79 protein-coding genes and 1 tRNA gene are annotated in these 105643 nt (G+C 41.3%); 50 read left to right on the top strand and 30 right to left on the bottom strand.

The window, feature by feature from the left end:
* Positions 1-117 precede the first annotated feature (117 nt).
* Positions 118-645 (bottom strand): hypothetical protein, encoded by a 528-nt coding sequence (locus DBR11_RS01580; protein ID WP_108549846.1) that lies wholly within the window; start codon positions 643-645, stop codon positions 118-120.
* A gap of 93 nt (positions 646-738) precedes the next feature.
* Here DBR11_RS01580 and DBR11_RS01575 point away from each other — a divergent pair, with 93 nt between their 5' ends.
* The 10 genes from DBR11_RS01575 to DBR11_RS01530 all read left to right on the top strand — a co-directional run bounded on the left by DBR11_RS01575 (position 739) and on the right by DBR11_RS01530 (position 19830).
* Entirely contained in the window at positions 739-1602 is an 864-nt protein-coding gene (locus DBR11_RS01575) for an AraC family transcriptional regulator (RefSeq protein WP_108549845.1), read from the top strand.
* 72 nt (positions 1603-1674) lie between these two features.
* Positions 1675-2361, top strand: coding sequence for a siderophore-interacting protein (locus DBR11_RS01570; protein WP_108549844.1), 687 nt, complete (start codon positions 1675-1677; stop codon positions 2359-2361).
* A 127-nt stretch (positions 2362-2488) separates the two neighbouring features.
* A complete protein-coding gene (locus tag DBR11_RS01565) occupies positions 2489-3682 on the top strand; it encodes an ROK family protein (protein ID WP_108549843.1) in 1194 nt (397 codons plus the stop codon).
* Between the two features lie 74 nt (positions 3683-3756).
* Positions 3757-7023 carry a SusC/RagA family TonB-linked outer membrane protein gene (locus tag DBR11_RS01560; protein ID WP_108549842.1) on the top strand — a complete coding sequence of 1089 codons (3267 nt, stop codon included), beginning with the start codon at positions 3757-3759 and terminating at the stop codon, positions 7021-7023.
* A gap of 21 nt (positions 7024-7044) precedes the next feature.
* Positions 7045-8652, top strand: a complete 1608-nt coding sequence (locus tag DBR11_RS01555; protein WP_108549841.1) for a SusD/RagB family nutrient-binding outer membrane lipoprotein — start codon at positions 7045-7047, stop codon at positions 8650-8652.
* An 81-nt stretch (positions 8653-8733) separates the two neighbouring features.
* Positions 8734-10176 carry an alpha-L-fucosidase gene (locus DBR11_RS01550; protein WP_108549840.1) on the top strand — a complete coding sequence of 481 codons (1443 nt, stop codon included), beginning with the start codon at positions 8734-8736 and terminating at the stop codon, positions 10174-10176.
* A gap of 14 nt (positions 10177-10190) precedes the next feature.
* Positions 10191-12899, top strand: coding sequence for a glycoside hydrolase family 3 N-terminal domain-containing protein (locus DBR11_RS01545; protein WP_233260610.1), 2709 nt, complete (start codon positions 10191-10193; stop codon positions 12897-12899).
* Positions 12900-12953: 54 nt separating this feature from the next.
* Positions 12954-14804 carry an alpha-L-fucosidase gene (locus DBR11_RS01540; protein WP_108549838.1) on the top strand — a complete coding sequence of 617 codons (1851 nt, stop codon included), beginning with the start codon at positions 12954-12956 and terminating at the stop codon, positions 14802-14804.
* A gap of 79 nt (positions 14805-14883) precedes the next feature.
* Positions 14884-17181, top strand: coding sequence for a GH92 family glycosyl hydrolase (locus tag DBR11_RS01535; RefSeq protein ID WP_108549837.1), 2298 nt, complete (start codon positions 14884-14886; stop codon positions 17179-17181).
* Positions 17182-19830, top strand: a complete 2649-nt coding sequence (locus tag DBR11_RS01530) for a glycoside hydrolase family 2 TIM barrel-domain containing protein (RefSeq protein WP_108549836.1) — start codon at positions 17182-17184, stop codon at positions 19828-19830.
* 70 nt (positions 19831-19900) lie between these two features.
* On the opposite strand, the gene DBR11_RS01525 is transcribed toward DBR11_RS01530, so the two are convergent.
* Positions 19901-20845 carry an EamA family transporter gene (locus tag DBR11_RS01525; RefSeq protein WP_108549835.1) on the bottom strand — a complete coding sequence of 315 codons (945 nt, stop codon included), beginning with the start codon at positions 20843-20845 and terminating at the stop codon, positions 19901-19903.
* An 11-nt stretch (positions 20846-20856) separates the two neighbouring features.
* The gene (locus tag DBR11_RS01520) at positions 20857-21336 is read right to left on the bottom strand and encodes an Lrp/AsnC family transcriptional regulator (protein WP_108549834.1); all 480 of its coding nucleotides are present in this window, start codon (positions 21334-21336) and stop codon (positions 20857-20859) included.
* Between the two features lie 99 nt (positions 21337-21435).
* Between DBR11_RS01520 and DBR11_RS01515 the strand changes: the two genes are divergently transcribed.
* Both DBR11_RS01515 and DBR11_RS01510 read left to right on the top strand, forming a co-directional pair.
* Positions 21436-22290 (top strand): DMT family transporter, encoded by an 855-nt coding sequence (locus DBR11_RS01515; protein WP_108549833.1) that lies wholly within the window; start codon positions 21436-21438, stop codon positions 22288-22290.
* 62 nt (positions 22291-22352) lie between these two features.
* A complete protein-coding gene (locus DBR11_RS01510; RefSeq protein ID WP_108549832.1) occupies positions 22353-23063 on the top strand; it encodes a DUF4397 domain-containing protein in 711 nt (236 codons plus the stop codon).
* Positions 23064-23103: 40 nt separating this feature from the next.
* On the opposite strand, the gene DBR11_RS01505 is transcribed toward DBR11_RS01510, so the two are convergent.
* Together DBR11_RS01505 and DBR11_RS01500 are read right to left on the bottom strand one after the other, a co-directional pair.
* A complete protein-coding gene (locus DBR11_RS01505) occupies positions 23104-23949 on the bottom strand; it encodes a GNAT family N-acetyltransferase (protein WP_108549831.1) in 846 nt (281 codons plus the stop codon).
* A gap of 25 nt (positions 23950-23974) precedes the next feature.
* Positions 23975-24553, bottom strand: a complete 579-nt coding sequence (locus DBR11_RS01500; protein ID WP_108549830.1) for an RNA polymerase sigma factor — start codon at positions 24551-24553, stop codon at positions 23975-23977.
* Positions 24554-24675: 122 nt separating this feature from the next.
* Between DBR11_RS01500 and DBR11_RS01495 the strand changes: the two genes are divergently transcribed.
* The 11 genes from DBR11_RS01495 (at position 24676) to DBR11_RS01445 (ending at position 42178) form a co-directional block, all read left to right on the top strand.
* Positions 24676-25824 (top strand): FecR family protein, encoded by a 1149-nt coding sequence (locus tag DBR11_RS01495; RefSeq protein WP_108549829.1) that lies wholly within the window; start codon positions 24676-24678, stop codon positions 25822-25824.
* A gap of 204 nt (positions 25825-26028) precedes the next feature.
* Positions 26029-29358, top strand: coding sequence for a TonB-dependent receptor (locus tag DBR11_RS01490; protein WP_108549855.1), 3330 nt, complete (start codon positions 26029-26031; stop codon positions 29356-29358).
* A gap of 21 nt (positions 29359-29379) precedes the next feature.
* Positions 29380-30993 carry a RagB/SusD family nutrient uptake outer membrane protein gene (locus DBR11_RS01485; RefSeq protein ID WP_108549828.1) on the top strand — a complete coding sequence of 538 codons (1614 nt, stop codon included), beginning with the start codon at positions 29380-29382 and terminating at the stop codon, positions 30991-30993.
* An 18-nt stretch (positions 30994-31011) separates the two neighbouring features.
* The gene (locus tag DBR11_RS01480) at positions 31012-32130 is read left to right on the top strand and encodes a SusE domain-containing protein (protein WP_108549827.1); all 1119 of its coding nucleotides are present in this window, start codon (positions 31012-31014) and stop codon (positions 32128-32130) included.
* A 59-nt stretch (positions 32131-32189) separates the two neighbouring features.
* Positions 32190-33350, top strand: a complete 1161-nt coding sequence (locus DBR11_RS01475; protein ID WP_108549826.1) for a glycoside hydrolase family 76 protein — start codon at positions 32190-32192, stop codon at positions 33348-33350.
* A gap of 49 nt (positions 33351-33399) precedes the next feature.
* A complete protein-coding gene (locus DBR11_RS01470; protein ID WP_108549825.1) occupies positions 33400-34872 on the top strand; it encodes an alpha-L-fucosidase in 1473 nt (490 codons plus the stop codon).
* A gap of 10 nt (positions 34873-34882) precedes the next feature.
* On the top strand, positions 34883-36112 hold the full coding sequence (gene fucP, locus DBR11_RS01465) for an L-fucose:H+ symporter permease (RefSeq protein WP_108549824.1): 1230 nt from the start codon (positions 34883-34885) through the stop codon (positions 36110-36112).
* Between the two features lie 119 nt (positions 36113-36231).
* Positions 36232-37242 carry a LacI family DNA-binding transcriptional regulator gene (locus DBR11_RS01460; protein ID WP_108549823.1) on the top strand — a complete coding sequence of 337 codons (1011 nt, stop codon included), beginning with the start codon at positions 36232-36234 and terminating at the stop codon, positions 37240-37242.
* Positions 37243-37446: 204 nt separating this feature from the next.
* Complete coding sequence (locus DBR11_RS01455) at positions 37447-38865, top strand: glycoside hydrolase family 125 protein (RefSeq protein WP_108549822.1); 1419 nt, start codon at positions 37447-37449, stop codon at positions 38863-38865.
* 74 nt (positions 38866-38939) lie between these two features.
* Positions 38940-39830 (top strand): ROK family protein, encoded by an 891-nt coding sequence (locus DBR11_RS01450; RefSeq protein ID WP_108549821.1) that lies wholly within the window; start codon positions 38940-38942, stop codon positions 39828-39830.
* A gap of 53 nt (positions 39831-39883) precedes the next feature.
* Positions 39884-42178, top strand: coding sequence for a GH92 family glycosyl hydrolase (locus DBR11_RS01445; RefSeq protein WP_108549820.1), 2295 nt, complete (start codon positions 39884-39886; stop codon positions 42176-42178).
* A gap of 175 nt (positions 42179-42353) precedes the next feature.
* Here DBR11_RS01445 and DBR11_RS01440 read toward each other — a convergent pair whose 3' ends face one another.
* Entirely contained in the window at positions 42354-42839 is a 486-nt protein-coding gene (locus tag DBR11_RS01440) for a DinB family protein (RefSeq protein WP_108549819.1), read from the bottom strand.
* Positions 42840-42954: 115 nt separating this feature from the next.
* Between DBR11_RS01440 and DBR11_RS01435 the strand changes: the two genes are divergently transcribed.
* From DBR11_RS01435 to DBR11_RS01395, 9 genes are all read left to right on the top strand, one after another.
* On the top strand, positions 42955-45867 hold the full coding sequence (locus tag DBR11_RS01435; RefSeq protein ID WP_108549818.1) for a triple tyrosine motif-containing protein: 2913 nt from the start codon (positions 42955-42957) through the stop codon (positions 45865-45867).
* Positions 45868-46085: 218 nt separating this feature from the next.
* Positions 46086-49181 (top strand): TonB-dependent receptor, encoded by a 3096-nt coding sequence (locus DBR11_RS01430; RefSeq protein ID WP_108549854.1) that lies wholly within the window; start codon positions 46086-46088, stop codon positions 49179-49181.
* Positions 49182-49197: 16 nt separating this feature from the next.
* A complete protein-coding gene (locus DBR11_RS01425; RefSeq protein WP_233260609.1) occupies positions 49198-50721 on the top strand; it encodes a RagB/SusD family nutrient uptake outer membrane protein in 1524 nt (507 codons plus the stop codon).
* Positions 50722-50795: 74 nt separating this feature from the next.
* A complete protein-coding gene (locus tag DBR11_RS01420; protein ID WP_108549817.1) occupies positions 50796-52229 on the top strand; it encodes a glycoside hydrolase family 30 beta sandwich domain-containing protein in 1434 nt (477 codons plus the stop codon).
* A 6-nt stretch (positions 52230-52235) separates the two neighbouring features.
* A complete protein-coding gene (locus tag DBR11_RS01415) occupies positions 52236-53945 on the top strand; it encodes a cellulase family glycosylhydrolase (protein ID WP_108549852.1) in 1710 nt (569 codons plus the stop codon).
* An 88-nt stretch (positions 53946-54033) separates the two neighbouring features.
* Positions 54034-55293, top strand: coding sequence for a prephenate dehydrogenase (locus tag DBR11_RS01410; RefSeq protein ID WP_108549816.1), 1260 nt, complete (start codon positions 54034-54036; stop codon positions 55291-55293).
* Between the two features lie 23 nt (positions 55294-55316).
* Entirely contained in the window at positions 55317-55883 is a 567-nt protein-coding gene (locus DBR11_RS01405) for an HPP family protein (RefSeq protein WP_108549815.1), read from the top strand.
* A gap of 10 nt (positions 55884-55893) precedes the next feature.
* Positions 55894-57183 (top strand): M28 family metallopeptidase, encoded by a 1290-nt coding sequence (locus DBR11_RS01400; protein WP_108549851.1) that lies wholly within the window; start codon positions 55894-55896, stop codon positions 57181-57183.
* Between the two features lie 33 nt (positions 57184-57216).
* Entirely contained in the window at positions 57217-59112 is a 1896-nt protein-coding gene (locus tag DBR11_RS01395; RefSeq protein WP_108549814.1) for a TonB-dependent siderophore receptor, read from the top strand.
* 9 nt (positions 59113-59121) lie between these two features.
* Here the strand turns inward: DBR11_RS01395 and DBR11_RS01390 are convergent, their stop codons facing one another.
* From DBR11_RS01390 to DBR11_RS01375, 4 genes are all read right to left on the bottom strand, one after another.
* Entirely contained in the window at positions 59122-59838 is a 717-nt protein-coding gene (locus DBR11_RS01390; RefSeq protein ID WP_108549813.1) for a YqjF family protein, read from the bottom strand.
* A 3-nt stretch (positions 59839-59841) separates the two neighbouring features.
* Entirely contained in the window at positions 59842-60564 is a 723-nt protein-coding gene (locus DBR11_RS01385; RefSeq protein ID WP_108549812.1) for a ThuA domain-containing protein, read from the bottom strand.
* Positions 60565-60593: 29 nt separating this feature from the next.
* The gene (locus DBR11_RS01380) at positions 60594-62663 is read right to left on the bottom strand and encodes a TonB-dependent receptor (protein WP_108549811.1); all 2070 of its coding nucleotides are present in this window, start codon (positions 62661-62663) and stop codon (positions 60594-60596) included.
* 726 nt (positions 62664-63389) lie between these two features.
* On the bottom strand, positions 63390-64625 hold the full coding sequence (locus DBR11_RS01375; protein ID WP_108549810.1) for an NADP-dependent isocitrate dehydrogenase: 1236 nt from the start codon (positions 64623-64625) through the stop codon (positions 63390-63392).
* 131 nt (positions 64626-64756) lie between these two features.
* Between DBR11_RS01375 and DBR11_RS01370 the strand changes: the two genes are divergently transcribed.
* Positions 64757-65182 carry a hypothetical protein gene (locus tag DBR11_RS01370; RefSeq protein ID WP_108549809.1) on the top strand — a complete coding sequence of 142 codons (426 nt, stop codon included), beginning with the start codon at positions 64757-64759 and terminating at the stop codon, positions 65180-65182.
* A 2-nt stretch (positions 65183-65184) separates the two neighbouring features.
* Here DBR11_RS01370 and DBR11_RS01365 read toward each other — a convergent pair whose 3' ends face one another.
* Entirely contained in the window at positions 65185-66972 is a 1788-nt protein-coding gene (locus DBR11_RS01365; protein WP_108549808.1) for a DNA polymerase III subunit gamma/tau, read from the bottom strand.
* A 128-nt stretch (positions 66973-67100) separates the two neighbouring features.
* Here DBR11_RS01365 and DBR11_RS01360 point away from each other — a divergent pair, with 128 nt between their 5' ends.
* The 4 genes from DBR11_RS01360 to rplI all read left to right on the top strand — a co-directional run bounded on the left by DBR11_RS01360 (position 67101) and on the right by rplI (position 69515).
* Positions 67101-68348: an outer membrane beta-barrel protein gene (locus DBR11_RS01360; protein ID WP_108549807.1), complete on the top strand. Its 1248-nt coding sequence runs from the start codon at positions 67101-67103 to the stop codon at positions 68346-68348.
* 90 nt (positions 68349-68438) lie between these two features.
* The gene (gene rpsF, locus DBR11_RS01355; protein ID WP_108549806.1) at positions 68439-68798 is read left to right on the top strand and encodes a 30S ribosomal protein S6; all 360 of its coding nucleotides are present in this window, start codon (positions 68439-68441) and stop codon (positions 68796-68798) included.
* Positions 68798-69061: a 30S ribosomal protein S18 gene (rpsR, locus tag DBR11_RS01350; RefSeq protein ID WP_012780908.1), complete on the top strand. Its 264-nt coding sequence runs from the start codon at positions 68798-68800 to the stop codon at positions 69059-69061. The genes rpsF and rpsR overlap by 1 nt, the downstream gene beginning before the upstream one ends.
* Before the next feature lie 10 nt (positions 69062-69071).
* Positions 69072-69515, top strand: a complete 444-nt coding sequence (rplI, locus tag DBR11_RS01345; RefSeq protein WP_108549805.1) for a 50S ribosomal protein L9 — start codon at positions 69072-69074, stop codon at positions 69513-69515.
* Positions 69516-69583: 68 nt separating this feature from the next.
* Here the strand turns inward: rplI and DBR11_RS01340 are convergent, their stop codons facing one another.
* A complete protein-coding gene (locus tag DBR11_RS01340; RefSeq protein WP_108549804.1) occupies positions 69584-69874 on the bottom strand; it encodes a hypothetical protein in 291 nt (96 codons plus the stop codon).
* A gap of 133 nt (positions 69875-70007) precedes the next feature.
* Between DBR11_RS01340 and mtgA the strand changes: the two genes are divergently transcribed.
* From mtgA to DBR11_RS01300, 8 genes are all read left to right on the top strand, one after another.
* Positions 70008-70730, top strand: coding sequence for a monofunctional biosynthetic peptidoglycan transglycosylase (mtgA, locus tag DBR11_RS01335; RefSeq protein ID WP_108549803.1), 723 nt, complete (start codon positions 70008-70010; stop codon positions 70728-70730).
* Between the two features lie 176 nt (positions 70731-70906).
* Positions 70907-73504, top strand: coding sequence for a DUF5686 and carboxypeptidase-like regulatory domain-containing protein (locus DBR11_RS01330; RefSeq protein ID WP_108549802.1), 2598 nt, complete (start codon positions 70907-70909; stop codon positions 73502-73504).
* Positions 73425-74078 (top strand): RNA polymerase sigma factor, encoded by a 654-nt coding sequence (locus DBR11_RS29460; RefSeq protein WP_233260608.1) that lies wholly within the window; start codon positions 73425-73427, stop codon positions 74076-74078. Before DBR11_RS01330 ends, DBR11_RS29460 begins: the two co-directional genes overlap by 80 nt.
* A gap of 74 nt (positions 74079-74152) precedes the next feature.
* On the top strand, positions 74153-75262 hold the full coding sequence (locus DBR11_RS01320; RefSeq protein WP_108549800.1) for a FecR family protein: 1110 nt from the start codon (positions 74153-74155) through the stop codon (positions 75260-75262).
* Positions 75263-75293: 31 nt separating this feature from the next.
* Positions 75294-78647 (top strand): SusC/RagA family TonB-linked outer membrane protein, encoded by a 3354-nt coding sequence (locus DBR11_RS01315; RefSeq protein ID WP_233260607.1) that lies wholly within the window; start codon positions 75294-75296, stop codon positions 78645-78647.
* A 10-nt stretch (positions 78648-78657) separates the two neighbouring features.
* On the top strand, positions 78658-80058 hold the full coding sequence (locus tag DBR11_RS01310) for a RagB/SusD family nutrient uptake outer membrane protein (RefSeq protein WP_108549849.1): 1401 nt from the start codon (positions 78658-78660) through the stop codon (positions 80056-80058).
* A 10-nt stretch (positions 80059-80068) separates the two neighbouring features.
* On the top strand, positions 80069-81094 hold the full coding sequence (locus DBR11_RS01305) for an isoaspartyl peptidase/L-asparaginase family protein (RefSeq protein ID WP_108549799.1): 1026 nt from the start codon (positions 80069-80071) through the stop codon (positions 81092-81094).
* Positions 81095-81102: 8 nt separating this feature from the next.
* Entirely contained in the window at positions 81103-81963 is an 861-nt protein-coding gene (locus DBR11_RS01300) for a cyanophycinase (RefSeq protein WP_108549798.1), read from the top strand.
* A 13-nt stretch (positions 81964-81976) separates the two neighbouring features.
* On the opposite strand, the gene DBR11_RS01295 is transcribed toward DBR11_RS01300, so the two are convergent.
* Positions 81977-82456, bottom strand: coding sequence for an ABC transporter ATPase (locus DBR11_RS01295; protein WP_108549797.1), 480 nt, complete (start codon positions 82454-82456; stop codon positions 81977-81979).
* A 51-nt stretch (positions 82457-82507) separates the two neighbouring features.
* On the opposite strand from DBR11_RS01295, the gene DBR11_RS01290 reads away from it, so the two are divergent.
* A complete protein-coding gene (locus tag DBR11_RS01290; RefSeq protein ID WP_108549848.1) occupies positions 82508-82984 on the top strand; it encodes a hypothetical protein in 477 nt (158 codons plus the stop codon).
* Here DBR11_RS01290 and DBR11_RS01285 read toward each other — a convergent pair.
* From DBR11_RS01285 to DBR11_RS01265, 5 genes are all read right to left on the bottom strand, one after another.
* The gene (locus DBR11_RS01285; RefSeq protein ID WP_108549796.1) at positions 82896-83747 is read right to left on the bottom strand and encodes an MBL fold metallo-hydrolase; all 852 of its coding nucleotides are present in this window, start codon (positions 83745-83747) and stop codon (positions 82896-82898) included. The genes DBR11_RS01290 and DBR11_RS01285 overlap by 89 nt on opposite strands.
* Entirely contained in the window at positions 83737-84537 is an 801-nt protein-coding gene (locus DBR11_RS01280) for a (Fe-S)-binding protein (RefSeq protein ID WP_108549795.1), read from the bottom strand. The genes DBR11_RS01285 and DBR11_RS01280 overlap by 11 nt, the downstream gene beginning before the upstream one ends.
* 11 nt (positions 84538-84548) lie before the next feature.
* Positions 84549-85844 carry a 4Fe-4S dicluster domain-containing protein gene (locus DBR11_RS01275; RefSeq protein ID WP_108549794.1) on the bottom strand — a complete coding sequence of 432 codons (1296 nt, stop codon included), beginning with the start codon at positions 85842-85844 and terminating at the stop codon, positions 84549-84551.
* A gap of 516 nt (positions 85845-86360) precedes the next feature.
* A tRNA-Phe gene (locus DBR11_RS01270) sits at positions 86361-86433 on the bottom strand.
* Positions 86434-86648: 215 nt separating this feature from the next.
* On the bottom strand, positions 86649-88115 hold the full coding sequence (locus DBR11_RS01265) for a PLP-dependent aminotransferase family protein (RefSeq protein WP_108549793.1): 1467 nt from the start codon (positions 88113-88115) through the stop codon (positions 86649-86651).
* A 78-nt stretch (positions 88116-88193) separates the two neighbouring features.
* Here DBR11_RS01265 and DBR11_RS01260 point away from each other — a divergent pair, with 78 nt between their 5' ends.
* Positions 88194-88631: a carboxymuconolactone decarboxylase family protein gene (locus tag DBR11_RS01260; protein ID WP_108549792.1), complete on the top strand. Its 438-nt coding sequence runs from the start codon at positions 88194-88196 to the stop codon at positions 88629-88631.
* Positions 88632-88685: 54 nt separating this feature from the next.
* On the opposite strand, the gene DBR11_RS01255 is transcribed toward DBR11_RS01260, so the two are convergent.
* From DBR11_RS01255 to DBR11_RS01245, 3 genes are read right to left on the bottom strand one after another with little or no spacing between them, the layout of a single operon-like run.
* Positions 88686-90422: a thiamine pyrophosphate-dependent enzyme gene (locus DBR11_RS01255; protein ID WP_108549791.1), complete on the bottom strand. Its 1737-nt coding sequence runs from the start codon at positions 90420-90422 to the stop codon at positions 88686-88688.
* A 30-nt stretch (positions 90423-90452) separates the two neighbouring features.
* The gene (locus DBR11_RS01250; RefSeq protein WP_108549790.1) at positions 90453-91718 is read right to left on the bottom strand and encodes an MFS transporter; all 1266 of its coding nucleotides are present in this window, start codon (positions 91716-91718) and stop codon (positions 90453-90455) included.
* A gap of 14 nt (positions 91719-91732) precedes the next feature.
* Entirely contained in the window at positions 91733-91933 is a 201-nt protein-coding gene (locus DBR11_RS01245) for a KTSC domain-containing protein (protein WP_108549789.1), read from the bottom strand.
* A gap of 139 nt (positions 91934-92072) precedes the next feature.
* On the opposite strand from DBR11_RS01245, the gene DBR11_RS01240 reads away from it, so the two are divergent.
* On the top strand, positions 92073-93365 hold the full coding sequence (locus DBR11_RS01240) for a PepSY domain-containing protein (protein WP_108549788.1): 1293 nt from the start codon (positions 92073-92075) through the stop codon (positions 93363-93365).
* On the opposite strand, the gene DBR11_RS01235 is transcribed toward DBR11_RS01240, so the two are convergent.
* A complete protein-coding gene (locus DBR11_RS01235) occupies positions 93358-94596 on the bottom strand; it encodes an MFS transporter (protein ID WP_199233735.1) in 1239 nt (412 codons plus the stop codon). The two genes, DBR11_RS01240 and DBR11_RS01235, sit on opposite strands and share 8 nt — an antisense overlap.
* A 99-nt stretch (positions 94597-94695) precedes the next feature.
* Between DBR11_RS01235 and DBR11_RS01230 the strand changes: the two genes are divergently transcribed.
* Complete coding sequence (locus DBR11_RS01230; RefSeq protein ID WP_108549787.1) at positions 94696-95571, top strand: LysR substrate-binding domain-containing protein; 876 nt, start codon at positions 94696-94698, stop codon at positions 95569-95571.
* A gap of 2 nt (positions 95572-95573) precedes the next feature.
* On the opposite strand, the gene DBR11_RS01225 is transcribed toward DBR11_RS01230, so the two are convergent.
* Positions 95574-96149, bottom strand: coding sequence for a thymidine kinase (locus DBR11_RS01225; protein ID WP_108549786.1), 576 nt, complete (start codon positions 96147-96149; stop codon positions 95574-95576).
* A gap of 101 nt (positions 96150-96250) precedes the next feature.
* Between DBR11_RS01225 and DBR11_RS01220 the strand changes: the two genes are divergently transcribed.
* Complete coding sequence (locus DBR11_RS01220) at positions 96251-97330, top strand: hypothetical protein (RefSeq protein WP_146186435.1); 1080 nt, start codon at positions 96251-96253, stop codon at positions 97328-97330.
* Here DBR11_RS01220 and rodA read toward each other — a convergent pair.
* The 7 genes from rodA to DBR11_RS01185 all read right to left on the bottom strand — a co-directional run bounded on the left by rodA (position 97323) and on the right by DBR11_RS01185 (position 105199).
* Positions 97323-98588, bottom strand: coding sequence for a rod shape-determining protein RodA (gene rodA / locus DBR11_RS01215; protein WP_369974411.1), 1266 nt, complete (start codon positions 98586-98588; stop codon positions 97323-97325). The genes DBR11_RS01220 and rodA overlap by 8 nt on opposite strands.
* Complete coding sequence (mrdA, locus tag DBR11_RS01210; protein WP_108549783.1) at positions 98588-100537, bottom strand: penicillin-binding protein 2; 1950 nt, start codon at positions 100535-100537, stop codon at positions 98588-98590. The genes rodA and mrdA overlap by 1 nt, the downstream gene beginning before the upstream one ends.
* On the bottom strand, positions 100537-101052 hold the full coding sequence (locus tag DBR11_RS01205) for a rod shape-determining protein MreD (RefSeq protein WP_108549782.1): 516 nt from the start codon (positions 101050-101052) through the stop codon (positions 100537-100539). Before DBR11_RS01205 ends, mrdA begins: the two co-directional genes overlap by 1 nt.
* Complete coding sequence (mreC, locus tag DBR11_RS01200) at positions 101045-101881, bottom strand: rod shape-determining protein MreC (protein WP_108549781.1); 837 nt, start codon at positions 101879-101881, stop codon at positions 101045-101047. Before mreC ends, DBR11_RS01205 begins: the two co-directional genes overlap by 8 nt.
* A 29-nt stretch (positions 101882-101910) precedes the next feature.
* On the bottom strand, positions 101911-102933 hold the full coding sequence (locus tag DBR11_RS01195; RefSeq protein ID WP_048907325.1) for a rod shape-determining protein: 1023 nt from the start codon (positions 102931-102933) through the stop codon (positions 101911-101913).
* A gap of 88 nt (positions 102934-103021) precedes the next feature.
* Complete coding sequence (gene purH, locus DBR11_RS01190; protein WP_108549780.1) at positions 103022-104548, bottom strand: bifunctional phosphoribosylaminoimidazolecarboxamide formyltransferase/IMP cyclohydrolase; 1527 nt, start codon at positions 104546-104548, stop codon at positions 103022-103024.
* 72 nt (positions 104549-104620) lie between these two features.
* Complete coding sequence (locus DBR11_RS01185) at positions 104621-105199, bottom strand: phosphoribosylglycinamide formyltransferase (RefSeq protein WP_108549779.1); 579 nt, start codon at positions 105197-105199, stop codon at positions 104621-104623.
* Positions 105200-105643 lie beyond the last annotated feature (444 nt).

The raw sequence follows: 105643 nt of genomic DNA, 5'->3' as shown, positions 1-105643 counted from the left end.
GTAGAGGACAATGCCAGTAAAAGAAAGGCGGTGAGGGCAGGCCAGAATAAAAGTAGGGGACTTCTGTTCATAAGCATAGATAAAGGTAGAGATTAATTTTTTGAATCTTGAAGTAGTTTAATTCAGCATATAGGTTTGGTTGAAAAAGTCGGGGTCTACTTTTTCAAAATACAATTGACGTATATTGATCTTCAGAATGTCGAGATCTTTTCTGGTAATGGACAGTGCGGTACGATAAATTTCTTCAGGGAGGTCACAGGCATTATAAGATTCAAAAATGAGGTTGAAATGTTCGGCCTGGTGATGTATGCCGGCCTGAACTAATGATATATTTAATGCTTTATTGATCTTTTTTGTGATCTGTGCGGTTTTATAAAAGCCATAGACATGCTGATAGCTAAGTGATTTTGTGTTGATCACGAGTAATTCTTTTCCATAAAAGTTCCATAGAGTAAGCCAGCCAAAAAATATACACCAAAGTGTGCCCATGATGAGCAGGCCAAGAAGCCATTCGGCTATAGCAATTCCTATAATGATCAAGCCAATGAGCGTAAAGGAAATCATGCCCGTCTTTCCAAGTACAGAAGCTTGATTTTCAATAGTTAGGCGGACATTGATGCCGTCATTGTTGATGTTTACTTTCAATGGATATATACTTCAAGATCAAAGTATATAACGCAGAATATAGTAAGATATATATGTTTTTTTGTTTCTTTACTTGCCCAATTCAAATGCAATATGAACTCAAAAAATACCAGTATTCCTGTTCATAAACTTCAGGAGAGAACAGATAAAGGCATTATGATGAGTTATGTCTCTGCCGCAGCAGAACGTGGAAAAATACCTTCCACGATGCACCGGGACGATCATTATATTTTTCTTTTTCAGGAATCGGGGAGGAGTAAAATGATACTCGATTTTCAGGAGGTTCAATTGAATGGGACAGGTATTTTTTATATTTTGCCGGCTCAGGCACATCAAATTGTTGAGTTTGATCAGACTTCTGGTTGGTTTCTGGCAGTTGATACTTCTATGGTTGAAGCCAGATACAGAACTGTCTTTGAGGAGTTCATCTCTCAGCAAAGACCGGTTGAGCCTGAAATAGCGGATCTTGGGCAAATCAGGCAATGTGCGGAACTTCTTTATCTTTTCTTTACGCGGAAGGAACAGTCCTTTGTAAGTGACACTACCCTCCGTGCTTTGGTTTCTGCCTATGTAGGTATGATTGCTGAGATTTACCTTCTTGGTGAACCTCAAAAAAGCATCCGGAACCTGCGCCCTCAGGTAATTACCCGCCAATTCAGAAAAATACTGCGAACAAATTTTAAATCCTTAAAAAAGCCCTCTGATTATGCATCGGAGCTATGTTTGTCTCTTTCCTATCTCAATGAATGTGTGAAAGAAGAGACAGGAAGTCCTGTGAGTCATTGGGTGCATCATGAAGTTGTTCTGGAAGCGAAGCGTCTGCTTTGTTATAGTAATGCCAATGTGAAACAAATTGCTTTTTCACTGGGATATGATGATCATACCTACTTTTCACGTCTTTTTACCAGATTATCTGGCCTGTCTCCATTACAGTTCAGAAAGCTTTACCGCGAATAGTCCAATCTTAACCTGGGATATTCTATTGTTTTCAGCTGTTTTTGCCGTTTTTTTGTAGTATAATTTACGGTAATGAACATTATTAAAAAGAAAGCAATAGATATGATGGAAAGGAAACTTTCCAGAACAGGTCATGTGCTGGAAGTCAGGGCATGGGATCCGGCAACGTTTTTTGAAATCGATTTGCACCTGCCCGGTTTGAATATGGAAAAATGGCAGAGTGTTCAACATATGAAAGTTAAAGTCGGTGATTATGCATATCGGGATTATACACCCGCTATGTGGGATGCGGAAACACACACCTGTACCTTATTGGTTAATTCTTCACATGATGGTCCTGGGAGTAAATGGGCTTCTTCTTTGAAAAAAGGTGATGCTATTTTATACTTGGGTGTAGGATCAACTTTGCATAAACCTGTTGAAGATAGATCTTTGCTTTGTTTGGGGGATAGCAGCAGTATAGGGCACTTCCTTGCTTTACAGCAACTGGCCAAAGGTAAGACGGAAGTTTACGGTGCGGTGAGTTTTAGTGAAGTTAAACATATGGAGGCTTTCAAGGAGTACTTTATAACAGCCTTGCAGCCGGTTTTGGAAAAAAGATGGGATATATCCTTGCTTTCCTGGATCGATGAACAGCCGCTGGAAGATCAGTGTATTTATATTACAGGACACATCCCTACTGTTACAGAATTAAGAAGACATATAAGAAAGCGGGAAGATTTTAGTGGGACGATTAAAGCTCAGGGTTTTTGGGCGTAAAAAGTGTTTCTTATGACAAAAGTTCTTATAGTTTTTAATAAACATTGAGTTACTTAAAAAATAAATTAAAAAGTGTTCTTGTTTTTTGATTGTTATTTATTAAGTTTGGTCTTACTAACCAAACCAAATGACCGCAACCATAGAAAAAGGACATCTTCTGAAGGCTGATATAATAAAGAAACTTTATTATAGAAGTCCGCTTTCTTTAACTGAACTCAGCAAGCTAACCAACAAGAGTTTGCCGCTGGTGACCAAGGTAGTGAATGGATTAGTTCAGGATGGTTATGTATGCGAACAGGGGCTTGCACCTTCTACAGGAGGCAGAAGAGCTTCTTTATTTCTCCTCAATCCGGAGATGCAACGTTATATTGTTTCTGTTGCTATGGATCAGTTAACCGCCAGAATGGTGATTTATGATCTTTCTAATGCCATTGTTCTTCCCATTAAAACACTTGAGCTTTCTATTACTGATGATCCGGATGCGGTAGATAAATTGGTTTCGTTTATTTACGGACATGTGGAGTCTTCAGGTATTGATAAGGAAAAGCTTTTGGGTATTGGCATTGGTATGCCAGGTTTCATCAGTGTCGAAGACGGGGTAAATCATTCTCATCTGAAAACCAATGATGGTTCACATCTGGGAAAATACCTGACAGGTAAACTTGGCCTTCCTGTATTTATGGATAACGATTCCAGTTTGATTGCAATGGCCGAGCTTAATTTTGGTGCTGCAGTTGGTAAAAGGGATGTGATGGTGGCCAATATAGGCTGGGGTACAGGATTGGGCATGATCGTTAATGGTCAGCTTTACCGGGGAAGTAGTGGTTATGCAGGAGAGTTTAGTCATATTCCATTGTCCAACACCAACAATTTATGTTCTTGCGGCAAAAGGGGCTGTTTACAGGTGGAGACTTCTTTACTCGTGATGACACAGCGTGCAAAAGCTGAGATAGAGGCTGGGGCGGCAACAAGCATGCGTGAACTTTTTAAAGATCAGAGCAGGAATATTGGTGAACTTTTCCTGGAAGCTGCCAGTCAGTATGATCCATTGGCTGTTTCTATTCTTTCAGATGCCGCTTTTCTTATCGGAAAAGGACTGGCTACTCTAATACATATTATGAATCCGGAATGCATTGTACTCAGTGGGCGTGGTGCTATAGCAGGTAAAATTCTTTTACCACCTATACAACAGGCTATTAATGAGTTCTGTATTCCGAGAATAGCCGATCAGACTTCTATTGTGCTCTCAGAATTAGCGGCTGACGCAGAATTATTAGCTGCGGCCAGTTTAGTCATTGAACACAGTCACTTTAACAATTAAGAAGTGCTGAATTTTAGCTTAAATACCACCAACAAATTATACTAAATCGAATTATTAACCAAAACTTAATCAACATGAAACAGATTTACTCCCGATGCTTAAGTATTTTATTGTTAAGTTTATTAACAATATCTGCTTATGCGCAAAAGACGATATCGGGGACCGTTAAGGATGCTACAGGATCACCCATTCCAGCTGTAAGCATTCTGGTAAAAGGTACAAAAACTGGGGTGAGCACAGATGCGAATGGTAAATTTACCATCTCTGCTTCTGAAGGAAGTGTCTTGGTATTCCGTTATGTGGGATATAAAGCACAGGAAGCCGTCGTAGGGGCTTCGGCTTCTATTAATATTGTTCTTCAGGACGACAACAATAATTTAAATGAGGTTGTGGTCACAGCTATGGGTATTAAACGCCAGGAAAAGTCCTTGGGGTATGCCGTGAGCACCGTAACTGCTAAACAGCTGACAGAGGCTGGTAATACTAACTTTGCATCCGCATTGTATGGTAAAGCAGCGGGTGTGAAAGTGACGACTGCTCCAGGTGGAGCAAGCAGTGCGGTAAATGTACAGATCAGGGGTATTAACTCTATTAGTAGTAACCAACAACCCTTATATGTAGTTGATGGTGTGATGATTCGAAATGACGCTCAGAATGGGGCGGATGGAGCGAACAATAACAATTATTGGGGAGATCAGCGTATCAGAGGAAATGGTATTTTGGATATCAATCCAGCAGACATAGAAAGCATGACCATATTGAAGGGGGCAAGTGCTTCTGCATTATATGGTTCGGATGCTGGGAGTGGGGTAGTAGTGATCACTACAAAAAAAGGATCAAAAAGCCGTGGCTTAGGCATTGACTTTAATTATCAGGGCTCTGTTGATAAGGTTGCATTTCTTCCGAATTTTCAAAACGTATACGGACCTGGTTATGACAGAGCGACAAATTTAGCCAATACAGGTAGAGAAGATGGCTGGATTGCCGATGCAAGTTCCCCGACAGGGTTAAGGCCTTATTTTAGGGCTTATGCGAATTTTGGACCGAAAATGGAAGGCCAGCAGGTAAAATGGTGGGATGGATCTATCCGTTCGTATTCTCCTCAGCCAGATAATTACAAAGATGTATATCAGACAGGTTATACCTCAAATGCAAACGTTGCGATTTCTAATCAGACTGATGCCGTTAATTATCGTTTCTCAGCTTCTCGTTTAGATTATAAAGGAACCCAACCAGGAAATACAGGTTCTAAAAATTCTTTTAATTTGAATTCTACAGTAAAACTGTCTCCAAAAGTATCAACAGATCTCGTTGTGAGTTATGTAAATACACTTACACACAACAGACCTTATCAATTAGGACAGGTACTAGGCTCATTTGGTGGTTTCTTTAGTCGTGCAGAGGATATGAACTTAATGAAAGAAAAATTCCAGACCAGCAATGGTTATAAGTATGCAACTTTTGATCAAACTACACGCCCGGAACCTTTTATTTATAACATCAGAGCAACCAACTTATTGGATTTTTACTGGCAACAACTAAAAAATACTTATGATGAAAATGAAAATAGGTTGATCTCGAGCTTTACCTTAAATTATGATATTGCTAATCATTTGAAATTTAGAGGACGTATTGGTAATGATTATACTGCTGCTAAAACTGAAAATCGTCAGTATAATGAATACCCTATAGCACTGAATGGTAATACTAGTAGTGGAGGTTACACAACGACTCAAGGGCAATATGGAATTTTATATGGAGACGCCTTGTTGACCTATTCCAATAAAATTGGTCAGGATTTAAATGTATCTGTAAGTGGAGGTTATCAAGGTAGAAAAGAAACCTATAAGGATCTTAGTTCGAACACTAAAGATGGATTAGTCTCAGAAAACTGGTTTTCTCTAAAGAATTCATTTGGTATACAGGAGACAACTGAATCCAGAAAAGAGCAATTAAAATACGCCTATTTGGGTATGTTAAACTTGTCTTATAAGGATTATCTCTTCTTAGAAGGTACGATGCGTCAGGAATATGCTTCAACTCTTCCTCCAAAAAATAATAGTTATTCTTATTATTCTGTAAACGGAGGGTTTGTGTTTAGTGACCTCTGGAAATTACCTGAATTCTGGAATTATGGTAAATTAAGAGCATCTTATGGTGTTGTTGGAAATCCTGCACCTATGTATAGAGCTAATATCGTATACACTCAAAATTCGCTTCAAACCATCAATGGCTCTGTCCCTTCTATGACAACGGCAAGTGCTTATGGAAATGATAATTTATTGCCTGAGATGAAGCATGAAGCTGAATTTGGGTTAGAAATGAGGTTCTTAGGTGGGCGCCTTGGTTTGGATATGAGTTACTACAATAACCGGGTAAAAAACCAGATTGTACCGCTTCAAGTAAGTTCTGCTGTTGGAGCACTAAGTCAAATCGTAAATGTGGGTGAAGTTGGAAGCAAGGGATTTGAATTGGCTTTAAATGCAACACCGGTGACAGTTGGTAAATTTCGTTGGGATACCCGTTTGAATTTTTCTATGAACAGGTCGCGCGTAATCTCTTTAATGGAGGGGATGTCAGAATTGAATTTCTATAGTTCTGACCAGGCGACAGCTAAAATTGTAGCTAAAGCAGGAGAAGAGTTAGGTAATATTTATATCCGTCCAAGATTAACCGATTCGAAAGGTAATTATGTGATCAATAACGATGGTTTTTATGTAATGGACAATTCTACTTATGTAAAAGCCGGAAATATTATGCCTAAAGCAGTTGGTGGTTTCTCTAATACCATAAGCTATGGTAATTTCGCTTTGGATTTCACAATTGATGGTAGATTTGGAGGAAAAATGGTAGCACCTAACCTTAAATTTATGCGCGGTGCTGGCATGCTCCAGAACTCTATGCAGTACAGGGATGCTGCTAATGGTGGTCTAACTTACACCAGCAATGGAAAAACCTATAATGATGGTGTATTGCTTCCGGGTGTTAATCAGACGACAGGACAGCCAAATGCCAAAATTATTTCAGCTGCTGACTATTATATAACTACATATAATTGGGGTGAAGGCTCTTTAACTGAAGGTGAAATTTTTGACAACAGTTATATTAAAATGAGAGAAGCAGTATTAAGTTATAAAATCCCACCTTCCTTCACCAGTAAATTAAAAATCAGCAATTTGAAATTTTCACTTGTTGGACGTAACCTGTTTTACATCTGGCGTAACCTGAAGGATTTGGATCCTGAAGCACCATTAGGTAACATGTGGTGGTCGCAAGGAGTAGATGTAGGCTCAACTGCTGCATCAAGAAGTTTTGGTTTTTCTTTGAGCGCGAATTTTTAATCGCATTAATTAGAACATATTATGAAAAAGTTAATTATAAATATAGGTATCTTTTTAGCTGCAACTACCACGCTAGTGAGTTGCAAAAAGGAGGTTGGGGATAAGTATTACGATCCTGAAAAGGCGCTAACTGCTAGTCCTGCCGGTCTTTTTACCGGAATGTTAAATAATGATCGGATTGCATCCAAATACTGGAATGTGCGTACTTTTCTGTGTCAGATGCCTGGTGTATATGCGCAAACCTCTTATTTCTCCAATGGTAATACTGCTTATCAACAAAGTGATAGCTACTCCCAGAATTACTGGGACGATTTTTATTCAAACGGAGGAAATGGAAGTGCGTGTATGGCTCAATACCGCGCAATGGAGGTGAGTTATAATAAGCTTTCTACTGCTGATAAAAATACACAGCAAATTATTATGCAGGCCGCTAAAGTTGTGCTAATTGAACAGGCGGCAAAAATGGTAGATCTATGGGGAGATATTCCTTATTCTGAAGCTGGATCTTTAGAAACGGGAAGTATGATTAAGAATCCTAAATTCGATGAGCAAAAAGCATTATATTCTAGTTTTATAAGTGACTTGACTGCTGCTGCTGCCTATTTCAAAGCAAATCCTACAAATAAAGATTTCTCTAAAGCAGATATTCTTCTAAAAGGTAATGTAGATCTTTGGGCTCGTTATGCAAACTCACTAAAATTAAGATTGTTGATGCGTACTTCTAAAGTGGATGAAGCTAATGCAAAAACTGCTGTATTGGCTATGCTAAATAATCCAGCAACGTATCCTTTGGCCGATGGTGGAAATACCGGATCTTATAGCCCAGCCGCTTCCGATATCCTGCTTCAACCCCTTACTAATAGCACTAGTGATTTGCATGATGCCTTTTTAGAAGGGAGTTGGTATGCTACAGATTATATGTTGAATACAGTAATGCTTACCGCAAATGATCCGCGCATTCCGGTCATTTACGATAAATACGGTAGAACCATTAAAGTCAACGGTAAAGATGTATTTGTTCCTAATAAGGACTATAAAGCAATGCCAATTACCTTTACCTCTTCAGAGCAGGAGACAAATTATCCTGACTATTCGGTGCTTGATTCAGCAACATTTCTTTTTAATCAAAAATTGCCAGGTATTGTAATAACAGCCTCCGAAGTAAATTTGCTGAAAGCCGAGGCTTATGAGAGATGGGGAAGTACATCTGACGCGAAAACGGCCTACGACAATGCTTTGAAACAATCTGTTGCATTTTACTATTATCTAAACAATTTAAATCAGGGTGGTGGTTATGTAAATCTTCCTGCTCCGGAAACTTCTCTGGTAGATGCTTGGGTAAATTCATCAACAGCTACTTATACAGGTTCTTCTCAGGAAAAGTTAACTAAAATTTATACTCAGAAGTGGGCGCATTTGGGTGTGCTTCAGTCTATGGAAGCTTGGTCTGAATACAGAAGAACAGGGATTCCAGCTTTAAACTTTCCATCAAATGGTAAGTTATCTGGCTATGAGACTCCTCCAACGAGATTAATTTACCCTGCAAAGGAGAAAACATTAAACGCAGCCAATTATCAAGCTGTTCAAGCGAAAGATACTCGTAAAACCAAAATATTCTGGCAGCCTTAATGGTAACTTTAATGACGGAAAGATAAATTCATATACTGTCCCGGTTACCTTTGTAGCCGGGACATTTTTATAATAAAAAGGATGAAAAAAGAAATTATACTAATCACCTTGCTGGTCTTTGGATTAGGCAAGCTCAAAGCCCAGGAAAATGGCGTCCATCACCAATCTACCATTTATGAATGGCCAACAGATCCACAGGTTAAACAAAAACTGGACAACTGGCAGGATAAAAAATTTGGGATGATTGTTCACTGGGGCCTATATGCAGTTCCAGGAATCATAGAATCCTGGTCCATTTGTTCTGAAGACTGGATAGACAGGGATAGTACAGTTACTTATGATGACTATAAGAAATGGTACTGGGGTTTAAGTAGAGAATTCAATCCAGTAAAATTCAATCCTGAACAATGGGCAAAGGCTGGTAAAAGTGCTGGGATGAAATACTTGGTATTTACCACTAAACATCATGATGGCTTTGCTATGTTTGATACCAAGGAATCAGATTTCAGTATAGCTAAAGGTCCATTTGCAGGAAATCCAAAGGCTGATGTAGCGAAATATGTTTTTGATGCTTTTAGAAAACAGGGTTTTATGATTGGTGCTTACTTCTCCAAACCAGACTGGCACTCGCAATATTACTGGTGGTCCAAATATGCTACTCCCGACCGGAATAACAATTATGATATTAAAAAGAACCCGTGGAGATGGAACCAGTTTAAAAAATTTGCTTATAATCAGATTGGTGAGCTGATGCACAACTATGGAAGTATCGATATTTTGTGGCTGGATGGTGGTTGGGTAAGACCATTGGAAACGGTTAATGAAGAAGTATTGTCCTGGGGAGCAAAAATTCCAAATTGGAGCCAGGATATTGATATGCCTAAAATTGCCCAAATGGCCAGAGAAGCCCAACCTGGACTTTTGATGGTAGACAGGACTGTACACGGCCCATATGAGAATTATCAAACCCCGGAACAAAAGATACCTGAGGCCCAATTGAATCATCCATGGGAAAGTTGCATGACCTTAGGAGGGGCCTGGGGATTTGTTCCTAAAGATCAGTATAAATCTGCAGGGGAAGTTGTTCATAAGTTGGTGGAAATTGTAGCCAAAGGCGGGAGTTTACTCTTGGGCATTGGACCTAAACCAGATGGTACCTTACCTGAGGAAGTTATAACCAAACTAAACGATATTGGTAAATGGACGTCTGTAAACGGCAAAGCCATTTACAATACCAGGATTACCAAAAACTATCATAGTGGACAAACCTGGTTTACGCAAAGTAAAGACGGCAAAACCCGGTATGCAATTTATTGTATCAACGAAGGAGAGAAACTAAATAATGAAATTAGCTGGACAGGCAATCTACCTAAAAAGGGGACATCTGTTTCATTGATATCTAATGGTAAGAAATTAAAATGGAAAGAATCTAATGGAGAAATAAAACTGTCATTACCTGAAGATCTTGTAAAAGAGAATTCTGGTATTGCCCTTGCCTTCGAATTTAGTCCTGCCACATTATAATTAAAATATCTGAAATGAGATCCACGAAATATAGGATGAATAAGGTAGCGTTTATTCCATGTTTGCTGTTGCTGTTTAGCCAGGTTATATGGACTAAAGATATGATGGGGCAGTCTAAACCTGACCAACCTTTGTATAAAAATCCCAAGGCAGATATTGATTCCAGGGTTAAAGATTTGCTTTCCAGGATGACACCAGAGGAAAAATTCTGGCAGATGTTTATGATCCCGGGTGATTTGGATGGTGTTGACAAGAACCGTTATAAAAATGGAATATTCGGACTACAAGTAAGCGCTGCTTCTCAAGGTGGTGGTGGTGCCGGTCAGATGCTAACATATAATACCCAGGAAAATGCGTATTCTCTGGCAAAAAAAGTAAATGCCATACAGAAATACTTTGTAAACGAAACGCGTTTAGGTATCCCTGTTATAGCTTTTGATGAAGCGCTCCATGGTCTGGTTAGGCAAGGTGCTACTGCCTTTCCGCAGGCGATTGGTCTTGCAGCTACTTTTGATACGAAGATGATGGGGCAGGTTGCAAATGCGATTGCACAAGAGGCAAAGCTTAGGGGAATCCGGGATATTTTAACTCCGGTGGTCAATATAGCGTCTGATGTTCGTTGGGGCCGTACAGAAGAAACGTATGGCGAAGACCCTTTTCTTACTTCACAGATGGGGCTTGCTTTTGTAAGTGCCTTTGAAAAACAGAACATCATCACTACGCCTAAGCATTTTGTGGCAAATGTTGGTGACGGAGGACGTGACAGTTATCCCATTCATTATAATGAGCGTTTGTTGGAAGAGATTTATTTCCCTCCGTTTAAAACGGCTATACAGCAAGGAAAAAGCCGCTCTTTAATGACCGCTTATAATACTGTTGACGGTGTTCCGGCAACATCTAATGCCTATTTGTTAAGCCAGAAGCTGAAAACGGAATGGGGATTTAAAGGTTTTGTGATTTCAGATGCCGGAGCGGTTGGTGGATCAAATGTGTTGCATTATACATCTTCCGGTTATACAGATGCAACAAGGCAGGCTATTATCGCAGGTCTTGACGTCATCTTTCAAACGGACTATGATCATTATAAACTATTTATTCCGCCTTTTCTGGACGGGTCCATTCCACAGGCAAGAATTGATGATGCTGTTTCCCGTGTGCTTAGGGCAAAATTTGAACTGGGTCTTTTTGAACATCCTTATGTTTCTGAAAAGGAGGCTCAAAAGGCTCTTGATGATAAAAGTCATAAGCTGATAGCCAGACAGGCTGCCCTGGAATCTTTTGTACTTTTAAAAAATGAAAGGTCCGTGTTGCCGTTTAAAAATAAGAGCAATATACTTTTACTTGGAGAAGATGCTGTTGAATCTCGTTTAGGTGGATATAGCGGCGCCGGGAATGGAAAAGTAAGTATTCTTGAGGGGTTAAAAAAACGTGGAGGTGATCAGATAAAAGTGACCTATAGCAAAGGGAGCAGCCGGGATCCAATAAATTATGTTGTTGTAGACCGGAAGTTTTTAAAAGCTGATGCAGCAAATGGACTAAACTCAGAATATTTCGGAAACTTAACGCTAAGTGGTGCCCCCGTTTTTACCCGGGTTGATCAGGGCGTTAATTTTAACTGGACACTTTCTTCTCCTGACGAGCGCCTTGCCAAAGACCAGTATTCTGTTAGATGGAAGGGAGACATTACAGCACCATCGAGCGGAATTTACCAGATTGGTTTGGAGGGTAATGATGGTTATCGTTTATATCTTGGTGATAAATTGTTGATTGATCAGTGGGAGAAAAGATCCTATCATACCCAATTGGCACCCTATACATTTGAGCAAAACAAAGCTTATCCCATTCGTATAGAGTTTAAAGAACCAAAAGGGAATGCACATATTAAACTGATCTGGAACTATGGTGTGCCAGACCGCAGGAAAGAAGAACTGGCTGAAGCGGTTAAACTCGCTGCCCAGGCAGATGTTATTGTGATTACTGCCGGGATTAAGGAAGGTGAGTTCCAGGATCGGGCTATGTTGAGTTTACCCGGTAATCAGGAAGAGCTGATCAAAGCTATGGAAAAAACGGGAAAGCCAGTAGTCGTTTTATTGGTTGGGGGCAGCGCCATTACCATGAACAACTGGCTGGATGGTGCAAGTGCTGTCGTTAATATATGGTATCCAGGTGAAGAGGGGGGCAATGCAGTTGCAGAAACTTTATTTGGAGACTACAACCCTTCAGGACGTTTGCCAATTACTTATCCTGTTCATGAAGCACAGTTGCCCTTGGTTTATAACCATAAGCCGACTGGAAGAGGGGATGATTACAATAATTTAAGTGGAGAGCCTCTTTTTCCATTTGGTTTTGGGTTGAGCTATAGCCAGTTTGATTATAGCGATTTGAAACTGAGTAAAAAGGAAATTCTCAAAAATGAACAAAGTGTAGCGAGTTTTACTTTAAAAAACACAGGAACATATGATGGTGAGGAGGTGGTGCAGTTATACATCAGAGACCTGCTTTCCACTGTAGCCAGGCCTGTTCTGGAATTAAAAGGTTTCAAAAGAGTGCCTCTGAAAGCTGGAGAATCCAAGACAATAACTTTTGACATCACTCCCGATATGCTGGAAATGCTAAATGCGGATATGAAAAAGACAATAGAACCGGGTGATTTCAGAATAATGATCGGATCTTCGAGTCGTGAATTGTCACTAAAAGAGACGTTAACCGTTCTAGATAAATAATTATAATAACCAATACAGCCGGAGCATAACATTTTCCGGTTAAATACTATGCTAATGAAAACAACCAAATTGAACAAATTCTCTATAATGCTTTTGCTCTTGCTGGCAGGTAAAAGCCAGGCACAAACCACTCAAAATCAAAAAATGCAATGGTTTGAAGATGCTAAGCTCGGTATATTTATACACTGGGGGATTTACTCTGTAAATGGCATTTCAGAATCCTGGTCATTTTTTAACAATTATACCAACCATGATCTGTACATGAAGCAACTGCAAGGTTTCAATGCTTCGAAATATGACCCTGTAGCGTGGGTGCACCTGATCAAGGAAAGCGGTGCAAAATATGCAGTTATGACTTCAAAACATCATGACGGCGTTTCTCTCTGGGATACTAAGGCACCTAAAGCCATCAGTACTTTAAATCAGAGTGCGGCCAAGAGCGATGTATTGTCTCCTTTTGTTGCGGCATTAAAGAAATCAGGATTAAGAACAGGTATTTACTATTCTTTGCCAGACTGGAGTTATCCGGATTACGATGGCTTTACCCGTGACCGGAAACGCTATAGCTTGAAAGAAGAACCTAAGCGCTGGAAAACATTTTTAAGTTATCAGCAGCAACAGCTTAAGGAACTATCTGTAAAATATAACCCGGATTTATTGTGGTTTGATGGGAACTGGGAGCATAATGATGCAGAATGGGAAGCACCTGTAATCAAACAGTCTCTTGAAAAATACAACCCGAACATCATTATTAATTCCCGTTTGGATGGTCATGGAGATTATGAAACGCCGGAACAGGGGATTCCTGTGCTGAAACCTGAGTCAAAATATTGGGAACTGTGTTATACAATGAATGATTCCTGGGGTTATCAGCCTTTTGATACTAAATACAAATCTTCTAATATGATCATCCGTACTCTGGTGGATTGCATCAGTATGGGAGGAAATCTATTGCTGGATATCGGTCCGGAAGCAGATGGATCAATTGCTCCGGAGCAGACTGCTATTTTGAAAGGCCTTGGACGTTGGACAAAGAAACATGCAGAAGCTATTTATGGTACCCAGACGGGTCTACCTGCAGGGCATGTGAACGCTAAAACGGCTTTGTCTAAAGATAAAAAAACATTATTTCTGTACTTAGACTATAAAGATCAAACTGGAATTGCACTCAACGGTATTTCCTCGGACATAGAAAAAGCAGATGTAGTTGGGTACCAGGGTAAAGGGCTAACTTTTAGTAAATCCGCAACCGGAACCTATGTGATGCATATTGCAGCGGAAGCCTTTGATAAAGACGTAACCGTAGTTCGGGTTCAGTTTAAAGATCCTTTAAAATTGACACAGGTAACAGCTCCAGCCCAAACTGCTAAAGAACTGCTTACAGCAGATAAAAAACAGTTTTCAGCCGCGTGGAAGATCAAAGATCTTGCCGATCAGATCAGCAAAGGAATCAATCCACTGGCTTCAACCAATTTGGTGGCTGATGCTTTTAATTTTAAGCCTTCAGTAACTCCATTGGATATTGAAGTGAACGACTGGGTTGTCAAACATGCCGAGGTATTATATAAAACTACTGCAGGAATTCCTGAAGGGCATTATCAGGGTCGGACCGCGCTTTCAGCAGATCAGCAAACAGTATATCTTTTTGTGGAAGGTCAGCCGACAGGGCCTATTGCTATAAAGGGCCTTAAAAACCAGATCAACAGAATCCGGATTGTAGGCGATGGAACAATTCTTCCTTATAGTATGTACAATAAACTGTATTGGAGTAAAATTCCGGGAATTGTGTATATCGATGTACCAGCAGCCAGACTTGATAAGAATATGACGGTAATTGCGGTGCTTTTGGACGGACCTGCTGACTGGTACCGCGAGAAGGTCGGAGCAATTGAAAGTAATATGTAGGCGGATACTAAAAATAAAAAAACATCCTGTTTTTAGGAAAAAAACGCTTAATTTAAACGATCAAATAAAAACAATCATAATGTCTTATAACCATTCCACTTTTACAAAGAATTTGGTTAAAGGTTTTATTGGCTGCTGCCTTGTATTGCCTTTTAATACCTCCAAAATCTTTGCGCAAAATGCGAAACACACACAACTAAAACGTTTAACTGAATATGTTGATCCGTATATTGGAACCGGGGGGCATGGACACGTATTCCTGGGTGCAAGTGTTCCTTATGGCGCGGTACAAACGGGCCCCACCAATATTGTAAAGGGTTGGGATTGGTGCTCCGGTTATCACTACTCAGACAATGTATTAATAGGCTTCTCCCAAATGCATCTTAGCGGTACGGGTATCGGAGACCTTGGTGATGTATTGGTCATGCCATATACCGGCAAGGTAAGAACCAACAGAGGTACACAGGAAGATCCTACTTCAGGATATGGTTCTCACTACTCTCATGACCGCGAAACAGCCCGTCCCGGATACTACTCCGTTCAGCTGGATGATTACAACATCAAAGCAGAACTAACAGCTTCAGAAAGAGTTGCTTTGCACAGATATACTTTCCCGAAAGATCAACCTGCCAACATCATCATCGATCTGAAAGAAGGTATCGGCTGGGATGCTCCGGTAGAAACATTTATCCGTCAGGTAGATGAATATACCCTGGAAGGCTACCGCTATTCCAAAGGTTGGGCAGAAGACCAGCGGGTGTGGTTTGCGGTTAAGTTATCTGTACCGGTAAAACAATTTCTGGTATTTGATGGAGACAGTAAACAAACAGGAAACTTCGTGAAGTCGAAAGCGGGAAAAGGTGTTATCTCTTTTGATAAATCTCCCGGACAGGTCATGCTGAAAATAGGGATCTCTCCGGTAAGTAGCGAGAATGCCCTAGCTAATATCAAGGCTGAAATCCCAGGCTGGGATTTCACGAAAACAGTGAGTAACGCCGATGCGAAATGGGAAAAAGAACTGTCTAAGGTAAAAATAGAAACAAAAGACAATGCTGCACGGCGGGTATTCTACACCGCGATGTATCACACCATGATTGATCCTGCATTGTTCAACGATCACGATGGCAGCTACCGGGGTACCGACAAAAAGGTATATACTAATCCAGGATTTGACAACTATTCTGTTTTCTCCTTATGGGATATTTACCGTTCGTGTGCACCGTTGAGTACCATCCTGCACCCTGAAAAGGTAAACAGTTTTGTGAACTCGATGCTCGCGATTTACAAACAGCAAGGCAAACTGCCTGTATGGCACCTGATGGGTAATGAAACCAATTGTATGGTAGGTTATCATGCAGTGCCTCCTATTGTAGATGCTTACCTGAAAGGCTTTACAGGTTTTGATGCAGAAGAAGCATTTGAGGCCATGAAAGCCACTTCCACCCGCGATGACTTGGGGTTGAAATATGTAAAAGAGTTAGGTTATATCCCCGCTGATAAGGAGTATGAATCTGTTTCAAAAGCTATGGAATATGCGATTGATGATTGGTGTATCGCTGCTATGGCCAAAAAAATGGGCAAGACTGCCGACTACGAATACTATAAAAAACGTGCGGGCTATTATAAAAATTATTTCGACAAAAACATTCGCTTTGTTCGTCCGCGTATGAGTGATGGTAGCTTTAAAACCCCTTACGATCCGTTCAATTCTATTCATGAAAAAGGTGATTTCACCGAAGGTAATGGTTGGCAGTATACCTGGCTGGTACCGCAGGATGTTGAAGGATTGATTAACCTGATGGGGGGTGATGATGCTTTTACACATAAACTCGACAGTCTATTTACTGCTAAAGGCGATATGGGTGCACAAGCTTCCAATGATATTTCTGGTCTCATTGGGATGTATGCCCACGGTAATGAACCTAGTCATCACGTTACCTATATGTATGCTTTTTCCGGTTACCAATGGAAAACCGCCGAAAAAGTAAGACAGGTTATGAAAGAGTTCTACTTCGATAAACCAGACGGTTTAGCGGGCAACGAAGATTGTGGTGCCATGTCTTCCTGGTATATATTCTCTGCTCTGGGCTTCTACCCTGAAAACCCAGCCAGTGGTGTTTATGTATTGGGTAGCCCACTGTTCGATAAAGCAACCATCAATGTGGGGACAGGTAAAACCTTCACTGTGCAGGCAAATGGTAACAGTCCTGAAAACATCTATATTCAAAGCATTACCCTTAATGGAAAGCCTTATACCAAGAGCTTTATTACACATCAGGACGTCGTGAAAGGCGGTACCATGGTCGTTAAAATGGGTAACAAACCTAATTACGACTTTGGTAAAGCAGCCGTTAACAGACCATATTCAGAAAAATAAATGAAGAAATTAGTTTTAACTCTATTATTAATTGCTGCGTTCCATCTGGGATTTTCTCAAAACAGATATGAACTGAACAGCGAATGGAAGTGCCTACCTTTAAAGCAGGTACAAGCGGGCGGAGAGCAAATCTCTGCAACAGGATATGCCTTGTCTGGCTGGAAACCAGCAACTGTGCCTGGCACAGTACTGACAACAATGCTGAACAATAAAGAAGTCCCTGATCCATTTTATGGAATGAACAATGAAAAGATCCCGGATATTTATGTAACCGGCAGGGATTACTATACCTATTGGTTTGTTAAAGATTTTAAAGAGACGGCTGCAGCCGGGCAACAAGTCTGGTTGAATTTCAGGGGGATTAATTATAGCTGCGATATCTTTTTAAATGGTAAAAAAGTAAATAAAACACCCTATAAAGGAATGTTTATCCGCAAAGGGTTTAATATTACCTCTTTTCTGAATAAGGATGGGAAAAACAGATTGGCTGTAATCGTGTATCCGGCAGATGTAGTTGGAGATCCTAACGGAGGACAAGGAGGTGACGGAACGATTGCCCGTGGTGTAGCGCCTCAATACACGGCAGGATGGGACTGGATCCGTCCAATAAGAGACCGTAATACAGGGATTTGGGATAAGGTATACATCGAGAAAACAGGCGCAGTTAATCTGAAGAATCCACATGTTATTACTTATGTTCCAGGTAAACGCAATACAGAAGGGCCACAACAACCAGCCAGAATCCGCATGTCTGCTGAACTGGAAAATACTTCTGGAGTTACGATGAACGGTGTATTATCTTACACGGTTGATGGCCAAAAGACTTCTGCAAAAGTGAGTATTCCGGCTGGTCAGACTACGGAGGTTCAGCTACCAGATTTTGAACTGAAAAACCCTCGCTTATGGTGGCCGAATGGTTATGGTAAACAGGAATTGTATAAAACCAATATCCAGTTTACTCAAAATAATGGTCAGGTATCTGATCAGGAATCTTTGTCTTTTGGCGTTCGGGAGATTCAAACCACTTGGAATACCACAACCAACAGTAAAGAAATTTTGGTGAATGGTCAGAAGATCTTTATCAAGGGAGGAAACTGGATCATCTCTGATGCAATGCTTCGTTTTTCACAAGCCAGATATGATGCAGAGATCCGTTATCATAAGGATATGAATTTGAACCTCATCCGGATTTGGGGAGGAGCACTTGTAGAAAGACCCGAATTTTATGATGCCTGTGACAGGAATGGTTTACTGGTGATGCAGGATTTCTGGATGTCTGGCGACTGCAATGGACGCTGGCAAGATCCGGCGAAGAAGGATGACCAATGGACCAGGAGGCAGTATCCTGATGATCATCATCTTTTCCTGGAATCTGCAGCAGATATGATCAAAATGGTGCGTAACCATGCTTCACTGGCTATTTGGTGCGGAGGAAATGAAATTACCCCACCAAATGATATTCTTGTACCATTAAGAGATTCTATTCTGCCTAAACTAGACGGAACAAGGTGGTTTATTGATTATTCCAATTCAGACGAAATGTCTTTAAACAGTATTGGTGGAAATGGAGATGGTCCTTATACCATACAACCCATATCCACATTCTGGGAGAACAAGACTTTTCCATTCAATTCTGAAGTAGGTTCTGTTGGCGTTGGTGACTATGAATCCCTGCAAAGATTTATTCCTGAAAAGAATCTGATTGCACCGGAGTACACGGGTAAGGACAAACATGGCAGGGCTGTAGAAAAAGTAGATTCTGTATGGACTTATCATACTTATGATGGTGTAGGTTATGAAGCCTTTATTCTTCCATATGGTAAGCCGGAAAATGCTAAAGATTTTGCTACAAAGGCACAGTTGGTGAATTATGACCAGTACCGTGGTCTGATCGAAGGTTTCAGTTCACATATGTGGAACTGGTATACCGGGGTAATCATCTGGAAAACCCAAAACCCGTGGACATCAACAAGAGGACAGATGTATGATTATTACCTGGATCCGAATGCTTGTTTATATGGTCTGCGTTCTGGAAGTGAGATGCTACACAGCATGTACAATCCTGTAGATGGCATGGTGAGTATTGCCAATAATGGTTTTCAGCAAAAAACAGATTTAATGCTTGTAGCTACCGCTTATGATATGAAAGGAAAGTCTAAGTTGCTGAACCAGATCTTCTGTTATGTAGAGCCTTCTACTGTAAAAAAGATCTCTTCATTAAAACCAATGGTGGATGCATTATCGGCTGAAGAAGGTTTATTCCTTTCTTTGCAATTGCTGGACAGGAATAAAAAAGTTGTAAGCGATAACTTTTACTGGATGCCCGACCAGAAAGGGAATTATTCAGGATTGAATAAGATGCAAAAGACTACTTTAAAAGTAACTACGCGTCAGCTTGGCAGCAATAAAGTAGAAGTAACGTTGTTCAATTCTGCTCAAAATCCGGTTGCTTTTTTTAACAGGATCTCTTTGTTAGATGCGGGTACGAAACAAAGAATACTTGCTGCATTTTACGATGATAATTATGTGTCGTTGCCTCCAGGTGCAGAGAAAAAAGTAATAGTTGAATATACTCCGGAGTCTGGAAAGAAATATGGCATCAGCATTTCAGGCTGGAATGTTGAAGCTACTTATACCGATATCCAATAGATTGTGTAAAAACACAAAAGAAAAAAGCCATGGTTTATTTAATAACCATGGCTTTTTTCTTTTAAGGAGTTTAAACCGCCGAGCGTTTATGCTGTCTGTATTTGGTGAGGTTGATCAGCAATACACTTCCCAGTATGATCAGCAACCCAAAAAACTGTAAAAGGCTAATCCTCTCGCTGGTAAACAATAAGCTGAGTATAACAGCAACTACGGGGTTTACATAGGCATAAGTACTTACCTGTGTGGCTGGTCTCACTGTAAGTAGCCAAACATATGCACTAAAGGCGGCTATGGAACCAAATAAGATGAGATAAATGATCGAAAGCCAGGCATCAAATGGTACTTCTGTCCATTGGAAGTGCTGATACTCCGAATTGAACAAGCTGCCGGGAATAAAAGCAATTCCTGCTGCCAACATTTGCCAGGCCGTGCCTGCAGACACTGATATTTTATTGTCTGCATGATATTTTGAATAGAGTGAGCCGCCTGCCCATCCAATGGGGCCAATAACCAGCAGGCACATTCCTACAATCTGAACTGTGCTTTGAGTGGTGTTTACCGCTTGAAGCAGTTGTTCTCCGAATAGAAAAATAACACCGATAAAACCTACAATCAGGCCCGCTACTGTAGACTTGCTTTGCAGGTTTTCTTTCCATTTTGGTTTGTCCAGTATCACAAACCAGATAGCAGCCGATGCAACCATGATAGCCACAAGTCCGCTTGGAATGACCTGCTCTACCCAGATCACGATGCCATTGCCTATGCCCAGCATAAGTAAGCCGCTAATTATTGCTGTTTTGATACTTCTGCGGTCAACTATCTTTTCACCCTTTAACTTGCACCAGCTCATCAAAAGGAGCCCTGCAAGTAGAAAACGGAATGTGCCTAAAAGAAAAGGAGGGAAGCCGTTCAGTGCTTTTTGGATGAAAAAATAAGTAGAGCCCCATACAATATATACAGTGGCAAATGCGACATAGACCAGGATGGGGGAGGCGTTCTTTTGAGGGCCGGACATAAGATTGACGATTAGTGTTCAGGTATTTTTAGCTGTTGCTGCTCTTTTACGGTTTCCAGTACAATCGTGGTTCGAATAGAGAGTATGTTTTTTATTTTACTAAAGGAATTGCGCATCAGCGCCATTAAAGACGCAGAATCAGCGGTCCTTACTTTAACGAGATAGCAGTCATCACCAGCAATGATATGTACTTCCTGTACCTCTTCAATTTTTGCAAGTTCTTTAGCGGTGTCTACGCAACCAATACTGTCTGATGCCTTAAGAGAAATGAATGCCAGTAATTTAAGGTCTATAGCCGCCGGGTTTATCCTGGTGGTGTACTGAACAATCACACCCTTTTGTTCAAGCTTCTTTACCCGTTCCAGAATGGCAGAGGGTGCCATTTCCAAATCTTTGGCAATTTGAACATTGGATATTCTGGCATTCTCCTGCATCAGTCTTAAAATGGCCAGATCTATTTTGTCTAATGTAAGATTGTTTTCGATTATCATTCTGTAAATATATGTATAAACAGAATAATATTCATAATTATATTAAAAATTATGTTTTTTGTTCTATATTTGTAGCCCGATATTTTAGATTGAATTGTGATGAGAAAGAAACTTTTGAATTTACCCCCCTTGCCTGCCGTTTTACTGGCCATTATTAGTGTACAGGCGGGAGCGGCGATAGCAAAAGGTTTGTTTCCCATACTAGGGGCCGCAACAACAGCTTCGCTGCGTATAGGACTGTCTGCTTTAATTCTTTTACTGGTTAACCGGCCAAACTTTAAGTCCTTAACCTCTGTGCAGTGGAAAGCCGTTATCCCTTATGGTTTGTGTCTTGGGGCAATGAACTTTATCTTTTATATGGCCATCAAAAGAATTCCTTTAGGCCTCGGGGTAACCCTTGAATTTATAGGCCCGCTTTTAGTCGCTATACTTGGTTCCAAACGTATTGCAGATTATCTATGGGTCTTACTTGCGGGTGCTGGAATCGCATTGATTGCACCTTGGAATACAACAGGAATAGATCCTCTGGGAGTGGGACTGGCTCTATTAGCCGGTGCATTTTGGGCTGGCTACATTGTTCTGGGTGGAAAGATATCCCGATTGATGAAGGGTAGCGACGCAGTTAGCGTAGGAATGATTTTTGCAACCGTACTGATCCTGCCATTCGGTATATCCAGTGGTGGTTTTTCCCAGCTTACACCTGTATTGCTCTTTTCAGGACTTGCTCTGGCTTTGTTATCTAGTGCAATTCCTTTTACACTCGAAATGCAGGCACTTCGTCAAATGCCTGCGCGGACTTTCAGTATTCTTATGAGTATGGAGCCTGGTATAGCCGCATTATGTGGTTTGGTTTTCCTGCATGAACATCTGTCATTTAAAGAATGGCTAGCCGTAACATTGGTGATCGTTGCAAGTGCCGGGGCAACTTTGACGGCGAAGCGGGATAAACTCTAGTTCATGTTGTAGCGTTATCAATTTCATCTCCGTTTTAAAGGTTATATACTTAAAACACTTATATGAAGATGACATTTTTTACGAAATCAGCTAAGAAACACTTTATCGCCTCCACATTGTTAATGCTTGGCATGCTGGGCTTTCAATCCTGCAAGAAAGATGAAGCTCCGGTTAGTCCAGACGTTGCCTATTTATCTGTGGTGAACACTTCGCCAACTTCTGCAACTTATAATTTTTACCTCAATGATGCTAAAGCAAATGGAACAAGCGCGTTGCCTTTTGAAGGTTCTGTAGCCTATTTTCCTTTAAATGCAGGCGATTATAATGCGAAATTTACAACAGCGTCGAATACTGAAAGTATCATCACCAAAAAAATCTCTATAGCCAGAAACCAAGTGTATACATTATTCCTGATTGATAAAGGAGATAAACTTGATTATTTGCTCAATACAGATGATTTAAGTAAAACCACCGAAAAAGCTTTTATCAGGTTTATTAACTTATCACCTGATGCCGGTCCTTTAGATCTGGCGATAAAAGGAGGAGCGACAATTGTTGGGGATAAGGCCTATAAAGCTGTTAGTGCTTTTGTAGAAATTGATCCAAAGGCTTATGAATTTTCTATCAAAGACAAAGGCGCTGCTGATGCAAAATTTAGTCTGGCCAGCATGGATATTGCTAAAGGAAAATATTACACGGTGATTGCTACAGGACTTGTCATTCCGGGTACCGATGGAAGGGCATTCGGCGGAAAAGTGATCACGAATAAATAATCCCGGCTTAACGTTAAATAATTGCTGAAATGGCATATACCTAAGTATATGCCATTTTCATTTCATACTGTTCTATCGTTTTTTCCAGACCAATTTTTTTAAAGAATATAGATGCCTGCCGATCTTCTTGATCGTAATTGATAAAATTAACAGATCCTGTATCACTTTTTGAATGGAGAAAATGAAACAAAGCGGTACCTGCACCTTTTCTACGGTATTCTTTTCTGACCCCAAATTGTTTTATCCTTCCAGTTACAGGATCCATAATGCCAAAACCGATCAATTGCGAATCTGCATAGGCACCGGCTATGATATGAGGGGTTGAAGCCCTTTGGATGGCAGCTGCGGAATTTTGCCAGGAAGGAAGGACATCTGTAAATGTTTCCAGCAATGCCCAGTCGGGCTGTAATAAATTGCAGACTTCTATTTGGTTTAAGGATTTTGTCGTTATGGCCCCTTTATAGCAGTCAAATTTTCTGCTGATCGAGAAGCCTGTATTTTGATAGCTTTTTATCGCCTTCTCATTTCCTTTAATGACTTCAAGCTGATGGTGTAAATAGCCTTCTGATTTTAAAAAAGGCAGAATGAACTGGTACATCTGCTGGGGAACTTTTTGCCCTCTATAGCCAGGGACTACTCCCGTTCCGGCATTATAAGCCGTCTTATTTCCTGAAATGGTATCTAAACCCAGGAGGATAAAACCGACAAGTCTGTTCCCATCAAATGTACCAACCGAGTGTTTTAGACTGATGTTCTCTGCCTCTATTTTTTGGCCGAGAACTTCTTCAGTTAAATGGAATTTAATTACGTAATCTGAAAAAGCATAGTTGAAAATCTCCGCTAGCTGTGCAACGCTTTGATCTTTGAGAGTTCTGAATTCTATCATTTGTATAGAAGTATTGGTAGGTGTGTTAGAGGTGTAGGATAATCAGGATAATGCCAATGTTCCGAAGGGACATCCGAAGGTATTTCAATGCACTGGTCAATTGGTTTTCCACAGTGCGCTTGGAAATACATAAGCGCTGTGCAATTTCATCGTTGGATAAATGCTCTTTCCGGCTAAGAATAAAGATTTCCCTACACCGGCTAGGCAGCTCATTTAAAAAGGAATCAACTTTATCTTCAAGTTCCATATAACTTACTTTTTCGTCCCCTGAGTTTTGAACTGATGCAGCTTCAAGACTTTCATAGTCTTCTATATACTGGATGTTGATCGACTTGATTGTCTTCTTCCTTTTATAAACGTGATAACGAGCAGACGCTGTTAAATAACCTTTGAAGGATTGAATGTCCAGTTCAGACCTTTTATTCCAGATGTTGAGAAAAATATCATGTGTAATCTCAGAACTGGCTTCAGGATCTTTAAGATAACTAAATGCTGTGGTATAAATACTCGACCAGTATCTGTCGAAAAGAACATTGAAGGCCTTTAAATCACTTTTCGTAATGGCCAGCCAGAGTTCTGAGTCATTGGATTTGGTTGTAAACATTTAGTTGATCAGGTATAATTTGGTTAATAAAACTAGACATTAAAAATTAAATATTAATAATTTATGTGTGTGCCTCTGAAAAATTGTCTCTCTATCTATAACCGAGTATAAACTAGCCAAGTATGACAAAAGAGGAGTACCTTCTTTTATATGAAAAGTTTCTGTCTGGAACAAGTAGTCCGGAAGAAGAAGCAGATATTAAAGCCTATCAGGATGAGTTCGAATTGATCGATGGCCCCTGGAATGCAGAAATGATGGGCGCTCAGGTAGAAATGAGGGATCAGATCAGGCAAAAATTGCTGAACAATATTAGAGTTCATAAATCACATCAGATTGGTCTGGTAAAAAGGTGGTTAACTGCAGCAGTATTGCTGTTGTGCGTTTCTGCAGGTTTGATTTTTCTTTCCCGGTCAACAAATTCCTCTCAGCAAGGACTAGCACATCATCATTTAAAATCAGGCAATTCTGTTGTGCCGGGAGGAAATAAAGCGGTCTTAACTCTGGCTGATGGTTCTGTGGTGGCCTTAGACAGCAGTTCAATTAGTAAAACGATTAAACAAGGCAATACATCGATTTTGAATGAGAGCAAAGGCTTGCTGGTGTATGCCGCAAACGGCCCTTCTGGCTCTGCGCCTTTATTTAACAAAATTGCTGTACCAAGAGGAGGGCAATACCAGTTGAAGTTACCAGATGGAACTGTAGTATGGTTGAATTCTGCCTCGTCACTTCGTTTTCCAACCCAGTTCTCCGGAAAAGAAAGAAGTGTAGAGCTTAACGGTGAGGCTTATTTCGAGGTTGCTAAAAATAAAGAAATGCCTTTTAAGGTTCATGTCAGAGATATGGAAGTTCGAGTGTTGGGAACGCATTTTAATATCATGGCTTATGATGATGAAGAAAGTATTAATACCACTTTGCTGGAGGGATCGGTAAAGGTATCTAATGCATTGCAAACAGCGACGATCAGACCCGGGCAGCAAGCGAGTTTAAAAAAATCTTCTGGTATGCTGGGTGTTGAAGATGTAAATATTGCAGAGGCTATTGCATGGAAGAATGGGAAATTCTTATTTGCAGATGAAGATATAGAGACAATTATGCGCCGGATTTCCCGCTGGTACGATGTAGATGTAGAGTATAAGGGTAATCTTTCTGATAAGAATTTTGCGGGATCGATTTCCAGGTACGAAGACGTTTCTGAAGTATTGAAAATGCTGGAATTGACCGGAACCATTCATTTTAAAATTGAAGGAAGGAGGATCATCGTTATGCCTTAGAATTTACCCAAGGATACGGTTGGTGCTTAAAAAAGAAAAACCGGAAGCGTTGGCGCGCCCCCGGAGTTTTCAGGCTAAAAACCGTTTTATAAAAAGACAGCACATCTTATTACTGATTTAACCCAAATATTCAAATGTATGAATTTTTACTCTCTGTTTAAATGCAGGATGCAATCTTGTATCCCATTAAAATTATTGCTGGTTATGAAATTAACTACTATTTTACTGGTCGCATGCTTTACTCAGGTATTTGCTTCAGGTTATGCTCAGAATGTTAGCCTGCACAAGAAAAACGCTACGCTGAGCGTGGTTTTGAAAGACATTCAAAAGCAAACCGGATTTAGTTTCCTTTACAATACCAAAATGTTGAAGGAGGCCAATCCTGTAAGTATCTCTATCGAAGAAATGAGCTTAGACCAGGCGTTGAAGAAGATCTTTGATCTTCAGCCTTTAACCTATATCATCAACAGGAATACCGTTGTAGTCAAAAGACGTTCCGAGCCCACAGTAATGGTTCATGAAATCGTTACTGTGATGGGTAGGGTGGTGGATGAAAAAAATATGCCTCTTCCTGGGGTAACTGTAAAGTTAAAGGGGACAGTAACCGGAATGATGACAGGTACAGATGGATCCTATCGTGTTAAAGTTCCTGATAATGGGACGCTGGTATTTAGTTATCTCGGATATACAACCCAGGAGATCAAAGTGGATGGTAGGACCAGTATTGATGTTACAATGAGTGTCGATTTACAGCAACTGGAACAGGTGGTCGTGGTTGGGTACGGAACCCAGAAACGTTCGAGTGTTACAGGGGCTATTGACCAGATTAAGGCAAGTCAGGTAGAAGATCGTCCTGTTGGAAATCTTACACAGGCCCTGCAGGGAACATCTCCAAGCTTGGTTATTCAACAGAGAAGTATGAATCCTAATGATAATACAATGAATATCAATCTGAGAGGCGTGAGTACTATGGGTAATAACGCGCCATTGTTGGTTATTGATGGCGTAATTAGCGATGATATTGGTAATATGAACAATCTGAATCCTAATGATATTGAAAACATATCTATATTAAAGGATGCCGGAAGTTCTGCTATTTATGGCTCACGTTCTGCAAACGGTGTTATATTGATCACCACTAAAAAGGGCAAACTGGGCATGAAGCCGCAGGTTAAATTTGGAGCAATTATAGGAGCCCAGGATCCCAAGATATTAGTTAAGCCTCTAAAAGGATATCAGAATGCTTTGCTGCGTAATGATTCCTATATCAATGTAGGAGAAAAACCAATTTATTCTTCAGCGCAAATCAGTCAGTTCGCAACAGGTGACAGTCAGTATTTCCTGGATGGTATTTTAAAAAATGCACTACAGCAAAACTATAACCTGAGTGTGCAGGGGGGATCTTCGAATACTGCTTATATGATTTCCTTAGGTTATTATGACCAGGAAAGTAATTTTAAAGGGCCCGATTTTGGACTAAAACGTTATAACTTCCGCTCTAACCTCACTACTGATATTGGGAGACTCAAATTAACCACCATATTGTGGTACGACAGGAGTGATGGTAAAGCGTATCAGGGCGACACGGGATTTTTGATTGCAGATGCTTCACGTATTCCGGTATACAATACCTATATTCTGAAAGATGCAAATGGAAGATATTATAATAATGACGTTCTGACTGGCGGAAATCCACTCGCTTCATTAGAACATGGCGGATATACAAATACCAACAATGATCATTTTCAGGGAAGTCTGAATGCCGAATTTCAAATTATTGATGGGTTAAAGGCAAAAGGATTAGTTGGTTTTGATCTTCGTCCTGAATCACGTTTGATCAGACGGTTTTATTGGCCCATATACAATTGGATGGGGGGAGATAGTCCTGTAAATGAAAACAGCTCAAAGAACTATAGCATAGATGATTATACCGGCAAAGCTACCCTGTTGAACACACAGGCAATGCTTGATTACAACAAGACTTTCGGGAAATCGCATCAGGTTTCAGTGTTGGCTGGTTTCTCCAATGAGTCTTACAGGCAACGCCGTATTGAAATAGCGAGGAACTTTGTAGATCCGGTTCTGGGTATTCCAATTGAAGGAACTAAAATTGATGAAACAGCTAGCTATAATTCGCCTGGAGGTACCGTAGAGAGGAGTATTTATTCTTATTTTGGACGTGCCAGCTACTCTTTTGCAGACAAGTATTATGCTGAAGGAAATTTCCGTTATGATGGCTCCTCTAAGTTTTTGAAAGATAACCGCTGGGGATTTTTTCCTTCCTTATCATTAGGATGGCGTATTACCCAAGAGAAATTTTTTGAGTTCTGGAAAAATAAGATTGGTGATTTGAAGATTCGTGGTTCTTATGGAATCCTGGGTAATCAAAATATTGATGATTATCAAACCTTCACTACCTATGATATTTACCAGAACCAATATGGATTCAACAACGTTGCGGTGCCAGGTACAGGGTATACCTTCGGTAATCCTGACCTAAAATGGGAAACCTCTTCATCATTCAATATAGGAGCAGATGCAACTTTTCTAAAAGGAAGCTTAACAGCTACTTTTGATTACTTTCATAAGACAACTAAAGATATCTTGCTTACACCTCAGACTCCACTTACTTTAGGTGGTGCTGTTCCTAAAGCCAATTTGGGTGAAATGGCGAATCAGGGATGGGAATTTAGCTTGAATTATAATTTAAACCTTAACGGAGTACGTCAGTCATTTGGGTTCAATGTTGGAGATTCCTGGAATAAGGTGACCAAATTCGAAGGGTATGAGCAAATCAGTAAATCAGATGAGATTGAACGTATCATTCGTGTTGGACTACCATTATATAGCTATTATGGTTATAAAACAGATGGTTTATTCAAAAATGAAGATGACATCAGGAACTCCGCGCTTCCTGTCGGTATATTACCTCAGCCTGGAGATGTAAAATATAAAGACCGGAATGGAGATGGGGTTATTGACGACAACGACAGGTATGTACTGGGCAATGCTTTTCCACGTCTTACTTTTGGGTTCAGCTATGATGTTCAATGGAAAGGATTTGATCTGAACATGTTATGGCAAGGGGTTGGTAAACGCGATATGGCGCTAAGAGGAGAGACCATAGAGCCATTTCACAGTGGTTATTCTTTCGTCATGTTTGAACATCAGCTCGATTACTGGACCCCGGCAAACCCTGATGCCAAATGGCCAAGACTTACCCCTCAAGGTAATGCCTCTACAGTTAATAACTATGGCAAAGGATCTGACTTTAATATTTTCGATGGAAGATATATACGTCTGAAAAATATTCAGATTGGATATACGCTCCCTAAAACTCTGACAAAAAGAATTGGAATGAGTAAGCTGCGTGTATTTGTCGATGGACAGAACCTGCTTACTTTCAGTAAGAATTCTTTCGTGGATCCGGAATCTACCGAGTTTGGCGGGAACATGAATGCGAGTGGTGCAAACAGTGCACGCAATTATCCCCTGCTGAAATATATAGGCGGTGGTTTTAATGTAGAGTTTTAATGAACAATATATAAAGGAATCATGACAAGGAAATTTAAAATATATGCTCATCTTACATTACTGGCGGCGGGCCTATTCATTTCCAGCTGCGTAAAGCTGGATGTAACGCCAACAAATAAATTTACTGATGAAACTTACTGGACATCAGAAGATAAAGCCAATTCTGTTTTGAATATGGCTTACCGGCAAATGTTTACCAGTGATTATTTTATCACCAATGAAATATTGAGTGATAATGTTTATAATGGGTATGGAGCATCCAATGAAAAAATAATTGCTACCGGACTTGCAGATGCTTCTAACGGTCGGTTCGAAAGTGAATGGGGAGCCTGTTATGGCGGAATCAAAACCTGCCATACATTCTTGGCTAATGTGGACCGGGTAACAGCGATGAGTAATAGTGTTAAGGAAAAAAGGAAGGCTGAAATCCGGTTTATCAGGGCATCACTTTATCTTGAGCTCACCACCTGGTATGGTGATGTGCCTCACTTTACAGTGGATATTACACCCGAGCAGGCCAAAACAATAACACGTAAGCCTCATGCCGAGATTATGGAATGGATCCATAAAGAACTGGATGAAGTCGCAGCTATTTTGCCAAGCAGTTCGGAATACCCTGCAGCAGATAATGGCAGAATAACCAGAGGTGCTGCCGTTGCTTTGAATGCCCGTGCTTATTTGTATGAGAACAATTGGGCAAAAGTGGCAGAATATTGTGATAAGCTGATTAATAGTTCAGCTTATGGTACATATAGTTTATTCTCTAATTATGAAGAGCTATTCTGGGTAAAAAATGAATACAATAGTGAAATCATCTTAAGCCTTCAATACGTACCAGATCTTAGAACCTGGGGAAATCTTGTAGATTATGTGCCCATGTCTGCGAATGCACGTTTGAATAATGCAGCACCAACTCAAGGATTAGTGGATAGCTATCTAATGAAAAATGGTAAAAAATGGACATCAAGTGATCCGGATTATGCCAATCGTGATCCGCGGATGGGCGCAACGATTGTGTATGACGGATCTAAATGGCGGGACAGATCTGGAAATACTTATACTATAGAGATTAATCCCGATAGTAAAACATTAGATAAATATACCAATGGTTCTGCTGGTAGTTCTACTGGATATTATTACCGGAAATTTGCTGATCCAAGTCCTGCAGCTTACACGGGTGGCAGCTGGGATTCCAATCTGAACCTTCCATTAATACGTTATGCGGATGTATTACTGATGTATGCTGAGGCAAAAAATGAACTGGGAGGGATGAATAGTACAATTTGGAATCAAACCATTAGAAAACTTAGAGAAAGGGCTGGTTTTGACAATACCACTGAAGCTATGGATCTGCCAGCAATTGGTCAGACGGATTTACGGGAGGTTATTAGAAATGAACGTCGTTGTGAACTGGCACTGGAAGGTTTGAGAGCATTTGATATTCGACGTTGGAAAACAGCTGAGATCGTCCTGACGCAACCCATTCGAGGGGCTAAATTTGATAAATCCAGCGGAACGTATGATTATATAAAGCTTCCCGCCGGAAACTTTAGTCGAAACCGTGATTATCTGTGGGCAGTTCCAAGAAAAGAACTTCTGCTCAATCCAAATTTAAAACAGAATCCAGGATATTAACTATTAACAAGAAGCAAAATGAAAACATATATATTGTCAGCAGCCTGCTGTTTAACTATACTCTTATCTCTTTTTGGCTGTAAAAAAGATAAAGAATTTAAGGATGTTCAAGTAACTGAAGTAACTACATTTTACTCACCGGATGAGGCTAAAAAGATATTGTTAACCCCAACTGGAACAGTGTATTTTGAATGGGAGAAGTCTGTAGCCATGGATAATGGGGTGGTTTATTATGATGTTCTTTTTGATAAAGAAAATGGTGACTTCTCAAAACCCATTTATACAGTTCCTGCAGATAATAACGGAATAGGCAGGGGAGCAAGTATAACCCACAAAATATTGGATAGAATAGGAAAGTTTGCAGGAATTGGATCGGGTGAAGAAGGAACGATTAAGTGGACTATTGTAGCTTCCAGAGGAATTTCAAAAGTAATTTCCAAGCAGATTCGTTCTTTGAAAATCACCAGGTTAACTGGCATCGAGGCTCCTGCTTCCTTATACCTGACTGGAGAAGGAACAGAAGGTGGAGCTCAGTTGGCTCAGGCATTAACAGTGAAATCAATGTCTGGAGGAGATACCTTTGAAATTTACACGAAATTGCTTGGAGGAAAAAGCTATAAGTTTGTTGACTCAAAAACGAATGTGACCAGAACTTTCTCTGTAGATAATACAGGAAGTACTTTTAAGGAGAATGCAGATGGAGCAACAGTAGCAAAGGACGGAATATACAGGATCAATTTAGATTTTAATGCCGGAACGGTTTCACTGCAGGAAATTACTAAACTAGATTTCTTTATGTGTACACCACAGAAAAGAACAACCTTAACTTATCAGGGAAAAGGAATATGGAAAGTTAGTGATATGGTACCAGATTTTACTTCGGGTGGCTTTGGTGATGACAGGTATTTCTTCCGTATGACAATTGCAGGGGTAGAGCAAAAAGTTGGTTCCAGCAATTTAGACAATCAACCTCCTGCTGTAAAAACAGGTTCGTATTTCAACCTGTTTTTCTATCCTGGCGAAAATAATCAATGGAATTACTCTTTCAAATTTCCTAACCGAACGATACAGAAGTGTGATGTAATTGTTTCTTTTAGTGCAGAGATAGCAAATTATACACACGAAATTGTCTATTAAAGACTAAGGAAAAGACAAAGATTAAGTTAATGACAAGGTCAACTGTAAAAAATATACAAATGAAGAAAATGTTGTTGGTAATGAGTATAGCGCTAATATTTAGCGCTTGCTCGAAAATAAAAGACGAATATATAGATAGGAGTGCAAAATATGCTGTCAATTGGATTACTGCTGCCGATAGCGGCAGTAATACTTTGGCCAGTATTTATTGGAATACTACGGGCCATCATTTTAATAATGATAATCTGGGGACGACTGTCAGGAATGATTACTGGCCTGAAGCGCATGGATTGGATGTGCTGGTTGATGCTTACCAAAGAACAAAAAATGACATGTATAAGCAACGTATTTATGATTTTTATGAGGGAGTGAAAGCTAAAAACGGGGGCAGTTTCTATAATAATTATTATGATGATATGGGTTGGCATGGAATGGCCCATTTGCGGGCACTGGAGGCTACCGGAGATGTTCGCTATGAAGCATCATCTAAAGACTTATGGCAATGGATAACTGCTGGCTGGAATGATGCTGATGGTGGAGGAATCCCCTGGAATCATGAGAACACGACGGCGGGAAAAAGTAAAGGAATGCCATCAAATGGACCGGCGGCAATTATAGCTGCCCGCCGCTGGCAGAAGTACGGTGCGGCCGAAGTGATTAACGGGCATAATGACCTGGAATGGCTTTCTAAAATCTATAATTGGATGAAGGAAAACTGTGTGGTCCAGCAATCAGGCAGGGTGTATGAACAGCTGAATGATACTAAAGGGGACTTTACCTACGATGTTGGTACTTTTATAGGTGCAGCAGTAGAGTACTATAAAATCACAGGCAATAAGGTTTATCTTAATGACGCAATTAAAAGCGCAGACTGGGCCACAAGTACACTGGTAAATTCGAACAACAAAGTGCTGAGTGATTGGGCAGAACAGGAGGATCATGATGTGAACCTTTTTAAAGGAATTTTTGTAAGGTACTTTACTCAACTGATCAGGACCAAAGATGTGCCTGACATGACCAGGAAGAGATATATCAATTTTCTGAAAAATAGTGGCCAGATTTTATGGACAACAGGTACCGCTAAAACTCCTGTGGTTTTATTTGGTTATCATTGGTGGGCAGCACCAATTGGAGGGAAAGCGGCCTTACGCGCTGAGTTAAGTGGTGCGATGCTTATGGAAGCAATGGCTCTGCTTAAAAAAGAAGGGTATACTGATTAATTGATCGCAAGGATCTATCAGAATTATAATTTGCAGATAACCAGAACACATGAATAAATCACCTTTTATATTTCCAGGGAGCTTACTTACTGTTTTTTTATTATTTACGATTTCATTGTGGGCCACAGGACAGTCTAAAAAATATGAGCCCAATTGGGTTTCTTTGGATAGCCGACCACTTCCATCCTGGTTTGAAGACGCGAAATTTGGGATCTTTATACATTGGGGGCCTTATTCAGTGCCGGCCTGGGCACCAAAAGGTATGTATTCAGAGTGGTATCAGTACTGGCTCAAACAGAATGATAAAGCAGTTAATGAGTACCACAATAAGACTTTTGGTAAAGATTTTTCCTACTATAATTTTGGAGAGCAGTTCAAAGCACTGGATTATCAGCCAGACCAGTGGGCTAAGCTTATTGAGTCATCAGGTGCCAAATATGTGGTGCTCACTTCTAAGCATCATGACGGATATGCCTTATGGCCCAGTAAAGAAGCTTCCATTGCTTATTCAAGACCCTGGAATAGTATGGAGAGCGGAGCCAAAAGAGACCTGGCCGGCGAATTTGCTGCTGCTATCCGTAAAACAGATCTGAAACTAGGGTTTTACTATTCCTTATTCGAGTGGTATAATCCATTATGGCTAAAGGATAAAGATAAATTTGTGGAACAGCATTATTTTCCCCAGGTTAAAGACCTTGTGACCCGGTACAAACCAGACATACTTTGGACAGATGGAGAATGGGAACGTTCCGATAAAGAATGGAGATCGGAAGAGTTCTTGGCCTGGCTGTACAATGAATCCCCGGTTGGAGATAAAATCATCGTAAACGATCGCTGGGGAAAGGATACCCGTAAAAAACACGGAGGTTATTATACTACAGAATATGCTGCTGATTTTAAAGCAAATAAACCTTGGGAAGAATGCAGGGGCATAGGGTTCTCCTTTGGATATAACCGGAATGAAGATATCCAGGATTACAATACGGCACAAACATTAGTGTTGATGCTGGTAAATATTGTAAGCAATGGCGGAAATTTATTACTTGATATTGGCCCGCAGGCAGATGGTAAAATCCCGCCGGTTATGCAAGAAAGACTTCAGGAAATCGGGGCCTGGATGAAAGTAAATGGGGAAGCTATCTATGGCACACGAAGCTGGAAGAATCATTTCCAATGGTCCAAAGGAAGGACAGACTGGGCAGCAAAAAAAGAAGGCGGTGAGAGCGGTAACTATATTCTCAAGCAGACTGTAGACCCAGACCCGGGATACGCTGTTAAAGAAGTTTTTTTTACCAGGAAGAGAAATGATCTGTATGCGATTCTTCCAAAACTACCTGAAGGAAAATTTTTATTGAAAGATGTACAAGTGCAAAATAATACCGATATTTCTCTCTTGGGTTTTGCTAAATCGATTAAATGGAAAAAGGTTAAAGGAGATATCGAGCTGCAGTTTCCAGTAGTATCGCGTCAGGAGCTGCCTGTAAAATATGCTTACACCCTTAAACTAACCAATATAAATTAGACCCTAATCCATGAACCAAAAACCCTTGTTTACTGAAAAAAAGTATCTGGTTACACTTGTATTTGTTACCTCTTTATTTATGCTTTGGGGCATTGCCATTACGATGGCTGATGTTCTGAACAAGCACTTTCAGCATGTTTTAAATTTAACAAAATCCCAGTCTGCATTTGTCCAGTTTGCGGTTTTTGGTGCTTATTTTGTAATGGGGGTGCCTGCAGGTTTATTTATGAAACGTTTCGGGTATAAAAGTGGTGTACTGCTTGGTTTGTCGCTCTTTGCAGGAGGGGCTTTCTTATTTGTTCCCGCGGCCTATACCTCTTCGTTTGGTTTTTTTGGAATTGCTTTGTTTATTTTGGGCTGCGGCCTGTCTACACTGGAAACCGTAGCCCACCCCTTTGTGGCCTCATTGGGTGATCAGCGCACAAGTGATCAGCGGATTAATTTTGCTCAATCTTTCAACGCTGTTGGTGCGATGCTTGGACCTTATGTCGGGTCTTATTTCTTGCTGCGGCACAACACTCCCGGAAGTACCGACCTTACCTCTGTTAAACTTTTATATGTGGCCATTGGAGTTGTTATAGCAATCATTGCAGTATCCTTTTCCTTTGTTAAAGTCCCTCAGACTATAGATCCGCATGCGTCGGTAAAAGACGAGGGGGCTGTTAATGTAGATGTTGCGCCAAACAAGCCGCTTTTTAGGCATAGACATTTTGTATGGGCCGTGATTGCTCAGTTCTTTAATGTCGCAGCCCAAGCTGGTACCTGGGCTTTTTTTATCAATTACGGGCATGAAAAGATGGGCTTTAGTGATGAAAAGGCTGCTAATTATATGGTGTTGTTTATGGGTATGATGCTGGGCGGTCGCTTTATAGGAACATTTTTAATGAAAATAATTGCGCCTAATAAACTTCTTGCAACTTATGCAGCGGCCAATATTCTGATGTGCATTATTGTTGCTCAGGGTTTGGGATGGACCTCTTACCTGGCTTTGTTGATGATCAACTTCTTCTTTAGCATTATGTTTCCCACCATTTTCAGTCTGGGTATCAAGAACCTGGGTGCACATACACAGCAAGCCTCCTCTTTTATCTCTATGGGCGTGGTTGGTGGGGCCTTCTTTCCTTTTATTATGGGAAAAGCAGCGGATAGCTATGGCATTGAACATGCTTATTATCTTCCTATCCTTTGTTATATGGTTATCTTCCTGTTTGGCTACCGGTTTTATAAAGTCCACCCCTAGGGCATTAAGATGAAACGAAAGTAATTTAAGCTGTATTGAAAATGTTGCCTCTGTTTAAGAGTTAATACATTAAATTAAGAAATAATATTTTATAGATTTGCTGTATAGAAGATAAACATATGACAACCAAAGCGCTTTCGATAAAAGATATAGCTAAAAAAGCAAATGTATCCATCACAACAGTTTCTTTTATCCTGAATGGTAAGGCAGTAGAAAAGAACATCAGTACAGCTGTCATCGAAAGAGTGGAGAAAATCATTAAGGATGATGGTTTTAAGCCCAATCAGGTGGCCCGTAGTTTGCGAACAGGCAGTTCCAAGATTATAGGTCTGATTGTAGAGGACATTTCAAATCCATTTTTTTCCGCGATAGCCAGATTAATAGAGGATAAAGCCTATAAGAAGGATTATAAGATCATTTATTCCAGTACAGAGAATCATCCCGGAAAGATGAAAGAGCTGATCAACCTTTTTAAGTCAAGGCAGGTTGACGCCTACATCATTTCTCCTGCACTGGGCACGGAACAGGATATTCAAGGTTTGTTAGATGAGCATAAACCAGTAGTCCTTTTTGATCGTTTTCTTCCTTCTCTGGACGTGAGCTATGTAGGTATAGACCATTTCGAAGCTTCTTATAAGGCAACTGAGCACTTCCTGAAACTTAAGAAAAGAAATATCGCGCTGGTTACCATTGACCTTGATGTTGAACAAATTGTTAATCGTTACGATGGTTACAAACAGGCTATTCTTGACTATAACGGGACTCAAAATGAAGCATTTGTTTTAAAAGTGCCATTTGGGCAGGAAAAAGAAGCAACTATAGCGCAGCTAAAGGAGCTGTTTAAACAGTACACCGAGATTGATGCCGTGTTGTTTGCGACAAATTATCTGGCCATTAGTGGCCTTACAGCTCTTAAAGAGATGGGTAAAGTAGTTGATGCCAACTTTTCTGTAATTGCTTATGACGATGGAGATGTGTTCAAATTGCATACACCTCAGATTTCAGCCCTAGGTCAGCCTCTGGAAGAAATTGCAGAGCGGATCATCAGCTTGATTTTAATGCAACTGTCATCAAAGGAAGTGCTGGAAACGGAACGGGTGATCTTGTCAGGTGAATTGATTGTACGATAGCAAGCCAAAATGTATGTTAAATGTTACACCTGCTGAAAATAATTTTTCTGCAGAGTTGTAAAATAAAAATATTATTCCTCATATTAGTAAAACGTTTTAGTGTAGTAATCACTCAAATCATAATTGTATAATAATAACGTCTAAATCAACAACCAAATATAAACCAATGGCCATTTTGATGACCATAATGCAATATTTCAAGTTATGAAAAGGAGAACATTTATTAGAAACACCGGCGTTCTTGGTGCAGGTTTGCTCGCATCAAAAGTTTCTTTTGCTGCAGCGCCCGAATTTCCTGTAGTTAGAGTAGCCCCGGGAAAAAGACATTTCCAAAGCAAGGCGGTAGATGCCGCCATTAAAACCTTTCAGTCTAAAGTTAAAAATCCAGAATTGAACTGGCTTTTTGAAAATTGCTTTCCAAATACCCTGGATACGACTGTATATTATAAAGAAGATAATGGAAAGCCGGATACTTATGTCATCACCGGCGATATCGATGCCATGTGGTTAAGAGACAGCTCTGCACAGGTTTGGCCTTATTTGCAGTTTGTTAACGAAGATCTGGCTTTAAAGAAATTAATTGCCGGAGTAATCGCTCATCAAACAAAGTGCATCCTTAAAGATCCATATGCGAATGCTTTTTATGGAGATCCTGAAAAAGTAGGAGAGTGGAAAACAGATGAAACCACCATGCTTCCTGGCATACATGAGAGAAAATGGGAAATAGATTCCCTATGCTATCCCATCCGTTTGTCTTTCCATTATTGGAAAAAAACAGGCGATAAGCAGCCTTTTACAGACAATTGGAAAAAAGGAATCGAGGCTATTTTAAAAACCTTTAAAGAACAACAGCGAAAAACAGGCCATGGCCCATATCATTTCAGAAGAGTAACAGAGAAACCTACAGATACGCAGCCTATGGCGGGTTATGGGTTCCCAGTTAATCCTGTTGGACTGATCTGTTCTGCCTTCAGGCCGAGTGATGATGCGACGATATTTCCTTTCCTGATTCCTTCAAACTTCTTTGCCGTAAGTTCTTTGAAACAAGCTGGAGAAATGGTTCAGGCCATTTTTAACGATGCGACGCTTTCTGCAGAACTGTTAAGTCTGGCCGAGGAAGTAGATGCAGCTATTCAGAAATATGCGATCGTAAACCATCCGAAATATGGAAAGATCTATGCATTTGAAGTAGATGGATTTGGCAATACCTATCTGATGGATGATGCAAACGTACCCAGCTTACTGGCCTTACCCTATTTGGGATCAGTAGATCTTAGTGACCCAATCTACCAGAATACAAGAAAATTTGTACTCTCTTCAGACAATCCCTTCTATTTCAAAGGTACGGCTGCAGAAGGCATTGGAGGTCCTCACGTAGGTCAGGATATGATATGGCCTATGAGTATTACAATGAGGGCTTTGACCTCTACAGATAAAGAAGAAATTAAAAAGTGTATTCAGACCCTGCAAAAAACACATGCCGGTAAAGGCTTTATGCATGAGTCTTTTCACAAAGATGACCCTTCCAATTTTACCAGAGCATGGTTTGCCTGGTCAAATACATTGTTTGGAGAGCTGTTGTGGAAAACGTATCATGAAATGCCTGATATTCTAAAAGCATAACCTATTCAATGAACGCAGGAATGCTTTAGCCGGATAAAAAATAACTCACAAAAACAGATAATAATATAATTCAAATGAAGAAACCTATTGTATTAGGTGTTGATATAGGTGGCTCTCACATTACAGCAGCCCTGGTAAACTTAACAACCGGAACACTTCTTCCGGAGTCGCGGCAACGCATACATGTAAATTCTGATGACGCAGCGGGCGTGATCCTGGACAATTGGTGTCAGGTGATTAAAGAATCCTTCATTGCTCTGGGTAATGAAAAGAAACTGATCGGAATTGCAATGCCAGGACCTTTTGATTATGAAAAAGGAATCTCGCTGATCAAAGATCAGGACAAATTCAAAACCCTGTATCAGATAAATATTAAAAATGAACTGGCAGGCAGGCTGGAAATAGAGCCCGAATGCATTAGGTTCATTAATGATGCAGCTGGTTTTTTACAGGGAGAAGTTTATGGCGGCGCTGCTCGTCATTTCGAACGGGTTGCAGGTTTGACATTGGGAACCGGGCTTGGATCTGCTTTTTGTAAAGACGGTATTGCAGAAGATGCGGCATTATGGAATGCGAAATTTAAAGAGGGGATTGCAGAAGATTATTTATCAACCAGATGGTTTACCAGCCGGTATTTTCAGTTGACTGGAAAAGTTATCGGAGGGGTTAAAGAACTCAATCTTTCTGAATGTCAGGAACAACCTGTACAGCAGATATTTGAGGAATTTGGCCATAACCTTGCACAGTTTATTATCTGCCTGGTTCAGGAAAACCCCTGGGAGGCAATTGTTCTAGGCGGAAATATTTCCAATGCACATTTGTGTTTTATGCCTTATGTGCAACAGAAGCTGGATGAAAATGGAGTAACAACAGAAATCAGGATTGCAGAGTTGAAAGAAGATGCTTCTTTAATTGGAGCAGCAAGTTGCTGGAGTACTTTAGCAGAGATAGGAAATACGACATAAAATGAACCACAATAAAATTAATATCTATAAACAACACAAACAGAGAAACCATGATGAAAAGAATTTTTAGTGCCCTGCTTGTTTTGGGTACCACCTGTACTTTTGCTCAGCAGGGGGTTAATCTATCTGACCCTGTAGAATTGGTGAACCCTTTAATGGGAACACAATCCAAACCTGATCTGTCCAACGGAAATACCTACCCCGCAGTTGCAGTTCCATGGGGAATGAATTTCTGGACCCCTCAAACAGGAAAAATGGGAGATGGATGGGCTTATACCTATGATGCAGATAAGATCAGAGGATTTAAACAGACCCATCAGCCATCACCCTGGATGAATGACTATGGACAATTCGCTATTATGCCGGTTACCGGAAGTCTGAAATTTAAGGAGGATGACCGTGCCAGCTGGTTTGGACATAAAGCCGAAATTGCAAAACCCTATTATTATAGTGTATACCTGGCTGATGCAGATGTAACCACTGAAATCACACCGACAGAACGTGCAGCCCAGTTCAGATTTACTTTCCCAAAAACGGATAGTGCATTTGTTGTTGTAGATGCTTTAAATAAAGGTTCTTATATTAAAATTATCCCTAAAGAAAGAAAGATCATTGGTTATTCTACAAAATATGCCAGGGGACCACTGCCTAAAAACTTCAAAAATTATTTTGTCATCTATTTTAATAAAGATTTTACTTTATCCAAAACCTGGAGTGATAAAACCCTTAAAGATGGTTTGGAGCTGGAGAGTGATCACAGTGGTGCAGTGATTGGTTTTAAAACAGCTAAAGGTGAACAGGTTGTTGCAAAAGTAGCTTCTTCTTTTATCAGCTTTGAACAGGCTGAAATCAGTTTAAAAAGAGAATTGGCTAATGATACATTTGACGCCACCAAGCAAAAAGCTAAAAATGTATGGAACAAAACATTGGGCCGTATTAGTGTAGAAGGTGGAACGATTGATCAGGCACGCACATTCTACTCGAGTTTGTACCGTACTTTGTTCTTTCCAAACAAACTATATGAGATTGACGCCAACAATAAAATTGTACACTGGAGTCCTTATAATGGGAAAATCCTGCCAGGTTATATGTTTGCAGGTACCGGTTTCTGGGATACTTTCCGGGCATTATACCCTTTCCTGAACCTAATGTATCCGTCCATTAATAAAGAAATGCAGGAAGGACTGGTTAACGACTTTAAAGAAGGCGGCTGGTTGCCAGAATGGAGCAGCCCGGGTTATGCTAATATTATGGTCGGAAACAATTCAGCTTCTGTGGTGAGTGATGCCTATATCAAAGGAATGCGCGGTTATGACATTAATACTTTATGGGATGCAGTAACCCATGGTGCCAGTAATGAAGGTCCTATGGAGGCTGTTGGACGTAATGGTGTTGAATATTATAACAAACTGGGTTATGTTCCCTATGATGTGAAAATCACCGAAAACGCGGCTAAAACGTTGGAATATGCTTACGATGATTTTGCTATTTATCAACTTGGACGCGCCTTGGGTAAACCGGAAAGTGAGATTGGAATTTATGCCAAAAGAAGTATGAACTATAAGAATCTCTTTGATCCTTCTACAGGTTTAATGCGTGGAAAAAATCAAGATGGTACTTTCCAGTCGCCATTCAGTCCATTTAAATGGGGTGGTGCTTTTACAGAAGGCAATAGCTGGCATTATACCTGGTCTGTTTTTCATGACATTGCCGGTCTGTCTAAACTGATGGGAGGAAGTGAGAAATTTGTTCAGAAACTAGACTCTGTATTTAGCCTGCCTCCAATCTTTGATGAGAGTGCCTACGGTGGCGTTATTCATGAGATCAGAGAGATGCAGATCGCAAATATGGGGCAATATGCACATGGAAACCAACCGATCCAACATATGATCTATCTGTACAATTATGGTGGAGCTCCCTGGAAAACACAATATTGGGCGAGAGAAACCATGAACAGAATGTATAAAGCAACCCCAGACGGTTATTGTGGCGATGAAGACAATGGCCAGACTTCTGCCTGGTACGTTTTTTCTGCCTTAGGATTTTACCCGGTTACGCCTGCAGTAGATCAGTATGCACTTGGTGCGCCTCTGTTTAAGAAGATAACCCTAAAGCTTGAAAATGGTAAAACAGTAACCATTAATGCGCCAGGTAACAGTGAGGAAAACCGGTACGTACAGTCTCTGCAGATTAATGGAAAACCCTATTCAAAAAACTGGATCAGCCATTCCGGTTTGCAAAATGGAGGCGTGCTGAACTTTAATATGTCTGCTGTTCCAAATAAACAAAGAGGATCAGACCCTGCAGATTTCCCTTATTCCTTTTCCACTGAAAAGGCTAAAAAATAAAATTCAAACGCTTAATGCCAATTGAGCTGATGAATTCGCTAAAATGGACCAATAAACTGGAGCAATTTTTCAACTAATTGCAGCCAAGTAATCAGAATTTTAGTGTAGTGTTTATGTTTGAATTGTATCAGGAGGCCCAAAAAGGCCTCCTGATTTTTTTAGAGGTACTTACAGTTCAATTCCAGATCTTCAACAATCTCCTGATGAGGATGATTTCCCCGGTGTGGTACGCTGTATGGTCTGCAATCAATAAAGCTTCTCTAAAAAGACTCTGCCCGGTACCATGTGAGAGAGGTTCGAAAAGATCATTGTCTGTTGCTTTCAGAAACTGAATGAATCTTTCCCGGTCTTGCTTAATTTGCTGTAAAATATGATCCCAGGCCTGTCTGGAAATTGTATAATCACCGCTTATCCAGTAGCCCTCTGGCCATTTTGGAGAGACATGATGCGGGTTGATACAAAATTCAACAATATCCCATTGTGCTATTCGAATATGTTCGGCCAGCTGAAAGATATTGTAAGGCAGGTTTTCAGGGGTTAACCTCAGCTTATCTAAAGAAATATCTTTAACCGCCTCTTCAAATGTGACGTGAGCATTCCCTTTGGAAAGCAAATCATAAAGCTCTTTTATCAGTAATGACTTCTTTTGTTCCTCGTTCATGATGAAATAACATAAAGCAGAAATTTTAGTTTTCAGAGATGGGGTTATTCTTTTAGAAAGTATTAACTTGACCCTCCGTCTTGGAATTTTAAGACAACGCTTATCCATGCTCGTTATGAATCAAAAGAAGAACCTTCTGTTTCTTATACTCTTATTTATAAGTTCTTTAGCCCTGGCACAGGCACCACTGGCACTCCCGCAAATTGTAAACTATAGCTATGGACAATACAAAGGAGGAATTCAGAACTGGGATGTAGCCCAGGATCAAAATGGAATTCTTTATTTCGGTAATAATGATGGTCTGCTTACCTTCAATGGACGTTTCTGGAATATTTACCATTTGCCAAACTTTACCGTGGTCCGCTCGGTAAAGATCGATGCGAAAAACAGAATTTTTGTTGGAGGACAAGATGAAGCCGGCTATTTTTTTCCGAACGAAAATGGTGTGCTCACGTACCATTCTTTAATGCATTTGATCCCGGAAAAGGAGCGGAAATTTGCAGACATCTGGAATATTGTTATCCGGGGAGACGAAGTATTCTTTCGCTCATTGAGTAAGATCCTGCATTTTAAAGATAACCGCATCCGCATTTACAAACCAGAAACACAATGGGAATTCTTAGGAACCGGAAATAAGGAAGTCTATGCACAAGTAAAAGGGAAAGGACTGATGATCTATAAGAACGGCATCTGGCAGCCCTTATATAACCCTCCCGAATTGGACCATGCGGAGATCACCTCGATTCTCCCTTTTCGCAGGGATACTTTACTGGTTACCACATTGAAAACAGGGTTATTTAAAATGTCTTCGAAGGCACTTACTCCATTTGTAACAGAAGTAGACCATCTGTTCCATAATGACCGGATTTATTGTGCTACCCAGGTCAATTCCGAATGGTATGCCTTTGGAAGTACTTCTACCGGGATTTTGATCATTAACAAGAACGGAAAGATGATCCAGAAATACTCCTATGAAGAAGGACTTCAGAAGGACAACATCAGGGGATTACTGATCGATCAAAACAAAAGCCTTTGGGTTGCACTTGATGATGGTATAGATCTTATTGGTATCAATAGTGCAATTAAAACGGTATTCCCGGATAAAAATAAACAAGCAACCGGCTATGCGATTAACCTATTCAAAGACGTATTATATGTTGGAACCTCTAATGGTCTCTATGCATCAAAAGTTGATCCTGATCAGAAAGACATCAGTTTGTCAAAACGAGCATTTTATGAAGTAACAAATGCTAAAGGCCAGGTGTGGGGACTTCAGGAAATTAATGGTCAGTTATTGATGGGACATGAGGATGGTATTTTTCTTATAGAAGGGGTCAAAGCCAGGAAGATCACCTCCGCCGGAACCTGGTTGTTTCAACCGGTTTCCTGGGTTTATCCAGCTAAGGATATACTTGCAGGAAATTATTTTGGATTGCTGCATTTAAGTTTTAACGAAGGAAAATTTGAGAATAAAGGACAGCTGCCCGGTTATACAGATTCCTTCAGGTTTCTGGATTTTGATGCCGAAGAAAACACCGCATGGGTATCTCATCCCAACAGGGGGATTTATAAACTAAAAATAGCCCCAGATTACAGCCGGATCCTGAACAGCCGTATTTACGGGAAGCAGGATGGCTTGCCTTCTACTTTACATAATTATTTGTACCGGATCAAAAACCGAAGGATAATTTCCACTGAAAAGGGACTCTATGAATATGATCCAAAAAATGACTCCTTTAAACCCTCTCCCTTATTTAATGGCGCTTTGAAAAATATTCAGATTCAATACCTTAAAGAAGATAATCAAGGAAATGTATGGTTTGTTTCCAACAAACGGGTTGGGATTGTTGACTTTAGTCAGGCTTCAGCATCCAAGCCTTTTAATATTATTTATCTGCCAGAGCTTAATGAAAAAGTAGTGGGTGGTTTTGAGTCCATTTATCCTTTAAATGAAGAGAACATATTTATAGGGGCAAGCAAAGGCGCATTTCATATCAATTATAAAAAGTATAAAGAAAATACATTCAAACCAAACATTCTTCTTGGAGTAGTAAAGCTTTTTGGAAAGAAAGACAGTATCCTTTTTGGCGGTTATTTTATGAATGGAGATCAGGTTACCCGACAGCAGAACAGTAAGCACGTACTGCAACTTTCTCATGAACACAATTCCCTGCATTTTGAATATTCCTCTACATTATTTGAGCAACAGAACAATATTGAATTCAGTTATCAATTGGCAGGATTCGACAAATCCTGGTCAGAATGGAACGCAAAAAGTGAAAAGGACTATACCAATCTTCCTCCTGGAAATTATACTTTTAAGATTAAATCCAGAAATAACCTGGGCAGTGAATCTGAGGCATCAGCCTATCGGTTTGTGATACAACCAGCCTGGTACAGGAGCATTTGGGCCTATCTCCTTTATTTGATGGTTGCAATTGTAGGGATATATCTCTTGTTCAAATGGCAGAAAATAAAACATAAAAAAGCTCAGGAAAAACTCAGTTATCTACACCAGTTGGAAACGGATCGTAATGAGAAGCAAATTGCTGATCTGAAAAATGAAAAACTAGAAGCTGACATGAATTTTAAGAACAGAGAACTTGCTGCGATGACCATGCACCTGGTCGAGCGGGGTAAAGTCCTGTCCAGAATCAAAGATGTAATTTCTATGCTGGTTAAAAAGCATGATGTTCCAGACAATTCACAAAGCTTCCGGCACCTGTTGCGGCTCATCAGGGATGTAGAGAAGGGCGATCAGGACAGGGAACAGTTTACGCTTCATTTTAATAATGTGAATGATGATTTTTTCGGGAAGCTGAAAGACCTTTTTCCCGATCTTACCCCAAATGAACTCAAACTTTGCGCATACCTCAAGATGAACCTCTCCACCAAAGAGATTGCTCAACTGATGAACATTACTCCAAAAGCGGTAGAAGTGGGCCGGTACCGTTTGAGGAAAAAATTACAACTGGCAACCGAAGTTAACCTTTTCGATTTTTTGATGGATATTGCGAATCAAAAATGATTCTGATTTAATCTGTTGTTAATCAGTTGGTTGTTTTTTGTTTGTAGTGCTCATGTAGTGCTTACAATGTCTTTAGAAATGGGTTTCTGAACCCACTGTAGGGTTGGTGTAGTGTGGTTAAAAAATCAATTCACCTTCCGTACATGATACATTTGATCAAGCCAGATCCCCAAATCTGGTGAATGCCAAACCAAATTATAAACCTAAATCAAATTCGTATGAAAAGAAGAATTACACTCATTTTCTTCATTTCCTGTTTACTCCTTGTTCCCTTTCTGACCAATGCCCAGGGAATAAATGTGACGGGAAAAGTTACCGCTTCAGATGGAAATCCGCTTCCCGGGGTTTCTGTGAAGATACAGGGTACACAAAAAGGGGTTAGTACTAATGCAACCGGAGGTTTTGTAATCACAGTTCCCGGAAACAATTCAGTATTGGTCTTTTCCCAGATTGGAATGAAGGCCAAAACATTTACTGTAACAGGTAGCGGCCCGGTACAAATCGTATTGGAAGAAGAAGACAACAAACTTAACGAGGTAGTTGTGGTTGGCTATGGCACCCAAAAGAGGAGCCTGGTTACCGGAGCTATATCTTCCATTAAAGCAGAAGAATTGAAAACAGTTTCCTCCAGCAGGATTGACCAGGCCTTACAAGGCAGAACGGCAGGAGTTACGGTATCTCCCAATTCAGGAGCACCAGGTTCTGCCCTTAGCATTCGTGTAAGAGGAACTGGATCCAATAAAAGTTCTGAGCCACTTTATATCGTAGACGGCGTACGTGCAGGAGGAATAGAATATTTGGATCCTTCAGAGGTCAGTTCATTAGAGATTTTAAAAGATGCAGCATCTGCGGCAATATATGGTGCAGAAGGCGCCAATGGGGTGGTGATCATCACCACTAAATCGGGGAAGCCAAACACCATGGATGTAAATTATACCTTCCAGTTGGGCCAGCAGTCTGCCAGGAATTTTACCAAAATGATGAATGCACCTGAATACCAGCAATACATGAAAGAGGCAGGCCAAAATGCACCTACTGATGCCGAAGTTGCTGCGGTAGGCTTAGGGACAGACTGGACGAAAGAGGTTTTGAAAAATGCCCCTCAGCAACACCATACTTTAAACTTTAGCGGCGGAAATGAGAAGTCAACCTATTTACTTGGAGCAACCTATTTTACGCAACAAGGTATTGTTGGGGGCGACAAAGCCAAATTTGACCGTTATACATTCAGGATAAATTCAGATCATAAAATGAAATCCTGGCTTAAAGTGGGGGAACGCTTGTCCTACTCCAACTTTACGAGCCGCGGCATTCCTGAGAATACCGAATATGGATCTGTAATTGGAAGTATGATGGCATTTGATCCCATTACGCCGGTTACCTATACAGGAGCATTACCTGCTCATGTTCAAAACGCAATTAATGCAGGTAATCCACTGGTAAAGGATGCTAATGGCAATTACTATGGCATTTCCAGATTTATCCAGGGAGAATATGGAAATCCACTGGCACAGATAGAAACCACCCATACTCAAACTACACAAAATAAGGTAGTTGGGAATATGTTTGCCGATGTTACCCCTCTGGAAGGTTTAACTTTCACTACCCGTTTTGGTATTGATGCTGCCTTTGTAAGAAACCATGCATGGAATCCAAAAACATGGTATTCCAGTGAAAAATTGAACAACATAACCAACGGTTCAGACTATCAGAATAATTATTTCAATTGGCAATGGGAAAACTTTGTGACCTATTCAAAAAGAATTAATGAGCATAATTTTAGTGTAATGGCCGGTACATCTGCGCTAAAAAAAATGTACAATAATCTTGGCGGAAGCTATTCTGGAATCTTTAAAGACCAGGATAAGTGGGCTTATCCGGATTTTGTACAGGATACGCCAGATAAATTGGCAAAAATATATGGACAGTACAATAATTCTACACTTGTATCTTATTATGGAAGGCTAAACTATGATTATAAAGACCGGTATTTAATTTCGGCTACGGTTAGAAAAGATGGATCTTCTCTATTTGCAGCTGGTCACAAATGGGGTACTTATCCGTCGGTATCAGCAGGCTGGATCCTGTCCAAAGAGGACTTTTTTGCTGAAAATGTTTCCAGTGTTATAAATTATGCCAAATTAAGAGCAAGCTGGGGTCAAAACGGAAGTTTATCCAATGTGGCAATTGGAGAGTATTTAAACTCGATATCGCAGGATTCTAAATATACAGATGCCAACGGAAACTTTGTGCTTGGAGCCTCACCAACCAATTTACCCAATTTTGATCTGACCTGGGAAAAAAGTGAGCAACTTGACTTTGGGGCAGATTTTAATTTTATGAACAACCGTTTTACACTATCCGTAGATTGGTACAAAAAGACAACAAAAGATCTACTGACGTTTGGTGCGAACCCCTATTTTGTTGGAAATGTTTTAAATACAGTAAACAGTGGTGATGTAGAAAACAAGGGTTGGGAATTTGAATTCAGTTATAATAATGGAAATGATCATGCCTTTAAATATGAAATTGGCGCTAATTTAAGTACTTACAAAAATAAGGTAACCAGAACCAACCCGCTCTACCCGGTTATTGACGGCGCGGGCGTTGGTACAGGATGGACGGCTACCCGTTTTGAAGCAGGACTTCCAATCTGGTATTTCAGGGGATATAAAACGGATGGAATTTTCCAGAACCAGGCACAAATAGACCAATACATTGCCCAAAATAAGCTGACTGGTTATAAACCTAAACCAGGAGATCCTGTTATTTTAGACACGAATAAGGACGGACAGATTTCGGATACTGATCAAACCTATATCGGTGATGCAGTTCCAGACTTTACTTACGGGCTTCGGTTAAACTTCAGCTATAAAGGATTTGATTTTTTAACCTTTATTCAAGGATCCAAAGGAAATCAGGTGTTAATGGGATTTGTAAGGAATGACCGCAGGACATCCAATAAACCAGAATTTTTCTATACAGACCGCTGGACCGGAGATGGCAGTACCAATAATTTCTTTAGTGCAAATGCCGATGCTAAAGCTTATAACAGTGATAAAATGGTTTTCGATGGGTCTTTTGCCCGGATTCGCCAGTTACAACTCGGTTATACCCTTCCAAATTCTATCTCCAGCAAATTAAAGATTAAAAATGCGAGGATCTATGTTTCACTCGATGACTTTTTCACTTTCACCAAATACAAAGGCTTAGATCCGGAAGGAGGAAACGCAGGCGGTAACAGTCTTGGAATTGACAGAGGTACTTATCCAACTGCGAGAAAAGCATTGGCAGGCATCTCATTTACTTTTTAACTAAGATAATCGAATCATGAACAGAACAATTATAAAAATGATCCTGTTTTGTACAGCTGCTACCTTGATCTTCAGCGGCTGCAAAAAAAGTTTTCTAGATCAGGAAATTCCAGGAAAACTATCAGAAGATGAATTCTATAAAACAGATGCTGATGCCAATCTGGCCATTATTGCCGTATATGATATTATGCAGTCTGATTATTGGAACGGCGGATGGAATAGCATGCTGATGTTAAAAATAATGCCTTCAGATGAAAGCAATGCTGGAGGAGCTAATGATGGCGATCAGCCAGGCTATCAGGATCTGGACAAATACAGAGCAACCCCTCAAAATGACAAGGTTTCTAAAACCTGGCAAAAATGTTATATGGCAGTTTACCGGGCAAATAAAATCATCAATAAAGTTCAGCCAGAATCCGACATTAGAAAAAGGGTTATTGCGGAGGCCAAATTTTTACGGGCGTATAATTATTTCGATCTTGTTACCTTATGGGGAGATGTACCCTTGGTTACTGGCGATATAGACCCAGCTCAATACTCCACTACAGGCCGTAAAGCAAAAGCAGAGATTTACAAACTCATTGAAGCGGATTTGAAACAAGCCATAGATGCGCTGCCTTTAAAAAGCGCATACGGTGCTGCAGATAAATTCCGGGCTTCAAAAGGTGCAGCACAAGCCTTGCTTGGGAAAGCTTATTTGTATCAGCAAAACTGGACAGAAGCCGTGAAGTACCTGAATGACGTGATCAATTCTAAAGAGTATGACCTGGAATCCAGTACGGCCTTTGCTTTCTCCAAAAAAGGAGAGTTTGGGAAAGAATCCTTGTTTGAGATCTCTTATTCAAATGTATCTGCCTATGATTACGGAAATTTCCCCTGGAGCAAGACACCGGAGAGTAATATTCATATTCAGCTTTGGGGTCCAAGAGCAGATGCGCCTTATGTAATGGCACCAGGAGATTCTTTATTAGGTGGATGGGGTATGAACCTGGCCAAACGAAAATTGTATAATGCCTTTGTTGCTGCGGGTGACGTGACCAGAAGAAAGAATACCATTATGTCTATCGAAGAACTTAAAGCGGCAGGAGGAAATTTCCCTTCAACCGGAATTTATGATTTTGATGGTTGTTTTCAAAGGAAATATGGTTCTTATGCCAGCCAGTCCGGAGGTACGGTTGCTGAATTAAATTACGGAACCAACTGGCGGTTTATGCGCTATGCTGATGTATTGCTGATGGCTGCAGAAGCAGATTACCGGGCAGGAGATGAACCTGGCTCGAGAAGGGAACTTAAAAAGGTCCGTGACCGTTCTGGAATGCCGGAGGTAACAGCTAGTGGTACAGCCTTGTTCCAGGCTATTGTTACCGAAAGACAATTGGAACTGGCCTTTGAAGGCTTTCGTTTCCTTGACCTGGTACGGTGGGGACTGGCCGAGCAGGAACTAGGACCATTGGGCTTTACAAAGAACAAACACGAACTGCTTCCTATTCCTGCAAACGACGTAACGACAGGTAAATTGACACAAAATCCAGGATATTAATCAGGCCGGAGGGCATTTTTTAATGCCCTCCGCCTTACATTTGCCCAGAATTATTATTTATTATACTTAGATACATGAAGCAATTTTTTTTAGCCCTTGTCCTGGTACCCTCACTTTTAATGGCACAAAGCCGGGGAGAAGGAGAAAAGTCCGTAACCGTTTACACTACGGCAGACCAAACAGAACTCCGGATTTCAGAAACAGAAAAACTACATTTTAAAACCTTTAAACAGCCAATGGAGACACAGATCAGTGTCTTTGTCGATCCTTCAAAAACCTTTCAGACCTTTATGGGAATTGGAGGAGCTTTAACAGACGCATCTGCAGAGACTTTTGCTAAACTACCTAAGGCAGCGCAGAAAGAATTTTTAACGGCTTATTACAGCAAGGATAAAGGAATCGGTTATACCTTAGCCAGGACCTCTATTGCAAGTAGTGACTTTTCTACAGAAAGCTATGGATATCTGGCAGAAAATGATGCAAGTTTAAAATCATTCAATGTCAGTCACGATAAGAAATACCGTATTCCTTTTATTAAACAGGCTATTGAAGCTGCCGGTGGAAAACTGCCTTTATATGTAAGCCCGTGGAGTCCACCTGCCTGGATGAAGGACAACAACAATGTACTACAGGGAGGAAAACTGAAACCGGAATTCAGACAAAGCTGGGCCAACCACTATGTCAAATTTATCAAAACCTATGAAGCATTGGGAATTCCGGTTTGGGGTTTAACGGTACAAAATGAACCTATGGCCAAACAAAAATGGGAATCCTGTATCTATACAGCAGAGGAAGAAAGGGATTTCATCAAAAATTTCTTAGGGCCGACGCTTCACAAAGAAGGTTTGGCAGATAAGAAACTGATTGCCTGGGACCACAACCGTGACTTGATTTTTCAACGTGCCAGTACCTTGCTGGAAGATGCAGACGCAGCTAAATATGTTTGGGGTATAGGTTATCACTGGTATGAAACCTGGACCGGGGCCGGAATGCAGTTTGAAAACCTGAAGCGGGTTGCAGAAGCTTTTCCGGATAAACACCTGATCTTTACCGAAGGCTGTGAAGAAAAATTTGACCCTAGCAGGTTAAAAGACTGGGCGCTGGGCGAGCGGTATGGCTATTCCATGATCAATGACTTTAACGCTGGTACAGTAGCCTGGACAGATTGGAATGTATTATTAGATGAAAACGGTGGCCCCAACCATGTGGGGAATTTTTGTTTCGCACCTATACATGCCGACACAAAAACAGGAAAGCTGGTCTATACCAATGCCTATTATTACATCGGTCAGTTTTCAAAGTTCATTCAAAACGGAGCAAAAAGAATTTCCAGCTCTTCAAGCCGCGACAATCTGTTAACCACTTCTTTCCTAAACCCCGACGGGTCAGTAGTTGTCGTAGTGATGAACCACTCAGACAAGGCAGTACCTTATTACATTTGGATGAAAGGCGAAGCTGCTGAAACGACCAGCATGCCGCATTCCATCAGTACCTTAATTATTAAATAAATGAACATGAACCAGATCAGGAAAGTTGCGCTGGCCCTTTCCTTTTATACGCTCCTATGCGCTCTTCCTTTGTATACAAATGCACAAGGTTTCTTAAAGGCGGATGGGAAAAAAATAGTGGATGAGAAGGGGAAAGAAGTTTTGCTCCGGGGCGTTGGTCTTGGAGGCTGGATGGTACAGGAAGGCTATATGCTGGGCCTTCAACAGGAAGGGCAGCAATATAAGATCAGAGAAAGGATCCAATCCTTAATCGGCGAGACAGAAACAGCAAGATTTTATGAAGGCTGGCTCAGTAACCATACCACAAGGCAAGACATCAAGGCCATGAAGTCCTGGGGTTTCAATTCTGTCCGTTTGCCCATGCATTATGACCTGTATACTTTGCCTATAGAAAAGGAACCTGTATCTGGAAAAGACACCTGGCTGGAGAAAGGCTTTGCCTTAACAGACAGCCTTCTGAACTGGTGCAGGGAAAACCAGATGTACCTGATCCTGGACCTTCATGCGGCTCCTGGCGGGCAGGGAAATGACCTGAATATCGCCGATCGGAACCCGGATCATCCTTCTTTATGGGACAGCAAGGAGAATCAACGTAAAACCGTAGCCCTCTGGAAGAAACTTGCAGAAAGGTACGTTTCAGAACCATGGATTGGCGGTTACGATATTCTCAACGAGCCCAACTGGGGATTCGAGGATCAAAAAAATGATGCTCATGGCACAAAGGAACAAAAGAATACGCTTTTAAAAGATGTACTCATAGACATTACGAAAGGCATCCGGGGAGTGGATCAAAAACACCTGATCATTATTGAAGGGAATGGCTGGGGAAACAATTACAATGGCATGCTCCCTCTATCGGACAACAATATGGTATTGAGCTTTCACCGCTATTGGAATTTTAACAATGCAGAATCCATTAAAGGTATTCTTGAAAAGCGTGATCAATACAAGATACCAGTTTGGGTTGGTGAGACAGGGGAGAACTCCAACGTTTGGTTTACAGAGTCCATCTCGCTGCTGGAAAAAAATGACATCGGCTGGTGCTGGTGGCCTTTAAAAAAATTAGGTTTTAATAACCCGTTGGAAGTTCCGTCTAATCCCGACTATCAGCAGGTATTGGCTTACTGGAACAAAAAGGGCCCTGAGACCTCCAAAGAAACCGCTCTTAAAGGCTTAACGCAATTGAAAAACGATCTGAAGTTTGGCCATAATCTCCAACATCCTGATGTGATTGATGCCATGTTCAGACAGGTAAACACCACTTCTACAAGGCCATTCAAAAACTGGGTGTTAAAAGAAAAGGGAAACCTGGAGATCCCGGCAGTAGATTATGACTTTGGAAGAAACGGCTATGCCTATTTTGATAAAGACACAGCCGATTACCACAGTTCGACAGGCGTGACCACTGCAGGCAATCGGGGAAGAGTATATAGAAACGATGGGGTAGACATCAAAAGGGAATCCGGAAACCAGTTTTATGTAAGCGACACGGAAGAAGGAGAGTGGCTTCAGTATACTTTTACAGCAGAGAAAACCGGGCTTTACACGATTGCATTAGAGACCTCTTCTAAAGGTAAAGCTGTTCTGACAGTTGATGGCCGGAAACAAACAGATATTCCATCCAAAGTTAAACTGAGCAAAGGAACACATCAATTAAGAATTCTCATCGAACAAGGCGGTATAGATTTGAAGAAAATTACTTTATCTGCATTTTAATTGAAAAGATATCGGTTTTATCACCGATATCTTTTCATAATTCAAATAATTGTCCTTACTTGGTACATATTTTATATTTTCAGGTAAAATGGATGTAGGAATTATTGGATTAGGAGACATGGGTAAATTGTATGCGAAGTGTTTTGCAAAGGCAGGATATCACGTATATGGTTCTGATTTACCACAGTTCAGAGAGAGGTTAAAAGAAGAGCTTGAGCCTTTTGGCATTGCCGTTTTGGAAGATGGTCATGCGGTATCCCGCAGATGTGATGTCATTATTTATGCTGTAGAAGCAGAAAAAATAGCAGAGGTCCTCAGTCAATATGGATCTTCGACTAAGTTCGGTGCCATTGTTGGTGGACAGACCTCCATCAAACATCCGGAAATAGCTGCGTTTGAACGGTACCTGCCCGCAGATGTAAATATCGTTACCTGTCATTCTCTCCATGGCCCCGCCTTTGATCCGGTAGGTCAAACTTTGATCATTATTCCTCACCGTACCACTAAAGAAGCCTACCAGCGAATGACAGACCTACTGTCTTCCCTAGGATCCGATATGGTAGAAATCCCGGATTTTCATGTTCACGACCAGATTGTAGCCGATACACAGGCAGCAACGCATGTCGGTTTTGAAAGTATGGGCACCGCCTGGAAAGAGGCCGGTTTCTTCCCTTGGGAAAATGACTCTTATATTGGAGGCATTGATAATGTAAAGATTCTGACCACCTTAAGGATCTTCAGTTATAAAGCGCATATCTATGGTGGTTTAGCCATTCTCAATCCCTATGCCCGCCAGCAAGTTAAACGTTATGCGCAGTCCGAATCAGAGCTGTTCAAGCTCATGATTATGGAAGAAGAAGCCCAATTCAGGACGCGCCTGTATAAAGCCAGAGATTTTATTTTCCATGAAGATCAAAAGCCCCTGTTACTAGACGACAAAGTCATGAAAGAATTTTCGCTGGCCGGTAGCCCAGGTACAAGAAAACCCAATTCCCACCTGAGTCTGCTCAGTATGGCCGACGCCTGGTACAGCCTGGGCGTAAACCCCTATGATAACCTGATCTGTCAAACACCTCCGTTCAAATTGAGATTAGGCATTGTAGAATACCTTTTCAGAAATGAAGAATTGCTGGAAGAATCCATTACTGCTGCACTGTATGATAAGAAAATCCGTGCAGACGATCTGGAATTTCATTCGGCAGTAAGGGAATGGTCCTCTATTATTGGCTATGGCGATATGGAAGGGTATAAACAACATTTTGAGCAGACCAAGCAGTTTTTCGGTGACAGGCTTGAACAAGGCCGGCAGCAGAGCACAGAAATGATCAGAAGGCTGAATATGGACTAATTTTATATAAGACTTTTATTTTTATGCCAGCAAAGAGATTCAGAAAACATTACCGCCGCGCCCGATATGTTCTATACCGGGAAACCCTGATTGATACCAAGGAGCATATTTTAACTTTCCTGGGGTCATTTACAGGAATTGCCTTGATCTGTTTGCTGAACAGTAAGTATTTTGTGGCCAGCGATAACCTGTTTCTGCTGGCCTCTTTCGGTGCCTCTTCTGTATTGATTTATGGTATTATCAACAGCCCTCTTGCACAACCCAGGAATTTAATTGGGGGCCATGTGGTGTGTGCCTTGGTTGGGGTCACTGTGCATAAACTGATCCCAGGCGAAATCTGGCTGGCCTGTGCCTTATCTGTATCCATTTCTATCGTATTGATGCAGGTAACTAAAACTCTGCATCCACCGGGAGGAGCAACGGCCTTACTGGCCAATGTTGGCGGGAAAAAGATCCTGGATATGGGTTATCTTTTTGTACTTACGCCCGTACTCAGTGGTGTTTTGATCCTTTTGGCTGTGGCGCTGGTCTTTAATAATCTTCGCCACCGGAGGTATCCTAATCATGGCTGGTTCAGTAAAAAAAGATAAATATATTCCAATGAAGAAACTGATTTTAAGCATACTTCTTGTGAGTTGTTCCTTGGGCGTATTTGCTCAGGATATAGACTATGCCAGAAAGGTTGTAAAGACCCTGGCCTCCCCAGCTTTTAAAGGTCGGGGATATGCGGAAAAGGGCGACCAGATCGCCTCAGCATTTATAGCCGGAGAATTTAAAAAATCAGGTCTGCTCCCCTTGAACGGAAACTCCTATTTTCAGGATTTTGATCTTTCTGTAAATACTTTTCCCGGCGAAGTGGAGGTTGAGCTTAACGGAAAAAAATTAAGGGCGGGAGCCGACTATCTGGTAGAAGCCTCCAGTCCCCCTGTTCAGGGGCGTTTTCAGGTGATCACAGTAGACCGGGCTTTGCTGAACAGTGTAGAAAAAGTACTTGATTTAGTAGAAAAAGCAAAAGACGCCTTTATACTGCTGAACGATCAGGCTAATCCTTCAGAAGAAGGACCCGAAGAAAAAAAAATGATCTCTCAGGCCATAGAAGCCTTGAAATACGATGAGAATTTAAAATTTAAAGGACTTATCGTTTGTACATCCGATAAATTGACCTGGACTACTTTATCTTTCCAAACCATCCGTCCAGTCATTGTGGTGAATAAGAAAGGTCTTGATCCAAAAAGTATCCAGAATATAACGCTCAACATTGATAGCCGTTTTATCCCGAAATACACCACCAGAAATGTAGTCGGAATGCTTAAAGGAACATCCGGATCTGATTCCACATTGGTGATCTCGGCACATTTTGACCACCTGGGGCTAATGGGTAACAAGGTCTATTTTCCCGGGGCTAACGATAATGCGAGCGGAACAGCTATGTTGCTGAGTTTCGTAAAGGAGTATGCCCGGCAGCCTCCGAAATACAATACCGTATTTTTGGCCTTCTCCGGAGAGGAAATTGGACTTCTGGGTTCAAAAGCATTTGTTGAACACCCGCTTACCGATCTGAAGAAAATTAAATTCCTGGTGAATTTTGACCTGGCCGGAACAGGAGAGGAGGGCATTAAAGTTGTAAATGGTAGTATTTTCAAGGCTCAGTTTGACCGTTTGACGAAACTCAATCAGCTGGATCATCTGCTGCCTAAAGTAGAGATCAGAGGCGCTGCCTGCATCAGTGACCATTGCCGGTTCTACGAAAAAGGCGTTCCATCATTCTTCATTTATACCCAAGGCGGGATTAAAGCCTACCACGACATCTACGATCGGCCGGAAACTTTGCCGTTAACAGAATTCTCGCATTATTTCCAGTTGATGCAAAGATTTTTTGCAGGTTTTTAAACTATCTTTGCCGCTCAAAACCAAACCACTATCATGCGTTTACGTGATCTGATTTTTTCTGCAGTTTTAGCGAGCCTCAGCATACCAGTGCTTGCACAACAGGAAAATAAAATACAGTCTAATAAGGATACCATCAATAACCTAAATGAGGTGATGGTTAAAGAAAACAGGCTTAAACTGCCTTTCTCCAAACAAAACCGGAACATTTGGATCATCGATAGCGAGAAGATCAAAAGCTTGCCTGCCAGATCTGTTAGCGAGCTGCTGAGTTATGTTTCTGGGGTGGACGTCCGCCAGCGGGGTCCTGGTGGTACACAAGCGGACATCAGCATGGATGGAGGAACCTTTGACGAGACACTGGTTCTGATTAATGGCATTAAAGTTTCGGATCCGCAAACCGGACATAATATGATGAATCTGCCCATTACCATGGAGGATATTGATCATATTGAAGTTTTGCGTGGTTCGGCCTCCCGAATCTATGGCATCAATGCCCTCACCGGGGCCATCAATATCGTTACCCGCAACCCTCAAAAAACAGGGGTGTCAGCCAATCTGTTTTCAGGAAGCAGTTTCAAGAAGGACGAAGTTTCCGGGAATACCTATGCCAATTATGGCATTCATGCCAGTGGAACACTGGTGCAAAATGGGGCGAGTCATTTATTGTCCCTTGCTCAGGAAGCCGGGAATGGTTACCGTTACAATACAGCCTTTAATAATCAAAAAGTATACTATCAGGGGAAATTGCCAGTTGGAAAGACAGACGTCCTGGACCTGCTGGCCGGCTACACACATAATAACTTTGGCGCAAACGGATATTATTCCGCTCCTGGCGACAAAGAATCTGAAGAGACGGTAAAAACAGCCCTGGCTTCTGTTTCTTATACCACAAAGCTGAGTGACAACTGGACTATGGTGCCCAGGATCAGTTACCGGAACAATGTAGATGACTATTTGTACATTAAACAAACTCCCGATAAGTTCCATAACCATCACCAGACGAATGTTTTTGATGCAGAACTGAACAATACCATTCAAACCCATATCGGTACCTTTGGACTCGGACTGGAAGCCCGTACGGAGAACATCAATAGTACGAATCTGGGTAAAAGGGACCGCCGTAATGCAGGCATCTTTGGAGAATACAAATTTGAGCCTTTAAAACGGTTGCTGATCAACGCCGGGGCATATGTCAATTACAATTCTGATTATGGCTGGCAGGCCTTTCCTGGCTTAGACGCCGGCTATAATTTTTACGGTAACTGGAGGCTTTTTGCGAATCTGGGGACCGGTCAGCGCTTACCTACTTACACCGATCTGTACTATAAAGGACCTACCAATATTGGTAACGACCAACTTCAGCCTGAAAAATCGAAATACGCAGAAGGAGGTGTAAAATTTAATAATGAAAAGCTGGCCCTAAATGCCAGTTATTTTATAAGAAGGATAGATAATTTTATTGACTGGGTCAAAGCACAACAAACGGATCCATGGCAGCCGCAGAACTTTAGTCAGGTCAATACCAAAGGCTTTACCCTGAGTGCTGATTATACCCTTAAAACGATGACAACAGATGTGTTAAGCAGTTTTAGACTGGGTGTTTCCTATACAAACCTCGATCCTAGTTTTAAAACGACGCTTGCAACAGCTAATTTCTCCCGCTATGCGTTGGAAAGTTTAAGGAACCAGCTTAGTGGAACCCTAAATGCAGAGTTCTATAACCTGGTTGCGGTAACGCTTACCGCGCGTTACAACCAACGGATCAATTATAAAGATTATACCGTTATGGACACCAGGATAACTTTTAAACAAAAGCATTATAGTATTTATGCCGATGGGGCGAATCTCTTTAATGTGCAGTATATAGAAGCCGGAGCTGTACCTATGCCAGGTTCCTGGTTTACTTTAGGCATAAAAGCAGGAATTTAATTCCTGCTTTTATTTTTTTAGAATCCTCTTGTTTTCTACCGAAACAAGTGAACCTTCGGCGAGCATGACTGAATCCGGTTTTCTTTCATTTAAAAAGGCGAAATCAGCGCCGTAATTCAGCTCAAAATCGACATTAATCTTGTAATTTGTTACCGTATAATGCATCCATCTTGGATGTTTGACTTCATACTCGTAAGTCTTTGCTTTATTAAAAAGCGCGTAACCCCAATAATGCTCTGTAATAAATTCTACTTTGCTTCCTGGCGCTATTGCCAGGAGGACTTGGCTGCTGCAAAGTTCAAAGCTTTGCCAGGAGTCTTTGTTTTTCCAGTGATAAGCAACTTTTAACTCCCCTTGATCTTCCGTCCAAGCATGTTTCATCGGCATGCACTGATAATTCTCCCTGTAAAAGAGATTCGCAATAAAAGCCAGTGCATATTTTGGAACGATTTCTTTAATGAATACGACCCCGCGCTTCCAGACATCACCTTCTTTACGACGTACATAGAAGCGTAGATTGACCTCTTCAAAATGAGCGTGAAAGGGAACCTGAATCCCTTTTAAGCGGGTATTTTTAAATAAAAATCCAATCAAGCTCACATAACATTTGCCTTCCCAAAGATCCAGCTCGGTTCCATAGGGGAGATATTTGGATAGAATGTGAGGTTCTATGCTGTAGTTTGCAATGGCCAGCCTTCTCCATTCGGCAGTAAGAAAGCTTCCCATTGGTTATTTTTTTAATTCCATTTTCTTTGTGCCAGTCGCGTATAATATACCGCCAAGTACATGTTTAAGGAACAGAGGATCTGTATAAGAATCTTCCATATGACCTAATCCTGTATAAAAGGCTCTGCCGCCATCAAAATCATGGTACCAGGCAAAGGGATGCGGATCACCATTGATGCCGCCTGTATAAGTCTTTTCATCCAGGGTCATCAAGATATGAAGGTCAGTTTGTATCTCTTTGAAATTATACCATTCGTCCTTTCTTTTCCATTCAAGGGGAAAATGTCTGGTGGCAATTGTATTTGGGTCAACGACGTGAAGGACGGCCTCTTGTTGCGCCGGGTGACTAACGAAATAAGCACCAACGAGCTTTCCATACCAGGGCCAGCCATACTCAGTATCTGAAGCGGCATGTATGCCAACAAAGCCACCTCCCTGATGTATATAATCCTCAAAGGCTTTTTGCTGCTGTTCATCCAGAACATCGCCAGTGGTGCTCAGGAAGACAACAGCGGCATATCTTTTTAAGTTTTTCAGTGTAAACTGGCTGGCATCGGTAGTGGTATCTGCCAAAAATTTATGCTCAGCAGACAGTTTCTGCAACGCAGGAAAACCATTGGCAATGGATTGATGATGGTAACCCGCCGTTTTTGCAAAAATGAGCAAACGTTTTTGAGCAAAAGAAGCCGTGCAGTGAAAAAACAGAAGTAGGATTAAGATTCTCATAATTAAAGATGCATAAATAATTACAAAACTTAATGAATAGTGTTCAGTTTTAAAGCAATACCCCCATAAAAATTTCTTGTTGCGGCTGTATTAAAATATCTGCCGTTTGCAGCATTCAGATCGTTGCCTAAACTATATTTCTGGTTCAGTATATTATCTGCTCCTAGGAAAATCTCAACCGGTACACCAGAGATGCGAAGATTTTTATAACCAACTTTAGCTTGAAGTAAGTGATAGTTTTTAGCGTAGACTGTATTGGCATCATTGAGTGGGATCGTTGACGTATAGTTGTGCGCTATAAACACATAAATATCTTTTGGCAGTTGCAGGTCCGCACTGCTCACCAATATATTCTTAGGCACACCCGTCAAGTCGTTTCCAGAATAACTGGTTGTCTTATCCTGATAATCTTTAAACTTAAATTTGCTCCATGTATAAGCTGTCTTAAGTTGCAGTCCCTTAACCCATCCATCAGATTCTGGAGAAATGATCCAGCAGGATATACTGGTTTCTAATCCCCATTGTCTGGTCCCTCCGGCATTAATGAAATATTCTGTATCGTTGTTGTCTAATCTTCTTACAATCGCATTTCTCAGGTTATAAAAGAAGCCGGTCACGTCGGCAAAGAATCTTTTATTCCAGCCCTCGTACCTGAAACCACTTTCATAATTCCATCCGTACTCTGGTTGCAGGTCCACATTAATGCTATTGTTTGAAGATCTTACTTCTGCAAGAGTTGGTGGAGAATAGCCTTTGCTAATGGAACTACGCAGAGATAAATGCTGGTCTAAGAGATAGGAGAGTGCAGCCCGGGGCATGAACTGTGTGTTAAACTGATTCGTTTTTTGACTGATTTCTATGGGGAAGCTGCTTCGATAGCGGTATTTATAGAGATTTCCACTTCCTGATAGTTCCAAGAGCCATTTGTTTAGGAAATCGAAGTCCATATGTAGAAACGCGACGTTGGATATAGCCTTTAGATGATCAGCAGCCTGTAATTTACCTGCAGTTCCGAAATTGTTGTCGGAGTTGTGGTAATCTGTGGAGGTTTCCATGCTTTCCAGTCCAAGGTCAAACTTCCAGTTCAGGTCTTTTAATTTTCTTTCATATTGTACATAGGTACGCAGGCCCAGTGTAAATTCTTTTCTGTGCTCATAATTGGTAATAAAGGGGTTTTTAAAATCGGTATAGGAACTAAATACGGAAGCTACGTGCTTAAATCCTTTGCTGATTTGCCAGTTGTTGGATAGCCCTCCATAAAGTGTTTTACTATAGATTGCTGCCTGCTGATCCGCCGCACTTTTAATTGCGCCCGCTGCAGGCCTGGATTGCTGCGGATTCTGGTCATTCTGAGCCTCGGTTAACCCTCCTGGGGTATCGTAATGCAGGTCTGAGTAAAAGAATAATGCCTTTGCACTAGCAACAGCCGAGTAATCCAGCTTCTGGAATAATTGTACATACTTACGGTCCATCGCACTGTGGTCGCGGTAACCATCACTATGCTGATAAGCCTGAACCAGGTTAAACTGATATTTCCCCAGATTTTTTCCAAATCCCAGGTTCTCCTGAAAAAGCCCAAAAGATCCACCCTGAAGTTTAAAATCCAGGGCTGTTTTTCCGCTTGTCAATTCTGCAGGGCTGATCAATACCACTCCTCCGGAGTTTGCGCCGTAAAGACTGCTTTGTGGGCCTTTGAGGATCTGTATCTGGCCAATAGCATTCACGTCGAGTGCATTCAGATAGGTATTTCCACCAGCGTCTGTTAAAGGGAAATCATCCAGATAGATTTTTATATTCCTGATTCCGAAAGGAGAGCGGAGTAAACTACCTCTGATAGATAGGCGGTAGCTGCCAGGAGAGCGTTCTTCCATTCGGATTCCTGGTAGGGTATTCATGGAGGGGACCAAACTGGTGCCTTGTTGCCGGTTGATTATAGTTGAGTCGAGCACAGCTATAGATCCCGTAGCCCTGAGTAGCGGTTGCGGGGAAAAATAGGGGCGGATAATGACTTCTTTTAATCTTTTTGTTGAATCCTGAATAGTTTGTGTATAACCGGAAAAAAACAGAAATAGAAAGAACAAAGTCAGGCACTTCTTCATAGCTTCAATATTAGTAAAGTTAATTCAAAAATCAGTGTACGATTTGAGCAAAATGCTATGGTGGAGATGAATTTTTTGGAAAATTCTGTACAGCTGCTTCAAGGCTAACGATATCAGGGGGGCTGAAGAAGCCCGCAGATCTCTGAGGCCTTTCTGCAGCGTACGAGAATTTTCCTTAGCAAATTGCAGAGGTAGGGAGGAGACCAGGCATAGTGGAGCTTTTTCTATTAGTTTTGGTTTGTGCCTGGTTGATTATTGATGTCATAGTGGTTAGTAGTAAATAAAAATTAAACAATAAAAATATAAGGAATAAATAAGGGTTAAACAGGTAGTTTATCCCTGTTTGGTCCCTGTTTAGAATAAGCCAATTGTTTATTTGGACTGGACCTTGACCGGACCTCTATGTGTGGAGATCTAAGCTTTTTGTTTTTTAATTTTCCTTGTAGTTTTTTAGGCCTGGCTATATGCTGGCGGATGGAATAACCGCTGGATTTATACGGGAAATCAGGCTATGCTCGAAATCCAGAAAAAAAGAAGGTGTAAGGGAGAAGGCCTTTTAAGGTTTGCGGGCTTTTTCTGCCCGCCTAAGCTTAAGCAGCCTTCGAACTTACCCTTCTTTTTTTTAAATTAATCCCCCTGCCTTTCAGATAAATTTGGCATCTGGTTTAAACAAAAAAAGGATGTCCCAAACGAGACATCCTTTTCCAAATAAAAGTTAACAGGAAATTATCCTAATCTGCTTTGCAAATTCTCATCAATTGCAGCAAGGAATTCTTCTGTATATAAGTAATCTTTACCATGTTCTACTTTGTTACCATGGATACAAACAGCTAAATCTTTAGTCATTTTGCCGCTTTCTACAGTTTCGATACAAACCTGCTCTAAAGTATGGCAGAATTTGATCAATTCCTGGTTGTTGTCTAATACACCACGGAATTCCAAACCTCTGGTCCATGCAAAGATAGAAGCAATAGGGTTGGTAGAGGTTGGTTTGCCAGCCTGGTGATCACGGTAGTGACGAGTCACCGTACCATGAGCCGCTTCAGCTTCCATTGTTTTGCCATCTGGAGTAACCAGTACAGAAGTCATCAAGCCTAATGAACCGAAACCCTGGGCAACAGTGTCCGATTGAACATCACCATCATAGTTTTTACAAGCCCAAACAAAGTTACCATTCCACTTCAAGGCAGAAGCCACCATGTCATCGATCAAACGGTGCTCATAAGTAATGCCAGCCTCAGCAAATTTAGCTTTAAAGTCGTTTTCATAGATCTCTTCAAAGATATCTTTGAAACGGCCATCATATTTTTTAAGAATGGTGTTTTTTGTAGATAAATATAGAGGCCATTTTTTGCTTAAAGCCTGGTTAAAACAAGCATTAGCAAAACCACGGATACTCTCATCTGTATTGTACATGGCCAAAGCAACACCATCACCTTTAAAATTGTAAACATCAAAAGACTGAACCTCGCCACCATCTTCAGGAGTGAAAGTTAAAGTCAGTTTACCTTTTCCTTTGGTTACCAAATCTGTAGCACGGTACTGATCACCAAAAGCATGACGGCCAATGCAGATCGGAGCGGTCCAGTTTGGAACTAAACGCGGAACATTGCTCATTACAATTGGTTCACGGAAAACAGTACCATCAAGGATATTACGGATGGTTCCGTTAGGTGATTTCCACATTTGTTTCAAATTAAATTCTTTAACACGTTGCTCATCAGGAGTGATGGTTGCACATTTAATCCCTACACCATATTTTTTAATGGCTTCAGCGGCGTCTATAGTTACCTGATCATCAGTTTCATCACGATACTCAATACCCAGGTCATAATATTTAATATCAAGATCTAAATAAGGAAGGATCAGTTTGTCTTTGATGAATTTCCAAATGATGCGGGTCATCTCGTCACCATCTAACTCTACAACGGGCTGGGCTACTTTAATTTTTTGTACAGACATATTATGGATTCAATTTTAATTGATTATAAAAAAACAAAGATATAAATTTTGAGTTTATAGCCTCGGTTTCCGGCAAATTCCGAAAACAATTAAAGATTTAATAACGTTATTATGATATAAAATTAAGCGTCATGAGTACAAACAGCAACAACACCGGCGGAAATCAAAAGTCGAATGGCAGGTTACATGGTTTTGAATTGGGGGAGACTAAAGATTTAAAGAACCTCTCCTATGATGAAGAGAAGAACAGTTTTGAGTACGATGTAAAAGGGAATGATAAAGAATACGATCATCCTTTACCTTATGATACAGCGGCTGCAAATGGGGGAGATGAAAATTCAGATTACGATGAAGCCAATCCCTATATAGGGGATGAATACGCTAAACCTGTAGATAAAGCAGAACAAGGTTTAGTCGACCTGGGAATGCATGTGGATAATGGCAGTATTGTAGAGGTGGAACCGGAAGATGAATTCCTGGCCAGAACGCCAGAAGATGATCGCCCGGATCTGGATGAAGAGGGCTATCCAATCAATGATGCAGCCCCGAAAAAATAAAGCTAGATAATATCGAGATTAAAACGTTTACGCATTTCTTCCAGCTGAGGATTCTTTTGTGCCAGATATTGATATTTTTCAATACTGGTATAAAGCCTGTTTTTGAGTTGGACCTCTATTTTTTTGGTTTTGATTTGTATGCTGAAGTTTTTAAGCTGTGACCTTAGAAAATTTAGAAAATAGACCATTTCTTCATGGAGCAGGCCTTCCTGTATTTTGTTTTCTATTAATACAGTGATCTCATGATGCTCCAGTATCGGTTCGTTGCTTGTCAATAATGTAAATATATTGATCTTGCCTTCATCCTTAGCTTTATGGGCATAACTGTTCCATAAAGACATCAGCTGCTCAAAGGTGAAAGGATCTTTTTCATGACCATCTATATATTTTGGCTCCTTGTTTTCTGCTTCCGAGGCCAGGCTTTCCAGCGAGGTTAAAGATGGAATTAGCGTGCCACCTGTCTTATTGACCAAAGGCTGAGGCTTTAAAACAATTTTATCTGTTTGCGTTACTGGTCTGGCCGGCTGAGCGGGTGTACTGATTGGTACTTGCGGTACCGGGACAGGTTTTTCAAGTGCTTTTGGAACGCTGCCTGCAGATGGAACAGCGACAGGTAGTTCAGTTTTTACATCAGTTTTTTTTTTAATCTGATCGTCAGTTAAAGAATTGGATGCCGGTAATTGAGCCAATTGCAATACTGAGGGGATGTGACACATTTTGATCAGCGCCAATTCGACTTGTAGTCGTTGATTCTTGCTGTTCTTATAAGAGAGATCACATTGATTGGCCAGATTCAGTGCCGTTAGAATAAAAGAGACTGAGGTTTGCTGGCTTTGGCTGATGTATTTTTGTTTGATGTTCTCGCTGACTTCAAGAAGCTTAACCGTCTGTGGATCTTTGCCCACCAATAGGTTTCTGAGATGGCTGGCCAGCCCGTTGATGAAATTATTGCCATCAAAACCATTGTTTAAGATCTCATCAAACAACACTAAAGACTGACTTACATTCGCAGAGGTCAGGTATTCTGTAAGTTTAAAATAGTAATCGTAATCCAGGATGTTTAAATTATCGATAACAGATTTGTAGGTGAGGTTTTTATTGGTATAACTCACAATCTGATCGAACATAGATAAGGCATCCCTTAATCCACCATCTGCTTTCTGCGCAATAATATGAAGGCCATCTGCTTCTACTGCAATATTTTCACGCTGAGCGATTTTATTCAGGTGGCTGGCAATATCTTCTACCTGAATGCGATTGAAATCGAAGATCTGGCAGCGGGACAATATGGTAGGCAGGATCTTGTGCTTTTCTGTTGTTGCAAGAATGAATATGGCATAAGATGGCGGTTCTTCCAGCGTTTTTAAGAATGCGTTAAAGGCATTTGCAGAAAGCATGTGAACCTCATCTATAATATAGATTTTGTATTTTCCGGCCTGTGGCGGAATTCTTACCTGGTCAATCAGGCTTCTGATGTCATCAACCGAATTATTGGAAGCAGCATCGAGCTCATGAAAATTAAAGGAATGTCCGGTTTGGAAAGAAATACAGGATTCACAGGTACCGCAGGCCTCCTGCTCCGGAGTTAAATTGGTACAATTGATGGTTTTTGCCAGGATACGGGCACAGGTCGTTTTTCCTACGCCCCTTGGCCCACAGAATAAAAAGGCCTGGGCCAGCTGGTTATTTTTAATGGCGTTCTTTAAAGTTCCGGTGATGTGGTGCTGTCCTACAACGGTTTCAAACGTTGCCGGGCGATATTTACGGGCCGATACTATAAAATTCTCCATTCGCCAACGAAATTATAAAATTTTTACCGAGCAAAAGATTTTTGTGGAAAATAAACGCGATCCTGTGCAAAACGAAATTCTGATTAGGAAATTTTAAGAGAAAAAGTATTTTTGCCCAAAAAACAACTATGAAACGCTTTCTTATTGGCCTGCTTATGGCTATTCCTGTGCTTTCTTTTGCACAATCTAATTTTCAAAAAGGCTATATCGTCATCAATAACCAGGATACCATCAAAGGATTTATTGATTATAAAGAGAGAAGTGCAAATCCATCTTCTTTTAACTTCAAGACAAATTTAAATGGCAAAACAAAGGTCTATAGCCTTAAAGAATGCTCAGCCTATGGCATTGACGGAATGGAATCCAGTGAACGTTATTTAGTCAAAATCAGTCAGAGCAAAGTGAATTTCAGCGATCTTTCCAACGGCCTTGATACCAGTTCGAAAACAGAGACCGTATTCCTGAAGGTTCTTCAGTCCGGGAAAAATATAACCTTGTTTTCATATGAGGATAAGATTAAAAAGAGATTTTTTATCAAAGAAAGCGCTGCGCCTGTACCTTACGAACTGATTCAGAATCTCTTTCTGGTACCAAATCAGGAAAGCGTTTTTGTGACCGATAACAAATATGCAAGGCAGCTCAGGGAAGTTACAGAAAAATTCAAAGTTGATATTTCTGAAGACAAACTAAAGTCACTGCGGTATTCAGGACCTGAGTTGGTGAAGCTGTCTTTCCGGATCAATGGCGAAACGGAGGTTAAAAATAAGTATAAACTGGTTAGGCTCTATGCCGGGGCTGGTTTGAGCGTCAGCAAGGTTTCCTTTCAGGGAGAACACCCTCTGGCTTTAAAAACAGCAATTGGTAAAAGTTCAGTAATGCCCGCATTCCAGGCAGGGATTGATATGTTTCTCAATCCGGCTATTGGAAAATTTATTTTCAGAACAGATCTTTCCTTTTTTAGCAGTAAGAATAAGGTGTCAGTTCATGAGCCGGTTACTGAATATATTTCTGATCAAAGCCAGGCCTTTGACCAGTTGTCTTTCACTCTGACTCCGCAGTTCATTTACAATTTTTATAATGCAAGCGCTTTAAAGATCTTTCTGGGTGGGGGACTGGGGTGTAATTTCTCCAAATATTCCAATGTGATTACCTCCAGATACAATTCATTCAGGAAAGAGCAAGAAATACAAGAGGACACATTCAAGCCAGAGAAATTTAATTTTTCCTTTCCGGTCTCTACCGGGATAGTTTTGAATAAAAAGATAGAACTTTCTGTGATGTATAGTCTTCCTACGTCCATTACAACCTATACGATGTTCAGTGCCTCTATGCAGAGATGGAAGTTTGGGGTTAATTACCTGTTCGGGAAACACTAAATCTTTTGATACTCTTTGCATTAATAGAAAATAATTAATACATTTGCAGCCCCGTTCGTAGCGGGAATTAAATTAAAAAAACAAATAACAATGAATCAGTACGAAACTGTTATCGTTCTAACCCCGTTGTTATCAGAAGAAGTAGCTAAAGAAACCATCGCAAAATTTAGCAAAATCATTTCTGATAGCGGAGCCGAAATTGTTCAAGAGGACAATTGGGGTTTGAGAAAATTAGCATATCCGATTGAAAAGAAAGCAAGCGGATTTTTCCACCTTACAGAATACAAATCTTCAGGTGAATTAATTAACAAGTTAGAGTTGGAGCTTAAACGCGATGAGCGTGTTTTACGTTTCTTAACTGTAAGATTAGACCGTCACGCGGTTGCTTACAACGAGAAAAAACGTAGCGGAGCTTTTAACAAAAAACCTAAAACGGAGGCTGCAGTATAATGGCAAAGGATCAAATACAATATGTTACCGCTCCAAAAGTGGACGATAACAGAAAAAAATATTGCCGTTTCAGAAAAAATGGTATTAAATATATCGATTACAAAGACGCAAACTTTTTGTTAAAATTCATCAATGATCAAGGTAAAATTTTACCTCGCCGTTTAACCGGTACTTCATTGAAATTTCAACGTAAAGTAGCTCAGGCTGTAAAACGTGCTCGTCACATCGGTTTATTACCTTTTGTTGCTGACCAATTAAAATAGGAACTGAGAGATGGAAATTATTTTAAAACAAGATATCAAATCCCTAGGGGAGAAAGATGATATCGTTACAGTAAAGCCAGGTTATGGTCGTAACTACCTGATTCCTCAAGGATTTGGTCAGTTGGCTACACCTTCAGCTAAAAAAGTATTGGCTGAAAACCTGAAGCAAGCTGCTTTTAAACAAGATAAAATTAAGAAAGATGCTGAAGGCATTGCTGAGCGTTTAACTGAGGTTAAATTGACAATCGGTGCTAAAGCTGGTGAGACAGGTAAGATTTTTGGTGCTGTAAACACGATTATGATTGCTGATGCATTGAAACAACAAGGTTTTGATGTTGATCGTCGCCGTATCACTTTCGAAACTGAGCCTAAATTTGTTGGTGAATATGTTGCCAACTTAAACTTGCACAAAGAAGTGAAAGTTAAAGTTCCTTTCGAAGTTGTAGCTGAGTAATCTTAATACAACATAAAAAAAAGCTTCCTGATTTTCAGGAAGCTTTTTTTTATGTCTTATTTTTGAATTTATCTTCGTCTTTTGCTTCTGGCTTCATCGATCATTTGTCTGATCTTCTTGATGTCGCTCTTAGAAAAGCCGCTCACTTCTACCTTATTTCCGTTCAGGAAAAGCCTTAGCGTAGAAAAACCGATCATAGGCGTGTCTACTTCAATGGAAGTAATGTCTTCGTAGTTAAGATATTTTGAATCTCCGCTGAATAATCCCGGTGATTTAATCTCAATACTGTTTTCTTCTAAATAAATCTCAGTCGGAAAAACCTTGTTGCCTTCTGAAAGACGGGATGCTGTAAACTTCATATCAATTTGTTGTCAGTTAAGACCTGGTTAATAGGGGCCTGTGTAAGCGCAAATTTAGAGAATTATTTAAGAACTTTGAGCGCAGCAAAGAAGGATTTATAAAGCGAATTGATGTTTTTCTTACCTTTGGGCAATGGCACAAAAAAAACGTTCGGCGGCAAAGACTAAATCACCTCTTGTAAAAAAAATAACTTCAATACTGAGCCGGATCCTGATCTGGTTTTTAAGTGTGAGTATCTTATGGGTATTGGCTTACCGTTTTATCAATCCACCAATTACCTTGCTGATGATTGAACGTAATATTGAACGGAAAACCGCAGGAAAGACCTTTAAGACCGATAAAAAGTGGATGCGTTTTGATGATATTTCAGACAATATGAAAAGGGCAGCTGTATCTGCCGAAGACCAGCTTTTTCTGAAGCATATGGGTTTTGATATTAAAGCAATTGAAAAAGCCTACGAAAGCAATGAAAAAGGGAAAAAAGTAAAAGGAGGAAGTACCATTTCTCAACAAACCGCTAAAAATGTATTCCTTTGGCCCGGACGTTCCTGGATCCGTAAGGGATTTGAAGCCTATTTTACCTTGCTGATTGAGGTGCTGTGGAGCAAAGAACGGATATTGGAAGTTTACTTGAACGTAATAGAAATGGGTGATGGGATCTATGGTGCTGAGGCCGCTTCCCAGGCTTACTATGGTAAATCCTGCAGCTCGTTAAGCCGTGCCGAGGCCGCATTGATTGCCGCTTGTTTTCCAAATCCTTTACGCTGGACACCGGCACACCCAACCCGCTATATTCAGCACCGTCAATATCTGATCATGCGAAACATGCGAAGATTGGGGCCTCTTGACTTCTAATTCATTAATATAAATATTTACAATTTTTTGAACTAGTCCTGCACACTCTGGTGGTTGTATATGAAGATATACCTCTTCGGATTCATGGTGTCTTTTCGTATTTCTTTCTTTAAGGAGTAAGGGTAAAATGGAGGCAAGTTGTCCTATTGTAAATGCATTTATATTAAATTTCTTTTATGCCCTTGTTGTTAAGATTGTTGCGTGTATCCCCTTTTTTTAAGGCCTCTTCCTCTTGTCGTTGGAGCTTTTATCCAAGTCCTGTTATAGATTGCCGACTCGTCCTTCTGCTATTATTCTTTTTTTCTACCCTGAAGGTTACAGGGCAAATCATTACGGTGACAGGTACCATTAAAGATAAGGTAACCAAGCAAGCCATCCCTTCGGTAAGTGTAGTTCTCGCAGGCGTTCCTGGTGGCGTGGTCTCTGATCCTGATGGGCGTTTCAAAATCAGCACGGGGAAGGCAGTAAAAGTTATCAGGTTTTCTGCAATAGGATTTAAAACCCAGGAACATTCTCTGGGGCATTCTTTAACGGAAAATCTACTGATCGAACTTGAAGAAAATGCCCAGCAGCTGGAAGGGGTAAATATTCAGGCCAGTCAACGGCCCCGCTATAAAAACCGGGGCAATGAAGCTGTGGAGTTGATTCGGAAAGTGATTGCACATAAAGAACAGAATATTGGTCCTTCAAACCAGGAAATAAGTTTCAGGCAGTATGAAAAATTGAATCTGTCGATCAGTATACCAAATGAATTGAGATCAAAATCTTCCCTTTTAAGCAAATTTCCTTTTTTAGCGAAAACGGCAGATACTATTCTTCAGCCTGGAAAAACGCTGGTTCCTGTTTTTATGCAGGAAAAGTTAAGCCAGCATATCCGGAAGGAACAAGCGGATAAGGATAAAGTGAAGTTTTTAGACCGTAAGGAATCCAGGATTGATCAATATTTTGATGAAGATGGTATTGATCAATACCTGGAAAGGATTTATCAGCCTATAGATATTTATGAACACGATATCGGCCTTGGAGGGCAGAAATTTCTGAGCCCGGTGGCTCCACTGGCGCCTGAGTTTTATAAATATTTCATTATAGATAGCCTGAAGCGTGATGGAGTGCCTGTAGTACACCTGATGTTTAGCCCCAGAAATAAGCAGGACATCCTGTTTATGGGAGAACTTTATATTAGCCTGGATGGTCGTTATGCGGTTCAGCACGCCAGTCTGTCTATCAACAAGGAGATCAATCTCAATTGGGTTAAGGATCTTCAGATTAAGGTCAGTTATGCATCTGCCCTGGATGGTAAATACCATATCTCTAAAAGTGTAATGGCCATGGATCTCGGTCTATTTAAAGGGAAGTACAGTATTTTTGGAGAAAAGACTATTTTAAACGACGACTACCGGATTGGTTTGGCCGTGCAAGATTTGGAAGATTTCCCAGGTTCCGGAACAAGTGCTCAAAACCTTCCTTTTAGCCGGCCTGAAGAATTGTCTCCGCTGGAAAAAAATGCTTATAAGAATATCGACAGCTTAAAGCAATCTTCCAGGTTCAAGACCATGATGGGATTTACCGCCTTTGTCTTGTCGGGATATCAGAAGGTAGGCTTTATTGATATCGGCCCTGTTGGGTCATTTTATAGCTTTAACCATGTAGAGGGTCGGCGGTTCAGGATTAGTGGGCGGACAAATGATGACTTTAGTCAGAAAGTGGTACTGGAAGGGCATCTTGCTTATGGCCTTCGTGACGAGCAATGGAAATATGCTTTGGGTGCCACCTATTCTTTTAAACCTTCAGGCGTTTACCAATTTCCCGTAAGTACTTTTACACTTAGGCATAGCTATGAGACTCAAATTCCGGGGCAGGATCTGAATTTTATAGAGGATGACAACTTTTTGCTGTCGTTTAAAAGAGGTTTAAATGATAAATGGCTGTATAACCGAAAATGGTCTGCAGAATATTTTCAGGAAACTAAAGATCACTTCTCTCTGCGCGCCGGCTACAGGAACCAGGAACTTGATCCTGCGGGCGGATTGGTTTTCAGGACAGCGAATGAGGAAGACAGGATTGTCAAAAGTATCCAGCTTTCTGAATTTGTGACAGAGTTGCGATGGGCACCTCATGAGCAGTTTTACCAGGGCAAGCGTTTTCGCAGGCCTATAAGAAATGAGTTCCCCATATTTACATTACGAGCAGGCGCGGGTTTCAAAGGTCTCCTTGGCGGTGATTACAACTACCAGAACCTTTCTCTGAATATTTTTAAGAGGTTATATGTGGCTCCATTTGGACATTCCGACCTGATGCTGGAAGGGGGAGCTGTTTTTGGTAAGGTACCTTTTCCCTTGCTGGTGATTCACCGGGCGAATCAGACCTACGCCTATCAGCCGCAATCCTATAATCTGATGAATTTTATGGAGTTTATGAGCGATCGTTATGCCAGTTTGCATATTGATCATGCCTTTAACGGATTCTTTTTTAACAAAATCCCTCTGGTTAAAAAGCTGCAGCTTCGTGAAGTTGCCTCGTTCAAAATTTTGTATGGTGGTATTTCAGCCAAGAACCTGCCACAAAATGATCCTGATCTTTTTCGTTTTCAGCGCGATCGCGAAAACAGGCAAACTTCTTTTGCACTGGATCGGACACCTTATATGGAAGGCAGCATTGGTATTTCAAACATCTTTAAAATTCTTCGTGTTGACTATGTGCGGAGATTTACCTACCTGGATCACCCGGATGTACCCAAATGGGGAATTAGGGCCAGGATACATGTGGATTTCTGATTCGGTTTTCCTATCTTCAGAAGCAAATATGCTTTTTGAAGAAGATGACCGTAAGTTCTGGGAACAAATGCGACTGGGCGACAAGCAGGCGCTATTTGAATTGTACAACCTCATGTACTTTCATTTGATCCGTTATGGCTTGAAAATACATCCCGACCACGAACTGGTTAAAGATGCGGTCAATCAGATATTTTTGAACATATGGGAAAAACGCTCCCGTCTTCCACAGGTAGACCATGTTAGATCTTATTTGATGACCACGCTAAAAAGGTGTATCCTCGACCAGATCTTTTACCAGGATCGTACCAATAATGCCCTGAGTAAAATGATTGCGGAGGAAGAAGAACTGCCTTATGAGGAGATTCTGATTCGTGTGCAGCAGGATGATGATCTGAAAAAGAAACTAGGCCTGGCTATTCAGCAGCTCAGCCCAAGGCAGATGGAATTGGTCCGGCTGAAATTTTTCGAGGGATTGAGCTATGAGCAAATCGCAGAGCGGACTTCTCAAACTATAAAAACTTCTTATAATACCATTTATGATGCCATTAAAGTGCTTAGAAGGCTGCTGAAGTAAGTGCCATAAAAAAAACAAAAAATTCCTTAGGAAAAATATAGGATTTCTCCGTCTGTATAGTAAAGCCTCTTGCTATGCAAATTCCAGAAGATAATTTTAATGTAGAAGACCTTGTTTGTAGCGAATCTTTCCAGCGTTATTGCCTCGGGACGGACTTGAAAGATGAATTGTTCTGGAAAGAGTGGCTTATCCGTTTGCCACATAAGCTTCCTGAAGTAGCAGAAGCCAGACGTCTGGTTCATCTGTTGAATGCAGAGCAGGGCAATCGGGCAGCGCAACTGGAACAATTAAAGGAAGGTTTAACTCAAAATGGGATTTTTAAAGAGCATTTTATGACCGAAGGTGAATCGGAACCAGCTGCTTTAGTAACAACACGCATCAGAAGCGGTTCTTTTTATTGGTATTCTGGTATCGCTGCCGCCATCCTGATGGCCTTTATATTAGTTTATCTTTTCCGTCATCCCTTTGAAAATCAGATCAGCAATATTTATCAGGGAGGAGAACGCTTTTCTTCTGGAAAAGCATTACGGAAAACGATTGTACTTAAAGATGGCACTGTCATTACCCTGGCCAGGGAAAGTGCTATCAGTCTTTTGAAAGATTTTGATCAGGAAAACCGAGAACTTTGGTTAAATGGTGAAGCTTTCTTTGACGTTAAGCACGACTCCGCACACCCTTTTATTGTACATACTGCTTTTAACGACATCAAAGTCCTCGGGACTTCTTTTAATGTAAAAGCTTACCAGGGGTCAAAATCTATGGAAACTGCACTGATCCGCGGAAGTGTACGTATAGATTCCAGGCAACTTCCGGGCTATTTTGTGGTGCTAAAGCCTAATCAGAAGCTGCTGACCAGGTATTTGCCGGAGCAGCATTCGGAGGCAGCGGTTAAGAAGGCGTATAAAATATCAGAACTACAAACTAAAGGCTTGTCAAAGGAGCCGGAAGAGATCCAATGGATTAAGAAACGACTTGATATCGATAACCTTCCACTTTCTGTTATTGCCAGAAAACTTCAGGATTGGTATGGAATTCAAATCGTTATTGCAGATGAGGAGGTCGGAAACTACCATTACTCAGGTGTTTTTGAAAACGAAACTATTTTGAAAACACTGGAGGCCCTGCAACTATCTTATCCTTTCCATTTCAGAACAGAAAGCAACCGTATTGTGTTGACAAAATAACCCAAACTAACCACAACCAAACCAAACAACTATGAGAAAACACCTACTTTTAGAACAATTTGGTCAATATTCCTTAACCAGCAGGATATGGCTAAGTATCAAAATCACAGGCTGTATGCTGCTCTTCTTAGGCATGCAGGTTTCTGCTGCCGGATTTGCCCAGCAGAAAATCACTTTAAAAGCAAGCGGAACAAGTGTTAAAGTCTTGCTGAAAGCGATAGAAAAACAAACGGAGTATCGTTTTGTGTACAGTAACAATACCGAGGCCATCAATAACAAGACCTCATTGGACGTGAGAGAGGTTTCCCTGGAGGAGGCACTGGGTCAGATCCTTAAGGACACACGGCTTACCTATAGCCTAAAGGAGAGTAACCTTGTCGTCATTTATCCAACCTTGCCTCAGGAGAGAAAAGATGTAGTGATCACCGGGAAAGTCGTGGACGAAACCGGTCTTCCTCTGCCTGGGGTTTCGGTAAAGGTTTCAGGTTCCACTGTGGCCGTTGCCACAGATGTAAATGGTCAGTATTCGATACGGATAGCTGATGCGGCGGCCAGCCTTGAGTTTTCTTTTATAGGTTATACCCGGCAGGTCCAGCAAATTGGTGCAAGGAAGGTGATTGATGTTGTCCTTAAAACCGACAGTCAGAGTCTGCAGGAAGTAACGGTGACAGGATACACCAATTACAAGAAAGAACAATCGGCTTCTTCTTCTTCTCTGGTTACGGGAAAAGAAATGAGCCAGGTGCCGTTATCTACCTTTGATCAGATTTTACAGGGCAGGGTACCTGGATTACAGGTGTCTTCTGGTTCCGGACAACCGGGTACGAGTGCTACAGTGATTTTAAGGGGTGTAGGTACCATTAACGGAACCACCTCCCCACTGTATATTGTAGATGGCGTGCCTATAGAAGCCGATTATTTTCAAACCTTAAATCCTTCTGATTTTGAATCGGTGACGGTTTTGAAAGATGCGACCTCCAAAGCGCAGTATGGTTCTAAAGGCGCAAATGGGGTGATTGTCATCACCACTAAAAAGGGGAAATCTGGCAAAGTTCAGTTCAATTATAAATCCCAGTATGGAATTTCAAAGCTGACCTCACCAAAATTTGACATGATGAACACCACGCAACGCCTGCAGTTTGAAGAAGAGGTTGGCCGGGAAACCGGATCCGATATTGGGCCAGGCTGGACATTCTCTAAGAACAATCCGGATTATGCCACAAAGACAACGGCTGAAAAACAGCGCGCAGATTTTATCCTGGATAGCATTGGAAAGATCAATACCAATTGGAAAGATATCTTTTTTCGCACAGGTAAATTTATGGAACAGCAGGTAGATGCCAGTGGTGGAAATGAAAATGTACGTTTTTACAGTTCCCTGAATTATTATAAACAAGATGGAATAGCGGTGAGGTCAGGGCTTCAGCGCTACTCTTTGAGAAACAATGTGGATTTTAATGCAGGTAAGTTTTCTGGAAGTATCAATACCAGCCTGGGTTATTCTGAGTCTAGTTATATAGAACGGGAAGGTTCAAGCAGGGGTGTCAATCCTTTGGCGGCCCTTTTCTATGCTTTGCCTTATGAAAATCCATATGCTTCAGACGGAACTCTGGTACATTATGGCAATGAAGATCAGTACGAAATCTACGATCAGAGAGAGGGAAGCAATGCACTGGAAAGGATGTTGAATACCACAAGTAAGGACAACCAGTACAAAACCTTGCTGAGCGCTTCTTTAAACTATAAGATCACACCTGAACTGACAGCGAAGACCAGACTGGGGATAGATTTCAGAGAAACGACCACAGAGAATTCAGTTAATCCGGATTCTTATTCCGGATCGAACGAAAATGGGGAAAAGGGAAGTTTTGGTGAAGGCTTAAAACGTAATTTCTCCATGATCTCTACATCTGGATTAACTTACCAGAAAACGATAGACAAACACAATTTTGAACTGACAGCGCTCTATGAAATTACAAAACAACATTACCGTAATTTCGGCTACAAGGCTTATGGTATAGACCCCCGCTTACAGGGAACACCGGCAGGTGCCACTCCAGGGACGTCTGACAATAATTTTATTCCCGAATTTAGTGGAGGACGTACCAGAAATGCATTGATCTCCTATATTGCTTTGGGAAGATATACCTTTGATGACCGGTATACCTTAAATGCCAGTTACCGTTATGACGGTTCTTCTACTTTACCTGCCAAAAACAGATGGCATGGATTTTATTCGCTGGGTGCAGCCTGGAATATGAAGAAAGAAAACTTCCTGGCTTCAAATGAGTTGATCAATGACCTGCGGTTCAGGGTAAGTTACGGTACTACAGCCAGTCCTTTTCCCGGTAATTTCACGTATTTGTCTACCTATTCTACCACTACTTATGGAGGGAACAGCGGGATTTATCCTTATGCCTATGGAAATGCAAACTACGACTGGGAATATGCCAAGGATTTTAATGCCGGGTTTGATCTCGACATCTGGAACAACCGTATCCATTTAACCACAGATGTATACAGTAAGGTGACCAAAAACCTTTTCCTGGATCTTCCGGTATCCCTGACTTCGGGTGTTGATGTATTAAATCTGAATGCTGGTTCGATGCGTAACAGAGGGGTTGAAGTTGACTTTAAAGTAGATGTGATCCGCAACACAGACCTGAAATGGAATGTTGGTTTTAATTTTGCCTACAACCAAAACCGGGTAACTTCTTTGGGCGGGTCGGAGGGCTTTGAGCTGCACGACTCCGAATTTGTACAGGTAGGCCTGCCATTCGGTTCGCAATATGCACCCAAATGGGCAGGTGTGGATCCTCAGACGGGAGATCCTTTATATTATACCAAAGAGGGTGTTAAAACAACCGATTATAACGCGACCACCATGAGCGTGGCTCAGTTTGGCTCGCTTTATCCCCCGTTTACAGGAGGCTTTAATACCATGTTAAATTATAAAGGACTATCATTAACGGCCTTGTTCAGTTTTGCAAATCATGTGTACCGTTATAATAATGAAGATTATTACAATGAAAACCCAAGTTTTGCAACCAGTAACCAATCGGTTAGAATGTTGTACGACAGATGGGAAAAACCTGGTGATCAGGCTCTGCTGCCAAGGTTTGATGCCAAAAGGAGCTACTCTTCAAAAGATATTCAGGATGCTTCATACATCAGGCTCAGAAATGTAAACTTAAGTTATGCGTTTCCGAAGTCTTTGCTTTCCCGCACTAAATTTATCAGTGGGGTGAGCGTATTCGTTCAAGGTAGTAACTTACTGACCTGGACAAAATGGAAGGGTTTTGATCCGGAAGACAGTAATGGCGAGGCCATGTTTGATTATCCGAATTCCAGAACCTACACCCTTGGTTTAAATGTTAATTTCTAATCCTGCGATCATGTTAAACAACAATAAATTCTTTCTTTACACTGTAATCTTGATTGGTATTGTGGTGTCTTCCTGCAGTAAGGAACTGGATATCCAGCCCACTGATACCATTGATGATGCCAAAGCTTATCAGACTGTAGCTGATTTGAACAGTGGCTTGTTAGGTGCATATGCCTCACTTAGCGGAACAACCATAACCAATGTATCTCTAACTTCTGACGAATGTACCTTGCCTGGAGAAAACAGTACTGGCCGTGGTGTGGCCACTTACCGCTGGCAATACGATGGCAGCAGCGGAACGATCACTGCGGGATGGGCCTATGGATATGTGACCATAGACCGGGTTAACCGCGTTTTGAACTATGTGGATAAAGTGAGTTCTAAACCGGCAGATGCGGGGATCAAGAACCAATACAAAGGAGAACTTTTGGCTTTACGCGCCTATAGCCATTTTGAATTGCTTAGGAATTTTGCCTCTAAATATGAAGCTTCGGCAATGGGTGTTCCCTATATGGAAACTTCGGTGGTTTCTAAGCCTTCCAGACTGAGTTTTAGTGAAACGGTGGCCAAGATTAAGGCTGACTTGCTTGCTGCAAAATCACTGATTCCGTCTTCGTTTACCGACAATACAAGAATTACATTACAAGCTGTTTCCGCCATTCAGGCACGTGTAGCCATATATGAGAAAAACTGGGATGATGCTGTAAAATACAGTACAGAGGTTATTAATGCGACTCCGCTTGCCAGCAGCAATACATTTACTGGCATTTGGACGGATGCGAGCAATGACGAAGTGATCTGGAAACTTAAAAGGGTAGAAAGTGATTCGGAACGTCTGGGCGATTTTTATTATGACATCAAAAACATTGTATTATATGCGCCTGCTTTTGAACTGATCAATACCTATGACAAAGTTAATGATGTACGGTACAGAGCCTATATTAAATTTGACAATACCCGTGGGATTGGTAAATCTAATTACATGGTCAATAAATATCTTTCTGGAAGTTCCGGTCTGCCAAACCTAACAGATATTAAATTGTACAGAACAGGAGAGATGTACCTGATCCGGGCGGAAGCTTATGCACAGAAAAACAGTCTGGATCTTGGCGCGGCAGATTTAAATGCTTTACGTTCAGCTCGTATTGATGGTTATGCCTCCGTTAATTTTGCAGATAAAGCAACGTTGCTCAATACTATTCTGTTGGAAAGATATAAAGAACTGCCTTTTGAAGGGCATCGCTTTTTTGATTTGAGGCGTAACAATTTACCGATTACCAGAGAGCCTGCCGATGCGACCAATGCACTTGGTGCAGTTACTTTATCGCCTGGGACTAAAGAATACGTTTATCCAATCCCTAATGCAGAAATCAGAGCCAATTCCAATATGATCCAGAACCCATTGTATTAAACTAAAGAATATGAAATTGAAATTCAGTTATTGTTTTGTGGTACTCTTATTATGTACTTGCCTGACCACTTATGCGCAGCAAAAATATGTAATGGTGATCCACGGCGGCGCAGGGACGATCCTTAAAAAGAACATGACGCCTGAAAAAGAAGCTGCTTATACAGCTGCTTTGACCCTGGCGCTTCAAAAAGGCTATGAACTGATCAAAGCCGGTAAGACCAGTTTAGATGCGGTAGAAGCTGCAATTCATGTGTTGGAAGATTCTCCTTTGTTTAATGCAGGCAAAGGTGCAGTTTTTACACACGATGGCAGGAATGAAATGGATGCAGCGATCATGGATGGTAAAACGTTGATGGCTGGTGCAGTGGCAGGAGTGACCGTGATCCGTAATCCAATTAGTGCAGCAAGGGCAGTGATGGAGAAATCTGAACATGTGATGATGGTTGGTCCCGGAGCGGAAGCTTTTGCGAAACAGGCGGGATTGACGATTGTTGATCCTAAATATTTCTTTACTGAAGAGCGCTGGAAAGGATTGCAGGAAGCTATTAAAGAGGATTCTGTAAAAGCGGTGCTCGATCATGGAAGTAAAAAATCTATGAAACTGGGGACCATCAACAGAGATTATAAATTTGGAACAGTAGGCGCTGTGGCACTAGACCATATGGGGAATCTGGCCGCAGGTACCTCTACAGGAGGGATGACCAATAAGAAATATGGAAGGGTTGGTGATTCTCCCATCATTGGCGCAGGGACCTATGCCAATAACGAAACCGCAGGGATTTCCTGTACCGGTTGGGGAGAATTCTATATCCGTAATGTTGTAGCGCATGATATCTCAGCGATGATGGAGTATAAGAAAATGTCTGTATCAGACGCATCAAAGGCTGTGCTGGACAAAGTAGGGAAAATGGGAGGTGATGGTGGACTAATTGCTATGGACAGAAAGGGAAATGTAGCTATGCCATTCAATACCGAAGGAATGTACAGGGGAACAGTTACTGCAGAGGGTAAAATAGAAATTCAAATCTATAAATAAACAGACAGATGAATTATAGAATTTTCAGGCCACTTATTCTGGCTGTCCTATTGTTATTCATTGGAGCAAAAGGCTGGGCACAATCCGGTACTGCGGCTAAAGGCAACCTTTTTATTGTTGGTGGGGGGCTTCGTTCGGCAGAACTGGTTCAAACGCTGATTAAAACAGCCGGGTTAAAAGAGAAAGATTACATGATCGTACTTCCTATGTCGAGTGGGGAACCGGAAGCTTCTTTCAAATCTATTTCCAAACAGCTGTCGGCAGCTTCCGTTAATGCTATTGGCTGCCTGAATTTTGATGCATCTACAGTCAATAACCAGCAATGGCTGGATTCTTTAAAAGGAGCAAAGCTGATTTTTATTACTGGAGGCGACCAGAATCGTTTTATGAAGGTTGTTCTGCATACCCCGGTGTATAAAGCCATCCACCAGGCTTATCAAAACGGCGCTACCGTTGCGGGTACAAGTGCAGGGGCGGCTGTGATGAGTAAGTATATGATTACCGGTGAGCAATTGCTTGGCGATACCACTTATCATGCGACGTTTGATAAGTTATGGGATGGAAATGTAGAATTCGAAGAAGGTATGGGGCTGGTTGAAACAGTGATTATTGACCAGCACTTTATGAAACGGAGCCGCTACAATAGATTATTATCGGCCTTAAACGCTCATCCGGATTTCGACTGTATTGGTATAGATGAAGATACTGCCATCATCATCCATGGGAAAACAGTTAAAATTGCCGGCACCAGCCAGGTCTTAAGGATAGCAGACCCGGTTAACTTAAAGGCAGACAAAAATCACCTGATTAAAATGGATGGCCTCAAATTTTCCATTTATACACAAGGAGATCAGTTTAAACTCAAATAATCAAAATTGCTGGTTACAACAGATGTGCAAACAGCGTGTTGTGCCAGCTTTTTTCAAAAGGTACCTCCCATTTGGTCTCAAATTCTTCCAGGGTTTGAACCAGGTTATTGAATACAATGGTTTTGGGTCCGATCTTTTTGATATTGACCAGTGTTTCGAAATCTTCTTTATTGTTGACTGCTACTCTTCCGTCAATTTTGAAAGCCATATTGAACCGGTTGAACAGATCAACCTTATAGGTTTGCTCGATGTCTTTCAATACGCGTACAGAAGCATCAATAGAGCACCCGGTTACCCCGGCTGAGGCTTCATCTACAGTGATAACAATAAAAAAATTGTAAATAACCTCTGCTTTTGCTTTTAGCTGATGGCCATGTGCCTTCCATTGCTCAGTAAAGGCATTCAGTTGTTGTTGAATTGCGGCAACCTCTGTGCTGCTAAATTCACGGTCGCTTTGGTAAACCCAAACTTTAGATTGTGGAGAAAAACTCATACTACAAATTTAACATTTTATTTAAATTAGGATAAGTAAATGCCTGACGCAATGAAAAAGTTTACAATAAACTTAAAATCAGTGGTATTAGCTTGTTCAGGGCTGGTTTTGTGTGCCTTTTGTGCATCAAACCTGATCGATGAAGAGGCGCTGTATGTTCAGAAGAAATTAACAGATCATTATGACATCAGCCATCAGGGTGCAGATGTTAAGCAATATGAGCTCTATGTTACCAACAATGGGTTTTGCAGGTATAAGCGACATTTCAACAATGGAAAGATAGAATATTTTTCTTTCAACTTCAGTAAATTTAAAGACCTGGATTATTATGGCACTGTAAAAAACGGACGTTTATTTATGCGGACCAGCGGTGAAGATGTTATTGTACAAACCTATAATGACAAAAAAGGAGATATCGACAGTATGGCTTCCTTTCTCTCTATCCCGCTGAAGGATATGGAACCTGAAGATCTTGCAGAAGTGTCGGCGCGTTTTCACCGGATGAATGTCCAACTGGCTGCCCGATAGTAAAAACAGGGCTCTCTTCATATCTGGATGCTACCACAACCTGGGTGCCATGGGCATGAAGGTTGAATAGCTCCTGAACCAGCTCGGGGGCGTTATTGTCCCGGGAAAGGTGAGCCAGCAGTAAATGAGACATATGGGCAGGCTTATGTTCCAGGAAAAGTGCCAGTGCCTGTCTATTGGATAAGTGGCCCTGTCCGCCGCTAATGCGTCTTTTTAGATAGTAGGGATAACTTCCCTGATGAAGCATATCTTCGTCGTAGTTGGCCTCCAGAAAGGCTGCATGGCATTGCCTAAAGTGGTGTATCAACTGTTCACAAACAACACCGAGATCAGTGAATATCCCAACTCTGGTTTCGCCGCAAGCCACCATAAAACTATGTGGTTCTGCTGCATCATGAATTTTTGGAAAAGAGCTGATGCTCAGGTTGCCAATATGAATAGTTTGTGCTCCACTTAGCGGCCTGATCAGGTCATCTTTTAGTTTTAGTTTACAATTTAATAAGGTTCCTGCGGTAATATAAACCGGAAGCTGGTATTTTTTTGCCAGAACAGTCAGTCCTCTGATGTGATCGGAGTGTTCATGGGAGATGAAAATAGCCTTAATGCTATGCATGGATAATCCCAGCCGGTTCATTCTGATCTCTGTTTCCTTGCAGGAAATACCGGCATCGATTAAAACGGCCTCTTCATGATTTCCCACATAGTAGCAGTTTCCGTTACTTCCGGAATTCAGGGAAGTTATAAAGAGCGTATTACAATCCATTTGCTCTGGCTGTTATTTCTGCGATGTCCAGGACCTTTACATTTTCTGACTGGTCCTTCAATTTCACACCATCACTCAGCATCGTCATACAGAAAGGGCAGGATGCAGCGACGATTTGTGGATTGGTTTCCAATGCTTCCTCAATGCGTTCGATATTGATGTCCTTATTGCCTTTTTCGGGTTCTTTAAACATCTGGGCGCCACCTGCACCGCAACAAAGACCATTAGATTTACAGCGTTTCATTTCGACAAGCTGGGCATCCAAGACCTCCAGGGCCTTGCGGGGTGCTTCATATACATCATTTCCACGGCCCAGATAACAAGGGTCATGATAAGTGATCTTTTTGCCCTTGAAACTTTCGCCACCTTCAGCTTTCAGCTTTCCTTCGTCTATCAATTGCTGTATAAGCTGGGTATGATGGATTACTTCATAGCTGCCGCCCAATCCCGGATATTCATTTTTTATCGTGTTAAAGCAATGCGGGCAGCCGGTTACAATTTTTTTGATGTTGTAGCCGTTCAATACCTCAATATTGGTCATTGCTTGCATCTGGAACAGGAATTCATTGCCTGCGCGTTTAGCAGGGTCTCCTGTGCAACTTTCTTCCGTACCTAATACGGCATATTTTAAACCAACATGATGTAGGATCTTACAGATATCACGGGTAGTTTTCTGTGCGCGTTCATCATAGCTGCCGGCACAGCCTACCCAAAATAAAATCTCTGGTTCTTCGCCTTTGGCTATTAGTTCTGCCATTGTTGGCACTTCAAAGTTTAATTGCTCGCTCATCTTCAGCTCTTTTAGTTTTCTTTAGCCCAGTTCAAACGATCTGCAGGAGAATATTTCCAGGGCGCACCGTTATTTTCAATATTACCCATCATCGCATTTAAGCTTGCAGGAGACTGAGATTCTTCCATTACGGCATATCTTCTCAGTTCGGTGATAATGGCCAGTGGATCGATATTGATCGGGCAGGCATTGGTACAGGCATTACAACTGGTACAAGCCCAAATTTCTTCCCGGCTAATATAAGTATCTAATAAAGATTTACCATCATCAAATCCATTTCCAGACTTATCTATGTTTTTTCCAACTTCAGTTAACCTGTCGCGGGTATCCATCATGATCTTTCTTGGTGAAAGTAATTTGCCGGTAATGTTGGCCGGGCATACCGAAGTACAGCGGCCACATTCAGTGCAGGTATAAGCATTCATCAGATTAACCCAGCTCAGGTCATTTACATCCTTAGCGCCAAAACGTCCAGGTTCTGCTGGCTCCGGTGTAAAAGACGGATCCAGCATGGCTTTCACCTCATTGGTTACACTTTGCATATTGCTGAATTCGCCTTTTGGCTCCAGATTGGAGAAATAAGTATTTGGAAAGGCAAAAAGAATATGGAAATGTTTTGAATAGGGTAAATAATTCAGGAAGGCCAGAATACCAATGATATGGAACCACCAGCAGCCGCGTTCAATGGTCACCAGGGAAGAAGCACTATCCGGTAATAGATTTTGAAGGAACTGGCTCACGGGAAAAGCACCTGCGGTCACGTAATGTCCGTAGCCCAATGCTTGTAATTTCGCATCGGCAGCATTCATCGTCAAAAAAGCAGTCATCAACAGGATTTCTGTGATCAGGATATAATTTGCATCTGATTTAGGCCAGCTGGTCATCTCTACACCACTGAATCTTTTTAGCTTAAGTACATTTCTGCGGATTAAAAACAATGCACAGGATATCCAAACGCCTAAAGCGAGAAATTCAAATGCCCCAATAAGGACATTGTATAAGCCACCGAGGCCATGAAAGATTCTATGGGTACCGGCTACTCCATCGATCATGATTTCCAGCACTTCTATGTTTACAATAACAAAGCCTGCGTATACCAATAAGTGGAGAAAAGCAGGAATAGGACGGAAGAACATTTTCGTCTGACCAAAGGCCACCTTAAGCATGGTCATCAATCTTTTTTGCGGTTGATCTGAACGGTCCGCTGGCTTACCGAGGCGAATGTTGCGGACCACTTTTTTTGCATTATAGCTGAATAAGGCTACAGCAGCAATAAAGAGGGCTATAAACAGGATTTGTGCTATCATTCTTCAATATCTTTGGTCACGCTAAGTTAAGCTAATTCACGTAAAACAAGATTATTATGCATGCATAAAATGTGAAATTTAGAAGAGTTTTAAATAAAATTCGGCCTATAGTTGTTGTTGCCCAATTAAATAGTTAAAATCAGGAGGCTTAAAAATTCTTAAAATTTACAATTAACCGATGTATGAAATGACTGGATCTATTTGATCCAGACATACCGGTTGGTGGTGCACTTTGGACACCAATAGATTCTTACCGGCAGAAAACCCAGCACATGTTTTAAAAAAAAGGAGCGTGGCACCTGATAGTGGAAATCTGTTCCACACTTACGGCATTTATGATCCTGGTAACCCATATTGTTTTGTTAAGAGCTAGAAACGTTATTTAAATAGTTTATAATTTATATATAGCAAAATTAAAGCCAACAAGAGAAGTCCTTGCAGGTGCTTTAATTCCGTTAATGGTCATGAACGTCGGGGAAACAAAAAAAGCCCCAGATTTCTCTGGGGCTTTTGAAGTGGTGTGGGCCGGGATCGAACCGGCGACACAAGGATTTTCAGTCCTTTGCTCTACCGACTGAGCTACCGCACCATTTTGTTTTTGTGTAATTCCCTTCGGTTGGGAGTGCAAATGTAGTTTCTTTTTTTTTAACTCCAAATTTTATTTGAAAAAAAGTTGAAATAAATAGTTGAAGAAATGATTTTAATTGAGAATGAATATACATTACAAAGGGTTAAGTTTCTAAAGGTGAATTATTTAGATGAAAGTTTTTTGGAGAAAAAAAAATAATTTTTTTTTAAAAAAAATTATCTGCTTGCCTCTTTCAGGATCAATATTGCTTTTTCCATTTCTGCCGGGGTTAGGGAGGCGAAGCCAATTCTTAAAGAATTGTAGGAAATTTTATGCGTATTGTATAATTCGCCATCAGAAATCTGTAAACCTTTTATGGCAGCACGTAAAGCGACGTCTCTTAAAAGTAATGAATCTTTAAATTTTACCCAGATGGCCATGCCGCCATCAGGCTTCTGATACTCTACTAAATCTTTCAGATGCCGATCCAGCAAGTTACAGCAATGGTCCCTGCGCTCCAGATAAGTCTTATTTGTTTTTTTTAAATAGCGGCCAATATCACCGTTATTAATGAGTACGGCTAGTGCATCCCCTAGTAGCTGATCGCTTCTAAGGTCTATAAGGCGTCTTCTGTCTCCTGCTTCTTCGATAAAGCCGGAAGGAGCAATCATAAATCCGATCCGTACATTGGCAGATAAGGTTTTGGAAAAGGATCCGATATAGATGATCCTCCCTTCATGCTTGCTGCTTGCCAGTGGAAGATAGGGGGCTGAAGTGTAGTGAAAATCGTAGTCATAATCATCTTCCACAATGGCAAAATTATACCGGGCGGCGAGTTCCAGCAAATGCATACGACGTTCCGGGCTTAACGTAACTGTGGTGGGGTGGTGGTGGTGAGGAATTACGTATAGCATTCTGATCTTGTTTTTTGCACAAAGTTGTTCCACTGCCTGAATGTCCATGCCCTGGCCATCTACAGGAACACGTAAAATCTGTGCCCCAGCCTGTGCAAAAACAGCATTGGCCAGAAAATAACTTGGTTCTGCAACAATGACTTTATCTCCTGTTTTTAAAAGCAGGTTCGCAGCCAGATAGATGCTCATTTGTGCACCCTGGGTAATCATGATATTTGAACTGTCTACATGTAGCCCCCGGGTTTCTGCCAGATAGGGAACCAGGCTTTCTCTGAGAAACAGTGAACCTGTAGCCTGGCCCTGAACCATCTTATTAGAAGAGGCACTTTTTTGCCTGCTGCGGTATTCTCTGAAAAGCAGGTCTAGCGGTGCTAGTCTGGTGTCCGGGAGTCCTTCATTGATCACCAGATCGGGGGCAATGACAGGGGAAACCGGAAACTGAACTTTGTGGGGAGAGCTGTAAAAGGAAACTGCCATTTTTCCTTCATAGCCGGTTTTGGGTTCCTTGTTCCAGGACCTGGCTTTAAGTCCTGGTAAGTTTTGAGCCACCCTGGCGCCCTTTTTAGGTTCTACCTCTATCCAGCTTTGTGCATAAAGTTCGTCGTAGGCGGCAATAATGGTTTTTCTGTGAACATCCAGTAATTTAGCCAGTTCTCTGGTTCCGGGAAGCCTCGCTCCAGGCGTCAGAAGCCCTGAGCTGATCGCGTTTACAAGACCGTTTGATATTTGAAGATACAAGGCAATCGTTGAAGATCTGTCGAGTGAAACAAAGGTTGGAAAAGGTAGCATCTGGACTATTTGGTTTTTAAAAACTGGATGCTAATTTAGTCCATAACAGCGGTAAATTTGAATAAAATATTTAACATCATGTCAAAAAGAAAATCAGTACCTGAATCGGATCCGAAAGCTTATAAAGCGATGCTTGGACTAGAGAAATACCTCAACGAAAGTAGTTTAGATAAAATTCATGCAGAATTGATCAAGATCAGAGTATCTCAAATAAATGGTTGTGCATTTTGTTTAAACATGCATACCAAAGATGCCCGGAATCTTGGAGAAACAGAACAAAGAATCTATTTACTGGACGCCTGGAGAGAAGCTACTTTTTATTCAAAGCAGGAGCGTGCGATTCTGGCCTTGGCAGAAGAAATGACTGTGTTGTCTAAGCATGGGGTGTCTGATGCAGTTTATGACCATGCCCTGGAATTGCTCGGACAGCAATATCTTACAGAAGTGATTATGGCCATCATCACCATCAATTCCTGGAACCGTCTTGGAATTACGACCGGCCTTCATGCAGAATAGCAGGAAGGGTAATACTTAAAGAAGTGGGCGAAAAAATACCCACTTCTTTAATTTTTAAAACATTTCTTTTAAATGTTTATAGTTTGATTTTACGGTTGCAAGGACCTCATCCATTTTTCCGCCCAGGATCATCTTTCCCATGGTTACTGCATATCCTTTCATTTGTTCAAATTCTATTTTTGGTGGCATAGCCAATGCTTCCGGATCTGTAAATACATTGACCAGTACTGGCCCATCGTGCTGGAAAGCCTCTGTTAATGCAATTTTTACCTGATCTGGCTCAGTAACTGTAATTCCTTTGAACCCCATGGCTTGTGCCACTAATGCAAAATCAGGGTTTATCATATCCGTTTCATTATCTGGAAGGCCTGCAACTTCCATTTCCAGTTTCACCATACCCAAAGCCCGATTGTTAAAAACAACTAGTTTAACAGGTAGGTTGTATTGTTTTATGGTGGCAAGATCTCCCAAAAGCATAGATATTCCTCCATCTCCACATAGGGCAATCACTTGTCTGTCTGGATTGGATAAGGCGGCACCTATTGCCATTGGCATGGCATTGGCCATGGACCCGTGATTAAATGAACCCAAGAGCTTTCTCTGTCCGGTAGCATCAATATAGCGCGCACCCCAAACACAGCACATTCCAGTGTCAACCGTGAAGATTGCATCCCTGTTGGCTAGTTCATTGATCACAGAGGCTACAAATTCAGGATGAATAGCTTCTTTTTTGCCATTGTCATTTACATAGGTGAGCAGGTTCTCCTTAACCTTGTCATACAGATGAAGATGAGCTTTAAGGAAACTATCATCACTTTTGACCTGGAGTAAAGGGAAGAGCGCTTTCAGGGTATCTTCTATCTTACCGCATAAACCCATGTCCAGTTTCGCGCGGCGGCCAAGTTTTTCTGGTTTATCATCAATCTGTATGATCTTTTTGTCTGTAGGAATGAAGGGTGCATAAGGAAAGTCTGTGCCCAAAAGGAGTAATACATCGGCTTCGTGCATGCTGTGATAAGCTGCTGGAAGTCCCAGCAAGCCGGTCATGCCCACTTCGTAGGGGTTGTCATACTGAATCCCCATTTTTCCTCTGAAAGAATAACCAATGGGTGCTTTCAGAATGCGGGCCAGTTCGACTACGTCATCATGTGCCGCTTCTGCACCAATTCCGCAGAAGATGGTCACTTTAGATGCCGCGTTCAGGATTTCTGCCAGTTGGCTTAGTTCTCCGTCAGATGGACGGATCACCGGCGTATTCAGGTAATTTTGAGTGGAAGCAACACTTTCTTCTGCAGGAAGGGAAGCCACATCACCAGGAAGTCCAAATACTGCAACACCTTTTTTATGAATGGCGTGCTGTATGGCTGCCTGAAGCATTCTTGCAGCCTGCATAGGAGTATTGGCAATTTGGTTGTAATGACTACAGTCATCAAATAGCCGGATGGTATTTGTCTCCTGGAAATAGTCAGTGCCAAATTCATGGGTTGCACAAGTAGAAGCAATGGCAATAACTGGTACACCAGAACGATGCGCATCGTATAGTCCGTTAATCAGGTGCACATGTCCGGGACCGCTGCTTCCTGCACAACAGGCCAGGCCGTTGAGCTCGGCCTCTGCCGCTGCTGCGAAAGCTCCGGCCTCTTCATTCCGTACGTGTACCCACTTAATGCGGCCGTCTCTTCTGACAGCATCATTCAGTTCATTTAAACTATCACCGGTAACTGCATATATTCTTTTAATGCCATTGCCAGCCAGCATGTCTACAATTTGATCTGCAACCTTTTTACTCATGACTGTATTTTTAAGTGAATATGATTTGTTTTAAACTGTAACGGGATTAACTGGTGCTTTGTTTGCGCCTTGCCCTGTTTCTTTTAGGAACAGGCTAACCACAATGGCCAGTCCAATTCCGGCAATCCAGAATAAGCCGGCAGATTGAAAATGGCCTGTCTTGTCTGTAGCAGCTTCGAGGGTTTTTCCAAAGAACCTGCTGAACAAAGGGCTGAGCAATGTGGTTACTCCAAACGTGATGAAATTGATGGCACCCGTAGCACTGCCTTTTACGTGGTCAGGATTAGATTCTTTGATCACAGAATAAGGGATCATCGCCGCTCCGGAAGCTACACCTAAAGTAAAAGTACTCACAAATGCAGGCACAAGATCAGGAAGGAATAGCAATTGGATCAAACTCAGGATCATTAGCAAGGCACCCCCAATTAAAACGGGTTTACGCCGGCCGATTTTGTCGGTCAGGTAGCCTAAAAGCGGACAACCAAATACCCAGCCCATAGCAACCATTGCACTGGCCAGAGTTGCGGTATGGAAGTCCATGTTCCGGTCTTTTTGAAAAAATGCAACTCCCCATGTCATGGCAAAAATAGTTGTTGGCGCAAAAAGCAATCCAGATATAATGCCACAAAGCCAGGACTGTTTGTTGGAAAATACTACTTTGTAAGGGCTTAAAAATCCCGGCGCATGGAGATCTTTCGATGTCGTATGTTCCTGTCTGTTGTGCGGCGTAATAAGAAGTAATCCGACAGCAACAAGTATGGTGATCAGACCAGTGGCAGTCCAGAAATAGGTTTCATCCATTCCCCTCTCCATCAGTGGGCCTACCACAAACTGACCCGCAGAGCCACCCAGCATACCCAGGCATTGCGTAAAACCTATAGCCGTAGCCAGGGACCTTGGGGAAAAGCCTTTGGTTGCCAGATAGACACAGCCAGGAAAAGCAAAGGCGCAGCCTGCCCCTTGCAGTAACCGGCCGGTGACCCCGGTATAATAGTTGGAAATTACAAAAAGAAGGCAACCCAGGCCAAGAATCAAGGCCCCGGCAAATAATGAATATTTAGCACCAAATCTATCCAGAGCAATACCTGCAATCAGACTGCAGGTAGAGTAAGTGTAATAATAGGTGCCGACAATACTAACCAGTCCAACAGTGGAGACGCCAAAAGCCCCTGAAAGCTGTGGAATCATGACAGCTGGAGAAGAACGTACCACATAATCCAGAAAATAAAATAAGAGTCCGAAAACCCAGGCAATAACATAGTACTTTGTGGGAGAGGCTGTTTTTATAGTGTCCATTTTGGAAGGATTAACTAATCAAGTACTTGCTTATAAGCGTAGTGTCCTTTAATGAACTCATTTAAATATCTACCCTTGGATCCTGCAGCTTTCATCGCTTCATACACATGTCTGGGGACATCCTTGTATTCATAAACCCTTCCCGAAACATAAGTAATCCTTAAAATAGCGCTTTCGGGGATATAACTCATAGATGCAACAACAGAAGAGGGCATACCAAAAGATTCTACGTTAAAAAAGTGTATAAAACTGTGCCAAGCCTGCTGTTTTGAATTTTATTTTTGATTGGGCTTATTTATTTTAATTCCAAATAGTATTTTTGGGGAAACAAATAATTCCCATCAGCTAAATCTAATGAAGAAAAAGGATACCAACTGGGCAAAAACGCGCAAATTTCTAAATGATGTCCATTTATGGATTGGGCTCGCTATAGGGTTGATTGTGCTGGTCGTTTGTTTCTGCGGAACGATCTATGTATTTAACGATGAGATCCGGGAAGCTGCGACACCAGAATTGTATAGGGTTGAACAAAAGGCAGGTCAGCATGTCCTGTCTGCTGAACAGTTATTGGCTGCAGTGGAAACAGCAAGTAAAGGAAAGGTTGTTTCCCTAAGGGTACCTGCTGATGCCGGACGCTCCTGGCAGTTTGGTGTAAGAAAAAAAGAAGGGGATAAGAAAAAAGGGGAACATAAAAGAGCAGATAAGCCTGAGGGTAAAGAAAAGGGGAAAGCTAAACCTGTTGTCTATTATGTGAATCCCTATACCGCCCAGATACTGGGCAATTCAAAAGAAGTTAGATCAGTAACGGTTAATTTCATGACGACTATTTTCAGTTTGCACAGATGGTTGTTGCTGGATAAAATTGAGAAGCCAATTTTTGGGGAATTGGATAACCGTAAACTAGGGGGATACATTACTGGAGTTTCGGCTATTCTCTTTACCATAGGTGTGCTTTCGGGAATCGCACTTTGGGTACCCAGGAAAATCAAATCCTGGAAACAGGGTTTTAAGGTAAAAACCAGTGGAAGCTGGAAAAGAACCAACCACGACTTACACAATACCCTTGGATTTTATGCTTGTATTTTCCTTTTTTGTATGGGCTCTACAGGTCCGCAATGGGGCTTTGACTGGTACAGAACCGGGTTAAGGAAAATGCTTGGAACCTATGCCCAGGAAAAGGAAAAAGAAAAAAGAGGACCTCAATCGGTGGTTCCTGCTGGAGCGGCAGAAAAACCCCTGATCGCAGACTACCTTCATGCCGCATCTACGGTATTGGATTATCCTGGAGACTACCTGCTGAATCTCCCTGCAGATTCCAGTGCCGCATTGAATATCAGTAAAACAAAGATTGGCTTCTTTGCGCCTGCAGCAGCCGACCGTATTGTGATGGATCAATATACAGCAAAAGTGATAAAAACAGAACGCTTTGCTGATCTGCCTTTTAACCAGCGTGTTTCCGGGTCGATAAAAGCGATTCACACCGGGGAACTGTACGGAATGTTTACGAAGATTATTTATTTCTTTGCCTGCCTGATTGCGACCAGTTTGCCTGTTACAGGCACACTGATCTGGGTGAACAAGATGAAGAAGTCAAAATCTAAAAAAGCAGTGCCTGTACGTAAACATTTTGAGCCTGCAGTTATCTAAGGTGAAGCAAGCTTTGCATAGAGATTTGACGGCCGGAGCGTTTGGTTTTGTAGACCACGAATAGTCCGGTTGCACAAAGACCAATTAAGCCCGCGAGACAAACTGCCAGTCTTGGTCCAAAGGCTTGTGCTGTCCATCCAATGATCAAACTTCCAATCGGGATCATCCCTTGATAGGCCATAATATAATAGCTGATGGCCCGTGCCCTCATAGCTGGGATGGTATGTGTTTGTATATACGTGTTGATTGCTGAAGTCTGTGCCATCATTCCAAGGCCGCTAAAGGTCATAAAAACCAAGGCCAGCGATAAAATTCCTGAATAGGCCAAAAGAATCAGGCTGAGGCCAAATACGGTACTGGCAATCACCATGATCCGCATTAAAGGTTTCGCAGATCTTAAATTTGCCAGGTACATGGCGCTGATCACGGAGCCCAGCCCTGCTGCACTTTCGAACCAGCTGAATGTGCCTGCATTTCCATGAAACAGATCTTTAGCGAAGATCGGCATGAGGGTATTGAAGGGGATGACGAACAAGCTGCTTACCCCAATCATCAAGATCATGCTGCTCAGTTGACGGTCACCCGATACATATTTAAAACCTTCTTCCAGCTCTACCCAGATGCTTTTTTGTGGCCTCTCGGTCACACTAAGGTTCAGTTTCATCATAAACATACATGCCAGTACTGGGATGTAGCTCAGGAAGTTGCCAATAAAACAAATGTCTTCACCGAAAGTACTGAGGATAACCCCGGCAAAAGCAGGCCCTACAATACGGGCCATATTGGACATGGTCGAATTAAGTGCTATGGCATTTGGAAGATCTTCTTTTTGATCTACCATTTCAACCATTAAAGATTGCCTGCAGGTTACATCAAAGGCATTGATAATTCCTTGTACCAAACTTAGAAAGATAATACATGGGATATTATAAAACTTAAAGAAAATGATTGCAGCCAGTGCACCAGCCTGGAGCATGGAGATCACCTGGGTAATCACCAGGATTTTATAACGGTTGTGTCTGTCTATTAAACTCCCTGCATAAGGGGAAAGGATAAGAGAGGGGATAAGACTGGCAAAAGCCACCAGACCAAGTAAAAGAGCGGATCCCGTTAAGCGGTATACCAGCCAGCTTACCGCTGTTTTTTGCATCCATGTTCCTATTAATGAAATGCTTTGGCCATAAAAAAAGAGTTTGAAATTACGGTACTTTAAAGATCTAAATATATTCATGTTTCACAGGTGTCTTAAAGACATTACAAATTTCGGCATAAACAATCGAGTTGTAAAATTGATTGTTTTAATGATTTTGATTAATTTTAACGATTAATTATGGAGATCAGACAACTGAATTATTTTGTAAAAGCGGCAGAATACCTTCATTTTACGGAAGCTGCGGCAGCTTGTTTTGTAACCCAGTCTACTTTATCACAGCAGATCAAACAGCTGGAAGAGGAGTTGGGAATGTTGCTCTTTGACCGGATTGGAAAACATGTCCGGCTTACGGAAGCAGGGGGTGTTTTTCTGTTGCATGCCAAAAAGATACTACAGGATGTAAAGCGATCAAAGCAAGCCATCAATGAACTCAATAACCTGGAGGCGGGTGATCTGAAGATCGGAGTAACCTACGCTTTCAGTTCTATGGTCCTGCCAGCACTTTCTCCCTTCTCTTCCAAGTATCCGGGAATTAAGATTTTTATTGAGTACGGTACACCCGAGTTACTGGAGTTAAAACTCAAAGCTGCAGAATTGGATATTATTTTAACCTTTCATGAAGAATCTGATAATGAAGGGCTCGAAATGCAGCCCCTTTTTTCATCCAGGATCATGATGGTGGTCTCCAGGAAAAATCCCCTGGCCTCGCTTAAAAAAATCTCTGTAAATGAACTGGCAACATTGGAACTGATCCTTCCCGGCAAGGGCTTCAGCTCCCGGGATTATGTGAATGAATTGTTTAATAAGAAAAACATTGAGCCTAAAATCAGGATAGAGATGAATGAGGTTAACTCCCTGCTCACCCTGGTTGAAAGTACTTCCTGGGTCACGATATTAAACGAAAAAGCGATTTTAACCTGGGACAGCCTGATCGCTATTCCTATTGCCGGTAAAGAACGGTATAAACAAGCCTTTATCTTATGGCAAAAAGGGGTATACAAGAAAAAAGCAGCTACGCTGTTCCTGGAAGAACTGGGTAAAATCTTGTGGTGAAATTAATCTTTGGTATTATAACAGTAACGGCATCTTGGCTCGTAGCTTTCCTTTTCTCCAAGTAATACCCTGGCCTCGCTGGCTACTTTCCGGTAAGAGTACATAGCCGGGCTACCACAGCATACACATACTGCGTGTACCTTGGTCACTATTTCAGCAATGGCCATTAAGGCTGGCATCGGTCCGAAAGGCTTACCCGAAAAGTCCATATCCAGACCAGCAACAATTACACGGATGCCTTTGGCGGCTAATTTATTACAGACTTCAGGAAGATCTTCATCAAAGAACTGTGCTTCGTCAATCCCAACCACCTGGGTATCGGCATTCAGGAAAAGAATAGCTGAAGAGTTGTCAACAGGGGTAGACTGTACGGAATTCAGGTCATGGGAAACCACGGCGGTTTCATCATAACGGATATCGGTTTTAGGTTTAAAGATCTCTACCTTTAATTTTGCAATTTCTGCCCTTTTAAGCCTTCTGATGAGCTCTTCTGTCTTTCCGGAAAACATAGAGCCGCAAATTACTTCAATGCTCCCACGGTATGCTCCCCTGCTGTAATTTTGTTCGCTGAATAACATCTTGTCTGTTGAATCTTTAGAGCCGGCTAATATCGAAATTTTGTAGTACTTTTGAATGTCAAGTTACCAACATAAAACAGCCATTTTACCGTTATTAATCTATGATGAACCAAGAGGATCTTTTTAAAAAAATCGGACTGATACTTTCAGAACTTCAGGAGCAATACCAGTTTTTAGCTCAAAACCCTCAAAATCTCAACGAATTAGAGTTGGAGTTATTTCTGGCTAATGCTAATTTCTTAACTGACCATGTACAGATTGTGAGAAAGGCAAATCATGCTGCAGCAGCTAAAATACAGCCGGAACCTGAGGTACAACATGAGGAAGTTATCGCAGAGCAGCCAGTAGTTGTTCCTGCAAAAGCAGAGGAAGCCGAAGAAATTCCTGTTGCCCTTCGGAAAGAGGAAGAAGATTCGATTGAAGTTCCTTATCTGCAGGAGGAAGTGCCTGTAGCAGTAACTCCTCCAACGGCTGTGTTGAACGAAGAGATATTTAAATTAGATAAAGACCCTGCTACTTTTGAATTTATTTTAAGCGAGCATCCGATATCTGATAAGTTCGAATTCGAAGAGAGGGAGGTTGGTGATATTTTTGACAGACCTTTAAGTGAAGAAGAGCAGCGCATCATTGCTCAGAAGCAAAAACTCAGAGAGAAGAAAGAAGAAGAAGCTGCTGCTCCCGAAGAAGAGGATGAAGTGGGGCCGGAACCTTTTCTTGTAGATAATGAAGACAAAATTGTTGAGGAAATTCCGGTTCAGAACATCGTGGAGACTCCAATACCTCCAGTGAAGGAAAGTATACAACAGCAAGACTTATTTAAAGAAGATATAGCGGAGCGGAACCAACAGCCGGTGCAAAACACCATTCCTGATGCGCCGGTGAAACCTACATTGAACGAACTACTGGGTGGCGGTATGAAATCAGAGCCTGCCAAGGCAGAAGTTGCAGATCTGAAGCAAGCCATTAGTCTGAACGATAAATTGCTTTATATTAAGGATCTTTTTAACGGATATAACCTGGCTTATGCTGAAGTTATTGATCTGGTCAATAAGATGCCCGACTTTAAAACAGCAGATGCCTTTCTGCAGAATAACTATGCGGTAAAGAACGACTGGAAGTCGAAACAGGCTACCGTAGATCGTTTTTATGAGTTACTGAACAGACGTTTCCCTGCTAAATAAAGCCCATCCGGTTAGAATCCAGTTTCAGAAAAATAAAAATCAATACCGTAAAACTCCACAGGGAAGAACCTCCATAACTAATGAGGGGTAGGGGGATTCCTATAACCGGCATTAAGCCTATAGCCATGCCGATGTTTATAAATACGTGGAAAAAGATAATACAGGCCATACTGTACCCATATACCCTGGAAAACACAGATCGCTGTCGTTCGGCAATATTGACCACCCTGACCAGCAAGAAGACATACAAACCAATCACGACAAAACATCCGGCAAAACCCCATTCCTCGCCAATAGTGGAGAAAATAAAGTCAGTGCTCTGTTCCGGTACATAACCATACTTGGTCTGTGTACCCAGTAAAAACCCTCTGCCCAGTACCTGACCCGAACCTATAGCAATTTTACTCTGGTTCACATTATAACCTGCACCTTTAGGGTCTGTTTTAAGTCCGAGGATCAATTCTATACGTGTGCGCTGATGAGGCTGCAGCACCTTTTCAAACAAGATCTTAGCTACAAACAGATAGCCTATAGCAGAAATCGTGATCACCGTAATCATGATCATCCTTTGCATTTTCTTTCTGTTGAAATACACAAAAAGCCCTCCCAATATCAGGATGGAAGAGATCAGGATAACGGGCTGAAGATAAAGATTCAGGATAAATAAAACCACGGCACCCCAGAAAATAACGAGTAAATAGCCTGGCAAACCTTCTCTGTACAAAGGGAACATAAAAGAAAGGAAAACCAATGTTGATCCTGCATCTGGCTGGAGCATGATCAATGCCATTGGCAAGAGAATAATGGCAGCTGCAATAAGTATGGATTTTAAATTGGTCAGCTTAGGATTAAAAGAGCTGATGTATCTGGCCAGCAAGAGTGCTGTACCAAATTTAGCAAACTCAGATGGTTGTAAACGGAAGGAGCCCAGTGGAATCCAGGCCTGGTTCCCTCCAACGTTCCGTCCAACCACCAGTACCACCAGAAGCAGGAACATGGTGATTCCATAGATCACCGGGGCAAATATGCTGAAGAATTTGGCATCCATCAATAAAATAGAGAAGCCCAGAATCAGACCAGATCCAATAAAGATGAGCTGTTTCCCATAGTTACTGTTGAAATTGAACACATCACTTATTTCAGGATTGTATTTAGAAGCGTAAATATTTACAAAACCCACAGCACAGAGTGCAATATAAATCAGGATGGTTACCCAATCTACATTAAAAAAGAATCTGTTGCTTTGCTGCGGATTGATCATGGTGTAGCTGCTGTATTTTTAGTGTTAAGGGCCGTATTACTTTGGGGTGCAGTGGCCGGAACTGATGGCTGTTTTCCGGCAGAGTCGGCATTTTTTGGAAGAACCTTGATCTTTGGCTTTGGCAGTTCTGGTAGGGCACTTATTTTTTTCATCGCCTCTGCTTTTTCTGCTCTTCCGGCAGAAATGGTACCTGTCAGATATTTTTCTGTTAAGTAACTGGCAATCGGGGCCGCATAAGTACCACCGTAACCTGCATTTTCTACAATAACAGCAATGGCAATTTTTGGATTATCCCTCGGGGCGAAACCAATAAATACCGAGTGGTTCTTTCCATGCGGGTTCTGTACTGTTCCGGTCTTTCCGCACATCATGATATTAGGGATCCTTGAGGCGTTGGCTGTTCCCCAAGGTGCATTTACCGCATCCTGCATACCATCAATAACGGGTTCAAAATGGGCAGCATCCACATCTACATAGTTCTTCTGAACATAATCCTTTTTAATGACCTTTCTGTCGCCAATGGATTTGATCAGATGGGGTTTGATATAATAGCCCTTGTTGGCAATAATAGCCATAATATTTGCCATCTGTAAAGGTGTTGCACTCATTTCACCCTGTCCAATGGCCAGGGAGATCACTGTGGTGTATTGCCAGTACTTGCCAAACCTTTTTGTATATTGATCTGAAGTAAACAAGGTCCCTTTACGTTCAAAAGGCATATCTATGTCCAGTTTCTGCCCTAAACCGAATTTCCTCACCTTGGCTTGCCATTCGTCATAGGCCTGTTTCTGATTTTTAAAACGGCTTTGCGTCATCAGTTTCTGAAATACATGGCAGGCATACACGTTACAGGAACGGGCCAAACCCCTTCTTAAACTGATGTTGCCATCTACATGTTCACATTTTACAGGATGGTTACCAGCCCAGTAAACTCCCGGGCAATTAAAAGTCATATCCGGGGTAATTACGCCTTCCTGCAGGGCAATCAAGTCATCCAAAGGCTTAAAGGAAGAGCCTGGTGAGTAATAGCCTGAAATTGGTCTGACCAGGAATGGACGGTTGGGCTGTCCAAAAATATCCATATAGTTGTTGCCTTGCTGCCGACCCACCATGCGGTTTGGGTCATACCCGGGGCTACTCACAAAAGCAAGAACTTCACCGGTAGAAGGCTCTATGGCCACAATACTTCCAACCTTATTGGTCATCAGTTGCTCACCCAGTTTCTGGATATCAATATCCAGGGATGAAACGACCTTTTCTCCGGATTTGGCCAGGGTATCGAATTTGCCTTCAAGATAACTGCCCTGGGGCACGTTCCTGGCATCATACAACATATTGATCACCCCGCGTTCTCCACGCAGTGCATCGTTGTATTGCTTTTCAACGCCAGCTTTTCCAATATAATCACCTGGGCGGTAATAGCCATCGTTGTCGTCTATGTCCTTTTGGGTTACCTCTTTTACATAGCCAAAAAATTGTCCGGCAACGCTATCGGGATAATGTCTCACCGTTCTTCCCTGAACAAAAAAGCCAGGAAAGCGGGAAAGTTTTTCCTGCAGAGCTGCATAAGTTTGAACAGACAATTGCTTTTCGAAGGTTGAAGGCTGGTAGCGGGATTGCACGGTCGCTTTATGAAAACGTTTTCTAAAGCCCGGCATATCAATGCCAATCAGATTACAGAATTCCAGTGTATCAAATTCTTTAACCTGGTTAGGGATTACGAGTAAATCATATACCGGTTCATTTTGTACCAATACTTTACCTTTCCGGTCAAAGATCACTCCGCGGGCAGGGAAGGTATAGATTTTCTTGAGTACATTGTTATTGGATAAAAGGAAATACTTATCGCTAAGCACTTGCATATAAAACAGTTTGCCGATCAGGACAAGGGCAAGGACAATGAAAATCCCCTGTAATACGTATTTACGGCTAAACAGGTTATCCATTAGCGTTGCCTCCTGTTATAGAATAAGAATTCGATGAGTATGATCAGCAGCCAGGTAAAAGCCCCGCTCATTAAACAGCGCAGCAGGGTATAAGAAAGCTCCGCAGGTTTGAAAGATTCCAGTACAAAAAGGACCAGGTGATGAGAAAATATACACAGTAAGGCATACAGGGAGAACCACTTAAATCCCATATTGCCTAAACTAGGCTCGGGTTCATCGAAGCCATCTCTGTTAACACTGATTGAGATGAATGTAATTCGTACAAAGGTTAGTGCTACGCATGCTGCTGCATGAACGCCTAGCGTATCGTAAAAAGCATCCAGAGTCAGCCCGGTACCAAGAGCAATCAGATATAAGATCAGATTCGGGACGCCAAAGGGAAGCAGGAGTAGGAATAAAACGTAAACGAAAGGTGTAGCCAGGTTGTAAAAGCTCAAATTTCTTAACAGAAGAATCTGGATGAAAAGGAGGATAAACCACCTCAGTATGTTGATCAGGACTAATCTGCTATTCATTTGGTAATTTTGATTCTAAAGCTTTTTGCTCTTCGGCAAATTTATCTTTTATAACGTAAACATACTGTAAGGTACTAAAATCGTTAAAAAGATTGATTTCAATTGTTAAAAAATTATCTCCTGTGGCAATGCCGGCATTGCTTACCCGGCCAACAGGAATGCCAGGAGGAAAAGAACCGAAACCTGAAGTTACAATCGTATCACCCAGATTTATCTTAAAATGGTTAGGAATATCCTTGATATAGGCTTTCTGATAATTGAAGTTTTTCTCTCCCCAAACCAGGGAACCCAGCGCATTGTTCTTTTTAGTTGTAACACTGATCTTGGTGTCTTTGTGAAGTAAAGATTGTATGGTAGCCAGGTGATCAGACACATCGCGGATAAAGCCAACAACACCCTTTTGAGGTGAAATAACGGCCATGTCCTTTTTAATGCCATCCAGGCTTCCTTTATTAATGGTGATGACGTTATTTCTAAGCGTTATCGAATTCTTAATGACCCTTGCTGCAAGATAAGTATACTGCTGGTGTGTAGTAGTATCTTTAACCGTGGTGTTTTTGGCACTGTCTATATTCTTCATCTTCAGGAGCTGGCTATATAGCTTGGCGTTTTCATTTGCTAAACTATCGTTTACCTGCCCCAGGTTCATATATCTTTTGAATACGTTCAGTTTCTCATAGGCCTGTCCAACCACTTCATTTGTAGAATTCAGGGTTACACTTCGCTGGTAAGCATTGTTCTTAACAGTAAGAACAATGCCTATGGTAAAAAAGATGATAAATAAGAAAAATGCGTTATATCTGTTTATAAAGATCCAAAGGTTACGCATATTTTTCTACGATGTGATTACATCAATCTTTATTGCATTAAAAATTTAAATCCACCGATGTTTTTAAGTGCGATACCGGTTCCACGCACTACTGCTCTTAGCGGATCTTCAGCAACGTGAACAGGCAGTTTAGTTTTTGCTGCAACACGTTTATCCAGCCCGCGCAATAATGCACCACCACCAGTCAGGTAAATACCTGTCTGGTAAATATCGGCCGAAAGTTCCGGAGGCGTAATCTCCAGGGCTTTAAGGATCGCCTCTTCAATTTTAGAAATAGATTTGTCTAAACAGTGTGCAATTTCTGTATAAGAAACGGTAATCTGTTTAGGTACACCTGTCATCAGGTCCCTTCCCTGTACTGCAAAATCTGCAGGTGGGTCCTGTAATTCAGGTAAAGCTGCACCAACTTCTATTTTGATCTTTTCTGCAGTACGGTCACCAATCATAATGTTGTGCTGACGGCGAATGTAATTCACAATATCAGAGTCAAAATTATCTCCGGCAACACGGATGGACTGATCGCAAACGATACCCGAAAGTGCAATTACTGCGATCTCAGTTGTTCCACCACCAATATCAATGATCATGTTACCCATAGGCTCCTCTACATCGATTCCAATACCTACCGCAGCGGCCATAGGCTCATGGATCAGGTATACTTCTTTAGCTCCGGCAATTTCAGCAGAGTCACGTACGGCACGTTTCTCTACTTCAGTAATACCTGAAGGAATACAGATCACCATTCTTAACGAAGGGAACATCCAGCCTTTACCACCGTTCAACATTCTGATCATACCTTTGATCATGGCTTCTGCGGCATTAAAATCAGCAATAACACCATCTTTTAAAGGTCTAACCGTACGGATGTTATCGTGGGTTTTACCTTCCATCTGCATGGCTTGCCTTCCTATAGCTATAATTTTGTTTGTTTGTCTGTCAAATGCAACGATAGAAGGTTCATCAACAACCACTTTATCGTTATGTATAATCAGGGTATTAGCGGTGCCCAAATCGATAGCAACCTCTTGTGTAAACCAGTTAAATAAACCCATTTATAGGTGATAATTATAATTTAAAAAAAATCTGTGTATTATACTAATGTAAAACTACGTCTTTTTATTGTATTTGGGGATAAAAAAATTAGTGTTTAAAATGTCTTACACCCGTAGTAACCATTGCAATACCTTTCTCATTGGCTTTATTAACGGAGTCTGCATCTTTAATCGATCCACCTGGCTGTAAAACGGCTGTAATCCCTGCATCTGCAGCAATTTCAACACAGTCAGGGAATGGGAAGAATGCATCTGAGGCCATTACTGCACCTTGTAAACTGAAACCGAAAGCTTCTGCTTTAACAATAGCTTGCTTAAGGGCGTCTACTCTTGAGGTTTGTCCTACACCACTGGCAATCAGGCAATCGTTCTTTACAAAAACAATGGTGTTAGACTTGGTGTGTTTTACAATTTTATTGGCGAAGAACAGGTCTTTTAATTCCTGTGCTGTTGCTGTTTTCTCTGTTACAGCAGTCATTTGTTCAGGACCTTCGATCACCAGATCTTTATCTTGCTCAATGACACCGTTTAAAAGTGTTTTAAATTGTTTATTAGAAAGTTCTACGTCATTTCTTTGCAGGATAACGCGGTTCTTTTTCGCTTTAAATAATTCTACAGCTTCAGGCTGATAAGAAGGGGCAATCAGTACTTCGAAGAACAACTTGTTGATTTCTGTAGCGGTAGCCAAATCAATTTCGCGGTTGGCAATCAGTACTCCTCCAAAGGCAGAAACAGGGTCGCAAGCCAGGGCATCTATCCAGGCATTTAAAATGGTTGGTCTTGAAGCGAGGCCGCAAGCATTGGTGTGTTTCAGGATCGCTACAGTGGGCTCCTGGAATTCATCAATTAAAGCTACAGCTGCGTCTACGTCTACCAGGTTGTTGTAAGAAAGTTCTTTACCATTCAGTTTGGTGAACATTTCATCCAGATTGCCATAGAATACGCCTTGCTGATGCGGATTTTCTCCATAACGCAGGGTTTGCGCAGTATTGATACTTTGTTTAAATACATTCAGGGGTTCTTCGTTATTAAAATAATTGAAGATGGCTGTATCGTAATGCGAAGAGGTATGGAAAGCTTTCTTAGCATAAGCTTTACGCTGCGCTAAAGTGGTTTCTCCGTTTTGCTCTTCCAATTGTGTTTGAAGGGTTGCGTAATCGTCCTTAGAGGCTAAGATCACAACATCATTAAAGTTTTTGGCTGCAGCCCTGATGAGTGAAATACCGCCAATATCAATTTTTTCAATGATGTCTGTTTCAGAACCACCGCCTTTTACTGTTTCTTCAAAGGGATAAAGATCTACAATAACCAGATCGATCTCAGGAATCTCATATTGTTCAATCTGTGCTTTATCGTCATTCAGGTTTCTCCTGTTCAGGATACCACCAAAAACTTTCGGGTGCAGGGTTTTTACACGACCGCCCAGAATAGAAGGATAACCTGTAAGGTCTTCTACTGCGGTAACAGGCAGGTTTAGGTCTTTTATAAACTGTTCTGTGCCTCCGGTGGAGAATAATTGAACACCTTGTTGCGCAAGCAGGCGAACTAAAGGTTCTAAACCGTCTTTGTAATAAACTGAAATTAAAGCGTTTTTGATCTTTATTGAATGGCTCATCAGAGAAAAATTTTGAGCCGCAAAATTAGGATTTTTAAGCGATAATTTTTTAAGAGAATTTAATAAAAATAATTACTTTCTGATCTTTTTTAAAATAGACTCCACAACACGGGGATAATGAAGGTGTTCTAGCTGCTGACCTTTGAATTTAATCATCTCCAGATTGTCATCTTTATCAATGCGGTATTTAGCTTGATAAATGTATTCACCTTCGTCATAATGTTCATTCACATAATGAATCGTAATCCCACCTTCTGGTTCTTTGGCTTCCATTACTGCCAGGTGAACATGATCTCCATACATGCCTTTTCCTCCAAATTTTGGCAGAATGGCGGGGTGGATGTTCACAATTCTCCCCGGATATTCGTGAATCAGGCTTTTAGGAATGAGCCATAGGAATCCTGCAAGAACGATGAGGTCTATGTCCAGGTTTTTAAGCAGTTCAACTATATGATCTGTTTTGTAGAATTCATTCTTGTCAAAAATATGACTTGGAATTTCAAAATTGTCGGCGCGTTGTAATACGTAGGCATCTGGATTATTAGTGAGTACAAGGGCAATTTCCACTTCTGGACTGTTTTTGAAGTGTTCCATCAATTTTTGAGCATTAGAGCCCGAGCCTGAGGCGAATATTGCAACGCGTTTTTTCATAGGTGTGTATTTGTTCTGGTGTTCAAGCTGGCTGAGCAGGTTTTCATCACTGTGTATGTGTTTTCTGAACCAAAAATAGCATTTTAACTGTTTAGATTAAAATTAAGAGCTATCAAAAGGGACATGAGGGGGGATTGTGTCGGAAAATTTTATACGACTGTTTCAAGGCTAAGGATATCAGGCGGCTGAAAAAGCTGCAGATCTCTGAGGCCTTTCCGCAGCGTACGGAAATTTTCCGTAGCAAATTGCAGAGGGAGAGAGGCCAGGCATGGAGCAGAGGAGGGGTTGAAATGTTTTTCAGGCCTGTTAAGTTGTTGCCTGAATTCTAAGCTTAGGTTGTATTTGAATAGATCACAGTTCATTTATTTATATCTTCAGGCCAAAGTTTATTTCAAATAAAAAATATATGCTGATTTTTCTATCTTAATACGCTGAATATATTGA

The sequence above is a fragment of the Pedobacter sp. HMWF019 genome (genome assembly GCF_003061025.1).
Taxonomy (GTDB): Bacteria; Bacteroidota; Bacteroidia; order Sphingobacteriales; family Sphingobacteriaceae; genus Pedobacter.
The sequence above is the reverse complement of the archived record's forward strand: the minus strand, read 5'-3'. Positions and strand labels throughout refer to the sequence as shown.

Bases quoted from the DNA above. Each gene is read 5' to 3' on its own strand.
- DBR11_RS01575 (WP_108549845.1), top strand. From the start codon at position 739: ATGAACTCAAAAAATACCAGTATTCCTGTTCATAAACTTCAGGAGAGA.
- DBR11_RS01570 (WP_108549844.1), top strand. From the start codon at position 1,675: ATGAACATTATTAAAAAGAAAGCAATAGATATGATGGAAAGGAAACTT.
- DBR11_RS01565 (WP_108549843.1), top strand. From the start codon at position 2,489: ATGACCGCAACCATAGAAAAAGGACATCTTCTGAAGGCTGATATAATA.
- DBR11_RS01560 (WP_108549842.1), top strand. From the start codon at position 3,757: ATGAAACAGATTTACTCCCGATGCTTAAGTATTTTATTGTTAAGTTTA.
- DBR11_RS01555 (WP_108549841.1), top strand. From the start codon at position 7,045: ATGAAAAAGTTAATTATAAATATAGGTATCTTTTTAGCTGCAACTACC.
- DBR11_RS01550 (WP_108549840.1), top strand. From the start codon at position 8,734: ATGAAAAAAGAAATTATACTAATCACCTTGCTGGTCTTTGGATTAGGC.
- DBR11_RS01545 (WP_233260610.1), top strand. From the start codon at position 10,191: ATGAGATCCACGAAATATAGGATGAATAAGGTAGCGTTTATTCCATGT.
- DBR11_RS01540 (WP_108549838.1), top strand. From the start codon at position 12,954: ATGAAAACAACCAAATTGAACAAATTCTCTATAATGCTTTTGCTCTTG.
- DBR11_RS01535 (WP_108549837.1), top strand. From the start codon at position 14,884: ATGTCTTATAACCATTCCACTTTTACAAAGAATTTGGTTAAAGGTTTT.
- DBR11_RS01530 (WP_108549836.1), top strand. From the start codon at position 17,182: ATGAAGAAATTAGTTTTAACTCTATTATTAATTGCTGCGTTCCATCTG.
- DBR11_RS01525 (WP_108549835.1), bottom strand. From the start codon at position 20,845: ATGTCCGGCCCTCAAAAGAACGCCTCCCCCATCCTGGTCTATGTCGCA.
- DBR11_RS01520 (WP_108549834.1), bottom strand. From the start codon at position 21,336: ATGATAATCGAAAACAATCTTACATTAGACAAAATAGATCTGGCCATT.
- DBR11_RS01515 (WP_108549833.1), top strand. From the start codon at position 21,436: ATGAGAAAGAAACTTTTGAATTTACCCCCCTTGCCTGCCGTTTTACTG.
- DBR11_RS01510 (WP_108549832.1), top strand. From the start codon at position 22,353: ATGAAGATGACATTTTTTACGAAATCAGCTAAGAAACACTTTATCGCC.
- DBR11_RS01505 (WP_108549831.1), bottom strand. From the start codon at position 23,949: ATGATAGAATTCAGAACTCTCAAAGATCAAAGCGTTGCACAGCTAGCG.
- DBR11_RS01500 (WP_108549830.1), bottom strand. From the start codon at position 24,553: ATGTTTACAACCAAATCCAATGACTCAGAACTCTGGCTGGCCATTACG.
- DBR11_RS01495 (WP_108549829.1), top strand. From the start codon at position 24,676: ATGACAAAAGAGGAGTACCTTCTTTTATATGAAAAGTTTCTGTCTGGA.
- DBR11_RS01490 (WP_108549855.1), top strand. From the start codon at position 26,029: ATGAAATTAACTACTATTTTACTGGTCGCATGCTTTACTCAGGTATTT.
- DBR11_RS01485 (WP_108549828.1), top strand. From the start codon at position 29,380: ATGACAAGGAAATTTAAAATATATGCTCATCTTACATTACTGGCGGCG.
- DBR11_RS01480 (WP_108549827.1), top strand. From the start codon at position 31,012: ATGAAAACATATATATTGTCAGCAGCCTGCTGTTTAACTATACTCTTA.
- DBR11_RS01475 (WP_108549826.1), top strand. From the start codon at position 32,190: ATGAAGAAAATGTTGTTGGTAATGAGTATAGCGCTAATATTTAGCGCT.
- DBR11_RS01470 (WP_108549825.1), top strand. From the start codon at position 33,400: ATGAATAAATCACCTTTTATATTTCCAGGGAGCTTACTTACTGTTTTT.
- fucP (WP_108549824.1), top strand. From the start codon at position 34,883: ATGAACCAAAAACCCTTGTTTACTGAAAAAAAGTATCTGGTTACACTT.
- DBR11_RS01460 (WP_108549823.1), top strand. From the start codon at position 36,232: ATGACAACCAAAGCGCTTTCGATAAAAGATATAGCTAAAAAAGCAAAT.
- DBR11_RS01455 (WP_108549822.1), top strand. From the start codon at position 37,447: ATGAAAAGGAGAACATTTATTAGAAACACCGGCGTTCTTGGTGCAGGT.
- DBR11_RS01450 (WP_108549821.1), top strand. From the start codon at position 38,940: ATGAAGAAACCTATTGTATTAGGTGTTGATATAGGTGGCTCTCACATT.
- DBR11_RS01445 (WP_108549820.1), top strand. From the start codon at position 39,884: ATGAAAAGAATTTTTAGTGCCCTGCTTGTTTTGGGTACCACCTGTACT.
- DBR11_RS01440 (WP_108549819.1), bottom strand. From the start codon at position 42,839: ATGAACGAGGAACAAAAGAAGTCATTACTGATAAAAGAGCTTTATGAT.
- DBR11_RS01435 (WP_108549818.1), top strand. From the start codon at position 42,955: ATGAATCAAAAGAAGAACCTTCTGTTTCTTATACTCTTATTTATAAGT.
- DBR11_RS01430 (WP_108549854.1), top strand. From the start codon at position 46,086: ATGAAAAGAAGAATTACACTCATTTTCTTCATTTCCTGTTTACTCCTT.
- DBR11_RS01425 (WP_233260609.1), top strand. From the start codon at position 49,198: ATGAACAGAACAATTATAAAAATGATCCTGTTTTGTACAGCTGCTACC.
- DBR11_RS01420 (WP_108549817.1), top strand. From the start codon at position 50,796: ATGAAGCAATTTTTTTTAGCCCTTGTCCTGGTACCCTCACTTTTAATG.
- DBR11_RS01415 (WP_108549852.1), top strand. From the start codon at position 52,236: ATGAACCAGATCAGGAAAGTTGCGCTGGCCCTTTCCTTTTATACGCTC.
- DBR11_RS01410 (WP_108549816.1), top strand. From the start codon at position 54,034: ATGGATGTAGGAATTATTGGATTAGGAGACATGGGTAAATTGTATGCG.
- DBR11_RS01405 (WP_108549815.1), top strand. From the start codon at position 55,317: ATGCCAGCAAAGAGATTCAGAAAACATTACCGCCGCGCCCGATATGTT.
- DBR11_RS01400 (WP_108549851.1), top strand. From the start codon at position 55,894: ATGAAGAAACTGATTTTAAGCATACTTCTTGTGAGTTGTTCCTTGGGC.
- DBR11_RS01395 (WP_108549814.1), top strand. From the start codon at position 57,217: ATGCGTTTACGTGATCTGATTTTTTCTGCAGTTTTAGCGAGCCTCAGC.
- DBR11_RS01390 (WP_108549813.1), bottom strand. From the start codon at position 59,838: ATGGGAAGCTTTCTTACTGCCGAATGGAGAAGGCTGGCCATTGCAAAC.
- DBR11_RS01385 (WP_108549812.1), bottom strand. From the start codon at position 60,564: ATGAGAATCTTAATCCTACTTCTGTTTTTTCACTGCACGGCTTCTTTT.
- DBR11_RS01380 (WP_108549811.1), bottom strand. From the start codon at position 62,663: ATGAAGAAGTGCCTGACTTTGTTCTTTCTATTTCTGTTTTTTTCCGGT.
- DBR11_RS01375 (WP_108549810.1), bottom strand. From the start codon at position 64,625: ATGTCTGTACAAAAAATTAAAGTAGCCCAGCCCGTTGTAGAGTTAGAT.
- DBR11_RS01370 (WP_108549809.1), top strand. From the start codon at position 64,757: ATGAGTACAAACAGCAACAACACCGGCGGAAATCAAAAGTCGAATGGC.
- DBR11_RS01365 (WP_108549808.1), bottom strand. From the start codon at position 66,972: ATGGAGAATTTTATAGTATCGGCCCGTAAATATCGCCCGGCAACGTTT.
- DBR11_RS01360 (WP_108549807.1), top strand. From the start codon at position 67,101: ATGAAACGCTTTCTTATTGGCCTGCTTATGGCTATTCCTGTGCTTTCT.
- rpsF (WP_108549806.1), top strand. From the start codon at position 68,439: ATGAATCAGTACGAAACTGTTATCGTTCTAACCCCGTTGTTATCAGAA.
- rpsR (WP_012780908.1), top strand. From the start codon at position 68,798: ATGGCAAAGGATCAAATACAATATGTTACCGCTCCAAAAGTGGACGAT.
- rplI (WP_108549805.1), top strand. From the start codon at position 69,072: ATGGAAATTATTTTAAAACAAGATATCAAATCCCTAGGGGAGAAAGAT.
- DBR11_RS01340 (WP_108549804.1), bottom strand. From the start codon at position 69,874: ATGAAGTTTACAGCATCCCGTCTTTCAGAAGGCAACAAGGTTTTTCCG.
- mtgA (WP_108549803.1), top strand. From the start codon at position 70,008: ATGGCACAAAAAAAACGTTCGGCGGCAAAGACTAAATCACCTCTTGTA.
- DBR11_RS01330 (WP_108549802.1), top strand. From the start codon at position 70,907: ATGCCCTTGTTGTTAAGATTGTTGCGTGTATCCCCTTTTTTTAAGGCC.
- DBR11_RS29460 (WP_233260608.1), top strand. From the start codon at position 73,425: ATGTGCGGAGATTTACCTACCTGGATCACCCGGATGTACCCAAATGGG.
- DBR11_RS01320 (WP_108549800.1), top strand. From the start codon at position 74,153: ATGCAAATTCCAGAAGATAATTTTAATGTAGAAGACCTTGTTTGTAGC.
- DBR11_RS01315 (WP_233260607.1), top strand. From the start codon at position 75,294: ATGAGAAAACACCTACTTTTAGAACAATTTGGTCAATATTCCTTAACC.
- DBR11_RS01310 (WP_108549849.1), top strand. From the start codon at position 78,658: ATGTTAAACAACAATAAATTCTTTCTTTACACTGTAATCTTGATTGGT.
- DBR11_RS01305 (WP_108549799.1), top strand. From the start codon at position 80,069: ATGAAATTGAAATTCAGTTATTGTTTTGTGGTACTCTTATTATGTACT.
- DBR11_RS01300 (WP_108549798.1), top strand. From the start codon at position 81,103: ATGAATTATAGAATTTTCAGGCCACTTATTCTGGCTGTCCTATTGTTA.
- DBR11_RS01295 (WP_108549797.1), bottom strand. From the start codon at position 82,456: ATGAGTTTTTCTCCACAATCTAAAGTTTGGGTTTACCAAAGCGACCGT.
- DBR11_RS01290 (WP_108549848.1), top strand. From the start codon at position 82,508: ATGAAAAAGTTTACAATAAACTTAAAATCAGTGGTATTAGCTTGTTCA.
- DBR11_RS01285 (WP_108549796.1), bottom strand. From the start codon at position 83,747: ATGGATTGTAATACGCTCTTTATAACTTCCCTGAATTCCGGAAGTAAC.
- DBR11_RS01280 (WP_108549795.1), bottom strand. From the start codon at position 84,537: ATGAGCGAGCAATTAAACTTTGAAGTGCCAACAATGGCAGAACTAATA.
- DBR11_RS01275 (WP_108549794.1), bottom strand. From the start codon at position 85,844: ATGATAGCACAAATCCTGTTTATAGCCCTCTTTATTGCTGCTGTAGCC.
- DBR11_RS01265 (WP_108549793.1), bottom strand. From the start codon at position 88,115: ATGCTACCTTTTCCAACCTTTGTTTCACTCGACAGATCTTCAACGATT.
- DBR11_RS01260 (WP_108549792.1), top strand. From the start codon at position 88,194: ATGTCAAAAAGAAAATCAGTACCTGAATCGGATCCGAAAGCTTATAAA.
- DBR11_RS01255 (WP_108549791.1), bottom strand. From the start codon at position 90,422: ATGAGTAAAAAGGTTGCAGATCAAATTGTAGACATGCTGGCTGGCAAT.
- DBR11_RS01250 (WP_108549790.1), bottom strand. From the start codon at position 91,718: ATGGACACTATAAAAACAGCCTCTCCCACAAAGTACTATGTTATTGCC.
- DBR11_RS01245 (WP_108549789.1), bottom strand. From the start codon at position 91,933: ATGCCCTCTTCTGTTGTTGCATCTATGAGTTATATCCCCGAAAGCGCT.
- DBR11_RS01240 (WP_108549788.1), top strand. From the start codon at position 92,073: ATGAAGAAAAAGGATACCAACTGGGCAAAAACGCGCAAATTTCTAAAT.
- DBR11_RS01235 (WP_199233735.1), bottom strand. From the start codon at position 94,596: ATGAATATATTTAGATCTTTAAAGTACCGTAATTTCAAACTCTTTTTT.
- DBR11_RS01230 (WP_108549787.1), top strand. From the start codon at position 94,696: ATGGAGATCAGACAACTGAATTATTTTGTAAAAGCGGCAGAATACCTT.
- DBR11_RS01225 (WP_108549786.1), bottom strand. From the start codon at position 96,149: ATGTTATTCAGCGAACAAAATTACAGCAGGGGAGCATACCGTGGGAGC.
- DBR11_RS01220 (WP_146186435.1), top strand. From the start codon at position 96,251: ATGATGAACCAAGAGGATCTTTTTAAAAAAATCGGACTGATACTTTCA.
- mrdA (WP_108549783.1), bottom strand. From the start codon at position 100,537: ATGGATAACCTGTTTAGCCGTAAATACGTATTACAGGGGATTTTCATT.
- DBR11_RS01205 (WP_108549782.1), bottom strand. From the start codon at position 101,052: ATGAATAGCAGATTAGTCCTGATCAACATACTGAGGTGGTTTATCCTC.
- mreC (WP_108549781.1), bottom strand. From the start codon at position 101,881: ATGCGTAACCTTTGGATCTTTATAAACAGATATAACGCATTTTTCTTA.
- DBR11_RS01195 (WP_048907325.1), bottom strand. From the start codon at position 102,933: ATGGGTTTATTTAACTGGTTTACACAAGAGGTTGCTATCGATTTGGGC.
- purH (WP_108549780.1), bottom strand. From the start codon at position 104,548: ATGAGCCATTCAATAAAGATCAAAAACGCTTTAATTTCAGTTTATTAC.
- DBR11_RS01185 (WP_108549779.1), bottom strand. From the start codon at position 105,199: ATGAAAAAACGCGTTGCAATATTCGCCTCAGGCTCGGGCTCTAATGCT.